The sequence below is a fragment of the Streptococcus parasanguinis genome (genome assembly GCF_964238605.1).
In the GTDB taxonomy this organism is placed as follows: Bacteria; Bacillota; Bacilli; order Lactobacillales; family Streptococcaceae; genus Streptococcus; species Streptococcus parasanguinis_AJ.
This window is the reverse complement of sequence record NZ_CAXSMM010000003.1, coordinates 1-115,343: the sequence shown is the minus strand read 5'-3', so window position 1 is coordinate 115,343 and position 115,343 is coordinate 1. Positions and strand designations below refer to the sequence as shown.

117 protein-coding genes, 10 tRNA genes, 1 other RNA gene and 1 pseudogene (1 of these 129 running past the window's edge) are annotated in these 115,343 nt (G+C 41.8%); 26 read left to right on the top strand and 103 right to left on the bottom strand.

The window, feature by feature from the left end; genetic code table 11:
• The 6 genes from ACESR9_RS03940 to ACESR9_RS03915 all read right to left on the bottom strand — a co-directional run.
• Positions 1-737, bottom strand: the 5' end (the start) of a protein-coding gene (locus ACESR9_RS03940; protein ID WP_373105666.1) for a glycyl radical protein. 1,702 nt of this gene lie to the left of the window's left edge; only the first 737 of its 2,439 coding nucleotides appear in the window; its start codon is at positions 735-737; its stop codon lies beyond the left edge, outside the window.
• Between the two features lie 141 nt (positions 738-878).
• On the bottom strand, positions 879-2,180 hold the full coding sequence (locus ACESR9_RS03935; protein WP_049486454.1) for a PTS sugar transporter subunit IIC: 1,302 nt from the start codon (positions 2,178-2,180) through the stop codon (positions 879-881).
• 11 nt (positions 2,181-2,191) lie between these two features.
• Complete coding sequence (locus ACESR9_RS03930) at positions 2,192-2,500, bottom strand: PTS sugar transporter subunit IIB (protein WP_013904534.1); 309 nt, start codon at positions 2,498-2,500, stop codon at positions 2,192-2,194.
• 13 nt (positions 2,501-2,513) lie between these two features.
• Complete coding sequence (locus ACESR9_RS03925) at positions 2,514-2,837, bottom strand: PTS lactose/cellobiose transporter subunit IIA (protein WP_049486455.1); 324 nt, start codon at positions 2,835-2,837, stop codon at positions 2,514-2,516.
• A gap of 166 nt (positions 2,838-3,003) precedes the next feature.
• A complete protein-coding gene (locus ACESR9_RS03920) occupies positions 3,004-3,975 on the bottom strand; it encodes a sugar-binding transcriptional regulator (protein ID WP_049486456.1) in 972 nt (323 codons plus the stop codon).
• A gap of 14 nt (positions 3,976-3,989) precedes the next feature.
• A complete protein-coding gene (locus tag ACESR9_RS03915) occupies positions 3,990-4,733 on the bottom strand; it encodes a DeoR/GlpR family DNA-binding transcription regulator (protein ID WP_048717589.1) in 744 nt (247 codons plus the stop codon).
• 130 nt (positions 4,734-4,863) lie between these two features.
• Here ACESR9_RS03915 and ACESR9_RS03910 point away from each other — a divergent pair, with 130 nt between their 5' ends.
• A complete protein-coding gene (locus tag ACESR9_RS03910) occupies positions 4,864-5,640 on the top strand; it encodes a glycyl-radical enzyme activating protein (protein ID WP_048691616.1) in 777 nt (258 codons plus the stop codon).
• A gap of 166 nt (positions 5,641-5,806) precedes the next feature.
• Here the strand turns inward: ACESR9_RS03910 and ACESR9_RS03905 are convergent, their stop codons facing one another.
• On the bottom strand, positions 5,807-7,702 hold the full coding sequence (locus tag ACESR9_RS03905) for a M13 family metallopeptidase (protein ID WP_373105662.1): 1,896 nt from the start codon (positions 7,700-7,702) through the stop codon (positions 5,807-5,809).
• A 148-nt stretch (positions 7,703-7,850) separates the two neighbouring features.
• Here ACESR9_RS03905 and ACESR9_RS03900 point away from each other — a divergent pair, with 148 nt between their 5' ends.
• The 4 genes from ACESR9_RS03900 (at position 7,851) to tpx (ending at position 10,926) form a co-directional block, all read left to right on the top strand.
• A complete protein-coding gene (locus tag ACESR9_RS03900; protein ID WP_195327194.1) occupies positions 7,851-8,573 on the top strand; it encodes a metal ABC transporter ATP-binding protein in 723 nt (240 codons plus the stop codon).
• Positions 8,570-9,412, top strand: coding sequence for a metal ABC transporter permease (locus ACESR9_RS03895; protein ID WP_003009914.1), 843 nt, complete (start codon positions 8,570-8,572; stop codon positions 9,410-9,412). Before ACESR9_RS03900 ends, ACESR9_RS03895 begins: the two co-directional genes overlap by 4 nt.
• A gap of 11 nt (positions 9,413-9,423) precedes the next feature.
• A complete protein-coding gene (gene fimA, locus ACESR9_RS03890) occupies positions 9,424-10,353 on the top strand; it encodes a metal ABC transporter substrate-binding lipoprotein/fibrin-binding adhesin FimA (protein WP_373105660.1) in 930 nt (309 codons plus the stop codon).
• A 78-nt stretch (positions 10,354-10,431) separates the two neighbouring features.
• The gene (gene tpx, locus ACESR9_RS03885; RefSeq protein WP_373105658.1) at positions 10,432-10,926 is read left to right on the top strand and encodes a thiol peroxidase; all 495 of its coding nucleotides are present in this window, start codon (positions 10,432-10,434) and stop codon (positions 10,924-10,926) included.
• A 33-nt stretch (positions 10,927-10,959) separates the two neighbouring features.
• On the opposite strand, the gene ACESR9_RS03880 is transcribed toward tpx, so the two are convergent.
• On the bottom strand, positions 10,960-11,985 hold the full coding sequence (locus tag ACESR9_RS03880; RefSeq protein ID WP_373105656.1) for a DUF3114 domain-containing protein: 1,026 nt from the start codon (positions 11,983-11,985) through the stop codon (positions 10,960-10,962).
• Positions 11,986-12,109: 124 nt separating this feature from the next.
• Between ACESR9_RS03880 and ACESR9_RS03875 the strand changes: the two genes are divergently transcribed.
• Positions 12,110-12,763 carry a metal-dependent transcriptional regulator gene (locus ACESR9_RS03875; protein WP_373105654.1) on the top strand — a complete coding sequence of 218 codons (654 nt, stop codon included), beginning with the start codon at positions 12,110-12,112 and terminating at the stop codon, positions 12,761-12,763.
• A 21-nt stretch (positions 12,764-12,784) separates the two neighbouring features.
• Here ACESR9_RS03875 and dtd read toward each other — a convergent pair whose 3' ends face one another.
• The 13 genes from dtd to ACESR9_RS03810 form a co-directional block, all read right to left on the bottom strand.
• Positions 12,785-13,228, bottom strand: coding sequence for a D-aminoacyl-tRNA deacylase (dtd, locus tag ACESR9_RS03870; RefSeq protein ID WP_003013773.1), 444 nt, complete (start codon positions 13,226-13,228; stop codon positions 12,785-12,787).
• A gap of 383 nt (positions 13,229-13,611) precedes the next feature.
• On the bottom strand, positions 13,612-15,831 hold the full coding sequence (locus ACESR9_RS03865; RefSeq protein ID WP_023919595.1) for a RelA/SpoT family protein: 2,220 nt from the start codon (positions 15,829-15,831) through the stop codon (positions 13,612-13,614).
• An 83-nt stretch (positions 15,832-15,914) separates the two neighbouring features.
• A complete protein-coding gene (locus ACESR9_RS03860) occupies positions 15,915-16,208 on the bottom strand; it encodes a hypothetical protein (RefSeq protein WP_373105652.1) in 294 nt (97 codons plus the stop codon).
• Positions 16,195-16,584 carry a hypothetical protein gene (locus tag ACESR9_RS03855; RefSeq protein ID WP_134974654.1) on the bottom strand — a complete coding sequence of 130 codons (390 nt, stop codon included), beginning with the start codon at positions 16,582-16,584 and terminating at the stop codon, positions 16,195-16,197. Before ACESR9_RS03855 ends, ACESR9_RS03860 begins: the two co-directional genes overlap by 14 nt.
• A 3-nt stretch (positions 16,585-16,587) precedes the next feature.
• Positions 16,588-17,904, bottom strand: a complete 1,317-nt coding sequence (locus ACESR9_RS03850; RefSeq protein WP_134974653.1) for a hypothetical protein — start codon at positions 17,902-17,904, stop codon at positions 16,588-16,590.
• Between the two features lie 2 nt (positions 17,905-17,906).
• A complete protein-coding gene (locus ACESR9_RS03845) occupies positions 17,907-18,299 on the bottom strand; it encodes a DUF1310 family protein (RefSeq protein WP_134974652.1) in 393 nt (130 codons plus the stop codon).
• A gap of 192 nt (positions 18,300-18,491) precedes the next feature.
• Complete coding sequence (locus ACESR9_RS03840) at positions 18,492-18,887, bottom strand: DUF1310 family protein (RefSeq protein ID WP_134974547.1); 396 nt, start codon at positions 18,885-18,887, stop codon at positions 18,492-18,494.
• A gap of 156 nt (positions 18,888-19,043) precedes the next feature.
• Entirely contained in the window at positions 19,044-19,436 is a 393-nt protein-coding gene (locus ACESR9_RS03835) for a DUF1310 family protein (RefSeq protein ID WP_373105649.1), read from the bottom strand.
• 89 nt (positions 19,437-19,525) lie between these two features.
• On the bottom strand, positions 19,526-20,269 hold the full coding sequence (locus ACESR9_RS03830) for a 16S rRNA (uracil(1498)-N(3))-methyltransferase (protein WP_373105647.1): 744 nt from the start codon (positions 20,267-20,269) through the stop codon (positions 19,526-19,528).
• A gap of 1 nt (position 20,270) precedes the next feature.
• The gene (gene prmA, locus ACESR9_RS03825) at positions 20,271-21,221 is read right to left on the bottom strand and encodes a 50S ribosomal protein L11 methyltransferase (RefSeq protein WP_373105741.1); all 951 of its coding nucleotides are present in this window, start codon (positions 21,219-21,221) and stop codon (positions 20,271-20,273) included.
• 137 nt (positions 21,222-21,358) lie between these two features.
• Positions 21,359-21,832: a GNAT family N-acetyltransferase gene (locus tag ACESR9_RS03820; RefSeq protein ID WP_373105645.1), complete on the bottom strand. Its 474-nt coding sequence runs from the start codon at positions 21,830-21,832 to the stop codon at positions 21,359-21,361.
• The gene (locus ACESR9_RS03815; RefSeq protein WP_373105643.1) at positions 21,829-22,269 is read right to left on the bottom strand and encodes an NUDIX hydrolase; all 441 of its coding nucleotides are present in this window, start codon (positions 22,267-22,269) and stop codon (positions 21,829-21,831) included. Before ACESR9_RS03815 ends, ACESR9_RS03820 begins: the two co-directional genes overlap by 4 nt.
• Positions 22,270-22,281: 12 nt before the next feature.
• On the bottom strand, positions 22,282-22,752 hold the full coding sequence (locus ACESR9_RS03810) for a DUF3013 family protein (protein ID WP_003014200.1): 471 nt from the start codon (positions 22,750-22,752) through the stop codon (positions 22,282-22,284).
• 114 nt (positions 22,753-22,866) lie between these two features.
• On the opposite strand from ACESR9_RS03810, the gene ACESR9_RS03805 reads away from it, so the two are divergent.
• The 3 genes from ACESR9_RS03805 (at position 22,867) to ACESR9_RS03795 (ending at position 24,475) form a co-directional block, all read left to right on the top strand.
• Positions 22,867-24,138 (top strand): replication-associated recombination protein A, encoded by a 1,272-nt coding sequence (locus ACESR9_RS03805; protein ID WP_373105641.1) that lies wholly within the window; start codon positions 22,867-22,869, stop codon positions 24,136-24,138.
• Positions 24,139-24,204: 66 nt separating this feature from the next.
• Positions 24,205-24,397, top strand: a non-coding RNA gene (ssrS, locus tag ACESR9_RS03800) — 6S RNA.
• A 5-nt stretch (positions 24,398-24,402) separates the two neighbouring features.
• A tRNA-Lys gene (locus ACESR9_RS03795) sits at positions 24,403-24,475 on the top strand.
• 86 nt (positions 24,476-24,561) lie between these two features.
• Here ACESR9_RS03795 and ACESR9_RS03790 read toward each other — a convergent pair.
• The 4 genes from ACESR9_RS03790 to ACESR9_RS03775 are packed head-to-tail and all read right to left on the bottom strand — an operon-like array spanning position 24,562 to position 27,108.
• The gene (locus ACESR9_RS03790) at positions 24,562-25,701 is read right to left on the bottom strand and encodes a tyrosine-type recombinase/integrase (RefSeq protein WP_373105639.1); all 1,140 of its coding nucleotides are present in this window, start codon (positions 25,699-25,701) and stop codon (positions 24,562-24,564) included.
• A gap of 1 nt (position 25,702) precedes the next feature.
• The gene (locus tag ACESR9_RS03785) at positions 25,703-25,891 is read right to left on the bottom strand and encodes a DUF3173 domain-containing protein (protein ID WP_002903611.1); all 189 of its coding nucleotides are present in this window, start codon (positions 25,889-25,891) and stop codon (positions 25,703-25,705) included.
• Positions 25,892-25,902: 11 nt separating this feature from the next.
• A complete protein-coding gene (locus ACESR9_RS03780) occupies positions 25,903-26,880 on the bottom strand; it encodes a replication initiation protein (RefSeq protein WP_373105637.1) in 978 nt (325 codons plus the stop codon).
• A 45-nt stretch (positions 26,881-26,925) separates the two neighbouring features.
• On the bottom strand, positions 26,926-27,108 hold the full coding sequence (locus ACESR9_RS03775; RefSeq protein ID WP_046164674.1) for a hypothetical protein: 183 nt from the start codon (positions 27,106-27,108) through the stop codon (positions 26,926-26,928).
• Positions 27,109-27,321: 213 nt separating this feature from the next.
• Here ACESR9_RS03775 and ACESR9_RS03770 point away from each other — a divergent pair, with 213 nt between their 5' ends.
• The 5 genes from ACESR9_RS03770 to ACESR9_RS03750 all read left to right on the top strand — a co-directional run bounded on the left by ACESR9_RS03770 (position 27,322) and on the right by ACESR9_RS03750 (position 31,716).
• Complete coding sequence (locus ACESR9_RS03770) at positions 27,322-27,834, top strand: helix-turn-helix domain-containing protein (protein ID WP_037601283.1); 513 nt, start codon at positions 27,322-27,324, stop codon at positions 27,832-27,834.
• 218 nt (positions 27,835-28,052) lie between these two features.
• The gene (locus ACESR9_RS03765; RefSeq protein WP_201036344.1) at positions 28,053-28,568 is read left to right on the top strand and encodes a DUF308 domain-containing protein; all 516 of its coding nucleotides are present in this window, start codon (positions 28,053-28,055) and stop codon (positions 28,566-28,568) included.
• A gap of 773 nt (positions 28,569-29,341) precedes the next feature.
• On the top strand, positions 29,342-29,947 hold the full coding sequence (locus ACESR9_RS03760) for a DUF1269 domain-containing protein (RefSeq protein ID WP_373105634.1): 606 nt from the start codon (positions 29,342-29,344) through the stop codon (positions 29,945-29,947).
• Between the two features lie 28 nt (positions 29,948-29,975).
• Positions 29,976-30,392, top strand: coding sequence for a helix-turn-helix domain-containing protein (locus tag ACESR9_RS03755; protein ID WP_201036368.1), 417 nt, complete (start codon positions 29,976-29,978; stop codon positions 30,390-30,392).
• Between the two features lie 313 nt (positions 30,393-30,705).
• The gene (locus ACESR9_RS03750; protein ID WP_003009857.1) at positions 30,706-31,716 is read left to right on the top strand and encodes a YeiH family protein; all 1,011 of its coding nucleotides are present in this window, start codon (positions 30,706-30,708) and stop codon (positions 31,714-31,716) included.
• Between the two features lie 617 nt (positions 31,717-32,333).
• On the opposite strand, the gene ACESR9_RS03745 is transcribed toward ACESR9_RS03750, so the two are convergent.
• The 3 genes from ACESR9_RS03745 to ACESR9_RS03735 all read right to left on the bottom strand — a co-directional run bounded on the left by ACESR9_RS03745 (position 32,334) and on the right by ACESR9_RS03735 (position 34,475).
• Complete coding sequence (locus ACESR9_RS03745; protein ID WP_003004480.1) at positions 32,334-33,155, bottom strand: nucleotidyl transferase AbiEii/AbiGii toxin family protein; 822 nt, start codon at positions 33,153-33,155, stop codon at positions 32,334-32,336.
• The gene (locus tag ACESR9_RS03740; protein WP_003004721.1) at positions 33,148-33,735 is read right to left on the bottom strand and encodes a type IV toxin-antitoxin system AbiEi family antitoxin domain-containing protein; all 588 of its coding nucleotides are present in this window, start codon (positions 33,733-33,735) and stop codon (positions 33,148-33,150) included. Before ACESR9_RS03740 ends, ACESR9_RS03745 begins: the two co-directional genes overlap by 8 nt.
• Positions 33,736-33,944: 209 nt before the next feature.
• Positions 33,945-34,475, bottom strand: a complete 531-nt coding sequence (locus ACESR9_RS03735) for a hypothetical protein (protein ID WP_024056220.1) — start codon at positions 34,473-34,475, stop codon at positions 33,945-33,947.
• 215 nt (positions 34,476-34,690) lie between these two features.
• Here ACESR9_RS03735 and ACESR9_RS03730 point away from each other — a divergent pair, with 215 nt between their 5' ends.
• On the top strand, positions 34,691-35,224 hold the full coding sequence (locus tag ACESR9_RS03730) for a hypothetical protein (protein ID WP_373105630.1): 534 nt from the start codon (positions 34,691-34,693) through the stop codon (positions 35,222-35,224).
• Positions 35,225-35,359: 135 nt separating this feature from the next.
• Here the strand turns inward: ACESR9_RS03730 and ACESR9_RS03725 are convergent, their stop codons facing one another.
• The 19 genes from ACESR9_RS03725 to ACESR9_RS03635 form a co-directional block, all read right to left on the bottom strand.
• Positions 35,360-36,067, bottom strand: coding sequence for an ABC transporter (locus ACESR9_RS03725; RefSeq protein ID WP_373105627.1), 708 nt, complete (start codon positions 36,065-36,067; stop codon positions 35,360-35,362).
• The gene (locus ACESR9_RS03720) at positions 36,064-36,744 is read right to left on the bottom strand and encodes an ABC transporter ATP-binding protein (RefSeq protein ID WP_373105624.1); all 681 of its coding nucleotides are present in this window, start codon (positions 36,742-36,744) and stop codon (positions 36,064-36,066) included. Before ACESR9_RS03720 ends, ACESR9_RS03725 begins: the two co-directional genes overlap by 4 nt.
• 288 nt (positions 36,745-37,032) lie before the next feature.
• Positions 37,033-38,337 (bottom strand): sensor histidine kinase, encoded by a 1,305-nt coding sequence (locus ACESR9_RS03715; protein WP_373105622.1) that lies wholly within the window; start codon positions 38,335-38,337, stop codon positions 37,033-37,035.
• A 12-nt stretch (positions 38,338-38,349) separates the two neighbouring features.
• Complete coding sequence (locus ACESR9_RS03710; RefSeq protein WP_373105619.1) at positions 38,350-39,084, bottom strand: response regulator transcription factor; 735 nt, start codon at positions 39,082-39,084, stop codon at positions 38,350-38,352.
• A 972-nt stretch (positions 39,085-40,056) separates the two neighbouring features.
• A complete protein-coding gene (gene groL / locus ACESR9_RS03705; RefSeq protein WP_003004647.1) occupies positions 40,057-41,682 on the bottom strand; it encodes a chaperonin GroEL in 1,626 nt (541 codons plus the stop codon).
• Positions 41,683-41,703: 21 nt separating this feature from the next.
• Positions 41,704-41,985: a co-chaperone GroES gene (groES, locus tag ACESR9_RS03700; protein ID WP_024055367.1), complete on the bottom strand. Its 282-nt coding sequence runs from the start codon at positions 41,983-41,985 to the stop codon at positions 41,704-41,706.
• Between the two features lie 129 nt (positions 41,986-42,114).
• On the bottom strand, positions 42,115-42,408 hold the full coding sequence (locus tag ACESR9_RS03695) for a hypothetical protein (protein ID WP_003004348.1): 294 nt from the start codon (positions 42,406-42,408) through the stop codon (positions 42,115-42,117).
• Positions 42,409-42,506: 98 nt separating this feature from the next.
• Entirely contained in the window at positions 42,507-43,361 is an 855-nt protein-coding gene (locus ACESR9_RS03690; RefSeq protein WP_037585172.1) for a PTS system mannose/fructose/sorbose family transporter subunit IID, read from the bottom strand.
• Positions 43,345-44,187 carry a PTS mannose/fructose/sorbose/N-acetylgalactosamine transporter subunit IIC gene (locus ACESR9_RS03685; protein ID WP_003004789.1) on the bottom strand — a complete coding sequence of 281 codons (843 nt, stop codon included), beginning with the start codon at positions 44,185-44,187 and terminating at the stop codon, positions 43,345-43,347. The genes ACESR9_RS03690 and ACESR9_RS03685 overlap by 17 nt, the downstream gene beginning before the upstream one ends.
• Positions 44,188-44,243: 56 nt before the next feature.
• The gene (locus ACESR9_RS03680) at positions 44,244-44,738 is read right to left on the bottom strand and encodes a PTS sugar transporter subunit IIB (protein WP_000261775.1); all 495 of its coding nucleotides are present in this window, start codon (positions 44,736-44,738) and stop codon (positions 44,244-44,246) included.
• Positions 44,739-44,752: 14 nt separating this feature from the next.
• Positions 44,753-45,190, bottom strand: coding sequence for a PTS sugar transporter subunit IIA (locus ACESR9_RS03675; protein ID WP_373105615.1), 438 nt, complete (start codon positions 45,188-45,190; stop codon positions 44,753-44,755).
• Between the two features lie 140 nt (positions 45,191-45,330).
• Positions 45,331-46,629, bottom strand: coding sequence for an ABC transporter substrate-binding protein (locus ACESR9_RS03670; RefSeq protein ID WP_373105613.1), 1,299 nt, complete (start codon positions 46,627-46,629; stop codon positions 45,331-45,333).
• Entirely contained in the window at positions 46,626-47,309 is a 684-nt protein-coding gene (locus ACESR9_RS03665) for a response regulator transcription factor (protein ID WP_037585171.1), read from the bottom strand. The genes ACESR9_RS03670 and ACESR9_RS03665 overlap by 4 nt, the downstream gene beginning before the upstream one ends.
• Positions 47,310-47,314: 5 nt before the next feature.
• Positions 47,315-48,631: a sensor histidine kinase gene (locus tag ACESR9_RS03660; protein WP_373105612.1), complete on the bottom strand. Its 1,317-nt coding sequence runs from the start codon at positions 48,629-48,631 to the stop codon at positions 47,315-47,317.
• Positions 48,631-49,614, bottom strand: coding sequence for a substrate-binding domain-containing protein (locus ACESR9_RS03655; protein WP_070664755.1), 984 nt, complete (start codon positions 49,612-49,614; stop codon positions 48,631-48,633). The genes ACESR9_RS03660 and ACESR9_RS03655 overlap by 1 nt, the downstream gene beginning before the upstream one ends.
• A gap of 184 nt (positions 49,615-49,798) precedes the next feature.
• The gene (locus ACESR9_RS03650) at positions 49,799-50,194 is read right to left on the bottom strand and encodes a single-stranded DNA-binding protein (protein WP_003004675.1); all 396 of its coding nucleotides are present in this window, start codon (positions 50,192-50,194) and stop codon (positions 49,799-49,801) included.
• Between the two features lie 101 nt (positions 50,195-50,295).
• The gene (gene ytpR, locus ACESR9_RS03645; protein WP_254728555.1) at positions 50,296-50,922 is read right to left on the bottom strand and encodes a YtpR family tRNA-binding protein; all 627 of its coding nucleotides are present in this window, start codon (positions 50,920-50,922) and stop codon (positions 50,296-50,298) included.
• 9 nt (positions 50,923-50,931) lie between these two features.
• Complete coding sequence (locus ACESR9_RS03640; RefSeq protein ID WP_373105609.1) at positions 50,932-51,249, bottom strand: thioredoxin family protein; 318 nt, start codon at positions 51,247-51,249, stop codon at positions 50,932-50,934.
• Positions 51,246-51,536: a DUF4651 domain-containing protein gene (locus ACESR9_RS03635; protein WP_049472862.1), complete on the bottom strand. Its 291-nt coding sequence runs from the start codon at positions 51,534-51,536 to the stop codon at positions 51,246-51,248. Before ACESR9_RS03635 ends, ACESR9_RS03640 begins: the two co-directional genes overlap by 4 nt.
• 142 nt (positions 51,537-51,678) lie before the next feature.
• Here ACESR9_RS03635 and pepA point away from each other — a divergent pair, with 142 nt between their 5' ends.
• Both pepA and ACESR9_RS03625 read left to right on the top strand, forming a co-directional pair.
• Positions 51,679-52,743 carry a glutamyl aminopeptidase gene (gene pepA / locus ACESR9_RS03630; protein WP_014712788.1) on the top strand — a complete coding sequence of 355 codons (1,065 nt, stop codon included), beginning with the start codon at positions 51,679-51,681 and terminating at the stop codon, positions 52,741-52,743.
• A 447-nt stretch (positions 52,744-53,190) separates the two neighbouring features.
• Positions 53,191-54,675 (top strand): DUF1846 domain-containing protein, encoded by a 1,485-nt coding sequence (locus tag ACESR9_RS03625; RefSeq protein WP_003009791.1) that lies wholly within the window; start codon positions 53,191-53,193, stop codon positions 54,673-54,675.
• 337 nt (positions 54,676-55,012) lie between these two features.
• Here the strand turns inward: ACESR9_RS03625 and folK are convergent, their stop codons facing one another.
• The 23 genes from folK to pbp1b all read right to left on the bottom strand — a co-directional run bounded on the left by folK (position 55,013) and on the right by pbp1b (position 81,321).
• Complete coding sequence (gene folK / locus ACESR9_RS03620) at positions 55,013-55,822, bottom strand: 2-amino-4-hydroxy-6-hydroxymethyldihydropteridine diphosphokinase (protein WP_070586319.1); 810 nt, start codon at positions 55,820-55,822, stop codon at positions 55,013-55,015.
• 25 nt (positions 55,823-55,847) lie between these two features.
• Positions 55,848-56,402 (bottom strand): GTP cyclohydrolase I FolE, encoded by a 555-nt coding sequence (gene folE / locus ACESR9_RS03615; protein ID WP_003019101.1) that lies wholly within the window; start codon positions 56,400-56,402, stop codon positions 55,848-55,850.
• Between the two features lie 8 nt (positions 56,403-56,410).
• The gene (locus ACESR9_RS03610; RefSeq protein ID WP_373105606.1) at positions 56,411-57,721 is read right to left on the bottom strand and encodes a bifunctional folylpolyglutamate synthase/dihydrofolate synthase; all 1,311 of its coding nucleotides are present in this window, start codon (positions 57,719-57,721) and stop codon (positions 56,411-56,413) included.
• Positions 57,722-58,672: a dihydropteroate synthase gene (gene folP, locus ACESR9_RS03605; protein WP_373105604.1), complete on the bottom strand. Its 951-nt coding sequence runs from the start codon at positions 58,670-58,672 to the stop codon at positions 57,722-57,724.
• A 162-nt stretch (positions 58,673-58,834) separates the two neighbouring features.
• Positions 58,835-59,566, bottom strand: a complete 732-nt coding sequence (locus ACESR9_RS03600; protein ID WP_373105601.1) for a CPBP family intramembrane glutamic endopeptidase — start codon at positions 59,564-59,566, stop codon at positions 58,835-58,837.
• Positions 59,567-59,638: 72 nt separating this feature from the next.
• Positions 59,639-60,832, bottom strand: a complete 1,194-nt coding sequence (locus tag ACESR9_RS03595) for an acetate kinase (protein ID WP_373105600.1) — start codon at positions 60,830-60,832, stop codon at positions 59,639-59,641.
• 51 nt (positions 60,833-60,883) lie between these two features.
• Positions 60,884-61,837: a class I SAM-dependent methyltransferase gene (locus ACESR9_RS03590; protein WP_373105599.1), complete on the bottom strand. Its 954-nt coding sequence runs from the start codon at positions 61,835-61,837 to the stop codon at positions 60,884-60,886.
• A 30-nt stretch (positions 61,838-61,867) separates the two neighbouring features.
• Entirely contained in the window at positions 61,868-62,326 is a 459-nt protein-coding gene (gene comGG / locus ACESR9_RS03585; RefSeq protein ID WP_444465322.1) for a competence type IV pilus minor pilin ComGG, read from the bottom strand.
• On the bottom strand, positions 62,292-62,744 hold the full coding sequence (comGF, locus tag ACESR9_RS03580) for a competence type IV pilus minor pilin ComGF (protein ID WP_049513861.1): 453 nt from the start codon (positions 62,742-62,744) through the stop codon (positions 62,292-62,294). The genes comGG and comGF overlap by 35 nt, the downstream gene beginning before the upstream one ends.
• Positions 62,734-63,021 carry a competence type IV pilus minor pilin ComGE gene (gene comGE, locus ACESR9_RS03575; RefSeq protein WP_368397543.1) on the bottom strand — a complete coding sequence of 96 codons (288 nt, stop codon included), beginning with the start codon at positions 63,019-63,021 and terminating at the stop codon, positions 62,734-62,736. Before comGE ends, comGF begins: the two co-directional genes overlap by 11 nt.
• The gene (comGD, locus tag ACESR9_RS03570) at positions 62,987-63,391 is read right to left on the bottom strand and encodes a competence type IV pilus minor pilin ComGD (RefSeq protein WP_368397576.1); all 405 of its coding nucleotides are present in this window, start codon (positions 63,389-63,391) and stop codon (positions 62,987-62,989) included. Before comGD ends, comGE begins: the two co-directional genes overlap by 35 nt.
• Complete coding sequence (comGC, locus tag ACESR9_RS03565; protein WP_101770912.1) at positions 63,381-63,698, bottom strand: competence type IV pilus major pilin ComGC; 318 nt, start codon at positions 63,696-63,698, stop codon at positions 63,381-63,383. Before comGC ends, comGD begins: the two co-directional genes overlap by 11 nt.
• The gene (gene comGB / locus ACESR9_RS03560; protein WP_373105736.1) at positions 63,695-64,726 is read right to left on the bottom strand and encodes a competence type IV pilus assembly protein ComGB; all 1,032 of its coding nucleotides are present in this window, start codon (positions 64,724-64,726) and stop codon (positions 63,695-63,697) included. The genes comGC and comGB overlap by 4 nt, the downstream gene beginning before the upstream one ends.
• Positions 64,659-65,600, bottom strand: a complete 942-nt coding sequence (gene comGA / locus ACESR9_RS03555) for a competence type IV pilus ATPase ComGA (protein WP_373105593.1) — start codon at positions 65,598-65,600, stop codon at positions 64,659-64,661. The genes comGB and comGA overlap by 68 nt, the downstream gene beginning before the upstream one ends.
• Positions 65,601-65,687: 87 nt before the next feature.
• Positions 65,688-66,077, bottom strand: coding sequence for a DUF1033 family protein (locus ACESR9_RS03550; protein WP_373105734.1), 390 nt, complete (start codon positions 66,075-66,077; stop codon positions 65,688-65,690).
• Positions 66,078-66,298: 221 nt separating this feature from the next.
• Positions 66,299-67,402 (bottom strand): family 8 glycosyl hydrolase, encoded by a 1,104-nt coding sequence (locus ACESR9_RS03545; protein ID WP_049475202.1) that lies wholly within the window; start codon positions 67,400-67,402, stop codon positions 66,299-66,301.
• Positions 67,403-67,410: 8 nt separating this feature from the next.
• On the bottom strand, positions 67,411-68,721 hold the full coding sequence (locus ACESR9_RS03540) for a glycosyltransferase family 2 protein (protein WP_155200262.1): 1,311 nt from the start codon (positions 68,719-68,721) through the stop codon (positions 67,411-67,413).
• The gene (locus ACESR9_RS03535; protein WP_003004308.1) at positions 68,714-68,854 is read right to left on the bottom strand and encodes a hypothetical protein; all 141 of its coding nucleotides are present in this window, start codon (positions 68,852-68,854) and stop codon (positions 68,714-68,716) included. Before ACESR9_RS03535 ends, ACESR9_RS03540 begins: the two co-directional genes overlap by 8 nt.
• A gap of 9 nt (positions 68,855-68,863) precedes the next feature.
• A complete protein-coding gene (locus ACESR9_RS03530) occupies positions 68,864-69,652 on the bottom strand; it encodes an MMPL family transporter (RefSeq protein WP_023919656.1) in 789 nt (262 codons plus the stop codon).
• Entirely contained in the window at positions 69,653-70,807 is a 1,155-nt protein-coding gene (gene wecB, locus ACESR9_RS03525) for a non-hydrolyzing UDP-N-acetylglucosamine 2-epimerase (protein ID WP_023919657.1), read from the bottom strand.
• Between the two features lie 323 nt (positions 70,808-71,130).
• Complete coding sequence (gene rpoC / locus ACESR9_RS03520; RefSeq protein ID WP_023919658.1) at positions 71,131-74,784, bottom strand: DNA-directed RNA polymerase subunit beta'; 3,654 nt, start codon at positions 74,782-74,784, stop codon at positions 71,131-71,133.
• Between the two features lie 159 nt (positions 74,785-74,943).
• Positions 74,944-78,513 (bottom strand): DNA-directed RNA polymerase subunit beta, encoded by a 3,570-nt coding sequence (gene rpoB / locus ACESR9_RS03515; RefSeq protein ID WP_070505319.1) that lies wholly within the window; start codon positions 78,511-78,513, stop codon positions 74,944-74,946.
• Between the two features lie 351 nt (positions 78,514-78,864).
• On the bottom strand, positions 78,865-81,321 hold the full coding sequence (gene pbp1b / locus ACESR9_RS03510; protein ID WP_373105588.1) for a penicillin-binding protein PBP1B: 2,457 nt from the start codon (positions 81,319-81,321) through the stop codon (positions 78,865-78,867).
• A gap of 182 nt (positions 81,322-81,503) precedes the next feature.
• Between pbp1b and tyrS the strand changes: the two genes are divergently transcribed.
• Positions 81,504-82,760 (top strand): tyrosine--tRNA ligase, encoded by a 1,257-nt coding sequence (tyrS, locus tag ACESR9_RS03505; RefSeq protein WP_003004779.1) that lies wholly within the window; start codon positions 81,504-81,506, stop codon positions 82,758-82,760.
• Positions 82,761-82,822: 62 nt separating this feature from the next.
• On the opposite strand, the gene ACESR9_RS03500 is transcribed toward tyrS, so the two are convergent.
• The 5 genes from ACESR9_RS03500 to ACESR9_RS03480 form a co-directional block, all read right to left on the bottom strand.
• Positions 82,823-83,236 (bottom strand): DUF3021 domain-containing protein, encoded by a 414-nt coding sequence (locus tag ACESR9_RS03500; RefSeq protein WP_070505316.1) that lies wholly within the window; start codon positions 83,234-83,236, stop codon positions 82,823-82,825.
• 9 nt (positions 83,237-83,245) lie between these two features.
• Positions 83,246-83,701 carry a LytTR family DNA-binding domain-containing protein gene (locus ACESR9_RS03495; RefSeq protein ID WP_061590716.1) on the bottom strand — a complete coding sequence of 152 codons (456 nt, stop codon included), beginning with the start codon at positions 83,699-83,701 and terminating at the stop codon, positions 83,246-83,248.
• A gap of 18 nt (positions 83,702-83,719) precedes the next feature.
• Positions 83,720-84,562, bottom strand: coding sequence for an ABC transporter permease (locus tag ACESR9_RS03490; protein ID WP_373105585.1), 843 nt, complete (start codon positions 84,560-84,562; stop codon positions 83,720-83,722).
• Complete coding sequence (locus tag ACESR9_RS03485; protein ID WP_373105582.1) at positions 84,562-85,428, bottom strand: ABC transporter ATP-binding protein; 867 nt, start codon at positions 85,426-85,428, stop codon at positions 84,562-84,564. Before ACESR9_RS03485 ends, ACESR9_RS03490 begins: the two co-directional genes overlap by 1 nt.
• Before the next feature lie 125 nt (positions 85,429-85,553).
• Positions 85,554-85,871, bottom strand: a complete 318-nt coding sequence (locus ACESR9_RS03480) for a winged helix-turn-helix transcriptional regulator (RefSeq protein WP_373105580.1) — start codon at positions 85,869-85,871, stop codon at positions 85,554-85,556.
• Positions 85,872-85,958: 87 nt separating this feature from the next.
• Between ACESR9_RS03480 and ACESR9_RS03475 the strand changes: the two genes are divergently transcribed.
• Positions 85,959-86,267 carry a YciI family protein gene (locus ACESR9_RS03475; RefSeq protein ID WP_373105578.1) on the top strand — a complete coding sequence of 103 codons (309 nt, stop codon included), beginning with the start codon at positions 85,959-85,961 and terminating at the stop codon, positions 86,265-86,267.
• A gap of 106 nt (positions 86,268-86,373) precedes the next feature.
• Entirely contained in the window at positions 86,374-87,228 is an 855-nt protein-coding gene (locus ACESR9_RS03470; protein WP_373105576.1) for a putative RNA methyltransferase, read from the top strand.
• A 39-nt stretch (positions 87,229-87,267) separates the two neighbouring features.
• Here the strand turns inward: ACESR9_RS03470 and ACESR9_RS03465 are convergent, their stop codons facing one another.
• The 10 genes from ACESR9_RS03465 to ACESR9_RS03420 form a co-directional block, all read right to left on the bottom strand.
• Complete coding sequence (locus ACESR9_RS03465; protein WP_373105574.1) at positions 87,268-88,572, bottom strand: response regulator transcription factor; 1,305 nt, start codon at positions 88,570-88,572, stop codon at positions 87,268-87,270.
• Between the two features lie 10 nt (positions 88,573-88,582).
• Positions 88,583-90,229 carry a sensor histidine kinase gene (locus ACESR9_RS03460; protein ID WP_373105571.1) on the bottom strand — a complete coding sequence of 549 codons (1,647 nt, stop codon included), beginning with the start codon at positions 90,227-90,229 and terminating at the stop codon, positions 88,583-88,585.
• 2 nt (positions 90,230-90,231) lie between these two features.
• Positions 90,232-90,843, bottom strand: coding sequence for a YesL family protein (locus ACESR9_RS03455; protein ID WP_373105732.1), 612 nt, complete (start codon positions 90,841-90,843; stop codon positions 90,232-90,234).
• 171 nt (positions 90,844-91,014) lie between these two features.
• Positions 91,015-92,496 carry an ABC transporter substrate-binding protein gene (locus ACESR9_RS03450; protein WP_373105570.1) on the bottom strand — a complete coding sequence of 494 codons (1,482 nt, stop codon included), beginning with the start codon at positions 92,494-92,496 and terminating at the stop codon, positions 91,015-91,017.
• A gap of 78 nt (positions 92,497-92,574) precedes the next feature.
• On the bottom strand, positions 92,575-93,507 hold the full coding sequence (locus ACESR9_RS03445; RefSeq protein ID WP_223325275.1) for a carbohydrate ABC transporter permease: 933 nt from the start codon (positions 93,505-93,507) through the stop codon (positions 92,575-92,577).
• 13 nt (positions 93,508-93,520) lie between these two features.
• Positions 93,521-94,450 carry an ABC transporter permease gene (locus ACESR9_RS03440; RefSeq protein WP_049492090.1) on the bottom strand — a complete coding sequence of 310 codons (930 nt, stop codon included), beginning with the start codon at positions 94,448-94,450 and terminating at the stop codon, positions 93,521-93,523.
• 226 nt (positions 94,451-94,676) lie between these two features.
• On the bottom strand, positions 94,677-96,557 hold the full coding sequence (locus ACESR9_RS03435; protein ID WP_373105568.1) for a beta-N-acetylhexosaminidase: 1,881 nt from the start codon (positions 96,555-96,557) through the stop codon (positions 94,677-94,679).
• A complete protein-coding gene (locus tag ACESR9_RS03430; RefSeq protein ID WP_373105566.1) occupies positions 96,551-97,420 on the bottom strand; it encodes an ROK family protein in 870 nt (289 codons plus the stop codon). The genes ACESR9_RS03435 and ACESR9_RS03430 overlap by 7 nt, the downstream gene beginning before the upstream one ends.
• Positions 97,421-97,505: 85 nt before the next feature.
• Positions 97,506-100,151, bottom strand: a complete 2,646-nt coding sequence (locus ACESR9_RS03425) for an alpha-mannosidase (RefSeq protein WP_373105564.1) — start codon at positions 100,149-100,151, stop codon at positions 97,506-97,508.
• A 76-nt stretch (positions 100,152-100,227) separates the two neighbouring features.
• The gene (locus ACESR9_RS03420; RefSeq protein WP_373105562.1) at positions 100,228-101,508 is read right to left on the bottom strand and encodes a glycoside hydrolase family 125 protein; all 1,281 of its coding nucleotides are present in this window, start codon (positions 101,506-101,508) and stop codon (positions 100,228-100,230) included.
• A 215-nt stretch (positions 101,509-101,723) separates the two neighbouring features.
• Between ACESR9_RS03420 and ACESR9_RS03415 the strand changes: the two genes are divergently transcribed.
• Entirely contained in the window at positions 101,724-103,799 is a 2,076-nt protein-coding gene (locus ACESR9_RS03415; RefSeq protein WP_373105560.1) for a GH92 family glycosyl hydrolase, read from the top strand.
• Positions 103,800-103,989: 190 nt separating this feature from the next.
• On the opposite strand, the gene ACESR9_RS03410 is transcribed toward ACESR9_RS03415, so the two are convergent.
• From ACESR9_RS03410 to ACESR9_RS03370, 9 genes and pseudogenes are all read right to left on the bottom strand, one after another.
• Entirely contained in the window at positions 103,990-104,547 is a 558-nt protein-coding gene (locus ACESR9_RS03410; protein ID WP_049472597.1) for a DUF6287 domain-containing protein, read from the bottom strand.
• Between the two features lie 138 nt (positions 104,548-104,685).
• The gene (locus ACESR9_RS03405) at positions 104,686-106,191 is read right to left on the bottom strand and encodes a zinc ABC transporter substrate-binding protein AdcA (RefSeq protein ID WP_049483548.1); all 1,506 of its coding nucleotides are present in this window, start codon (positions 106,189-106,191) and stop codon (positions 104,686-104,688) included.
• A gap of 2 nt (positions 106,192-106,193) precedes the next feature.
• Positions 106,194-106,997: a metal ABC transporter permease gene (locus ACESR9_RS03400; protein ID WP_049506201.1), complete on the bottom strand. Its 804-nt coding sequence runs from the start codon at positions 106,995-106,997 to the stop codon at positions 106,194-106,196.
• Entirely contained in the window at positions 106,990-107,694 is a 705-nt protein-coding gene (locus tag ACESR9_RS03395; RefSeq protein ID WP_003013743.1) for a metal ABC transporter ATP-binding protein, read from the bottom strand. Before ACESR9_RS03395 ends, ACESR9_RS03400 begins: the two co-directional genes overlap by 8 nt.
• A gap of 1 nt (position 107,695) precedes the next feature.
• Positions 107,696-108,133 carry a zinc-dependent MarR family transcriptional regulator gene (locus ACESR9_RS03390; RefSeq protein ID WP_003004547.1) on the bottom strand — a complete coding sequence of 146 codons (438 nt, stop codon included), beginning with the start codon at positions 108,131-108,133 and terminating at the stop codon, positions 107,696-107,698.
• Positions 108,134-108,471: 338 nt separating this feature from the next.
• Positions 108,472-108,582 (bottom strand): annotated as a pseudogene (locus tag ACESR9_RS03385) (IS30 family transposase); the annotation flags it as partial.
• 320 nt (positions 108,583-108,902) lie between these two features.
• On the bottom strand, positions 108,903-109,568 hold the full coding sequence (locus ACESR9_RS03380; RefSeq protein ID WP_003005418.1) for an HAD family hydrolase: 666 nt from the start codon (positions 109,566-109,568) through the stop codon (positions 108,903-108,905).
• A gap of 47 nt (positions 109,569-109,615) precedes the next feature.
• Positions 109,616-109,870 carry a transposase gene (locus tag ACESR9_RS03375; RefSeq protein ID WP_006147802.1) on the bottom strand — a complete coding sequence of 85 codons (255 nt, stop codon included), beginning with the start codon at positions 109,868-109,870 and terminating at the stop codon, positions 109,616-109,618.
• Positions 109,871-110,237: 367 nt separating this feature from the next.
• Positions 110,238-110,684 (bottom strand): helix-turn-helix transcriptional regulator, encoded by a 447-nt coding sequence (locus ACESR9_RS03370; RefSeq protein WP_006147801.1) that lies wholly within the window; start codon positions 110,682-110,684, stop codon positions 110,238-110,240.
• A 320-nt stretch (positions 110,685-111,004) separates the two neighbouring features.
• Between ACESR9_RS03370 and ACESR9_RS03365 the strand changes: the two genes are divergently transcribed.
• The 5 genes from ACESR9_RS03365 (at position 111,005) to ACESR9_RS03345 (ending at position 114,495) form a co-directional block, all read left to right on the top strand.
• Complete coding sequence (locus ACESR9_RS03365) at positions 111,005-111,478, top strand: hypothetical protein (RefSeq protein WP_023027534.1); 474 nt, start codon at positions 111,005-111,007, stop codon at positions 111,476-111,478.
• 196 nt (positions 111,479-111,674) lie between these two features.
• Complete coding sequence (locus ACESR9_RS03360; RefSeq protein ID WP_373105554.1) at positions 111,675-112,715, top strand: replication initiation factor domain-containing protein; 1,041 nt, start codon at positions 111,675-111,677, stop codon at positions 112,713-112,715.
• A gap of 2 nt (positions 112,716-112,717) precedes the next feature.
• Positions 112,718-113,104, top strand: a complete 387-nt coding sequence (locus tag ACESR9_RS03355) for a hypothetical protein (RefSeq protein WP_061599443.1) — start codon at positions 112,718-112,720, stop codon at positions 113,102-113,104.
• Between the two features lie 59 nt (positions 113,105-113,163).
• Positions 113,164-113,358, top strand: a complete 195-nt coding sequence (locus ACESR9_RS03350) for a DUF3173 domain-containing protein (protein ID WP_000598356.1) — start codon at positions 113,164-113,166, stop codon at positions 113,356-113,358.
• 3 nt (positions 113,359-113,361) lie between these two features.
• Positions 113,362-114,495, top strand: a complete 1,134-nt coding sequence (locus ACESR9_RS03345; protein ID WP_373105552.1) for a tyrosine-type recombinase/integrase — start codon at positions 113,362-113,364, stop codon at positions 114,493-114,495.
• Positions 114,496-114,570: 75 nt separating this feature from the next.
• Here ACESR9_RS03345 and ACESR9_RS03340 read toward each other — a convergent pair.
• The 9 genes from ACESR9_RS03340 to ACESR9_RS03300 form a co-directional block, all read right to left on the bottom strand.
• A tRNA-Leu gene (locus tag ACESR9_RS03340) sits at positions 114,571-114,654 on the bottom strand.
• Positions 114,655-114,664: 10 nt separating this feature from the next.
• Positions 114,665-114,736, bottom strand: a tRNA-Gln gene (locus tag ACESR9_RS03335).
• A 19-nt stretch (positions 114,737-114,755) separates the two neighbouring features.
• Positions 114,756-114,828: transfer RNA gene (locus ACESR9_RS03330), tRNA-His, on the bottom strand.
• A 12-nt stretch (positions 114,829-114,840) separates the two neighbouring features.
• A tRNA-Trp gene (locus tag ACESR9_RS03325) sits at positions 114,841-114,911 on the bottom strand.
• Between the two features lie 6 nt (positions 114,912-114,917).
• Positions 114,918-114,998, bottom strand: a tRNA-Tyr gene (locus ACESR9_RS03320).
• A gap of 15 nt (positions 114,999-115,013) precedes the next feature.
• A tRNA-Phe gene (locus ACESR9_RS03315) sits at positions 115,014-115,086 on the bottom strand.
• A 3-nt stretch (positions 115,087-115,089) separates the two neighbouring features.
• A tRNA-Met gene (locus tag ACESR9_RS03310) sits at positions 115,090-115,163 on the bottom strand.
• 9 nt (positions 115,164-115,172) lie between these two features.
• A tRNA-Ser gene (locus ACESR9_RS03305) sits at positions 115,173-115,262 on the bottom strand.
• 7 nt (positions 115,263-115,269) lie between these two features.
• A tRNA-Glu gene (locus tag ACESR9_RS03300) sits at positions 115,270-115,341 on the bottom strand.
• Between the last annotated feature and the right edge of the window lie 2 nt (positions 115,342-115,343).

The following is a 115,343-nucleotide window of genomic DNA, read 5'->3' as shown; positions in this document are numbered from 1 at the left end:
TCAGGAGTTGCTGTCTCAGCAAGTTGTTTAGCAAGTTCAACAAATCGTTGAGCATAGGTCTTAACAGCATCAACTACGATAAAGATAGAATCGTAAAAATGGTACTTATCAATGCTAGCTGGATCCGTTAGATCTAGGGCTGCTTTAGCTTGGCGGGCTCTTTCTTCAAAACCTTTCAAGCCATATTGCAATAATTTTTGATAATTGACTGCTAAGTGGGCATCTCCTGAATTCATCTTCCCTTCCATACCGAAGAATCCTGTTTCCATATAGACAGATACTTCTTCAGGTAGAAGAGCTCCAGCTCTTGCACGTAAGTTATTATTTTCCCAGAACGGTGCGATACTACGGAGCTGCTCTTTCGTTTCTTCCGTAATATAGAAGACGTCACCATCCCGCTTTTCAAAAAGATCCAATTCCTTCAGAACGAACTCTAAAGTATATTCTGGGAAGATCGGAGCATCTTTATTAGAGGATGCTTGGTTTCCAGCAATCATGGATTCATCCTCAATATAGATTGTCATATTTTCAAGAATCTCTTTCAACATATAGGCACGTTTAAGAACATTTGGTTGTTCCTTATAACGATTATATGCCTTAGTTGCAAGAACGGCACGTTCAGCGTCGATATAAGGCTTCTTGTTTAAGACATCTTCACGATACTTATTCATGCGTTCAGTGAGGCTTCCAAAATATTCTGTTTTAATGCTTGTACTTGCTACTTCTACTTGTTTCATTTTTTCAAAACCTTTCTTTTGAAATTATTTTGTTTTCTTTCGTAACTATAGTAGCATTAAATTTTACGAATTTCAATGAATTATGGATAATACCTATAAATTCTATTCTAGTCGCACATCTGTGCACTCCTAATAAACGCACTATTTTTCAGCTTGTAATTCGTTGTTATAGGCAAGATTATCTTGGAATTTGAAGAATGGGAAATATACGACAGTCGAGGTTGCGAGAACCAGCACTTGAACGAAAGCACCTTGCCAACCTCCAACCATAAATCCAGAAATAATGGCTGGTGTACTCCAAGGAAGGGTCACACCTGAGAATGGATGCATGAACCCAATAGCAATTGAAGTATAAACAATTATCGCTGCTAAAATTGGAACGATAATAAATGGAAGGAACATCACTGGGTTCATTACAATTGGGAAGCCAAATACGACGGGTTCATTAACATTGAAGATTGCAGGAAAAGCTGCAACTTTCCCAAGTGCCTTATATTGTTTTGACTTAGCAGCAAATAACATAGCAACAACCAAACCAAAGGTTATACCTGATCCAGACAAAATAAGGAAACTATCTAGGAATTGTTGAGTTACAATGTGAGCACCATTTTCAACGGATAGCTTCCCAGCTGCCAACATTGATTTATTGGCATCCAGGTTAGAAAGTAGTAAGGCTGTTACTACACCATTGACAACTGATTGTCCGTGCACACCAAACCACCACAAGAACGAAATAAAGAAGGCAATTCCAATCGCTCCGTAAAGTGATCCTGTTAGACCTTGTAGAGGAACCTGAATGACATCATAGATCATTTCAATGAAAGTACCGCCACTTGTCACTACTTTTGATACGATATAGACAATCATTGATAGTAAGAAAATCACGAAAGCAGGAATCATCGCTTCAAATTGTTTGGCAATGGCTTGAGGTACTTGTTCTGGCATTTTAATAACAATGTGTCTTTGGATAAACACAGTATAAATCGCACCAACTACCAGACCTATAATAATAGCCCCGATAATCCCTTGACCACCAAACCATACTTTTGCAATGGCATCACCAATTGGTTCTCCCTTAGCTGGTACATAAGAAGATTTTAACAAGATAAAGTATGAAGATAGGGACAAAACTCCTGCTGGCAAGGGTTCTACTCCACTGTTTTTAGCATATGAATAACCAATGGAGAAGCACGAAATTAAGCCCATGATGGCGAATGTTCCTGAATAAACCTGCATAAATGGCTCTGTCCACGTATCGCCAAATACACTAGCAATAGCCTGATTAAGGCCTTCAAATGGTAATTGCCCAATAATCAGGAACAAACTACCAACTACCGTTAATGGAAGGATCGCTAACATCCCATCTTTAAGAGCAATAATTCCTTTCAAGTTTACAAACCGCATGATTGGAGCGATAATTTTCTGAGAATTAAAATTAGACATGGGAAGCCTCCTTATTTTTCTCCTAGCAATTCTAGAGCTAGATTTAGTACTTTCTTACCATCCAACATCCCATAATCTGCCATAGGGATGACAGCAATAGGAATATGGTTTGCCTCACAAATCGCTTTTGATTTATCCAAAGTATAAGCTACTTGAGGGCCCAACAAAGCGACATCGATTTCAGGAGCAAAATCTGCTAATTTCGCTTGAGAATAGGCATCGATTTCAGCATCAATCCCTAATTCCTTAGCCGCCACCTTCATATTATTTACCAACATTCCTGTTGAAAATCCTGCTGCACAAAACAATCCAATTTTCATCTTCTTTTCCTCCTTATTGTTTCGCTGAAAGTTCTTTACGTAAGTCAATCATTTCTTTGATCAAGTTAATCTCTGTGATTGAAGTCATTAAGTGATCTTGTGAGTGCACAAACAAAGCTGTAATCTCTGTCTTTGTCCCACCTGCTTCCTGGGCTAAAAATTGTGTTTGCAAGTTATGCGCTTCTAGCAATGCTGCATCTGCTTTCGCAATTTCGTCTTCAGAAGATGTAAAATCGCCCTCCTTAGCATATGATAAAGCTTGGTAAATATGCTGTTTAGCATCACCCGCATTTAAAATCAATCCCATAATAATTTGGTCTGCAACAATTATTTCCATGTGCACTACACTCCTTTATCAATCTACTGAAAGCGCTTTTTCTATTGTCAATATACCATTTATATTTTTGCCGGTCAATAAAAATCACAACATTTGATTATTGTTTTTGTTTTTTGCACATTTGTGCTATTCAACTCAAAAAAATAAGGACTGCATTCCTGCTGTCCTATTTTTTAGTAAATTGCTGATCACCATCTAATTCTAAGACTTTTAAGATCGTTGCTTCATCTGTGACTAAATGATTGATATAGTTGGCTTTCAAAACCGATAAAAGTGCTTTTGCTTTCTGATCACCGTAGGCCAAAGAGATGGTGTTTGGTACCTCTCTCAATTCCTCCAATGTGATAGATATTGTTCTTTCCTGTAATTCAGGATAAACGGGGATACCTTCTTGATCAAAGAAACGACAGCATACTTCTCCTACAGCATGTTCTGACTCCAATTTCTTAAAATCATTTGATGTCAGCATATCAAACCACTGAGGATTCTTGCTATCTGCATAGCCACCAATCCCTACAGCCGCAACATCCAAACAACGCCAACTAGCTTTCAAATCCTCAAAATACTTAGAAGATAAGATGCCTTCCGTCACCTCAGAATTTTCTTGAATGACACTCGCGTTTATAAAATGACATTCTCCATGAAATTTACTCGCCATACTGTAGATCAGCGTATTGACATGGTAGCGAGCATGAATATGACTGGGACCTCCAGCTAGGGGATAAAACTGTACACCATCCAAGCGCTTCGTTCCAACTTGTTCTACCATTAATCTGAGAGACTTGCCCCATGAAAATCCGACTGTCATTCCATCTTCAATCAAATTACGAAGCATGACCGCACTTGCTTGCGCCAGTCGCTTTTCAAGGCTTTCTCGAGGTTCATCAACTAGATTCGGTATAATCTCGATAGCTTTTAAGCCATATTTTTGTTTGATATAATTTTCTAAATGGAAGAGGCGAGTATCAAAGTTTTCGATTTCAATTTTTACTACGCCCTCTTTCTTGGCCTCTGCTAGCATTCTGCTGACAGTTGTACGGTAGATTCCAGTTTCTGCTGCGATTTGCGATTGACTTTTGTCTTCAACATAGTATAGATAGGCTAATTTAGCAAGTAACTTTTTCCGTTCATCTTTCAATTGGCTTCTCCTTCTTATACTAAAGTTAAAATTGTTTGTGAATCCTCAAGTTTTTCTTTCGCTTCTTGAGATATATTCTTATCTGTTATGACTCTCGAAACTTGTGAAAGTGCAAATCGTCTGACAGTTCCACATTTCCCAAATTTACTTGAATCTGTTAAGACAATCACTTCTTTAGAAACATCGGACATAGCTTGAACAACTTCACTTCTCATCATATCTTTCCCAGTAAAGCCAAGTTCGTCATCATATCCGTCTACCCCTACAAAAGCAAAGGGAACTCTAAAAGAGCGGATTAATTCTTTCAAAAGCGGACCTACAGTCACTCTCGATTCTTTTTGAAATTCACCACCAAGTAGGATGATTTTACAAGAATCATATTCCTGAATATAATCTGCAATAAAGTAAGAATTTGTCACAATCTTGACATTCTTTTTTGTTTGGCAAATTTCTTCCGCTAGCAAGGCACATGTAGAGCCCGATTCAATCAAAACCGTGTCGTTATCCTTAATTAATTTAGCAGCTTCCCTGGCTATTCTTTTCTTGGTATCATATTGAAAGGACAGTCGAACATTGATATCATCTCCACTATTTAAAACAGCATAGCCGTGTTCTCTATGCAATAATCCTTTGGATTCTAGCTTGTCCAAATCCTTTCGAATGGTCACTTTAGAGACTTGTAATTTCTCAGACAAACTATTAACATCAATCTTTTCAAATTCCGATACTAATTTCAATATTTCATCTAAACGTTGCATTGTTTTTACCTCTTCTCTATTTTAGCAAATTTTCGAGTGAATTCAAAACAAAATAAACTTTCGTTCGTAATTGAATTAGTTTCTTAAATAATGTATAATGGACTTACTAGATTGATAGGAGAGCAAAAATATGGAACAAAATCGCGGCATAATCTTTAATATCCAACACTTTAGTATCCATGATGGCCCTGGAATCCGAACTACTGTATTTTTAAAAGGATGTCCCCTACGTTGTCCATGGTGCTCCAATCCTGAATCCCAGCGTGCAAATCCTGAAAAAATGTTGGATGCTGTTACTAAAAAGGAAACCATCACAGGAGAAGAAAAAACAGTTACCGAGATCATAGATGATGTCTTAAAAGACGTTGACTTCTACGAAGAATCTGGTGGTGGCCTTACCCTGTCTGGTGGAGAAATCTTCGCTCAATTTGAATTTGCCAAAGCTATCTTAAAAGCTGCGAAAGAAGTTGGACTTCATACTGCAATCGAAACGACAGCTTTTGTTGAACATGAGAAATTTGTCGATCTCATTCAGTATGTTGATTTTATTTATACAGACCTTAAACATTACAATACACTTAAACATAAGAAGGTTGTCGGAGTCAACAATCATCTGATTATTAAAAATATTCATTATGCCTTTGCTCAAAACAAAACAATCGTTTTACGTATTCCAGTCATTCCTAATTTCAATGACTCTTTAACTGATGCTGAAGAATTTGCTTCCCTTTTTAATTCTCTCAACATCGATGAAGTACAACTTCTCCCATTTCACCAGTTTGGAGAAAACAAATACAAGCTTTTAGGACGTCGCTATGAAATGGAAGGAATAAAAGCCCTGCATCCAGAAGATTTATATGACTACCAGCAAGTTTTTTTAGATCATGACATTCACTGTTATTTCTAATCCACTCAAAAATCCCCAAAACTAGTTTCAGTAGATTGAAACTTGGCTTTGGGGATTTTTATTTTTTTACGACCGTCGAGAAAAAGAGAGATTGCCTGGTGGGCATGGCCCACATGGTCAATCTCCTATTTTCTTCTCGCTTTTTTTACGGGCTTAGTATCTTGATTTACCAAATGATCACACGATCTTCTGGTGCGCGCCACATGCCGTCGCCTTCTTTGACATCAAAGGTTTCAAAGAATTCGTCAAAGTTTGGTAATTGGACATTGGTGCGGAGTTTTCCTGGTGCGTGGACATCGACACTTGCGAGGAGTTGCATGTACTCTGTCCGAGCTTTCATGCGCCAGATGCGAGCAAAGTTGGTGAAGAATTCTTCTGCTGAGAAGTCTGCTTCTTTCTTCGCTGCTTCAAGGGCTGCAGCGATCCCTCCGAGGTCTGCCACGTTTTCAGAAACAGTCAATTTCCCGTTAATCTTGGCACCGTATGAGTCTTGGCCTTCAAACTGATCGATGACCTTTTGCGTGCGAGCGGTAAAGGCTTCGTAATCTTCTGGTTTCCACCAGTCTTTCAAGCTACCGTGCTCGTCAAAGGAAGCACCATTGGTGTCAAAGGCATGGGAGATTTCATGGGCAATGACCGCACCGATTCCACCATAGTTGGCTGATGATGATTGGTGAAGGTCATAGAATGGTGCTTGTAAAATCGCTGCTGGGAAGACGATTTGGTTTTGTTGCGGATCATAGTAGGCATTGACCATATTAGCTGGCATGTGCCACTCGCTTCGATCAACCGGTTGGTTCCACTTGCTCCAAGTATGGGCAATGGAAATTTCGTAAAGGGCTTGAGCATTTTCCACCAAGGTCTTGCTCTCGTCGATGATCTTCTTGGCGTATGTTTCTGGTAATTTTTCAGGGTAGCCGATATGCGGTGTGATGACATTGAGCTTGACAATAGCTTTTTCGCGGGTTTCAGGAGCGAGCCAGTCTGCTTTTTCAAGACGATCCTTGTAGACCTCAATCATGGTCGCTACTTTGTGCTCTACATCTGCTTTTGCTTCTGGTGAAAATTTTTCTCCCGCATACCAGAGTCCAAGCGCTTGGCTATATGGTACTTCTGCTAATGACAAGGCCGCCTTTTCTTTTGGACGAGGTTCTGGAACACCTGCAATCGTACGACTATATTCACCAGCCAAGACACGGATTTCTTCGGTCAAGAATAAAGTCCAATCTACGGCTGCACCGAGTTTCAATCTTGCATGAATAGTTTCCCAGTTGGCTGCTGAATAGAATGTTGGTGCGAATTCCTTCCAGAAACGCTCTTCTGGAACGATGATTTTATCCGGAGTTTGTCCGATCACTTCTGTAAAGAAAGTATCGAGTGGCAATTCTGGAACCAAGGCCTTGAAATCTGCCCACTCATAAGGATGGTAGAGTTTGTTGTACTCGGATCTTTCTTCATTTGACAAGATATATTTGGCCAATTCTGCATCCGACGCAATGACCTTATCCAGGATATCTTTGATTTCTGCCTCTGAGAATTCAAATTTAGGTAAAAGTTTTTCCATCATTTGGCGCCAGATAGCCAGTAGTTCTGGGCCTTTTTCGTTGCCTTCTTCATAGTAGGTCGTATCTGGCAAGATATGAGCCGGCGCTTCTCCCCACAAGACATTCATTTGGGCATTCATATAGTCTGGTGACACGCTAAATGGCATGATATTTGGTTTGCCAGCTAGTTCATAGGCTCCCAGCTTGCTGGTATAGTCTTCAAAAGAAGACAAGGCCTTGATTTCATTGATCAAGGGCATGGCTGGTGCTACACCAGCTACTTCCCGTGCATCAAAATCTGCCACCATTTTATGGTATTTGACAAAGTTTTGCAGAATGCTGTCTTCAGGCAGCTCTTCTCCCCGTTGCCATTTCCCAGTGATATCCAACATCAAGTTTTCGATGTCTCGATCTAAGTCCATAAAACCACCAGTTGACGGTTTGTCATCAGGAATCACAGCTGTCTCAGCCCATTCCCCATTGACGTAATCATAAAAATCATCTTGTAAACGTACCATGATCTTCTCGCTTTCATTCTTTTCTAATAACCTTATCAAAAATAGGAACTTTTTTCAATGATTACAAGAGATTTAAGCTAAATTATTTTAAAAATTAACTTGACTTAATTTTTTTATTTATGTATATTAATAGTAAAGGAGCAAAATCATGATTCAAATTGAACATCTAAGTGTTGCCTACCAGCAAACACTGGCCTTGGAGGATCTTTCCCTCACCATCCAGGGTCCAACCATCCTAGGAATTCTTGGGCCCAACGGAGCAGGAAAATCAACCCTGATCAAGGCCATGCTAGAACTTCTCCCTCATTCGGGAAGGGTCCAGCTCGATCAAAAAGACCTCAGCCAAGTTCTTCAACGGGTGGCCTACGTCGAACAGAAATCCGCTATTGATTTCCACTTCCCCATCACGGTGCGGGAGTGTGTCTCACTGGGCCTCTACCCCCATCTTTCTATCTTCAAGCGAAAAAGTAAAGAAGATCTCCAAAAAGTGGAAAATGCCATGAAGCTTGTCAATCTTCTTGATCTAGCAGATCGCCAGATTGGTCAGCTTTCAGGAGGGCAATTCCAACGGGTCCTAATCGCCCGCTGCTTGGTCCAAGAAGCAGAGGTCATCTTTTTGGATGAGCCCTTTGCAGGGATTGACTCCGTTAGCGAAGACATCATCATGCAAACACTAAAAACCTTGAAAAAAGAAGGCAAGACCATCCTGATCGTCCATCACGACCTCAGCAAGGTCCCTGCTTACTTCGACCAGGTCCTCCTTCTCCATCGTAAGCTGATTGCTTTTGGAAAAACAGAGGAAACCTTTACCAAGGAGAATCTGCATGCAGCCTACGGGCATGAACTCTTTATAGGAGGTGGAGTCGGATGATTACAGAATTTATCGATGGATTACAGCAATTCCACTTCTTACAGAATGCCCTGATCACAGCCATTGCCATTGGTATTGTCGCTGGAGCTGTCGGATGCTTCATTATTTTGCGAGGCATGTCTCTCATGGGAGATGCTATCTCGCACGCAGTCCTTCCAGGGGTGGCCCTGTCCTTTATCCTTGGCATCAATTTCTTTATTGGCGCCATTGTCTTTGGGCTTCTAGCTTCCATCCTTATCACCTATATCAAGAGTAACTCCATCATTAAGAGCGACACAGCGATAGGGATTACCTTTTCTTCTTTCCTTGCCTTAGGAGTCATTCTGATTGGAGTCGCAAAAAGTTCCACCGACCTCTTCCACATCCTCTTTGGGAATATCTTGGCCGTGCAAGACCAGGATATGTGGATGACCATCGGTGTTGGGGTGGCGGTCTTGCTGGTAATTGTCCTGCTCTTTCGTCCCTTGCTGCTCACTTCTTTTGATCCCGTTCTGGCTCAATCCATGGGCGTTCGGGTCAAGATCTATCACTACCTCCTCATGGTGCTCTTGACTTTGGTTTCTGTCACTGCTATGCAAAGTGTCGGGACCATTCTGATCGTCGCCATGCTCATCACACCTGCTGCGACAGCCTATCTCTATGCCAATAGCCTCTGGTCCATGATGCTCTTGTCCTCTAGCCTAGGCGCTCTTGCATCCGTTCTGGGACTCTTTATTGGCTATAGTTTGAACATCGCCGTTGGGTCTTGTATTGTCCTCACTTCTGCCGTCTTCTTTCTCATCAGCTTTTTTATCGCTCCTAAGCAGAGAAAGAACAAGCACGCTCTTTCATCTCATTAAAGGAGAAACACATGAAAAAAATCGCTTCTGTCCTCGCCCTCTTTGTGGCGCTCTTATTCGGTCTTCTAGCCTGTAGCAAGGGTTCTTCTTCTGGAGCTTCTGGTAAATTGAAAGTGGTCACCACCAATTCGATCCTTGCAGATATGACCAAAAATATTGCTGGGGATAAGATCGAGCTCCACAGTATCGTTCCCGTCGGCAAAGATCCCCACGAATACGAACCACTACCAGAAGATGTCAAAAAAACTTCGCAAGCAGACCTGATCTTCTACAACGGGATCAACCTCGAAACCGGTGGCAATGCTTGGTTTACTAAATTGGTCAAAAATGCCAATAAAGTTGAAAACAAAGACTATTTCGCAGCTAGCGACGGAGTCGACGTCATCTACTTGGAAGGCCAAAACCAAGCTGGAAAAGAAGACCCTCACGCTTGGCTCAATCTCGAAAACGGGATACTCTACGCTAAAAACATTGCCAAACAATTGATCGCAAAAGATCCCAAAAACAAGGACTTCTACGAAAAAAATCTAGCTGCCTATACTGAAAAACTCAGCAAGCTCGACCAAGAAGCCAAACAAAAATTCAACAATATCCCAGAAGATAAGAAGATGATTGTAACCAGCGAAGGCTGCTTCAAATACTTCTCCAAAGCCTACGGCGTCCCATCTGCCTATATCTGGGAAATCAATACGGAAGAAGAAGGCACACCTGACCAAATCAAAACGCTGCTAGAAAAGCTCCGGCAAACCAAGGTACCAGCCCTCTTTGTCGAATCCAGTGTCGATGAACGTCCTATGAAAACTGTGTCTAAGGATACCAATATCCCGATCTTTGCAAAGATCTTTACTGACTCGATTGCCAAAGAAGGGGAAAAGGGTGATAGCTACTACAGCATGATGAAGTGGAACTTAGACAAGATCGCAGAAGGTTTGAGTCAGTAGCCCCTTCAGATTTCCAAACAAATCAGTGGCCCCTCCTCCAGTATTGCGGTACAATAAAAACAAAAAAGGAGTCTTTTTATGGCAACATTTTTAGGAAACCCTGTTACCTTTACCGGATCTCAACTTCAAGTAGGGGAAATTGCCCATGATTTTTCATTGATCACTCCAGCTCTGGAGAAAAAATCTTTGGCTGATTTTGCCGGCAAGAAAAAAGTCCTCAGTATCATCCCATCCATCGACACAGGGATCTGTTCGATGCAAACACGTCACTTCAACAAGACCTTGTCGGACTTGGAAGACACTGTCGTCTTGACGGTCTCTGTCGACCTTCCTTTTGCTCAAGGTAAATGGTGCGCTGCTGAAGGACTCGACAATGCCATCATGCTCTCAGACTACTACGACCATTCCTTCGGGAAAGCTTATGGCCTCTTGATCAATGAATGGCACTTGCTTGCGCGCGCTGTCTTGGTCTTAGATGCTGACAACAAAGTGACTTACGTTGAGTACCTAGACAACATCAACAGCGAACCCAATTACGACGCTGCAATCGAAACCGTCAAAGCACTTGGATAAACGAAAAAGAGGTCGTAGACCTCTTTTTGTCTGCTATAAAATCCGATGGAGCCCATTTTGGAGGAGGACCCGCCAGCGTAAGCGAGGGATGCCTTGTAGAAAGCTTCGCACGCGCTTTGCCACTTGTTGCTTATAGCTCTTACCTCCCTGTGCAAAAACTCCTTTTCGACTCCAATAACCTTGCTCTCCTCGGTCATTCTTCGGAGCTAGATAGCGAACATCTTGCTGATAGAGGACCTGCTTGCGAAAGGCTGGATCCCAAGCTTTGACGGGATCAATATCCAAGCCCTTATGGGTCCGGCCCCTAGCCAAGCCGTAGTTAAAACTGGCACCATTGACAATGCCATTTTCAGAAACTTCTATTGGATCAACTTCATTGAGAAAATGCCCAGCTTGATCGAGAATATACTCCGTATGAAAATTTAACAAGACCTTGAAATTAACTTGTTGGGAGGCCCCTGATGGATAATGAAGGTGACCATCTGGCCTTAGGGAGACCTTGTTATGAAGACGAGCAGCCGCATAAGCATCCACCGTGACCGCTCTAGCCTCCTGTAGGTAAGCTTGTAAGGCCTCCTCGTCAGTCTGTCCAGTTCTGGGCTCATGCGTCCGAATCCATTGTGCCTGGTAACTTGAAAGTAGGTAGCGCAACTGGTGAACCTGGCGTTTCAAGAGCTGGTCTCCCGACTGATCTGCTAAAGGATCCTTTTTAAAAGCGATTTGCACGACGCGTGAAAAAGCCTTCCAAAAGTCGGAACCTGGTGGACAATCTGGAGCCATCCTACTCAGAAGAAATGCTGTTTCTTCACAAGTTCCAGACAAGTCACTCGGCATTAGGAGAATTTTCATGACGCCCCTCAGTAAGTCTTGGGCAGCAGTCTCCGTTAGATCTTTGATCTCTTGAAACCACATGTTTTGAAACAGAGGACTGGCAAAGAAAAAGATAGACTGGTATTGTTCTTGGTAGGCTTGTGGATCTTTGTATCCCTGCAAGTGCTTCTCTAGATAGGCTAAACTATTTTCTCTCCAGCCTAGTCTCGCTAATTCCCGTCTGTTCATGATGCCGTCCTTTCTATGCTACTATACTACCATCTTTTGGAGCTTGAGACAATTCTCATTACTCCACTAGCGTTTTTGAGGATTTTTTTGATATACTAGAAGTGAGCGAAGAAAAGAGGAAAGCATGACACCAAACAAAGAAGATTACCTCAAGTGCATTTATGAAATTGGCACAGAAGTAGAAAAAATCAGTAATAAGGAAATCGCCAGTCGCATGCAGGTCTCTCCGCCTGCTGTGACCGAGATGATTAAGCGCATGGTCTCTGAGGGCCTCTTGGTAAAAGATAAGAACCATGGTTATCTACTAACAGATCTGGGGTCGCAATTGGTCTCTGATCTCTACCGCAAGCACCGCTTGATCGAAGTATTTCTGCTGGAAAAACTTGGCTACACAACTGAAGAAGTCCATGAAGAGGCAGAAGTTCTCGAGCATACTGTTTCTGAACATTTCATCGACCGGCTGGATCACATGCTTGGAAACCCTAAGACTTGCCCTCACGGTGGGACAATTCCAAAGAAAGGCGAAAGGCTTGTCGAAGCCTACCAAGACCGTCTCAGTGAAACGACCCAACCTGGTCTGTATATTCTGCAAAGGGTCTATGACACCTATGAATTGTTAAAATTCTTAGACCAGATTCATCTCCAAATCGGCGATACCATCGCGTTTCAACGGTACGATGACTACACAGGGCTCTATCACTTCGTTATCCATGGACAAGAAATTTCTATCAACCAAGTGATCGCCCAACAACTCTATATCGAAAAACATGCAGTCTAATCCGACTGCATGTTTTCTTATTTATGGATTTTTTGTATCTAGCAAAATCGTCACTGGACCATCATTGATCAATTCAATCGCCATATCGGCTCCAAAGATCCCTCGTTTGACAGGGACTTCTTTTTCTAATTGATCATTAAAGGCATCATATAACTGACTGGCCATATCTGGCTTGGCAGCCCCTATAAAAGCAGGACGGTTGCCTTTTTTTGTCTCCGCAAAGAGGGTAAATTGAGAGATCGACAAGATTTCCCCTTGGATATCTTTGACCGAAAGATTCATCTTATCTTCCTCATCTGAGAAAATACGCATCTGCGATACCTTACGGACCGCATAATCTAAATCTTTCTGATCGTCATCTGGACCGACACCCACCAAGAGCAGCAAGCCTTGCTGGATCGCATTGTAGACTTGACCATCAATGGAAACCGAGGCACTCTTGACCCGTTGAATCACTAATTTCATTTTATTATCCTATTTTATAAATCTATTGAGCATTCACTGCTACCCTTGAAAGAACATCAACCACAGACGACGAGCTAACCAAGCAATAAAAGAGTTCTGAACATATCCTAGCTTCTTCAAAGAAAATCGACATCAAACAAGGCGGTGAGACGCAGGCATACTATCTGAAAAGTAAAGGCTGTTCAGTTGCTTTTAGTGCGAGGCAGCGAGACGAAGACAGTACTGAAGTACGGCAAGGCGAGCTAACGAAGCAATAAAAGAGTTCTGAGCACATCCTAGCTTCTTCAAAGAAAATCGACATCAGACAAGGCAGTGAGACGCAGGCATAACTGTAGTTAGGCCAGTCGAAACTAACGCAGTATGAAGTCGATTTTCGTAGAAGACTAGCCGTTGGTACGCTTAACAGAGTACACCTCCGGTACACTCTTAATCTTATCCACAACCGTTGTCAACATAGACAAGTTTGGAATCCCAAAGGAAATGTGTATATTGGCAAATTTCATATCTTTGGTTGGTTGGGCATTAACAGTTGAGATCATTTTAGCTGTATTGGAAAGGACTTGGAGCACGTCGTTCAGAAGGCCTGCACGGTTGAGCCCGTAAATATCGATGTGAGCGATATAGTCCTTGGTCGTGTTGTTATCTTCCCACTCCACATCAATCAAGCGTTGCTCGTAGTTGTCTTGGGCACGTAGGTTCATACAGTCTCGACGATGAATCGCAACACCGCGCCCTTTGGTAATGTAGCCGACGATTTCATCACCTGGAACTGGGTTACAGCACTTTGCAATCCGAATCAAGAGCCCAGAAGCACCTTGGATGACCACTCCACCTTCGTGACGGACCTTGAGGGTGTCTTTTTTATTTTCAACCTTGACCTCGCCACCTTTGACTAGCTCTTCTGCTTCTGCGCGTGCCTTAGCCCGCTCTTCTTCTCGGCGTTCATCCTCCGTCAAGCGGTTAAAGATGGTAATAGCCCCAATCTCTCCAAAACCAATGGCCGCAAACAAGGCTTCTTCTGTCTTATAGCTTGATTTTTGTAGCACTTTATCCATGTGCTTTTTGTCCATGAACTTATTGGCTACCAAGTCATGCTCGTGAAATTGGGCCATCAAGAGGTCCCGACCACGGTTAATTGACAATTCCTTGTCTTGATTTTTAAAGAACTGACGAATCTTGTTGCGCGCCTTGCTAGTTTTAACAAGGGTCAGCCAGTCACGACTCGGACCAAAGGAGTTGGCATTGGTGATAATCTCCACCTGGTCTCCCGTCCGAAGTTTGGTATTGAGGGGCACCATCCGGCCGTTGACCTTAGCACCAATCGCTTTTTCCCCAACCTTGGTGTGGATTTCATAGGCAAAATCGATCGGCCCGGAATCTTTCGGAAGGGAACGAACGGTTCCATCCGGTGTGAAGACGTAAATTTCTTCTGCCAGGATATCTTCTTTTACATTTTCAACAAATTCTTTGGCATCGCCTGACTGGTCTTGGAGTTCCATCATCTCCTTGATCCAGTTCATCCCAATAGCCGATTCCTTGCTGTTAACTTGACCCTTGATCCCTTTTTTATAAGCCCAGTGAGCGGCAACCCCGTATTCGGCAACCTCGTGCATCTCCTTGGTACGGATCTGGAATTCAATCGGTCCTTTAGGGCCGTATACAGTCGTATGGATGGACTGATAGCCATTAGCCTTCCGGTTGGCAATATAGTCCTTAAAACGACCCGGCATCGGCTTCCAGAGCTCATGGATGTAGCCTAGCATGGCATAGACATCGCTTGGGGTATCCAGAATACAGCGAATGGCGATCAAGTCATAGATTTCATCAAAGCGTTTCTTCTTATCCTGCATCTTGCGATAGATCGAATAAATATGCTTTGGTCGACCATAAATTTTTCCATGCAGATGGCGTTCACCAGCATAAGTCTCAATCTTGTGGACAACCTCTTCGACCAACTCTTCTCGCTCACGACGTTTTTCCTTCATCATATGGGAGATCTTGTAGAATTCGACTTCGTTCAAATAACGGAAGGACAAATCCTCAAGTTCCCACTTAACGCTGGAAATCCCGAGACGATGGGCCAGTGGTGCATAGATCTCCATGGTCTCACGCGAAATGCGCTCTTGCTTATCCTTGCGCAAATGCTTGAGGGTACGCATATTATGCAAACGGTCTGCTAATTTGACCAAGATTACACGAATATCTTGAGACATGGCCATGAGCATCTTGCGATGATTTTCAGCCAACTGCTCTTCGTGGGACTTGTACTTTACCTTCCCGAGCTTGGTCACCCCATCGACGATCACACGCACATCATGACCAAATTCGCGCTCTAAATCATCTAAGGTTGCATCCGTATCCTCCACGACATCATGCAAAAAGCCACAGGCTACCGTCACAGCGTCCAGTTTTAGCTTAGCAAGGATCCCTGCCACTTGAATGGGATGAATGATGTAAGGTTCACCAGACTGACGGAATTGCCCACTATGGCAATCAACCGCATAGACCAAAGCCTTCTGCACAAAAGCAACATCTTCAGGGGATAAATATTTTTTTGTAAGGGCAACAACTTGGTCCCCTGTTAAATTCTCTTCTTTCGGCATGTATTTTCTCCAATTTCTTGGATACTATTTTAACACTTTTAGAAGCAGATGGGAACCAATGAAGCTACTTTAATATACGGATGCTACTTTGTCTTACAAAATTCTTGCAAAGAACGTAACTCTACTTTCTTTCTTCCAACCCCTTCTTTAACAGAATTTGAAAATTTTCCAGCTAAATCTGAATCAATACTTCCAATAACCTGATCTAAAGAATTTTCAAGTTCTGTTAAACTAGATGAAATTCTATTTTTTATGTTTTTTTGGTCAACAGTGGCCTTTGTTAAGGCTATTTTCCCCATAAATTTAACACTAAGAAGAGCTGCCATGAAACGCTTATCTTCGTATGTTAAATCATTTGTAAGATCAATTTTCGACATACATATCCTTTCGTAATTTTGCAATCTCATTCGCATATTTTTCAGAGGCTACCTGTAATTCTTTTTGTTTTAGCTGATGCGCTTCCTCAATATGAGCTAGTTTGTGATAGTACTCTGCATTCAATTCTTCATAAACATCTGATAATTCCCGATAATAATCCGATAAAATTTCCGTATTACCCATCGTCTTAGAGAAATGTCCGACTTCCTCTTCCATCATTTCAATATTTTGTTTTGTAAAACAGTACTGGTCATGGATATGATTCATTCTTTTTTCTAGTTCTTTCATTTCCAATTTTAATTCTTCTTCAGTACCATTCCATTTTTCTTCTACTTCTCTAATCGCATTAATGTATTCAATATCTTTGTTACCCATTCTTTACCATTGCAATTGAAGTTGGCTTGCTAGAGCAACATCCGTGCCTATTACAGTTGCAATTCCTTTCGCTATGTCTGTTGATAGACTAAAAATACTTTCTTTTATTTTTAGAGTATCTTTTTTAATTTTTTCTAATTCTGTGATGCGATTCGTCTCAATCGTTTCTTTTGTTGCACCAATTTGAGCAAGTGCGCTTATGATATCACTTTCTGTACAACGGGTCCCTAATACAGTTGAACGGCAAGAAATTAATAACGTCTCCCAGGTTCCTTTTATATCCGCAATTCGGAAATCACAGACAGCTAAAATATAATCAGAAGCAATGAGAGTAAACTCCTTCAGCGACTCCACTATTCCCATTGCCTGAGTCGTATCCATGAAAATAAGGTCACTTCCAGAAAGTCCACTCTTTTTCCAAGACTCCAATGCTTGTTTCTTTAACTGCAGTTGTTCTTTTGTCTGCTTTATTCGAGCTAACCGATAGTCATCTAAACTCTCTTCTTTGACGTTCAAGTAGCCAGCCTTGTAGTCGTAGCCACCCCACATATGTTGTTTTCCTAAATTGCCTGCATCCTTACTGTCAATCCGAACAAGTGTTCCAACAACTCCTTCATTCCCCTCTTCAGAATGTTCCCATGTGACCAAGTCACGCTTGTCTATAAAATTAAAAATTTTATATTTAATCTTATCGACCTGTTTCTTTTCTGCATCACTTAACTGTGGATAAAGGTTGGGTGCTTCATATATATAAGCCCCATCAATTCTATCTAAATATTTATCCTCCAAAGAACCCAGTGAAGATTGGATATTTAACCCCCCTAAAGAATGAGCATAAAATTTGAAACGCGCATTCGGATATCTATCCATTGCTGCTTTTACTTCTTTCGAAGCCGCATCAAGCTGGGAGGTTTTCCCAGTTTTGATTCCAAGTCTCTTGGCCATTGATATTTGTAATGCAGTCGGGGCATCGGTGAGCACCCAATCATCTACGGCTCCCATGAAATTTTTATCAAATTTAGCTTCCGATCCCTCAAACAAAATTGTTACTTCATGCACATCTTCTGGTCTGCTTTCATGAGTGATTTTTTTATCTGTCACAATATATCCATTTAAACCAGATAGAGCTCCTTGAAACCGTGCTTTCAAGTCTTCGAGAGAGGAAACCATATCCTCTTCTGGTGCCTGTCCAAAAACTTCAGAAACATAGCCTATTGTTTTTTTCTTATTATCTGTATCAATTTTTACTTTATTTCCAACTTTGTATTTCGTATATTCCTGCCATGCAATATCATTCTTTTGTTCATCATTAAATACCATTTTTAATCTCCTATTAGATTCTGTAGTTCTGTAGACTCAGACATCCCTACAGATCTAATCGGGCCATCTTCACTACTCTTCCTCAATCCCATACTTCCAGTTATCTCTTTATTTCCATTTATAGTCACTTCAAACATTATCCCCCCCATTGGATTGTGTTCGATCGTCTTGTCATCAATTTCATACGATTTGATCTTGCCTTTTGGTGTCAAGGCATCTGGATCTGTTGCCTTTAGTTCTTCTTCTATCAATTTTTCCACTTCTTTACTATGGACAATCTGAACCATTTCATGTTGAAAATCAAGATGGTTCTTTACAAGTAGACCTCCCCATACCAAGACTCCTAATAGTAGTACTCCAAATATATAACGACCGATTTTTCTTTTTGGTTTCATCTTCATCCTCCATAAAGTGTTAGTAGTATCACTTTACACTATTTAGTTTTCAAATTTATTACTCTTACTTTAATAATTCGTAAAAATTTTCAAAAAAAGACCCTTTTAAAAAATTTTTTCTAAATATACAAAGCGCTCAAAGAAAATATATTTCATATTCGAATAGAATATGCTTTTCTTTTATTTTGATTATCATTTCTTTTCTACCAGATCTTGAAACTCAATAGATTTACGCACTCCCACTTGTTCGATTGGTGCATCCTTACTATCTTTTCGTAATCCAAAATTTTCGGTTATTTCTTTGTCTCCATTAATGATGATACGAAACATAATCCCTCCCATTGGATTGTGTTCAATCGTTTCATCATCAATTTCATACGATTGGATCTTACCTTTTGGTGTTAAGGCATTTGGATCCAATTCCTTCAGTTCTTCTTCTATTATTTTTTCTACTTCCTTACTATGAACAATCTGAACCATTTCATTTTGAAAATCAAGATGGTTTTTTACAAGTAAACCTACCCATATCAAAATTCCTAATAGCAACACTCCAAATATATAACGACAATTTTTTCTTTTTGGTTTCATCTTCATCCTAATAAATTCCTGGTCGTATCGCTTTACATTATTTAGTTTTCAATTTTATTACTCTTACTTTATTAATTTGGAAGAAAATTTGGAAAAAAGCTAAATAAACAACCCGATTGCTTCCATTTATGATTGATTTCCCCGCAAATATCAAGCTTACTCTTCCATAAGTTCTTGAAGACCTACAGAGGTATCCATCCCTACAGACTCAATAGGGCCATCTTCACTACGTTTCCATAATCCCATACTACCTGTTATTTTTTTATCTCCATTAATTATTACCTCAAACATAATTCCTCCCATAGGATTGTGTTCGATCGTTTCGTCATCAATTTCATACGATTGAATTTTTCCTTTTTCTGTAAACGCATCCGGGTCTTTCTGTTTCAAATCATATACAATTAACTCTTTCACTTCCTTACTATGTACAATTCGGACCATTTCTTGTTGGAATTCTAGATGATCCTTTACTTTTGATCCTACCCAGATCAAGATCCCAACAACTATCACAGAAAATACCAAACGTCGTCTATTCTTTATTTTATTCATATGCACCTCTCCTCACTACTATAATTCGTAAAAATTTTTGAAAATAGAAGATTTTTGTAAAAAAATAACGAAGCGATTTATTCACTTCGTTAGTTTATTAATTCTGTAACAACACTCACGGCGCTGAGAGCATAGAGTGGGGCTGTTTCTGCTCGTAGGATGCGAGGCCCAAGCCCTGCTAACACTGCTCCTTTAGCTGTAAAACTTTCAATTTCTGCAGGGGAGAGTCCGCCCTCTGGTCCAAAGATAAAGAGCAGTTTACTTCCAGCTTCTAATCCGGTCAGCGACTGAATCAGAGCGGCTGCCTCTCCTTCTTTGGCCGACTCTTCATAGGCCACCACGATCCGGTCAAACTGGTCTAACTGAGCCAGAAAGTCTGCCTTTTTCTCAAAAAGGGTAATGCTTGGAACCAAATTCCGCTTGCTTTGCTCGGCTGCTCCAAGGGCGATTTTTTCTAATTTTTCGACCTTTTTCCCCAATTTCTTGCCATCCCATTTGGCAACGGACCAGTCTGCAGGAAAGGCCCAGATTTGGCTAGCACCGAGTTCCGTTACTTTTTGAGTGATGAACTCAAGCTTGTCTCCCTTGGGAAAGCCTGATGCAATGGTCACTTGGACTGGCAGTTCCACATTATCAGCTAATTCTTCGATTAGCTCCAATTGATGGGCTTCCACATTGACCACGCGCGCCAAGCGCTTGATCCCATCATCAAAGACTAGAGTAACTTCGTCCTCTTCTTTTAAGCGCATGACCTGAAACATGTGCTTGCTGGTTTCCTTGTCCTCTATGGTGACAGGTGAGCTAGCCAAGCCTTTTACAAAATACTGCTGCATGCTAGCCTCCAATCACACCGGAGACATCCTTGGTCTTCTTGAAGACGCAGGCATTCCATTCCCCTTGGATCATGTGGGTTTCAAGGAAAAATCCAGCCGACTCAGCCGACTCACGCACCATGTCCCACTTGTCCTTGATAATACCACTCATGATCAGGTAACCTTCATCCTTGACCAAACGATAAGCATCCTCTGTCAGATGGATCAGGATATCCGCCAAGATATTGGCCACGATGACATCTGCCTCAATCTCCACGCCTTTAAGCAAATCGCCTGGGGCTACATGAATGTTTTCCATACCCGGATTGAGCTCAATATTTTCCTGAGCGACGCGAACCGCTACGTCATCCAAGTCATAGGCAAAGATTTCCTTAGCGCCAAGAAGCGAGCTGGCAATAGAAAGAACACCGGAACCTGTCCCCACATCCAGCACTGTCTCCCCACCACGAAGGACCTGCTCTAAGGCAAAGAGGCTCATCTTGGTCGTCGGGTGGGTTCCCGTTCCAAAGGCCATCCCTGGATCTAGCTTGATAATCTTTTCTCCAGCCGTCGCCTCATAGTCAGTCCATGACGGCACGATGGTCAAATCATGGGTAATGCGAGCTGGTTCATAGTATTTCTTCCAGTTGTCTGCCCAGTCTTCCTCAGCCAGAGCAGTCGTCCCCATCTTGACCTCACCCAGATCCATAAAGTCGGTCAATTCTGCCAGTCGAGCCTGCAAATCAGCCTCGACCTCTGCCACATCAACCGTCTCCGGGTAGTAGGCGGTCACCACGATTTCTTCTTGCTGCTCGATTTCTGGGAAAATCTCACCGAAGCGGTCCACATTGCCCACATAGTCCATGCTGTCTTCGATTGCGACACCTTGGGCGCCTAACTCGATCAAGAGATTAGAGACTAGCTCCTCTCCCTCACGCTTCACTGTAACTTTTAACTCTTGCCATGTTTCCATCATTAAGATACCAAGCCCGTAAAACATAAAGCCAAAATAGGAAACTCTCTGAAGACACTTGTGTCTAAGAGAAGTTTATCTTTTTGGCACCGTGTTTAGGGCGGGTTCAGTTTAGAAATTTAACTGAACCATCCTTTCTATTTCTCTATCAATTTTTTCATGTAGACCATATCCATGCCTTCTTTTTCAGGCTCGATATGGGTTTGACGGTAGCCATTTTTCTCGTAGAACGCGACCATGCCTGCATCCTGTAACACCGTACACAAATCCCATTGTCTAACGGTTGAAAATTCCTCTTCTAGCAAGCGTAATCCTTCAGATCCATACCCTTTTCCCTGATACGGAGGCAGAATCGCTGCAGTCCCCAACCAAGCTTCCGTTAACTCTTCATTGGTCTGAATTCGTAAAAAACCAATCTTCTCTTCGTTTTCTTTGACAAAGTAGTAATAGCTATTGGGACGCTCCAATAATTTCCATTTGATTCGCTCGCGATCCTCCAGATAAGGATCATATTCATCTTTGTATTTTTCATAAACTGCCTTAAAACTGGCTCTTTGAATGGCAATAATGGTTTCTAAATCTTCCGCCCCTGCTCTCTCAAGTCTTATCATAAACTTTCCTCCACATAATCTCTCACTCGTTCTTGTAATTGGGGAACAACACGATCTGAAGTTAAAAACTCTTCAAAGCTCACTAACTTATAGCCCTGACCCTCGTCTCCAAAGTCGATGCGGTCAAACTCTTCTTTGGCTAGATTGCCAACTAGAAAAACAAACTGTTTCGTCTCATCCAAGATGCCAGGATAGATCCCAGACCAGATGACGTCATCTTTCGACAGTTGGATGCTCAATTCTTCATAGACTTCACGCGCCACACACTCAAAAGGTGTCTCATTTCCTTCCCGACCACCACCTGGCAAGTCCCACATATTGGGGTAAGGAATCGTTTCTTTATCATCGCGCAAGATGGTCAAAATTTGCCCCTCACAAATCAAGGCAATTTTACAACCCGTAAATTCGAATCGTGCTTCTAAGCAATCCTCAAGCATGAGCTTTCCCTCCTAGTATCTCGGATAAGGATAAAAGGTGCTTTCTTCTAGGCCAACTTTGCCTTCTTCAAAAACTTCTTGGTTCCAGACGATCTCAAAGCTCTCTGCTTCTTCGTCTGCTAAGAAATCCATGAGCTCATCCAAGGCCAGCTCAGCTGTATCTCTAAGGAAAGTCGCAAAATAGGCTAGAAACTCACGAGACAAGCCTTTTTTAGGCTCATAAGGAATCGCTGTTAAATAGGCATCTTCCTCCACATGAGACTTGGCTGGATTGTAGAAGATAACGGCTTCTTCAAAGAAAATATCCTCATCAGATTCTTCGCCAGCTTCATCAACCAGGGCAACCCCTCCCGTATTCTGTGCTTCCAAGAGAAAAGCCACTTCTACCGCATGGTTTTTCTTATCCCAATTGATCTCAAAATCAAAAGGAAAAACCTTGTCCATCTCCTCTTCTAAAACATCCAAAAATCCGTATTTAGACATAGCGTCCTCTTTCTAATTTCCCACTCTTAGAGCGGAATATGATACAATAGTTACTACAATCTTACCATAAAAACCGCCTCTTTGAAAGGAGACAAAGCTAGAAAGGAGAAGGAAATGCCCGACAATCTCGCACTCCGTATGCGACCACGAACGATCGATCAAGTCATCGGTCAACAGCACCTGGTCGGAGAAGGCAAAATCATCCGCCGTATGGTGGAGGCCAATCGTCTATCCTCTATGATTCTCTATGGACCTCCGGGGATCGGAAAGACCAGTATTGCTTCTGCGATCGCAGGAACGACCAAGTATGCCTTTCGGACCTTTAATGCAACGGTTGACAGTAAAAAACGCCTCCAAGAAATCGCAGAGGAGGCCAAATTTTCTGGTGGCTTAGTCCTTCTTTTGGACGAAATCCATCGCCTTGATAAAACCAAGCAAGATTTTCTCCTGCCTTTGCTCGAAAGCGGTCTGGTCATCATGATCGGTGCAACAACTGAAAATCCCTTTTTCTCTGTCACACCCGCTATTCGTAGCCGCGTACAAATCTTTGAGCTGGAACCATTGACGACGGAGGAGGTCAAGCAAGCTCTGAAAACGGCGCTGGATGATCCCGAGCGTGGCTTTGATTTTCCAATCGTGCTCGATGAGGACGCTTTAGATTTCATCGCTACCTCAACCAATGGAGATCTTCGCTCTGCCTTTAATTCTCTCGATCTGGCGGTCCTGTCGACTTCTGAAAATGCAGAAGGGATCCGCCATATTACGCTAGAGATCATGGAAAACAGCCTCCAGCGCAGCTACATCACCATGGACAAAGATGGAGACGGCCACTACGATGTGCTCTCTGCCCTACAAAAGTCTATCCGCGGTTCGGATGTCGATGCCAGTCTCCACTACGCCGCTCGTTTGATCGAAGCCGGAGATCTACCCAGCCTAGCTCGTCGCTTGACTGTCATCGCTTATGAGGATATCGGTCTAGCCAATCCAGATGCGCAGATCCATACTGTAACAGCCCTTCAAGCAGCTGAGCGCATCGGCTTTCCTGAGGCCCGCATTCTCATCGCCAACATCGTCATCGATCTAGCCCTTTCGCCTAAATCCAACTCAGCCTATGTTGCCATGGACAAGGCGCTGGCTGATCTTAGAAGTTCTGGCAACCTTCCTATTCCTCGCCACCTCCGCGATGGTCATTATGCCGGAAGCAAGGAACTGGGAAATGCGCAAAACTATAAATACCCTCACAACTACCCTGGCAACTGGGTCAAACAAGACTACCTGCCAGAAAAGCTCAAACACGCGTCCTACTTTATTCCCAATGAAAACGGCAAGTACGAGCGTGCTCTCGGAGCCACCAAGGAGAAGATTGATCAATTTAAGAAAAAGTGACATCGGTTTCAAAAAATTGAGATTTTCCCTTGAAATATTTTCAAAATGTGGTATCATATACATATAGAAACGCTGTGGTGTACGACTTCACACTTAAGTGTTGACCGACTATTTTTTGTATTATTAGGGAAACAAAAGACTTCTGGCAGTATGCAGGCCGTTTCACGCGGAAGCAGCTAAGTCAGAGCGAGTTGCCCACCTGCTTAATTGCGCGGGTTCAATACAAATCGTGAAGTTTCGGCACCAATACAGCTTTTTATATTTGCCTCCTTAGCTCAGTTGGTAGAGCAGTAGACTCTTAATCTATGGGTCACAGGTTCGAGCCCTGTAGGGGGCATCTAAATCAACAGGAAAAAGCCTTGATTTATAAGGCTTTTTTGCTTGTCTATAACTGATTTGCCCCATCATTTGCCCCACATTTTTTTATGAGCAATCTTTCCAGACATCTCTAATTTGATTGAATTCTTCAAAAATTTTCTCTTCTAAAGTGTGTCCATATACTTCTACTAACATTGAAATATCTTTATGCCCTAGAATTTTTGCAATAACTCCAAGGTCAAATCCTTTGTGCCAGAGGTAGCTTCCATAGGTATGACGTGCTCCTTTTGTCGTGATAATTGGATAAATGTCCAACTCATTTAAGAAAACACTCAAAGCTTTATTGACGCTTGCAATATCTGGAACTGAATGAATATATCCAAAATGTTGAAAGATCATTCGATATCGATTTTTGATTCCTAACTCCATGTTTGCTCTTTCTTGCTCCGTTTGTAAAAGGCGCAAAATTTTGATACACTCTTCGTCTATTGGAACCATCCGAATAGACGTTTTATTTTTTGGTGGAACAAACTTATGAGAGAGAGTATTATACCTCCTGTATGTTTTTAACAATCCTCTGTCAAAATCAACCTCATTCCAAGTTAACGCTACTAACTCTCCAAACCTCATGCCTGTTTTTAGTAGAAAATAGACGATATAAGGAACAATTGAACGTTGGTAATCAAATTTTCTCTTTACTGCTAAAAGTAAATCCAGATAGTCCTTTTCTGTATGTAAATATTTCTCTTCTGTCATCTGTTGTTCTTTGGATGAAAATAACTCGACATGTTGTGTAAAATCATCTATTAGAACTTTGTCAGCAATTGCCATTTGGATGCTCTGATGAATCCCCGTATTCAATCTACCAAGAAAATTTCTACCAACTGTTTGCCCATACTTATTCATAATTCTTTGGTATTCACTCGCACGAATTTGAGTGACTTTTTTATTTCCAAATAATCTTTCAATTGTGTTTTTACGGAGAAGATATTTTTTCTTTGTTTCTTCCGACCTACTACTTGGTAAAATTTTTAGTTCAAGCCATTCTTGATATAGATCGGCAAGAGAAATATCTCTAGAAATTCTTTTTCCTAAACGAAGTTCTTGCAGAATCGGTTCAGCTTCTGACTCTGCAAGTTTTTTTGTTTTAAAACCGCTATTATGAGCAACAGTTTTTCCTTCGTTACGAATTTCATAGGTCCATAAGTTACTATCTCCTCGCTTTCGGTAACGAACACTTGCCATATTACGCCACCTCTGTTCCTAGAATCTCATTTACAACACTTTTTGGAACAACCATCAAACGTTTGCGATTATAAAATGTATAGCCTCGTGATACAAGTAATTCTCTTGCCTGATGGATGATATCATTTGCAGTGTGAGGGCGATAGCCCATTTCAATTAATTCTTTGTTACTAATTAAATTATGATCCATAGTTATCCTCTTTATTTATTTTCTAAATTCAGAAACTCGCCTACAAGTAGTTGTAATTCTGTATTTAATTTAGGGAGATTCTGTATTAATACTTCTTTTAATTCTTCCGCAAATTGGTTCGTTTCTTCTCTCAATAGTTTGCGGACTCTTGTTTTTTTCTTTTTGATGCTGTCAGATTTTAAATTTGGAAAAGCTAATGATAACAGTTCAGGATTGTTGAGAAAGATAATTGTAAAGGCTCTTTGATCCACTCGAATATGATCTAGCTTATAAAACCCGAAATTATCAAGTCTACTCATAATATCTTGGACCATCTCCTCCCCAATCGCTTTGGTTCTGAGTTGGAACTCTAGTCTCCACCAAAACGGATTCACATCCAAATCTAGCTTCTCTTCTCGCTTGTGAGCAATGATTTCTTTATTCTTATCATATAACCTAACTTGTACATTACTACCGCTAGAACCCCAATATTTCGTCTCTAATTCGCCCCCTCGACCATAGAAGACCTTATGTGTAACACCACCTTTAATATGTTGCAAATTAACGATTTCAGGCCTGTTGAAAATGTCAAATGCCAAATCAAAACGAGACAAACGTACCGTCAATGAATTCAATCTGGCAAAGTACATTAATTGCCTCCATACTTTCATTCCATCAAATTCTTTTAAAGTGTTAGGATTGAAATCAATCCGAATCAATTGTTCACCTCCATAAGTGGATAATTGAAAAAATATAATATTGATTGAATCATACTCATTAAGATCCTTAGCTAAAGTAAAGACATCATCTCGCACGTTATCATGTATTTCAAATGCGTCAACTCTTGTACTTATTGCCTGTTTCAGATTTTTGAAAATTCGTCTTAGGAAACCAGTGTCTGTATCCCAGATAACCGTTAATCTATCAATACTGACATCTAGTCGCTGTACTAATTCTCCTACATCACATTGTTCTTGAATGCTTCTTAAATCTTGTATAGAAACCAACAAAATTGTCCCCCCTTCTTTTAGATTCTTCAGGTCTCAGAAACACCGTCAAATCAACGTTTGCTCGTTCCGTCGTTCTTTGGACGTTGTCCTAAGTGTACCTTTTTGCTGGCTGTTAGAATAGCCAGCTTTTGCTTGGCTAGAAATTGTCTGGACGGCAGCCTGCAGGACTTCGCCTGACTTCCCGTCAGGCTCGTCCCTTGCCCTTGCCCACACAATTTCTAGCTCCAAGGCTTCGAATAGTCATCAGTCATAGTCATAGTCTCGTCCTCAAATTCCTCCTCACTCACTATTCCTAAACACATGAATTATTTGTATCATTTATAACTTATTTGTAAGTTATAAATATATTTTATAAAAAATATTTGGAGAAGTCAACTAAAAACTTGATTTGTAAGTTTATAGATGATAGAATAAGTTTAAAATACAACATAGGAGTTTATCATGACCTTTATTATTCAAAATTTTGGACCCAATTTGGCACGACTACGCATAGAAAAAGGAGTAAGTCAAACTCAACTTGCGGAAGATTTAGGAATCGGTAAACAGTCCATCTCTGATTATGAAAAACAAAAAAGCTATCCTACCTTTGCAAATTTGGATAAGATAGCAGAATATTTTAACGCAACTCCAACCCAACTATTTGGAACTAGTAAAGAGATTGAGTTAGAAAAGAGTGTTCTTGAATCGAATGAATACTCTGATAAAGTAAGTGAGATTTTAAAAGCTGTCAAATACATCGAGCATTTCCTACATACTAATGGACAACACTTAGAGGATTTACTTTACCTAACAAGAGGCAACCAACTATACACAGAAGATGGAGAAGAGTTGTATATTGATCCAACTTCTCAGAAAAGAACATTTCATACCCAATATGAACCTGGTTTTATTGTAGCAAGAGAAAAATCTCCACTAGAACTCTTGATTGAAAATAAGGAATTGTTTGATAAATAGAAAAAGCGAGGATAACCTCGCTTCAGATTGAAGTTAAAATCTTTAGAAGACACTTTTATAAGGACTTTGTCTTCAATCTGTGAAAAGGAGTGGAAACTCCTTTTCTTTTTGTAAGTCAGACTGAAACTTCCAAATTGTTTATTTATTTTATTGACATTTTCTATAAAAATAAGTATAATAGTTTAATTATCAGACTATACTATATAGGGGGTATTGAAATGAAATTTTCTAATCGTTTACTGCTATTCCTTGCAGGAGTTGTTTTTGTCCTTTTAGGACTTTTCCTATTTACAAACCCAGTAGCTAATCTTGTTGCTTACAGCTGGTGGATTTCATTTGGTTTACTGGTTTCTTCTATAGCAGCTATTTTAGGCTATTTCTCTGCACCAAAAGAGCTTCGCTCACCTGTTTATCTTTTCCAAGGGTTTGTTAGTCTTCTCTTAGCTCTTTACCTCGTTGCTTATGGCTTTGTGACCCTGCCGGTCGTCATTCCGACCATTGTAGGAATTTGGTTAATTGTAGAAGCCATTATTGCTTTCTTTAAAGGCAATCGTCTAGGATTGATTTTCCCTATTATTGGTAGCAATATCATGTGGGTAGCCTTGCTTGTATTTTTACTAGGTCTAGTGATTCTGTTCAATCCAGTGGCTACAGGTGTCTTTGTCGTTTATGTCATTGCCTTTTCATTTTTAGTTACTGGCTTCACCTACATTATTGAGGCCTTTCGTAAATAGTCTAGTTGCTATTTCTATCGCATTCAAAAAAGCTGGGAAATCATATTCTCAGCTTTTTCGTCTCTTTAATTATCACTTTTTCGCATTCCATTCTACGTAGAATTGCTCTAAGTATTCTTCCAAAAAGTGATGGCATAGTGCTCTAGCATTCGATAAGTTGCAATAATAACCGGTCGAGAACGGGGCATCGACTCAATCATACCGAAAATAAAAGAGCGAATGTTATCTGCAAAAAGAAAGCTTAGATTCTTTGCGATTTCAACAAAAAAAAAGCACTGTTGGTACTTACCCCAAAAAGTTAGACAAGTAATTTAAGTGAAGGATTTAGTTCTGTATTTCACAGGACTAATGTAAGTGGCTCATTTGGACTATCCTCCTGTTTTGTTTTGTCATTTACAGTATAGTCCTTTTAGGCTTTTCTTGTATTTTGAGTTTAACTAGCACCACGGGTATTATTTTTCCTTTTACTTACCAGATAGAAGTTAAAACTTAATTGAAAAGAACCATTTAATTTAACTAATGCATGTTCTTAAAATTTCCTAAGTCTACCAACAGCTCTATCTAAATCTTTCTTTTTAATCAAAATTTTAAAATTGCCTAATTTATAGAATATAAGTTTTGTAATAAAACTTTAATCTTTTATGTAATATATTGTATATTACATAAAAGATTATTGTATGCTACAATCCACCTTGTATAGCAGTATTTTGTACTATTATACAATATAGGAGATTTTATTCTATCTCTATAAAGTAATAAAGGAGTGTAAGCCCATGGAAAATGTTGTTGTCTCAATTTTTCATATTGAAAGTGAAGCCTTTCAGGCCTTTTCAGAATTAAAACAGTTTGTTCAAACTGAAAATACAAAATTAGCTCAGGCTTCAATTGTAAAAGCTGAAAATGGTGTTATTAACGTCAAAGATAGCTTTGACTTGATGAATTCCCTAGGAGATGATTATTTCGAAGGCGGATTAATTGGTAGTTTAATCGGAATTTTAGGTGGACCACTAGGTGTTCTCTTTGATTTTGCTACTGGTGGAGCAATTGGCGCCTCCGTTGGTTCAGACAAAGAATTGATCAATTCGGCATTAATTACAACCGTTAGTAAAAAGTTGACTAATGGCGAAGTAGCTATTATTGCACTTGTACAAGAAAATGATGAATCTGTTTTAAATGCTATTTTTGAAAAGTATCAGGTTGACATTGCTAGATGGGATGTCGCTACTGTTGCGGCAGAGATAGAGTCAGCTCTCAAAATTCAAGAAGATTTAGAGCATCAAGCTAAAGCTCGCTTAATTGCGGATAAAAAAGAAGCTCGTCGTGAAAAATTTGATAAATTGAAAGCTAGTATTAAAGAGAAATTTTCGAAAAAAAATTAACAGACTGAAGAGACTGAGGTAATTAGGAATCGGTAAACAGTCCATCTCTGATTACGAAAAACAAAAAAGCTATCCTACCTTTGCAAATTTGGATAAGATAGCGGAATATTTTAATGCAACTCCAACCCAACTCTTTGGAACGAGTAAAGAGATTGAGTTAGAAAAGAGTGTTCTTGAATCGAATGAATACTCTGATAAAGTAAGTGAAATCTTAAAAGCTGTCAAATACATCGAGCATTTCCTACATACTGATGGACAGTACTTAGAGGATTTACTTTACCTAACAAGAGGCAACCAACTATACACAGAAGATGGAGATGAGTTGTATATTGATCCAACTTCTCAGAAAAGAACACTCCATAACCAATATGAACCTGGTTTTATTGTAGCAAGAGATAGATCCCCACTAGAACTCTTAATTGAAAATAAGGACCTATTAGATTAAAAAAGCGAGGATATGTACTGATCCCAAAAGTTAGATTTTTTCTGTCTAACTTTTGGGATCAGTACATTTTCAACTCTCTTATTTATTTTCTTATCTCACATAATTACTTCACATATCCAGGCTCATCAAATTCATTTTTTTCAATAACATATGCCACATTTGCATCCTTATTGATCAAAGAACATATATCTATTAAACTACAAAAGCTCTCTGACCGCAAAATTCCGTTAATTTACAACCTTATTCCTACTTTCTATTTTACTTTTCTGACAGATAAGATTATAATAAGGAGTATTTATTTTCGGAGGTTTTTATGTCATTTCTATCAAAAAATTGGGCAGGACTGTTAGTCTGTCTGATCATTTCTATCATCTCTTGGGTTTTAGGAGGCTTTCTGCCTGTTGTGGGAGCACCTGTTTTCGCCATTTTTATCGGAATGATTCTCTACCCCTTTCTCACTCCCTATAAACAACTGGATGCTGGTTTGACTTATAGCTCCAAAAAATTGCTTCAGTATGCTGTTATCTTACTTGGTTTTGGACTCAATATCTCTCAAGTTTTCGCAGTTGGAAAATCTTCCCTTCCTGTCATCCTTTCGACTATTTCTATCGCTTTAATTATTGCTTTCTTTTTCCAACGATTTTTTAACATGGATACAAAGCTAGCTACCTTGATTGGGGTAGGCTCTTCTATCTGTGGCGGTTCTGCCATTGCAGCGACTGCTCCTGTTATTCACGCCAAGGAAAAAGAAGTAGCCCAAGCCATTTCTGTTATCTTTTTCTTCAATGTCTTGGCAGCTCTTATCTTTCCAACTCTAGGTTCTTGGCTCCATCTCTCCAACGAAGGTTTTGCTCTCTTTGCGGGTACTGCGGTCAACGATACTTCCTCTGTAACAGCCACAGCTAGCGCCTGGGATAGTCTGTATCATACCAATACTCTAGAATCTGCAACCATTGTCAAACTGACTCGTACCTTAGCTATTATCCCTATTACTCTCTTCCTCTCCTATTGGCAAAGCCGTCAACAAGACAACAACCAAGGAGTAAAGCTTAAAAAAATCTTCCCCGTTTTCATTCTCTACTTCATCCTAGCTTCTCTGCTAACTACCGTCCTTACTTCTTTTGGTGTTAGCAATAGCTTCTTTTCACCTCTCAAACAGCTCTCCAAATTCCTCATCATCATGGCTATGAGTGCTATTGGTCTCAAAACTAACCTCGTTGCTATGATCAAATCCAGTGGAAAATCCATTCTTCTTGGAGCCCTTTGCTGGATCGCTATCATCCTGACTAGTCTTGGCATGCAATTACTCATCGGTATTTTCTAAGAAAAAAGGGAGCCTAAAGGCTACCTCAGAACGTAGACAAACGTCATTTTTGGCGTTTGTCTTTTTGTATCTTCAAAGATATTTTGTCTTATCATCTACTATTCCATCCAAAAATCTGATTTAAAGCAAAATAAAAAGGGATATTCCCTATCCATTTCGATAATTTTTTCATTAATTTGTTTTTCCATTTTATCCTCCGATTAGTCTCGCACTGATATTTATTGATAACAACACTATATTTCTAGTATAGCATAATCATTAGATATTATAGGTTTTCAAACCAAATGAGAGTTATTCGTTTTTGCCCCACTTTTGCCCCATTTTGAAATAATTGCATTTAAATTCTCTTTAATTATCTTCCGAAAATCACTTATATTTCAATATTTTTAATTTCTTTCAAGATGAAAAAGCCTCCAAAATCCATGTAGGGGGCATTTTTTTATGCACAAAAAGCCTTGAAAACCAAGGCTTTTTTACTTTTCTTAAGAGTACTTAGCTCACTTTTTTATGAATACAAATAAGCGAGCTTCATGACAAAGCTCGCTTTTATCTAACACATCGTTATAATCTCAAAACCACCTCGGAGGTAGTTTGTTAATGAAAGTCTATATTAGGTATCATAATTCTAACAATAGCTGCTGAACAACTTCCAAAACATCCCTGAAAGAAATAGAAGTTGCATAAGGGTAATGAGACTGATAATTTTCCCAATGACGCGCCAATGTTATATCATCCTTCATCTCATCAATCATATTTTGAAAATCTACTACATCTAACGTTGTCTGACGATAGGAGAATGTTGCCTCGCAAGCTGATCGAAGCTTTTTACTATCCAATCGGCTTTTTTCCATACTATAAATTACATACACATCATAAAAATCCTTGCTTCGAGTGTTAAAGAAAGATCTTCGATAAATCGTTTCCAATTTTTCAGCCAATATTGTCTCCAAATTATAGGCCACGATCTCATAGTCAATCTCTTGAAAGAGACTATGATAACGATAGGAAACGGATTTGGGAGTAATAGGATCACCAGTCGCAATATCTAAAGGAATTGTCTGACGTATATTATCAAGCCGACATAAAATATGGATTCGATAACCACCATAAGGATCTTCATCTTTAATTTCACTTATCTTAGTAATTTCATAATGAACCAAATCATCAGTTAGGATTTCCTTTAAAGTACTTTCTAGTAGAGATTTGTCCATCTTAAATTGTTCTAAAATAAAATCCATATCAGAAGTTGTTCGACTTTCAACACCAATAATATTGGATAAAAGAAATCCTCCCTTGAATACAAAGTTATGACTATACGGACTAGATGCTATCTTTGCAAGTATCGTTTCTAGAAAATAATAAGTTAGCACAACATTGAAATCTACCTGTTTTTCGTTTGAAATTTTATGGCACAGAGCAATCAATCTATCTTTATTCATATAAGACCTCCATCAATGATTGGACGTTTTCGAGCACATGAAACTCTCGCGCATATTTGTAGAGTTTTCGTAGATCTTTTTTTGAAGATTGAATATATCTCTTTAAAGAAGTCGAAAATATTTCCACATCTATCTTTTGTCGCTCGCGAATGAGATCGCATATCGATCTCTCCAAATCATATACCCTTACTTCATTTCCGAAGGACGTTTGTAGCTTTGTCACACCGACTTCATACAATTCTTTCTGGATAAAATGCCTTTTTACCTCCTTAGGAAATCGATGAGGATTATAACCTGTATAGACCGTCACTTCTTTGTATTTAGGGATAACATCTATCAGCCCATGGAGATACAATGCTGATAGATAAGAATAAATCACTTTTTGATGTTGGAGTTGGAAAATGGCATACTCATCATACTGAGACCAATCGGTGATATAAATCCCTCTGGCAACCTTTATGAGTTGACCATTTTCCACCATTCGATTTAGGTAAGGCTTTGGGATACCTTTTTTAACTACATCAGATGTTCTAATAATAGACTGATGATCTAGCATTTCCTGTATTTGTTTTTGAATCATTTCAGCATTCCTATTGTCGTTACTTCTGTGCTTTTATTATATCATATCACACGCACAAAAGTAACAATAACGATTATTCATAAAAAGATGCCGGACAAATAGCTCCGACATCACTTTCCAAAATCCTCTCTCCAAATATCCTTGACGGGCACATCGTCCCAATTCTTTGGACTGAAGCGGCTGGAGTAGATGGAGGTCCAGTTCACAGTTCACCGGTCCACCACTCGCGCTTCAAAGTGGGCTGGTTTATCGTCTACATTGGTGATGGTGATGTTGTAGGGCTTTCGTTCCGTCACCCCAAATACTTCCTCTACTTCCCCTTGAATCACTATTCCATCGTTTTCTAAATAGAAACTCTTACTTTTATCATTTGGTAAGTCTTTACGCTCTGTTTTGTCTTTTAAAAAAATGAGCTCCGTTATTGTTTGCTTTTCAACATTATAGACTATGTGACTATCTTTCATCCCCCAACCTTTTCGACCGGACAATTTTAACTTAGCATCATCAAATTTTTTAAACTGGAGTTCCGACCTATATTCTAGCTGATCCGTATTGGGATAAACTCTCAATTGAACACTTTGACCAGGCTGGAGGGTGTAGCTTCCATAAGTAAGGATCGAATAAACAAACCAGACTGCAAATGAAGCATATAAGAATCCAATGATCTTTCGTGAACGTTTGCTTGTAAAACGACGCAAAAGCAAGACGAGAGAAATAATAAATATCAGGGGTGTTACCATTTGTCTTCCTTTCTTACCAGCATTGACCCGGTTATGATTTCTACAGCAGCTTTTCATTTCACTCCTAGCCACACTTTCCATCTAGTATACCATAACCTGAAATGATCTAATCACAAGAACCCTACCAAACATTTGACAGCTCTTCACCGAATCCGCTATGATAAGGGTACTTGAAATTCCAAGTTTTCATGCATTTGAAATGTAAGGAGTCCAAAATGAAAATCTATTATTCAAAATTTGTTGGTGTCGGTTATCTAATCTTTGCGGCGGGTGTATCCTTTCAATTTTTCTTTTCTCCCGCTCATGGATTGATCGACTTTTCTCAACTAAATCTTCCCACTGTGATTTCAACCATTCTCTTTTTCGCTGCTATCTACGCAACAATTGCAGGCATCAAAAGACTAACTAGCCACAGAGTCTCCTTTGAATTCACCTTTGAAGGTATTGAGGTCTATCCCGGACTCTTCTTCTCAAAAGAAATCTTCATTCCCAAAGAAGAATTGTTGCGAGCATCGTATGTTGAAGTGGACGTCAGCGACCCTGATCATGTCAACAGCAAGGCTTGCTATTTAGATTTTAACCTCAGAGAAGTCACCCAGCTAGAAGATATTTCTAAGTCAAACATCATCATCAATACAAGCACCTTGAAATTGCGTCTCGCCCTTAGCCTCTGTCGATTTAGAGAGGAAGAAAAAGCCGAGTTAGCGACCTATCTAAAAGAAAACTACGGCATTGATTTTTTCTATTAGCATGTAATAAAAAAGCCCTCCATTAGAACTTTAGAATAGCAAGATCTTTCCAAGCACTTGAAGGAAGAGTACAGAAGAACCATTTTATAGCAAAGAAAAAGCCTTGAGTTGTTCTCAAGGCTTTTTTAACTGCTCTTAGTTCCCCATTTTTCCTTTGGGTACGAGCAGATAGAAAAATAGCAAATTCAATCCAAATACGGCAACAAAGAGCGCTAATTGGGTAGCATCAATCGTTTGTTTCTCAGTCAAATCTTGGATCAGCTTTGTATAATAATAGCCTGGGAAAGCCCGTTGTAGCTTGCCAACTACGTCCATAAATCCTCCACTTGCGCCAAGCGTATCAAAGGGAATAATGGTCATAGCAGCCAAAATAATGACAGGAAAGCCAATGGTATCAATCGTCTTAGCATCTACCCTGACCCCAAGTACAAAGCCAATCACACTAAAGTAGATCCCCATTAAGGATAAGAGGAAAAATTGCACCAACAGGCTAGTCGTCACTGGAAAGTGAAAACCTAGAACAGCAACTACTAGCACCGCTAAAAAGATCAAGCTGTTCAGAATCAGTTGCACGATCGATTGATCCCATAAATAGTTCTTGATACTATAGCTTGTAAAGTGGGATTCAAAAGAATAAAACCCGATATCTGAGGCGATTCGCTTACTAAAAGTTGCAAGGCTATTGCCAATGACCCCGATAAATACGGCAATACCTAATAAAATACTTGGCGAAACCCCTTTTTGAAGCTGATAAAAGAAGATATACCAGCCTATGGGTAAAATAATGGTGAATAATACAAAGCGCTTATTTCGTAAAACTTGTTTTAATTGAATCTTTTTCATGCTTGTTCCCCTCCTTTATTCATCTCTTCTCGGAAATACTGCTCAATGGTTTGACCATCCTGGTGAATGTCCTCAACAGCCTTTGTGGCAGCAATTCGACCCTCTTTTAAAATCAGGACTTTTGTAAAAAAGGCATCAATTTGGTTGAAATCATGGGTCACCACAACAGAGGTAAACTCTTGCTGCTCCAGCAATTTCCAAAAGTTATCCACTGCTTCCAAGTCCATGCCAGTCGTTGGCTCATCTAAAAAAATCAACTTTGGATGATTCAAAATGGTTAACAACAAGGACAAGCGTCTCTTTTGACCACCGGAAAGACTTCCTACCATCTGCTCTCTTGATTCTCTTAATTCGACCATTTCTAAGAGTCCATTGATATCAGCCTGCTTCAGCTGATTCATCCGGCTTTTTAATTCGACGAATTCAGCAACGGTTAGATCCTCGATGAGCAGATCCCCCTGAGGCATCATCCCAATTTCCCTTTGAAAATCAAGCGAAGTCTTTATCGTCCCTGAATCGGCCTGAAGTTGCCCAGCGATAATGTTGAACAGGGTGCTTTTTCCTGCCCCATTATTTCCCAGCAAGGCAATTTTGTCTCCTTCTTCTATCGAAAAAGACACTCCCTTTAATACAGCTTTCTCCTTAAATGATTTTGTAATAGATGCTACCTGAAACATACGATCCCTCTTTTCTTATTGATCTTGTGTACAGTATACTTCAAAGGGACCGTCTTTGGAGCTCTCTGTCAGAATCGGTCAAAAAATCGTCGCGAATGGTCAAAAAAGAGGCTGGGACAAAAGTCCTAGCCTCTCAATTATTTTTGATTGTCGAGCAAGACGCAGTGGTTGAGTGGGCTCTACTACGCTGATTTCATCAGCTTTTACAGCCCTACTCAACTGTGCGGAGGTGGGACGACGAAATCGAATTCTAACGAATGACCAATTTCTGTCCCACTCTCTCTTCTATTATTCCTTCCAAAAGGTCAGGCTCTGAGTAAATCGGTAGTTTGAACTCTTGGTAGACACGGTCGTTTTGGGATACTTTTCCAGTAATTGTTGGATCTTGTACAAACCAAGACCACGGCCCTCTCCTTTACTCGAGTAGTCTTTTTCAAAAATTCTCGCCAGATCTATTTTTTCAGCTTTTGTACTATTTTCAACTATTAAGATGAGGGAGTTCGTCTCCTGAAGCATGGCAAGAGTCAGCTGGGGGTCCTCTGATTCAAGACTCGCTTCGATAGCATTGTCACAAAGGATGGATAAGAAGGTGATGAAATCTAAAACCTCGATGAATAAATCACGAACTGGTTCATCGATCTCGACAGAGATCCCAATCCCTTTGTTTTGAGCTTCCAATAATTTTGCGGACAGAACACTTTTTACAGCTGGATTTTCGATGTGACTGAGTTTGGCAATATCAAACTTACTATTGTAAAATTGCTGGCCACTCTCTCGAAGAACATTCTCATAGACTTCCCTGATCGCATTGAGGTCTTCGTGCTCAATACTTAATTTGAGACTGGTTAAAATATTCAGGTAATCATGACGAAAGGCACGAATCTCCCCGTAGAGCATTTCGACGTGTTGGCTATAGGTGGCTAACTCCTGCAGTTGCCTATCTTTTTGTTCCAGAATCTCTTGTTTCAATCGTTCTTTGGACACTGCATTGAAATACAAGAGCATCACAAAAAACAAAATCAGATAAATACTATTTAACTGTTCCCGTAAAGCATCTGCATGTGGAATAGCATCCTCAAAAACCACCAGACCTACAACACTGACTAAATACACAAACATGGAAAGATCCATCGGGAGTAAGAAACGATTAAAATACTGCCGTTGAAACCCTACTTTTAAATCTGTAAAATCTAGTTTTAACAATTTAGTGATTCCTATATAAACAGGAAAGACCAGCAATTCAAGTAGAGCATCATACCAGCTGACAGATGCCTCATGAACAAGTACGATCCCTAACATTGGAAAGACATAAAAGGCTAAGAGACGCGCAATGAGACTCTCCATGACAACCGGGTAGAGCCCGTAAAAAATATTCAAAAGGTGTCGTATGTTACGATTTCGGTAGAAACTATAGGCAATAAATACTAAGAAATAGCCAAAAAAGCCTACCGGTGGTACAAGGGTAAAGATAATTGCGAAGAGGAAGGGGCACAAAAAGAGCCAGCGCAAGGCGAACTTTTGTCTACTGATATGACGATAGATCAGCATGCTGACGAAGAACTTTAGGTAAAATATTAGAATATCTAACAGCAATTCTTTCTCCCTCTATTTTTTCAAAGCTTCCAGTAAGCCTCTGTACTTGGTCCGTGAGATCAAGCAATTGTCCCCGTTTTCAAAAAAAGCTTTCTTTGTTTCTTTATTAATCTTCGTAATATTTTGCGGATTCACCACAAAGGAGCGGTGGCACCGATACAAGCGGGGATCTGCTTTTTCGATATCGGTAATACTAGCGTAAAATTCCAAGCGCTCTTCCTGGGTGTGTAAAATGACCTTGTGAATGGTTGGAGACGTTTCAACATACAAAATCTTATTAAAAGGAACTTGTACACGCGCCATCGCACTCTCAAACGTAAAGGCATCTTGCGCAATCGTGGTCCCAGCTTGCTCCAAGGTATAATCGATGGCTGAGCTGATTCTCTCTCTGAACTCTTCCTCGCCCAGCGTTTTATCGATAAAATCCAAGGCAGCCACTTTGTACTGAAAGGTAATGGGCATGAATTCAGAGTGAGTGGTGACAAAGACAATGGTCGCGTGGGGATCTTTCTTACGAATCTCTTTTGAGATCTCCAGCCCCTTTTTCTCCTCACCTTTAATCTCGATATCTAAAAAGAATAGGTGATGGGCGCCTCTCTCTGTGATAGCATCCAGCAACTGGCTTGACTTCCCAAACACTTCTGGCGCTTTGCATTGCAAGGATTTTTGACGGATGAGTTCCTGCAAGACCGATTCGATTCGTGATTGCTGGATCCACTCATCTTCTAACACAAAAATCTTCAACAAAGTCTTCACTCCTTCCCCTCGACGAATATGTTCTATTTTACCATAAATAATAGCTGCTGAGCCATTCTTTCAAAGTAGACTCAAAAGGCATTCTATCTTTTTCTCCTTAACAAGAAAAAACTCTCCCGGAGGAATCCGGAAGAGCTTGCGCAAGGGGAATTTGAAAAATATTTTTTAATATGAAAAAGGTCGATAAAATCTACACTATGTTCAAACTCTCATTTTACTAACAGCGATATTACGATCAAGTTTTATTGTCAATAGACATGTATGTGGGAAGTTCTCCCCTTGCAACAATGTAGACCTGTGATCTACTCTTAATAGTATACACTAGAATTATTACAAAATCAGTTAATTTGTATTGCAATTTGTTGGCAAATACTTCTCCACCAAAAAATACCGAAAACGCTTAATTCCCAAGTGTTTACACAAATCCTCTTTAACTAGTATTTATCATTTCTGTTACAAAATTTAAAATAAAAATATTATTCCATGGCAAAAGGAGCCAGTAAGCATCACAACTTATAACAAGAAAAAGGGGCTGGGAAAAAAGTCCTAGCCTCTCAATTGTCTTTGGATTGTCGGGCAAGACGCAGTGGTTGAGTGGGCTCTACTACGCTGATTTCATCAGCTTTTACAGCCCTACTCAACTGTGCGGAGGTGGGACGACGAAATCGAATTCTAACGAATTACCGATTTCTGTCCCACTCTCTTTGAGCTAGTAAGATGATTAGCCATGCCGCACAATAGCAGCTGGCGTCAAATGATGAGAGGCAAAGCCTCAATCATGTACCGATTACGACAGAAAATAAAGAAGGCCGATCTTGCCTTCTTTGTTTTACATAGGTTACGACGTGAAAAGGGAGGAACGTTACTTTCCTCCCTTTGAGCTAGTAAGATGATTAGGTAGACCGCAATATAGCGGCTACCGTCCAATGATTCGGCGCTTTAGCACCAATCATTGGTATCAGGTTACATCATCCCACCCATCATGCTTGGATCCATTCCTGGTCCTGCTGGGGCTGCTGGTTCTGGTTTGTTGGCTACGACTGCTTCAGTTGTTAAAATGAGGCTAGCAACAGAAGCTGCGTTTTGAAGGGCTGAACGACTGACTTTAACAGGGTCGATGATCCCTGCATCAATCATATTCACCCATTCACCTGTTGCAGCATTGAAGCCTGTTCCGACTTCGGCATTTTTCAAGCGATCAATCACAATAGATCCTTCGTAACCGGCATTGTGGGCAATTTGGCGCACCGGTTCTTCCAAAGCACGAAGAACGATATTGCGTCCGGTCGCTTCATCTCCTTCTAATTCAAGGGCTGCGACCGCAGAGATGACATTGACAAGGGCTGTACCACCTCCGGCAACGATCCCTTCTTCAACGGCTGCGCGAGTCGCATTAAGGGCATCTTCGATACGAAGTTTCATTTCTTTCAATTCTGTTTCTGTTGCAGCACCGACCTTGATTACGGCAACACCACCAGACAATTTAGCCAAACGTTCTTGTAATTTTTCACGGTCAAACTCAGAGGTTGTGGTTTCGATTTGTGACTTGATAACAGCGACACGGTTAGCGATCGCTTCTGGGTTACCAGAACCTTCGACAATGACAGTACTGTCTTTATCGACTGAAACTTTAGCTGCTTGACCAAGTGCTTCAATGGTTGCATCTTTCAATTCCAAACCAAGATCGTCTGTAATGACTGTACCACCTGTCAAGATGGCAATGTCTTCTAACATGGCTTTGCGGCGATCTCCAAATCCTGGTGCCTTGACAGCTACGACATTAAAGGTACCGCGGATCTTGTTCAAGACAAGTGTTGGAAGAGCTTCGCCATCGACATCATCAGCGATGATCAAGAGTGGACGGTTGCTTTGAAGAATGCTTTCCAACAATGGCAAGATTTCTTGGATATTTGAAATCTTCTTGTCAGTGATCAAAATGTATGGATTTTCAAGGTCTGCTACCATTTTTTCATTATCAGTGACCATGTATTGTGAAAGGTAACCACGGTCAAACTGCATTCCTTCAACGACTTCCAGTTCTGTCTCCATTCCACGAGATTCTTCAATCGTGATAACCCCATCTTTGCCAACTTTTTCCATGGCTTCAGAGATGTACTCACCAACTTTTTCAGAACGAGAAGACACAGCAGCTACTTGAGCAATCGCTTCCTTGCTCGATACTGGGATCGCATTGTTTTTCAAAGCTTCTACTGCTGTTGCAACAGCGGTCTCAATCCCACGACGTATGCCAATTGGGTTAGCACCTGCAGTGACGTTTTTGATCCCTTCACGGACGATGGCTTGAGTCAAAACCGTTGCGGTCGTTGTACCGTCACCTGCGATATCATTGGTCTTAGAAGCCACTTCTGACACCAATTTAGCACCCATATTTTCAAAATGGTCTTCCAATTCGATTTCTTTTGCGATGGTCACCCCGTCATTTGTGATCAAGGGTGAACCAAATGATTTTTCAAGAACCACATTGCGACCTTTAGGGCCCAACGTAACTTTCACTGTATCTGCTAAGACATCGACACCACGGACCATTGCAGAACGTGCATCAGATGAAAATTTAATATCTTTTGCCATTTCTCTTACCTCTTTCTTCTCTTACTCTACAATTGCAAGAATGTTCGCTGTTCCAACGATGGTGTAGGTTTCTTCCCCATCTTTCACTTCAATTCCTGCATGGCTTTCAACCAAAACGTGATCTCCTGCTTTTACAGCTGGGGCGATGAGTTCGCCACTTAGGGTACGCACACCTTCACCAACGGCCACTACTTCAGCTGTTTTTGTATCAGCCTTGCTCGCACCGGCGAGGACAAAACCTCCAACAGTCTGTTCTTTTTCTTCTACTTTTAAGACCACACGGTCTCCTAATGGTTTTAACATGTTCATTCCTCCATACGTGTTTTTAGCACTCTCTATACGTAAGTGCTAACTTATGTTTCTATTGTATCACTTGGTCAGAAATAGTCAAGAAAAAAACACCTCAAAAATAGATGAGATGTTTCTAAAATATCAATTTAAAATTGTCAATTTTTGATTGAAATCGTCGATCACTTTTTGAAGATTGATCCGCCCGCGGTAGATGCCATATCCAAAAACAATCATGCCTAAAATTCCAACCAAGGCTAGTAAAATCCCGAGGATCAAGAGTGGGAGGAAACTTTTGTGAAAGAGATAGATCAATACCACACCAATACTGGCAATGATAAAGAGTAAGCTGAACCAACGACCAAGGTTTTCAAGCATGTGGCGTTGGTACTTGATTTCTGTTTCATATCCATTGACAAGTTCTTGTTTTGTAACCATGGGATTCCTCCTGATAAAAATTGAGAATGAAGTGCAAGTAAAGGAGGTCAATTCACTTCATTCTCAAAAACTCCTACTAGCAAATTCGTTTTTTTACCTTAGTATTTAAGATGTGGGTCAAAGATACCAAGGGCAACACCGATCAAAGCAACTACAACGAGAAGTAACATAACTTTGTTTGGTGAAATTTTTTTCTTAGACATCAACCACCAGCAAAGAGTGATGAAGGCTGCTGTCAAGAGACCTGGATAAACACCATCGATCTTTTCTTGGATGTTCAAGAAGACTTTTCCTTCAGAATTCTTGAATTGAAGGGCTGTTGTAACAGATACCCAAGTAGCTGCTACGGCACCGATAACCATACCACCGACGACGCTGATCGCTTTACGAAGAGCTTGTCCTTTTGGTCCTACAAGGAATTCAACGGCTTTATCCCCTAATTGGTAACCTTTGAAGAAGGCAAAGCGCATACCAAAGTAGACTAAGAGGTTCCATACGACGATGTAGAAGAGAGCACCAGCGACGTTACCACCTTTAGAAAGACCAAGGGCAATCCCTAAGAGAACTGGGATCAAGGTACCAACAACCAATGAGTCACCAATACCAGCGATTGGTCCCATCAAACCGGCACGCATACCGTTGATGGTTTCGCCATCCACTGCATCTCCGTTTGCACGCGCTTCTTCCAAACCAGCTGTGATCCCTACAACAAGAGATCCAAGTTGTGGTTCAGTGTTGAAGAAGGCCGTATAGGTTTGCATAGCATCCTTTTGTTCTTCTTTTGTGTCATACATTTCTTCTACGATTGGAAGCATAGAAGTCAAGTACCCGAAGGTTTGCATATGTTCTTGAGAGAAACAAGTCAAATGACCATAATACCAATGATGGAATGCTTTTGCTAATGTTTTCTTTGAAATTTTCTTTCTATCAGCCATTTTAAATATCCTCCTCATCATCGTCTTGGTCCACCACTCCGGCTGGAGCAGCTTTCATCGATTTGATCACTTCAAGTTCATAGTAGATTACTGCAAAGATTAATGAAACAACGGCACTGGATACCAAGTTCAATCCGAGAGATTTCGCCAAGGTAAATCCAACAAAGAATGGAATGAAGTCAGTTGCTTCTGTAACAATTTGTTTCAACAAGATGGCAATACCGACACATGGGAGAAGAGCACCGACTGTAAAGAGGGCTTTCATCCAGTAACCATCCATAGGAAGGTATTGTTTCATCAAATCAACCATGTTTTCACCGTATTTGGTGATAATCATTGTTGGAAGGAAAGAGAAGAGGAAGTGAGAGATCCAAGGGTAAACCCAGTCAACTGCGTAGAGTTTTTTGAAGTTTCCTTCTTCAACGGCTTTCCAACCAATGTGTTGCCAAACCAAGTTCATAGTAGCGGTACCGTAGAAAAGAACTGTACCGATTGTCCCAACGGCTGCACCGATTGGAGCTGCAGCTGCGGCGATTCCAGCTTCATCTGTGATGTTATTAGCATGCACAAACAAGATAGCAAGAGGAACACCGATGTAAGAGATAGCACGCACATCGGCAGATACGGTACCACCAGGTGTTACCAAGGCGATATAAACGACTTGAAGGGCAACCCCGACCATAATACCAGTTGTCACATCTCCAAGAATTAAACCTGAAATCAACCCACCGATCAAAGGACGACCGAGTGTATAGTTCCCGATACTGGAACCCCCCATACCAGGCATTGAAGACAAGCTGGCGAAAATACCAAGCAAGATTGCTTGAATCCATGAAATTGTCATAACAAACGCTCCTTTTGTTTGTAAATATATTTACCTAACAGATAAGACTGTTAGTTTTAAAAACCAAATTTTGATTTGAAATCATCCCAATAACCGATGGAAACATCTGGCAACAATTGGAATTTCACCTTGTAGCCTGCTGCTTGAATGGCTTGGAAGGCTTCTGCTTCTTCCTGAGTGATGGATTGGTTATTTCCCAATTTTACAGCTCCAGGACGATCATTTGCAGGGCCTACGATGATTTCTTTAACATCACCTGGGACAAACCCTTGGTCGACCAAAATTTCCTTCATATCGATTGGATTTTTGGTGATCAAGAAGTAACGACTATCTGATTCTGTTACTTTTGCTGATTTTTCTTTAAAGGCTTCCTTTGTCCATACAAAGGTTTTCTTGTCTGATGCGCCTTTGTAAGCTTGAATCAAAACCTTGTTTGATGCTGCTGCATCGTTTACGGCAATCAAACCATCACATGGTTTTTCTTTTGCCCAGCGTGTGACTGTCTGACCGTGAATCATGCGATCATCAATCCGTACAAATGTTACTACCATAAGGTACCTCCCTATTAAATATCGTCATCATCTTCTTCAGCACTAGTGGCTGAAACTTCAAAAGGCTGTAGTGCAGATCGTGCTTCTGATAAGATGGTGACTGACAAATCGTCTCCATCCAACACATCTTTCATCACAACTGCTGTCAAGGCCATGGTAAGGTTCATCCCACCAAGGATCAAGGCTCCATCGAGCTTTCCAGCTTCTTCTAGAACCGTGGCTGCAGTGGTTAATGGACTACCACCTACGATATCTGCCAAGACCAAAACAGAGTCATCAGCTGTCAATCCTGAAATGCTCTCTCTGAAATCAACTGCGAAGTCATCAACTGATTTTCCTTCTTTGAGTCCAACTGCGATGACCTGATCCATCTTATCACCAGCAAACATGGCTAGTGATGTTTTTAGACCTTCTGCCAGTCCGCCATGACTGACCAAAACGAGGTATTTCATTTTTCTACGCCTCCTTTATTTGACTCTATTGTAGATTATTTGAAAGCGTTTTTACATTGTCAAATGTCACATTCCTAATATGACATTTAGCAATAAAAAAATGACATCTGTCACTTGACAAAATGCCATCTTATTTTACTCTAAACTCCTACCTGTAGACTACTTTCAATCTCCCTCTGAATTTGAGGCAAGCGGTTCTCGACATCCTGATCGCGCAAGGCATTGCCAATCAAGTAGTCTAGCTTTTCTAGCACCTCTTTTGAGACATTTTTCGGACTACTTTCAACAGCTTGTTCCATGATGCGGTTCAAGGTCTGATTGGTCAGGGAATCTGTTCCAAAATCATCCACCTGCAGAAGGTCTTTACTAGAGCGACTCTTGACTACCTGTGGCATGACAGAGATTCCTTGGGATTGGGCAAAGAGGGTTTGTTGAATTTCTGGATCCTCTGTTAAGAGTTGCATCAATTCCCAAGCCAACTTGGAATGAGAACTCCGAGCTGACATAGCAAAAGAAGTCGTCGTGACCAAGGTTGCCTTGGTCGTTTTTGACTTAGCAGGCATCGGGATACAGGTCCAGGTGAAGTTTGAATATTTTGAAACGTGGTAGGGATAAGGTTTATAGGTCCGATATTGGGCCAAGGTCATGGGATAGAAGGCGACTTTCCCCTGGTCAAAATCTTTAGAGCTCACCTTGTAATTTTTATTTAGATCTTCCAATTTTTGCAGAAAAGTCAAAGATTCTTTGACTTCTGGAGCTGTCAGCTTGAGCATGCCTCCTTGGAAGAGATGACCTCCATTTGCCGCCAAGGCTTCTTTCCAGGTGTATTCTGTACTCCCAAATTGGTCCAATTGCCCATCCCCATTGGTATCTTTGGTTAGTTTCTTGCAAATCGTATAGAACTCTTCAAGGGTCCAGCCTTCTTTGGGAACCGCGATACCTTCTTTATCCAAGAGATCTTTATTGACACACATCAAAATCGGATTGCTTTCATAAGGTAAGGCATAGGTTTGCCCCTGATAGACACCGGATTCAAAGGCAACGGGATAAAAGGCCGCTTGATCTTTTCGATCCATATAGCCGTTTAACTTTTCTAGCACGCCTCGCGCTGCTAATAAGGAAAGATCTTGCTCAGAGACCATAAACACATCCGGCGTCTTTCCTGAGACAATCTTTTCAGAGAGCCAGTCTGAATAATCTGACTGCGGAATCCCGTTTTCATACTCCACACGGACGTGGGGATGGGATTTTTCAAATTTTTGAATCGCACGATCCAAGGCATGGGAACGTTGACTGGTCGGCACATCCCAGCTAGAACCTGCATAAACGCCGATATGGAGGACGGTCGGTTGCTGTTTCCACCAATAGAAACCCGCACTCGCACAGAGCGCAACAAGGAGACCGATCCCCCAACAAAGATGCTTTCGCTTCAATTTCATTCTGTATTTCCTTTAGAAAAATCACGTCTCGTCACTCCTGTTTGGACTGACCAGATCGCTAATTGCGTTCGATCTCGTAGGTTTAATTTCGCCAAAATCGTTGATAAGTAATTGCGCACGGTTCCTTCTGACAAGAAGAGTTTGGCCGCAATTTCTTTATTGGACTCCCCATAGCCGACTTCTTGGATAATGCGCCATTCCGTCGTGCTCAAATCCTTGACATTGTCCTCATCTACAGCAATAGAGAAGTTGGTTTTGGCCATTTGTGAGAAAATTTGAAAGACTTTACTAGCGATATTCGGGTTGATCATGGCTCCGCCTTGATACACCACCTTAATCGCTTCATAGAGTTCCTCTGTCGAGGCTCCCTTTAAAAGATAACCTGAAGCACCATACTTGAGTGCACTATAGATAAATTCATCATCATCAAAGGTCGTTAAAATAATAATTTTGATATCCGGATAGTGCTCTTTTACCTCTTTTGTCGCCAAAACCCCATCCATGCCTGGCATCCGAATATCCATTAAGATCAGGTCAGGATGTGTCTGTGGAATGCTAGACAAGACGTGATTCCCATCTTCCACTGTGGCCACCACTTCGATATCGGGGTGGGCTGACAAAATAATTTTCAGAGATTCTCGAATCAAGGCCTGGTCATCTGCCACCATTACTTTTATCACCATCTCTATCTCCCTTCTTTATATTTCGGTAAACTGACGCGCGTGAAAAATCCATCGCGACTTTCAAATTGAAGCTGTCCTCCTAGGATGGAAATGCGCTCCATCATCTGCTTGAGCCCATAGCCATAGGTCAAGGTTTCAAACCCAACCCCATTGTCCTGCAACTCGATCAGGTAATCTTCCTTATCTTCAAAAAAATGAAGGCTCATCTGACTAGCATGACCGTGGCGAACCGCATTGGTCATAGACTCTTGGATCACACGAAAGATCGTATCTTCAATCATGACGTCCATATCGACATCGACCCATTCATAATGTAAATCAACCTGCAAGTTGGAAAGTGTCTGGTACTCGCGGATCATCTTTTCCAAAGCATCTTTGAGGGTTCGTCCCTCAAGGGCACCTGGACGGAGGCGGTTGAGAGAGCCCCTCACATCCTGGATCCCTTCCCGGACAACTTCTGATACGCTTTTTACCTGCTCTTTTGCCCGATTGGGATCGATATCAATCAAGACTCCGACAGCATCTAAACCTGCCGAGATCCCTGTTAGCGCGTGTCCCAAGGTATCGTGAATCTCCCGAGCAATCCGCTTGCGCTCCCGATCTTCTGCAATCTTCTCAGACAAGGCCATATAGTTGTTCAACTCTGTATTCACCTTCGAAACCATGGCCAACTCTTCTTCCACTTCGTGGTTTTCCGCAAGAACATTCATAATATAGAACAAAAGCGAAATAATGAAGAGCACCATATTCAAAGCATAGAGGGAATTCTTTAAGAAAAAGGCCAGAATCCGGATGGAGGCAGGGTAAAAATGAATATAGACATCCAGAGAAGGAATCGGAAAGAAAAGCGAAAAGACGTCTGAATTGGTCACAAGAAGCATCAAGAAACTCACTAGGATAAACGCAAACCAATACTTGCGGTCTCGCTTGGTATTCAACTCTTTGGAACCATAGAAGATATCCGCAAAAACCAAGAGAATCAGCCCGTTATAAGCTACATTTTGGACCCACATCAAGAGCAACATCAGGAGGATCTCCAGAATGTTCCACTTATCAAAAATGGACCATCGACTCGTTTGAGACCGGTAACGACTCATGGAGATCAAGGCAATTCCAGCAAATAAGAGCGCAGACAACCAAAAAGTTGTAGAGGGCGCAAAAGGAATACGCTCTAAGCGTTCTACTAATAGAGAAGCTTGCCGTTGGGCAATGATATAATTGGTTGCTTGAAGATAGATGATACTGTTGAGCATCACAGCGATAAAATTCACGACCATCAGAATGGCCAAACTGTATCTCACACCTCTAAATTTTCTCATTACTGCCACCCATTCACATCAAAGTGATCGATGTTTTCCTTTGTCATCATCTGAACCGGAATGGTTATTTCTTTTTTGTAGCTCTTCCCATCAGCCATATCTTGGATGACCTCCATCACGCGGTCTCCCATCTTCAAAGGAGACTGGGCAACGGTTCCTACGACATCATCTGTCGAGTGTAGCAAGGCTTTCATATCTGGTGAGCCATCAATCCCATAGATCGCAATGGGATGGGTGATCCCTTGCTCCTTGATCGCTGCTAAAGCTCCTATAGCTGAACGGTCATTCAAGGAGACTAGAGTATCGACATTCCCCCCTGACTGCAAGAACTTACGGACAGCTGGCATAGCGATCTCCGTCTGACCCTTGGTTTCTAGTTCCGAGATAATCTCATATGACCCATGTCCTTTGATAGTATCCTTAAATCCCTGAATCCGCGTATCTGCCGAAACAGTCCCCTTGTGCTCCAAGAGAAGGATCCGAGCATTTGAAGAGCGTTTCATCAGCTCTTTCGCAATCAAGACTCCTGCTTGGTAGTTGTCGGAGACAATGCTGGCATCCGGCTTAAAATGCTTGAGCTGGGTATCAACTGCAATGATCTTAATTCCTTGTTTTCTAGCTTTTTTAAGAGCCCTTAAAATGGGCTGACTATCCCCTTTGACCGGATTAATCACAATCACATTTACTTTTTGGGCGCAAAAATCATCGATCTGCTGGCTCTGCCTTTTTTCATCCAATTCCGGATCTCGAACAGATACAAGAGCCCCTCTCTCATCAGCAATTCGACTAATTTCCGAATGAATACTTTTATAGAACTCATTGTTCATGGTCATATAGGTGACACCGATCTTGGTCTGATCCTTGATGCTACTGGTTTGACAAACGGCATAGATCCACAAGAGGATGCAGGCCACCGGAATCACCAGTAAAACCCGTTTTATCAACCATTTCAACCGTTCATTTCTATCTTCTTTTCCTTTCAAACTCCGTTCCTTTTCTGAAAATTTTGAATATATATTACTTTATTTTACTACTTTTTCAAGAAAAGTGCTGGCTTTTATTGTACAGATGCATATTTTGGATTTATTTTTAAATGAGTCGTTCCCGAATGAAATCCCTAGCAAATATCAAAAAAGCTGGTCTATAAACGAACCAGCTTTTTTGATCCTAAAAGGGAAGATCTTCCTCTTCTAAGATGATATCGGCTAAATCTCCCGTTCCACCATTTTCACGCATCGCTCGCTGAGCGCGGCTCTCTAGCAACTGAAAACTTTGGCAGAGGACCTCTGTCACATACTGCATGACCCCATTTTTCTCGTAGCGGCGCGTCCGAATCTCTCCATCCAAAGAGATCAGGCTCCCTTTACTGGCATAACTAGCCATGGTTTCAGCCAATTTCCCCCAGACAACGACATTGACAAAATCAGTCTCGCGCTCCCCGTTTTGGTCCTTGTAGCGACGATTGACCGCAACGGTCACTCGGGCAACGGATTTGTCTGTGCTGGTTTTATGCAATTCTGGGGCCGCTACTAGGCGACCGATTAAAATAACTTTATTATACATCATTTACCTCCTATCTATTTATTCGAAAAAATTTCAAAAAATGGAGGTGACAAACCAAAATCAAAAAAATCTAGGATCCAAAACATCCTAGATTCTTCTCTTTATTCGTGCCAGTGACGAGCAGGATCAAAAGGTGTCCCTGCTACTTCTGCGTCATCCAATTCAATAATGCCTCGTTTTTGAGGAGCATTTGGCAAGTGCAATTCGCGAGGACTGCACATCATGCCATAGCTTTTTTCTCCACGAAGAGCTCCTGGGAAAATCAAGCTGCCATCCGGCATCATGGCACCTGGAAGAGCAACAATGGTCTTGAGACCCACCCGCGCATTTGGAGCCCCTGCTACGATCTGAACTGTCTTATCTGCTCCAACTGCTACTTGGCAGATATTCAAGTGGTCACTATCTGGATGGGCCACCATTTCAAGGATTTCACCTACCACAAATTTTGGTTCCCGATCATTGACCAAGCGTTCTGAAAAACCTTCTCTTTCCAATTCTTGATTCAAACGAGCCACTTGCTCATCTGTCAAAAAGACTTGGCCCTTGCCTTCGATGGCGAAGAAAGATGAGGCATCAAAAATATTCCAGGCAACCGTTTCTTGGTTGTCCTCACGGTAAACGCGAGCCACTTTTCCTTTTCTCTCCACCGCGAGCTTTGCTTCTCCACTATTTTTCAAGGTCAGCATCAAGACATCGCCGACTTGTTCTTTGTTGTATGTTACAATCATGTTTTTCTCCTATTTTAATCCTGCTAAGAATGCTGTAATCTGCGCTTTGGTTTTCCGATCCCGATTGACAAACCGACCGATTTCCTTATCCTTTTCCAGAACCATCAAACTTGGGATCCCATAAACATCCCAGACTTTCGCCAGATCCATATAGGCATCGCGGTCAATCAAGATAAAGGTAAATTCGGGATTTTCAGCCTCAATCTCCGGCAAAAAAGGTTTGAGGTAACGGCAATCCCCACACCAATCTGCTGAAAAGACAAACACTTTCTTGCCATCTTGCTCTACGTATGAAGCAATTTCTTCTAGAGAATTTGGTGTAATCATAATTTTTCCTCTTCGTAATGCAAGAGACCATCCTCATAGACAAAGCGGTAATGGCGCTCATCTTCAAAAATGACACCACCTACTAAGCGCTCTTCACTAGACTCGTAGAGTTCCACATACAGGGTCGCAATCCTTCCCATGGCTTCCATTTGCTCCCGTACTTCTGCTACCAATTCTTCTTGGGTACGAAGACGCTTTTGATCTTTGGCAATTTTATAAACACCGGCCGCAAGGGCTCCTGCACTTGCTACAGCCAGACTAGACAAAATAATTTTTTTAGCTTTCATAGTGCCTATTGTAACACAAAATAAGCAGAGGGACAACGGTCTAGGCTAGATCTCTCCCTCCGCTTTTAGAGACTGATTTCCATAATAACGCTACCATCCTTGTAGAAAAAGTGATAAAATAACATCAGAAAGAAGGTAACCTATGACTGATTTATTTTCTAAAATCAAAGAAGTAACTGAAATCCCTGCTATCTCAGGTCATGAAGCCCCTGTACGGGATTATTTGCGCCAACAATTGACCCCTCATGTGGACGAAATCGTGACAGATGGTCTCGGTGGGATCTTTGGGGTCAAACACTCAACAGCAGCCGATGCTCCTCGTATCTTAGTAGCTGCCCACATGGATGAAGTTGGGTTCATGATCAGCGAAATCAAAGCTGATGGGACTTTCCGTGTTGTCCCAATCGGAGGTTGGAATCCGATGGTCGTCAGCAGCCAACGCTTCAAACTCTTTACACGTGACGGACGTGAATACCCTGCTATTTCAGGATCTGTTCCTCCTCATTTGACACGTGGAACAGGTGGACCAACCGTACCTGCCATTAGCGACATCGTCTTTGATGCAGGCTTTAGCTCTAAAGCCGAAGCTGAAAGCTATGGGGTCCGTCCTGGAGATACCTTGGTCCCAGATAGCTCTGCGATTCTTACTGCTAATGGTAAAAACGTCATCTCAAAAGCATGGGATAACCGCTACGGTGTCTTGATGGTCAGCGAATTGGCCAAGAGCCTTTCTGGACAAGCCTTAAACAACGAACTCTATGTAGGGGCCAACGTTCAAGAAGAAGTGGGACTTCGTGGAGCCCACACCTCAACCACTAAATTTGATCCTGAAATCTTCCTTGCTGTAGACTGTTCGCCAGCAGCTGATGTCTTTGGAGACCAAGGTGCGATTGGGGAAGGAACACTGCTTCGTTTCTATGATCCAGGTCACATCATGCTGCCAAATATGAAGGATTTCTTGCTCACTACGGCTGAAGAAGCGGGCATCAAATTCCAATACTATTGTGCCAAAGGTGGTACCGATGCAGGTGCAGCACACTTGAAGAATGGTGGAGTCCCATCAACAACCATTGGGGTCTGTGCACGTTACATCCACTCTCACCAAACCCTCTATGCCATGGATGATTTCTTGCAAGCGCAAGCCTTCTTACAAGCATTGGTTAAGAAATTGGATCGCTCTACAGTTGATTTGATCAAACACTATTAAACAACATCGATCTGAAAGCCCCGTAAGGGTCTTTCAGATCGAGGATAAAATCCACTTAAAAACTTTCCTTAGGTGAGTACGGACGTCTGCGAACTTCTCCGAAGTTCCAAGACTAATTATTGAGCCTGAGGTCTCAATAATTCCGAGTGCCTGAAACTGAGTCGTTTCAGGCACTTTTCTCACAGCGGAAAGTTTAAGTGCACCCTGCTATGACCTTAATAGACTACCTCATTTTATTTGTTTAGCATCACTTAGGTCATTTTATGTAAAAAATATGCCTGAACAATCAAATTCTATGATGTCTAACCTCCCCTTAGGAAAGTATCTTAGAATATTTTATCTTCCATCTGTTTTCTGATATAATATGAAAGAATGAAATGGTAGGGAACGGAACACTCATCCTTGGATTTGTGTGACAGACCCTTCCCTTATATACAGGAGTTTTACATGAAAAAACAAGCTTTTAGTTCTGAAAAGTATTTGAACTTGCAACGTGACCACATTATTGAGCGGATCAATCAATTCGATGGCAAGCTCTACCTTGAATTTGGTGGTAAGATGTTAGAAGACTTCCACGCTGCTCGTGTCCTCCCTGGATACGAACCAGACAATAAGATCAAGCTGCTCCAAGAATTGCGCGACCAGGTGGAAATTGTCATTGCCATCAATGCCAACAACATTGAGCACTCAAAAGCCCGTGGGGATCTAGGAATTTCTTATGACCAAGAAGTGCTACGCTTGATCGACAAATTCAATGAATTGGGGATCTTTGTAGGCTCTGTCGTCATCACCCAATATGCTGGACAAGCTGCAGCAGATGCCTTTCGCAAACAACTAGACAAGAGCGGGATCGCCTCTTATCTCCACTATCCGATCAAGGGCTATCCGACCGATATGGACCACATCATCTCTCCTGAAGGGATGGGGAAAAATGACTACATCAAAACTAGCCGCAATTTGGTCGTTGTGACAGCTCCTGGACCTGGTTCTGGTAAGCTGGCAACGTGTATGTCCAATATGTACCATGACCAATTAAATGGGATCAAATCAGGTTATGCCAAGTTTGAAACCTTCCCAGTATGGAATCTTCCTTTGCACCACCCAGTTAACTTGGCTTATGAAGCAGCGACTGCAGATCTAGACGATGTCAATATGATCGATCCCTTCCACCTCCAAACCTATGGAGAAACAACGGTCAACTACAACCGCGATATCGAAATCTTCCCTGTCTTGAAGCGCATGTTGGAACGCATCTTAGGAACCTCCCCTTACGCTTCTCCAACAGACATGGGCGTCAACATGGTTGGCTTTGCCATTGTGGACAATGACGCTGCGATTGAAGCTTCCCAACAAGAAATCATCCGTCGCTATTACCAAACCATCTTGGATGTCAAAGCTGAACGTGTCGGTGAAGGAGCCGTCAAGAAGATTGAGCTCTTGATGAATGATTTGGGCATTACTCCAAATGATCGGAAAGTGACCGTGCTTGCCCGCCAAAAAGAAGAAGAAACAGGTGAGCCAGCCTTGGCCCTTGAATTGCCAAACGGCGAGATGGTAACCGGAAAAACCTCTGATCTCTTTGGTCCAACGGCAGCCCTCTTGATCAATGCGATCAAGAAATTGGCGCATATTGATAAAGAAACCAAATTAATCGAGCCAGAATACGTCCAACCTATCCAAGGCTTGAAGATCAATCATTTGGGTAGCCGTAACCCTCGTCTTCACTCGAACGAGATCCTCATTGCCCTTGCCATTACAGCCATGAGCAACGAAGATGCTAAGCTTGCTATGCAAGAATTAGGCAAGTTGAAAGGCAGCGAAGCCCATTCAACCGTGATGCTGACAGACGAAGACAAGAACGTCCTTCGCAAGCTCGGTATCAACGTCACCATGGATCCTGTCTACCAATACGATCGCTTATATCGTAAATAAACTCAGACAAACAAAAACAATCCCTGCTCTAGGAATTGTTCAGATTGAAGACAAAGTCTTCTTAAAAAACTTTCCTTAGGTGAGTACGGACGTCAGCGAACTTCTATGAAGTTCCATGACTAATTATTGAGCCTAAGGTCTCAATAATTCCGAGTGCCTGAAACTGAGTCGTTTCAGGCACTTTTCTCACGGCGGAAAGTTTCAGAATATGATTGAATAACTATAACGAGTATAATTTTTAAAGAATTGATTAAATTTTATTAAAGATTCGTTTCTCTACGCTCTCAACAATCCCTCGAACAGGGATTGTTTTTTATTATGATGCAAAGAAGAGAGACTATTTGACAGCCTCCCATAATTGGCGAATGGGCTTTCTTTGAACAGGGTCCACAAAATGAGGAGCAATTTCATTCAAAGACTCTAGGACAAAGGCACGTTCTGCCACATAAGGATGTGGCAAGATCAAGCTCTGACTGTAACAAATGGTGTCCTCCATATAGAGCAGATCTAGATCGATCACACGTGGCCCCCACTTAACCTCACGAACACGTCCCATTTCCTGCTCAATGGTCAGTAAGGTCTCTAGTAAATCCTCTGGGGTCATCCAGGTTTCAACTTCTGCCACTTGATTCAAAAAGGTGTCCTGCTCCACTCCTCCCCAAGGTTCTGTTTCAATCCTTGTGGATGTCTGAAGAAGGCGAATGCCTCGATCCTTGATTTTTTCTAGCGCCGTCTCTAGTTGCAGTTGTTTATCTCCCATATTGGTGCCAAGCCCAATAAAGGCCCGTTTTTTCTCTCGTTCGATTGTCACCGAACAAGTCTCTAATGGCAAGGGAACAGGAGCCCAAGGTTTTTTCAACTCCAGACGAACTTTTTCTACAAAGGAATAGCTTTCGAAAATCTTTTGTACCAACTGAAATGCCACTGTTTCAATCAGATCGATCTTTTCTGCCTGCATCCACTCGGTCAACTGTTCCGCCAAGATCCCGTAATGGATCGAAGCTTCCAAATCACCTGTGCGGGCAGCACGGGTCATCTCATAATCTACCCATAGGTCTAGGACAAAACGTTGTCCTAATTCTTTTTCTGCTGGAAAAACACCGTGATAGGCGTATACCTCTAAGTCCTTGATCCGTAATTGATCCACTCTGTTCACCTCTTATAGCCAGCCATTAGTGGCCCATGAGTTTATAGGCTTCATTTTTTAAGTCTTTATCTGTCGCAAGCAGTCCACGCGCAGCAGTTGTTACTGTAGCGGTCCCAGGTTTACGGACACCACGCATGTTCATACACATATGCTCTGCTTCTACCCAGACAAGTGCTCCTTGTGCTCCAAGATATTCCATCAAGGCATCTGCGATTTCTACCGTCAAACGTTCCTGAATCTGTGGTTTTTTAGCGTATACTTCGACCGTACGAGCCAGTTTTGAAAGCCCAGCCACACGGCCATTTGGAATGTAGGCAATGTGCACTTTTCCATAAAATGGTAAAAAGTGATGCTCACACATGGAATGGAAGAAGATATCCTTCTCGACCACCATATTGTTATCAATGATTTCAAATGATTTAGACAGGTGCTCTTCTGCTGTCTGCCCCAGTCCTGCAAAGATTTCTTGGTACATCTTGGCAATGCGGGTAGGTGTTTCCTGAAGTCCCTCACGGTTCTCATCTTCACCGACTGCCTCGATGATCATTTTCACTGCTTCTTCAATTTTCTTTGTATCCATATCATCTCCTAGTTGGATTTTTCTGTTTTTAATAAATAAGGTCGTACTTGGCTAAGGAAGTAGAGCGACCCCGTTACAATGAGGAGCTCATCGCCTTCAGCTTGCCAGTTTTGTAGAAACTCTTGCCAGTTGACTTCCTCAAGCTGATGCTTTGTCGCAGCAGCTCTTATCTCTTCTTGAGAACAAGCTCTTGGATCTTCAAAGGTCGTAAGGATCAAGCGACTATTTTCTAGTTCCTGCCACTGAATGAGCATCTCTTCTAAGGCTTTGGTCCGGATGCAGGTAAAAAGAATGGTCTTTTTTTGACTCGGGAACAGTTCTCGAAGACTTGCGATCAAAGGCGCAACGGCATGGGGGTTATGGGCCCCATCTAGCAAGATCATGGGATTTTGCGAGACCACTTCCATCCGACCAGGCCAGACAACCTGACGCAAAGCCTTATCTACCAACTCTTTTGATAAGAGTTCACGCCCTTCTCTTTCAAAAAGTACATCACAGATACTGATAGCAAGAGCTGCATTTCTAGCCTGGTGATGACCTAAGAGCGCTACTTGATAGGGAGTCTTTTCTCTTTTGGAACTGTGATAAGAAAAGGATTGGCCCGATAGACAAGAGGCTTCTAGCTCAACTTGGTAATCTCTGTCATAGGCTGTTATCGGTGCCTGCTCTTGAATCGCAATGCCTTCAATGACTTGGCTGGCTTCTGCTTCTAATTTCCCTAGAACCAGAGGAATTCCTGGCTTAATGATACCTGCCTTTTCACGGGCAATGGAAGCCAGATCTGGCCCAAGAAGAGCAACATGGTCCAAGCCAATCGATGTGATCGCAGTCAGAACGGGCTGGCAGACGTTGGTACTGTCTAGTCGTCCCCCCATACCGACTTCCATAATCACATAATCCAGCTCCTCATTAGCAAAATAATCATAGGCGATCGCCGTCATCACTTCAAATTCCGTCAAACCTTGAAAGATGTCTCTTGATTCTTCAGCTTCCAAGAGCTGTTGGTAGCTATCCAGATAGGTTTGCAGGTCTTGATCGGAAATAGCTTCGCCATTAATGGTGATCTGGTCATTGTAATGGATCAGATAAGGAGAGGTAAAGACTCCAACGCGTAAACCTGCCTGCCTCAAAAGTTGGGACAAGGTAGCAATGGTAGAGCCCTTGCCATTGGTCCCCGCAACATGAATGACCCGACAGTCTAGGTGAGGATTTCCTCTCAACGCCAAGAGAGCTTCCATGCGCTCCAAGCCAAAATGTGGATCCTGCGAACGATAGGCTTCTAGCCAACGAAGATCCAACTGATGTTCTTTTGTCTTCATTTACTTGTATTGTTTTAAATTAGTATCTGCTGCCGCTTGGGCTTGGAAAATGGCTTGGCCCAGACTGGCTGCCATCTTGTGTAGGGGAATATCATGCACCCGCACCACTTCGACTCCTTGACTAGCTGCAATACTCGTCAAATGGCTCGAAGCCAGGTCCCGATTCCAAAAACCAGTCTCCGTTGCAGGATCTGTCTCAAATCCGGCTTCTTCAATAATATTGACCACAAAACGTTTGCGGGAGACCCCTAGAAAGATCGGATAACCTTTTTGGTGGATGGTTTCAAGCTCTTGCAACAAGAGTAAGTTCTCGCGCTTGGTCAAACCAAAGCCGATCCCAGGGTCTAGCATGATACGATCCATCTGAACACCAGCTTCTTTTGCGACCGCAAGCGAGCGGTCAAAGAAGGTCCACATCACGTCTTGAATCGGTTCTTGAGCCATTGTTTGAAGCTCTGCTTCTGTAAAAGCTGGTTCAAAACCAAAAGTTGGAAAAATAGTGGAACTTGGATGATGCGGTCTTGCCATCACTGGATTAAACATGAGCACTGCGCTGGCTTCATACTCTGCAACCACAGTAGCCATCTTAGAATCTCCAAGAAAACCAGTAATATCATTGACAATATCGGCTCCAGCTTCCAGCGCTGCCGCCGCCACCTGGGACTTCCAGGTATCCACTGAAATCAAGACATCACTTTCTTTCCGAATGGCTTCAATCACCGGAACTACGCGGTCAATCTCTTCTTGAATCTCCACATAATGACTACCAGGTCTGGTTGATTCTCCTCCGATATCCAGGATCTGAGCTCCTTCTTGGATCAGTTTTCTCGCCTGCTGCAAGGCTGCATCCACACTCGTATACTTACCGCCATCAGAAAATGAATCCGGAGTGACATTTAAGATCCCACAAAGAAGGGTCCCTTGGCCACTCAGCCATTTATTATCAATCATTTTCGTCCTCCTTTGATTCCCTTCCTACAGCATGATTGCGAACAAAAGAGGCTAGAACAAATGTTCTAAACCTCTGAGTTCATTCTCCATACGGATTGCTTATTTTTTCTGACCTTCTGTACGAAGATTCTGCATCAAAACTCATTGGTACCTACCATTTTATCATAATTTATCATGGAAGAAAACTCTCGATACCGGCAATAAACAAAGGAGGAGTACAGCCGGATAATAATAAGCTAGCGCATTCAAGGTCATATGGAGACAGATGCTATACTCGATCCGCTTGTAGCGATAAGCCACCCAAGTTAAGATCAAGGACATACCTCCGTATGCTACCCATTCCCCCAAGGTACTCGGTCCATGTAAGTAAGTAAAAAAGAGAGCACCAGCTAGGTAACCGATCGGTTCTGCTCCTCGAAAGATCAAACGAGGGATGATGGCCCGACAGAGCAGCTCTTCTAGAATCGGAGCGACAAGGATCACGACCATTCCCATAGCAAGAAAAGGAGCATGAGATTGCAGTTCATTTAGAGCTGCTTGATTTGCCGTCGTACCACCTGCCTCTTGTTTCAACAAGGGATAGGCGAGCAGGTTATTAGCCATCAATAAGAGAAGAAAAAGAAAATTTCTCCCTAGAGCCGGCCAGGTAATCACCCGAACATCTATGTTCTCCAGAGGGCTCATCTTGATGATTCTATAAAAAGCAAAGAGCACCACCACTGTAGCTAAGGCTGTAAAAACAGTAACCGACTCCGCATTCACTCCTTCTTGAAGGGAATAAACCATGGTGATGAGGGGAAATTGGGAGAGAAAGAATAAGGGCACAAAAAGCAGGAGCCAGAGAGCATTCTTACATAATGGGTGCTCTCGAACAAAAGACTGTATTTTTTTCAATGGACAACCTCTTTCTCGTATAAAATAAGAAGACTGGGGCTTTCGCCTCTAGCCTTCTCACTTTATTTCAGTTTACTGATTTTTGAAACGTTCAACGTCACGCGCAATCACCAACTCTTCATCAGTTGGAATAACCAATACCTTCACACGGGAATCGTCTGTGGAAATATCTCCGACAACTCCAAAGACGTTCTTTTCAGGGTCGACCTTGCATCCAAACCAGCTGATCCCATTGATAATAGAAGAACGAACGTTTACTGCATTTTCACCGATCCCTGCTGTAAAAATGATGGCATCTGCACCATTCAAGACAGCTAAGTATTGACCAATGTATTTTTGCAAACGATCGATAAAGATATCGTAAGCCAATTTGGCTTTTTCGTCTCCATTGTGCATCGCTGTATGAATATCCCGCATGTCGCTAGAAGATTCAGAAACACCCAGAAGACCTGATTCACGATTGAAGATGCGGCTGATGTCTTCAGGCTTATTGAAATCCTCTGTATGTTCCATCAAGTAAGGAATAATCGCTGGATCGAGATCCCCTGTCCGCGTTCCCATCATGACGCCACCTAGAGGCGTGAAGCCCATCGATGTATCGACAGAAATTCCCTTATCAACCGCTGTAACAGATACCCCATTTCCGACATGGCAAGTGATCAATTTCAATTCTTCTAACGGTTTTCCAAGAAGTTTAGCAGCTTCACCAGCTACATACTGGTGACTGGTTCCATGAGCGCCATACTTCCGGACCTTATTTTCTGTGTAATATTTGGTTGGAAGAGGGTAACGATAAGCTTTTTCTGGCATGGTTGTATGGAAAGAAGTATCAAATACTACAACACTGGTAATATCTGGACAAATCTCTCTAAAAGCCCGAATCCCAGCTGCATTTGCAGGATTATGAAGAGGTGCCAACAAAGACAATTCTTCTACTTTTCGAAGGACTTCGTCATCTACCAAGGCAGAATCATTGAAGTATTCTCCACCAGCAACGACGCGGTGCCCCACACCTGTAATCTCATCGTAGGATTTGATAATATCAAAGCGAATCAAATCATCCAACAAAATTTTTACAGCTTGTGTATGGTCCTGGATATCTAATACTTGTTTTTCAGAGCGTCCATCAAATTTAACAGTTGAAATAGAATCCTTCAAACCGATCCGTTCAATCAACCCTTTTGCAAGAACAGTTTCTTCTGGCATTTGGTACAATTGCCATTTCAAACTAGAGCTTCCTGCATTAATAGAAATTGTTTTCGACATATATTCACCTCATTAAGCGTTTTCACTTCCTCTATTATATCAGATCTTTGATCAAATTTCACTATCCTTTAACCAGTTTTGGAAACTTTCCATGAAGTGAACCACCTGGTCTTGATCCTGGAGATCGGTAAACGGATAGACAAAGGGCTGAACAGACTCTTCTTCTTGTTTTCGTAGGACGAAAATCGTCTTAGCATAGGCTGGATTTGAAAAAAGAGACTCTGGCAAGATCAGCATGGCCAGGATTTGAGCCTTGTCTTTCAACCAAGCTTTTAAAAGATCACTCTGAGGACTCGTCAAGAGGTTGTTGGGAGCTAAAAAGATAGCCACTCCTTGAGGTTTCAAGTATTTCAGCGCCTGTTCCATCATAAGGTGATGGGCATAAGTATGCCCTTCGGAGCTCGCTACCTGATAGCGCTGTGCAATCGCATCATCTGGATAATAACCAATCGGAAGATCGCTGATGATCAAGTCACTTTCTTTCAAAACTTGTGGACGAACCGCGTCTCCTTGTGCAAAGACAACACTAGACTCCATCACATCTGCGATACTAGCAGATAGGTCAATCAAGAGATCGTCCACTTCCAATCCTAAGTAATCAATCTTGAGACGGCTATTGTTGACAATAGTCTCAGCGAGATTTCCGGTCCCACTTCCCACTTCTAAGACATCCAGTTGGTCGCTTTTGGCCAACTGATCGATCAAAAATGTAATGATAAAACCAATCGCATCTGGGGTGAACTGGTGATTTGCTTGCAAAGGCTCTGTTTGAGCAGCTTTCATAAAAAGGAACTGGTAGGCTCTGCGCCATTCTTCCTTACTTAAACCTAGTTCTTTTAATTTTTGGCTATTATTTTTGACAATGTCTAGATCTGTCTTGCCCTCTAAATACATGGCATTCTGTTCAATTAAGGCGTCATAAAAGTTGGTCGACAATTCATTTTGAATACTTTGAGTGTTTTCCAATAGATAGGTATAGGCTTGTTCAATTTTTTCGAAATTCATGATTTCCTCCGCACCCTATCATACCAAAAATTAGTCTTTTTCGCTATTTTCTGATGGCTCCTTCGTCTCTTTTGGCGTCTCTTCAGAAGGCTTTTCGCTCCCTATCTGCTCTTTATCTTTCTGTGTCTTCTTCTTTTCTTTTTTGCTCTTTCTACTTTCTTTTTCTTCCCTTACAGGAAGAACAAACTCATAGCTTTCTCCATCCATCTTAGCCTGGGCATGAAGAAAAGCAGGATCCTGCTGTAGCTGAACAACTCCAGACTTTAAGTGAATCTCTGATGCCTTCTCATCACCCTTTCCTTTTTCAAGAGCCAATTGTACCAAAGCATAGGCCCGAAGTCGATCTTGACTCGTCTTTAAGATCCGTTTTTCCGCGACCTGACGGTGAAGATAAAACTGAAGCAAGAGACTGAAAATCGCTGCCATCAAAAGGGCGTAGAGCAAGACACCAGCCTTAACTTTTTTCATTTTGCATCGCTGGTACCACATGGTAGACATACTCCCTTTCTAGACCTTCTTCAAAATTCAAACGCAGATGAATCAACTCTCCCTCCTGCCAAATCTGACTAGAGTGAACACCTGAAATCATAGGCTGATAGCCCCTGCCCTTAGCATCTGTTTTTCGAATATCATCTCCTTTAGACTGGCCAATCGCAATTGGTTTTTGATCCTGAATCAAGTAGATATGGTTGTTCTCCACTTTTTCAAAATGACTCCGGTCCAATTCCACCTGCATTTGTTGCTGAAATAAGATCCATTCTTCCTGCTTTTGATGCGCTTGGTAGTCCAATTCAGCATGCAGGAGTTTGGTCAATCCTTGAAAAACCAACACACCCCCACTGAGCACTAAGAGAGCGACCAAGGCCTCGAGCAAGGTAAAGGCCTTAACCCTTCCTTTATTCCACATGCAGTACCACCTTTCCTTGATGATAGACCGTGAGTTGATCGGCATCTTTGTCAACATGAACCTGAATGCCATTAGCCTCCAGATGATTTTGCCCTGTCTGAAGCGCCATTTGAGCGACAGATAAGACCTCTACCTCATTGAAATCCGCTAGTCGCTCCTTGCGCGAACGACGGATCTCCCCTAATAATAGGGTCGTAATCATGGCAAATAAACTCAAAGCTACTAGGGATTCTATGAGAATACTAGCGGGAACGGATGCTCTTTTTAATTTTTCCATTTCCAAGCGAAAGCTGATAGGTCACCACTCCTCTCTGTGTCTGAAAGTGAACATTAGCCAGGGATGAATTGCCACCTGCTCGGTCTAAACGAATGGTTTTAGGATCTTGCAAAATGACAGAATTAGGAATTTCCACCGTCTGGTAAGGCGTTTGAATCTTCCTTGCACTCACTTCAACATCCAATTCCGTCTGCCTTGCCAGTGCTATCTTCTGGCTTTCTTGATAGAGGTGTTCAAACTCTGCAAAAAATACTTTTTCCTCCACCTGCTGAAAACTCGTCTTGATCGATCCCGATAAGCCTAGATAGATAAAGCTGACGATCATCAAAGTCAGAAGGGTCTCCACCAAGGTGAAGGCCTTAATCTGCAACCGCACGTGTTTCTCCACTATTTTTTGCATAATAAGCACGGTAGGATTCTGCTTGTTTGTTGGTAATATTTCCATCAGCAATCAGTTTGGCTAGAGTGGCTTGGTCATTGGTATGATTGAGCTCATACAATTCAGCCTGGCTTTCGACCACCTTGACAACGGCTGCATTGCCTGTCTCTTTCACAGAGTCTTTTTGCTTGGTCAAATTCGGCACAAAGAGCAATAGGAGTACACTGATGATCAATAAGACCACCAACATTTCAATAAGCGTAAAAGCTTTTACCTTATATGTTTTTAATTTTTTCATAAATGAACCTCCATATTTTGATAAATCGGCAGCAACATGGCTGCGTAAAGTAAGACAATCACAAGAGCCACAAAGACAAAGACCAAGGGTTGTATCACATTCATGGCCTTGTGGACCCGACGAAAGAAATCTTCCCATGTTTTTTCAGCGTAGATCTCTAGCTCACTTCCAAGCTTTGATTTGACCTCGCCATATTCAATCATGAGCGGCAATTCTTTTTTGAAAAAAGAATATCCCCCGACCGTCTCTGAAAAGGATTGACCGCGGTCTAAAGAAAGAGCTAAGTCTCTTCCAATCTCTTGGAAAAGCTGGGATTTTTGCTTCTGCATCATAGTAAAAATCTGAGACAGCTCCAATCCTTGTCCAATCAGATTGCCCCATTCTCTGGCATAATAGGCTGTCAAATAAGCTTGAATCATGCCTTTCCCGAAAGGAAGATGGGACAAGCTTCTAAAAACTTTGATCTTGCTAGATTTTCGATAATAGAGAAAGCTGAATAAGAAGAGGGCCACTATTCCCGCTACGAGTGCCAAAAAGAGTTGGGGAAAGGAACTGATCAACTGCGTACCAATATTTTGTGCATCCATTTGAGGGAGCAAATAATTGCGCAGGCCTAGCATAATCAAAACTAAAAACCCAAGTAAGATAAGAGGATAAGTGCTAACTTCGATCAACTTTTTCTTGACCTTGCGCATATTCTCCAGATAAGCACTAATTTTCTCCAAGCTCAATGCAAGATTTCCATGGAGCTCAGCGAGAGACAGCTGCGTCGTGACCGCATCTGAAAAACCGATCCCCGTCATCATCTCTGAAAAACTCCGCCCCCGAGAAAGGTCCTCTCGCATCTGCGAAACCAAACGACTCTCCACTAGGTGGGAACGCCCCAGAAAATCGACGATCTCAGACAGATGAAAACCACTCGAATAAAGATTCAAAAACAATTCAATGATTTGCTTTTGTTTAGTGGTAGATAATTTTTTCGGCTTGTGCCTGAGCCAGCTGGATATATCCCGATTGAGCCAAGAGATCCATTTGTTGGTTCCAGCGGCTGGCTGAGTGCTCTTGGTAGTTTTCCGTCGCAAAATCGACCACACCTCCTCCTGCAATTAATCGTTGGTAGCAAATACCTTGTAAAACAATCTTGAGCTCTTCCTCACTCACTCCAAGCTCTAAAAGCCTCTCATAAACACCTCGAACGCTCTTGGCATGAATAGTAGAGAAGACTGTGACCCCTGTCAAACTAGCTCGTACGACTGCACGAGCTGTTTCCTTATCTCGGATTTCCCCAATGATGAGAAGGTCCGGCCGATGACGTAAGGAGAGTTTGATCAGGTTATCATAGGTCATGCCGATCTGGTCGTTCAGCTGAAGCTGTAACATATTATCCTGCTTGATCTCGACAGGATCCTCAATAGACATGACTTGCTGGTCCGCAAAGCGCTCTTGCGCCAAAGCATGCATGAGAGTGGTCTTTCCCGAACCAACAGGGCCCGCAAAGAGATAGAGCCCACGACCAGCTAATTTCTTCTTCAACTCAGGTAGTTGATCAAACCAAAAACGCAATTCGCGTTCCTCATCATGCAAGAGCCGAATAACCAAGCTTTCATAGCCACGATAATCCCCCACCGTCGACAAGCGAATCGATACCAGCCCATCCTCCAGTGGGTAATCACACGACCCTAGCTGGCTCCGCCTTTTTTCTCCCACATTCATGCCTGCCACGAACTTAAAGTGGCTGATCATAGCTGTCATCTCCTCAAAAGGGAAGGATTGTACAAAGCGCCTCTCATCTCCAACCCTCATAAAAACCTGGTACTCCTCTCTCCGAGGAATAAAGTAGAGATCCTGGGCTTCTTCTTTTTTTCCCATACGGATCAATTTTTTTGCAATTTCTTGAACCATAGTTCCTCCTCTCACTTATACTATTCGAAAAAGAAGACAAAAAAAGAAGACTTTCTAGATAGCTCTAAAAAATCTTCTAAATATCTCTTATGACAGGGTTGTCCCCTTTTTTGAATCGAGTGTATATTGACAAGAACGATGTTTGCGACTTCCTTTTTCCTTTTCGTAACCTGGACGGAGCTTGCTTTTAGGGATCTTGTGGTCGTCTTCTAGCAGAACAATCGAGTGGAAAAACTGCACATCATCACTGCAGTCCTCACACCACTCTTGCTCGTTGGTATCCCAAAAGATCGTCATGAGATCACTCCGACTCTTATAACTTGGAAAGTGTGCATTCAACTCTAACCATTTCTGCTTGTAGTATTTCAAAGCCTGGTAATAGTCTTCAAACTTCTGACTACTGACGATATCTTCTTCCCAACCTTCTAAAAACCACCAGGGTTCACAGTCCCCATACATTTCAATCACTCGATACATAAACTCTTCCATCCTTTGTATCCTCTATTATATAGAAAATCCTTTGAGAATAAAAGTTTTCTGCTCAGAGCATAATTTTCAGGTAGTTTCCAGGCAATTTTCACCATTATTTTTCGAAAATAGACTGCCTAATTGCTATTGGGTCCTTTTTTCGAGAATCAAAAGAAGAGAATCCCAACAAAATGGCGAGCCATCTTGGGGAACTCTCTCTTCTCAAGTATTTAGAACAATTCAAGTGCAATCATGGTTGTCATGGTTGCATCGTAATAGTTGTTCAGAGGTAGATCTTGTGTAAAGATATACTTGTTCTGTTGCACCAACTTCAAATAGCCTTTTTCATGTTCAGAGGCATAGACAATCGGTGCCAAAAAACTTGCTGCCTGATGATTGTTCAAGGCTTTTCCTTTCAAGTCATAACCCGCGTACAGGTTTCTTTGACTCTTGAAAAAGTTTAACATCTTTTTCACCAATTTTTGACTGGTTGCATCCTTACTTTGAACAAGGTTATATGGAAGGCGACAAGCATTATACGAGTAGGCTCCATCATACTTGGATTCAATCGTCTTGGGATCCGCTACGCGAGTCCCTTGCTCATCTACCCAGATGAAATCAGGTAGTAAACCTGTTTTTGTTTGGGAGCTGATCGTTTGGAGTTGCTGCAACATCTTTTCTTTGATGTCCAACCACTTCGAATCTTTTGTCACTTCATAAAAGATCTGGAATTGCGCTGGCAGTGTATCAGACGTCCGCATCAAATGATAGAATTCCGAATCCTGATTGGCCCAATTTCCCACCGTTAACACACCGGTTTCTTCATTGTAGTTGTGTGCGAGAATATCTTCTAAAATCGCTTTGGCTTGAGCCTGGTAGTCTTTGGCTTGCTTTGGCCATTGCTGAGCAGCTTTTAGAAGAGCATAGGCAATATAGAGATCTCCATCTGTGGCGTTATGGTCCTCATCCTTTGCTTTTCCATTGCTGATGGTTTGTTTCCAAGACATCAATTGGGTACCTTCTAAGCGATGATTTAGATAATAGTGATAGAGTCGGTCAAAGTCTGCTTGTTGGGCTTGTCCTTTTTCGGCAGCTGCAACAGTAATGAGCATTCCATAACTTTGCGCCTCGGATAACACTACCGTTTGATTGCTATCATTGGTGGTTCGAACATAGGATTCTTTCCCTTTTGAAACAACAAAATGCTCATTCCACTGACGATAAATTCGATTTCGCATCTCCACTTTACTTCTCGTTCTCGCTAAAAACAAGGTCAAACAGAAAATGCAAAGGATGACTAGAAACCATACATATCTCATCTTTTTCGTATTCATAATCTCTCCTATCCTGCGAATCGTTTTGTTTTAACCCATTTGGTTTCTTTCCGGTGCAATAGTTTATCCATCACAATCGAAGAGATGGCATCAATCGACACAATGATAAACAGTTGAGAATAGGTGAAATAGGCAGCCAAGGCCAACCAAATTTGCTTGGTAGTGGCTTGACCAAATTGTGAAGCCAGCGCTACATTAATCTGAAGCAGGTATAGCCCAATCATCAAGATCCAATTGAAGAGCATCAATTGCGCAATGTAGATATTTTCTGAATCAAAAGCAAATGGAATTTGCACACCTGGCACCACTGTATGGATACACATAGCCAGAATATTGGCAAAAAAGATCAAGTCCGATAAGACGATGGCCGCATTAAACCAGAAGAAGACACAGGAATAGTTGGTCACTTCCAACTTCACGCGCCAATTTCCCTTACCAAATAAATGCTTGAAGTTGGAAAGAACCACTTCATAATTCCCTTTGGCCCAACGTTTCCGTTGCATATAGTAACTCTTCAGAGTCTCTGGCTCTTGTTGGAAAGCTTCTGAATTATAGGCTAGCGCAATCAACTTCCCACTTTGCATAATCTTGAAGGAAATATCCGTATCCTCAGTCAAGGCACCGTTTTTCCATCCTCCGATACTCTTGACAAATTCGGTTTGAATAATGAAGTTAGTTCCTGGAATCCGTCCAATCTTAAAGAGATGCCACATGCCCACATGATGAACCCGTTGGGTGACAACGATCTCTTGGTTGATACAGCGGGTCAAGAAGTTTTGATTGGCATTCCGCGTTTTATTGCGGCCGAAAGAAGCCACATGACGTTCTGGATCTTTGAGCACTTCTTTGACAAGAAAATAAAGAGCATTCTTTTCAGGCATGGCATCTGCATCATAGACACAGATGTAGTCTCCAGTCGCCATCGCCAAAGCGTCATTTAGCACACCGGCTTTCCCACCTGTCCCACTTCGATTGATAATGGTCAAATCACGTCCTGCATACTCTGGCAATGCTTTAACCGTCAAACACTCCTCATAGGTGTGATCGGAACAATTATCCGCAAAGAGCAGTAATTCAACACGATCATGTGGGTAGTTCATATCAAGGATCGCTTTGGCTGTTTGTGCAATGACCACATCCTCATTATGGGCGGGCACAACGATCGTCACTTTTGGATAATAAGGAAGCGGATCCGTATTGACACGAAAATCACTGTGTTTAAACCAAAAATGAACGGCTGAAAAGAGGATCACTAAGCCCCAGGCTAAGGATAACCAAATCGAAATCAAGGCAATAATCATCACAATTTGACTAATCATGGTCCACCGCCTTAAAGTTTTTATTGACACGGCGGTAAATCACCGTATAAGCTACAAATAATACAATAAAGCACAAGGCAAAAAATACACTAATGCCTACAGCTATATTAAAAAATATATTTGTAAGAGACATGTTTTCCTCCTAATATTCCACAATAATATCTGTTTCAAGTTGACGTTTTAAGTAACGAATCATTTCTTTATAGCGATGGTATTTGGTTCGATTGGATTGATCCACTACAAGAAATCCTGACTGAAATTGGATGCCCTGAACCCCATCTTCTCCTTGGAACACCAGTCCTTCCAACTGTGGTTTTAAGACCGTCATATAATCGCTCTTCAGATCCCGCTCGCTATCAGAAGATAAGATCAAGAAATTACCGTCTGATACATAATACAAGCTTTCATTTGGCTTCAGATGATGCGTTAACAAATAGTTGATTTGGTTCAAGGTCCGATTGTACTCTCTCGGTTGCAATTGGAAGAACAATTCCTCGTGCGACCAGTGAATGAGTAAGGCCTGAATCGTATCATTGGTTTGTCCGCCATAAGAAGCGATGCGGTTGCGGTAATCTGCGTAAGCTTCTGGCTCTTGATCCTTCACTTTTGCAATCTCTTTAAAGAGGTGATAGCGAATTCGGGTCAAGATTCCAATCAGGATCGGAAAACTAAAGAGCAAGAGCAAGGCTTGATGAAATGGGATATAGACGACACCCGCCACTAAAAAGACAATCCCAAGGGCAAATGACAACAGGATGGTCCATGTCAACAATAAATCCGATAAAACAATAGCAGAAAATAATCCTAAAACAAAGAACAATCCTTCTTCAATCAGAATCTCTCTTGCAAAAAACAAGCAGTAAAGTAAAAGAAGTACTTCGAAAACAATCAAAATCAGCAACCATCTACTTAACTTTTCCGTTTTTTTCATTTATTCTTTCTCTCCCTCATGAAATTCTTCAGCAACCTCTCCCTGGCCAAAGTAATGTTTAATGGCTTGTACGATTCGCTCAGAAGCTTTTCCATCCCCATAAGGATTTCGGGCATTTGCCATTTGAAGATACAGGCTTTCGTTGGTTAAGAGCTCTGTCATCGTCGTTTTGACGACGGCAGGATCCGTTCCAACTAATTTCAAAGTTCCCGCTTTGACCCCTTCTGGGCGTTCCGTTGTATCGCGTAATACCAATACCGGTTTCCCTAATGATGGCGCCTCCTCTTGCACCCCACCTGAATCCGACATGATAAAGTAACTTCTCGAAGCTAAGTTGTGGAAATCTAGCACATCTAGAGGCTCAATGAGGTGGATCCGATCATGATCTCCTAATAGATCGTTTGCCGCCTCTTGGACCGCTGGACTAAGATGCACTGGGTAAACCACTTCAATAGTCGGTTCTTGATCCACCATTTCTCTCAGAGCTCCAAAGACCGCTCGCATGGGTTGGCCTTGATTTTCTCTTCGATGCATGGTGACCAGGATGACTTTTTTATCTGGATCCAATTGATCTAACACTTCGTGGTGATAGTCCTCTTGAACCGTGAGTTTCAACGCGTCAATGGCAGTATTTCCCGTCACTACAATAGAGGATTCCGGATGATTTTCTTTTAAGAGATTGGCCTTACTTTCGCCTGTCGGCGCAAAATACAGATCCGCTAAATCATCCGTCATTTGACGGTTCATCTCTTCAGGATACGGTGAATATTTATCAAAGGTTCTCAAACCAGCTTCGACGTGACCAATGCGGACTTGATTGTAAAAGGCAACCAGACTCGTCGCAAAGGTGGTTGTCGTATCTCCATGGACGAGCACCATATCCGGCTTTTCTTTTTTGATAATTGGATCTAATTGATTCAGAATTTTAGAGGTAATGTCCAATAAGGTCTGGCTTTTTCCCATAATATCCAAATCGTAATCAGGTACGATGTTAAAGGTTTCTAAGACCTGGTCCAGCATTTGACGGTGCTGGGCAGTGACCACTGTGATGGTCTCAATAACCTCCTTTTGTTTTTGTAACTCCAGCACCAAAGGGGCCATCTTGATGGCCTCCGGTCGCGTCCCAAACACAACCATAATTTTCAATTTTCCCATAAACTTCTCCCGTTGACATGCATGTAATTCAACATTTTTTTAAATTGTGTACATCTTTTTTCATTCTACCGCCAATGACTTTAAATGTCAAACCGATTTTGGGTTTTATAAAGAAATTACTAATAGTTAGTCATTTTATTATTTTGGTGTTTAGAATACATATCCATATAATCACTAATTGTAAGTATTTACAGCACGACTTTTACCGGGCTAATATTTTTGGTAAAAAAATAATTCAATAATTATACAATTATTTTTCAAATAATAAATTTTTATAATTTTTGCAAAAAAAAAGCCGGAACTTGTAGTTCCGACTTATTTTCTTATTCTTCTACGACTTCAGCTGTTTGAACTTCATCGACTGTTCCATCTGTTAATGGCACTTCTTCGATAATTTCGACTTCATTGACTGCTTGTGGTTCCAAGTTACGGTAACGAGCCATACCTGTACCTGCAGGAATAATCTTACCAATGATAACATTTTCCTTAAGTCCAAGGAGATGGTCTTTCTTACCACGGATCGCTGCGTCTGTAAGAACACGAGTTGTTTCCTGGAAGGAAGCCGCAGACAAGAAACTGTTGGTTTCAAGTGAGGCTTTGGTAATTCCCATAAGGACTGGACGAGCTGTCGCAGGAACTCCACCAGAAATAAGGACGTCCTTGTTGGCATCTGTAAAGTCTGTAATGTCCATCAGAGTACCCATGAGAAGGTCTGTATCTCCTGGATCCATGACACGTACTTTACGGATCATTTGACGCACCATTACCTCGATGTGTTTGTCGCCGATTTCTACCCCTTGGCTACGGTATACTTTTTGTACTTCTGCAAGAAGGTAAGTTTCAACAGACAAGACATCACGAACGGCAAGGAGACGTTTTGGTTGGATAGACCCTTCTGTCAGAGCATCACCACGAGAGACTTGATCTCCCACTTCGACTTTCATGCGGGCAGTGTAAGGGACAACGTATTCGCCCTCACCAGTTGCTCCGCTAACAAAGACTTTCTTGGTGCGTGTAGAAGCATCTTCTTCGATCGCTGTGACTTCCCCTTTGACCTCAGTGATGACCGCTTCCCCTTTTGGATTGCGGGCTTCAAAGATTTCTTGGACACGAGGAAGACCTTGCGTGATATCGGTATTTGAGGCAACCCCACCCGTGTGGAAGGTACGCATGGTCAACTGTGTACCAGGTTCCCCGATAGATTGGGCAGCAATAGTTCCAACTGCTTCACCCACTTCAACCGCATCACCAGTCGCCAAGTTGATACCATAACAGTGACGGCAGACACCATGGCGGGTGTTACATGTAAAGACAGAGCGGATAGTGACTTCTTCCACACCAGCTTTGACAATTTCACGTGCTAGGTCTTCTGAAATCAAGGTATCTGGACCAACGATGACTTCACCTGTTTCAGGGTGTTTAACAGATTTCTTGGTATAACGACCAGTCAAACGTTCTTCGAGTGGCTCGATCATTTCCTTACCATCAGTAATGGCACGGATCACAAGTCCACGGTCTGTTCCACAGTCGTCTTCACGGATAATGACGTCTTGGGCCACGTCAACCAAACGACGAGTCAAGTAACCTGAGTCGGCTGTCTTCAAGGCCGTATCGGTCATCCCTTTACGGGCACCGTGAGTTGAGAAGAACATTTCGAGTACTGACAAACCTTCGCGGAAGTTTGACAGGATTGGCAATTCCATGATCCGTCCGTTTGGAGCGGCCATCAAACCACGCATACCGGCAAGTTGCGAGAAGTTTGAGATGTTACCACGGGCTCCAGAGTCCATCATCATAACGATTGGGTTCTTCGGATCTTGGTTATCTACCAAGCGTTTTTCCAATTTCTCACGGGCTGCACGCCATTCAGCTGTAACGGCATTGTAGCGTTCGTCATCTGTGATCAAACCACGACGGAATTGTTTGGTGATTTGTTCCACACGTTTGTGAGATTCTTCAATGATTTCTGCCTTATCTTCAACGACCGGAATATCGGCAATCCCCACTGTCAAACCAGCAAGGGTTGAGTGATGGTAACCCAAGTCTTTCAAGCGGTCCAAGAAAGCAGATGTTTCGGTTGTACGGAAGCGTTTGAAGATTTCTGCGATGATATTTCCAAGATTTTTCTTCTTGAATGGAACGTTTAATTCCAATTTCTCAATCGCTGCTTTGACATCTTGACCAGGCTCCAAGAAATACTTAGCTGGAACGCCTTCTGTCAAGTTGGCATTATTTGGCTCTTGAAGATATGGAAGCTCTGCAGGCATGATATCGTTAAAGAGGATCTTACCAACAGTTGTCAAGAGAATCTTGTGTTGTTGCGCTTCTGTCCATGGTTTGTTCAAGCTATCTGTCGCAATTCCGACACGTGTATGCAAGTGAACATAGCCATTGCGAAGAGCCATGACCGCTTCATCACGGTCTTTGAAGACCATGCCTTCTCCTTCACGACCAGCTTCTTCCATAGTGAGGTAGTAGTTCCCCAATACCATATCCTGAGATGGGGTAACAACTGGTTTACCGTCTTTTGGATTCAAGATGTGCTCAGCAGCCAACATCAAGATACGAGCTTCTGCTTGAGCTTCTTCTGAAAGCGGTACGTGGATGGCCATTTGGTCACCGTCAAAGTCGGCATTGTAGGCTTCACAGACAAGTGGGTGCAAGCGAAGGGCTTTCCCGTCAATCAAGACAGGTTCAAAAGCTTGGATCCCCAAACGGTGAAGGGTCGGTGCGCGGTTCAAGAGAACTGGGTGTTCTTTGATCACTTCTTCTAGGATATCCCAGATGCGTTCATCTCCGCGTTCGACCAAGCGTTTTGCAGCTTTAACGTTTTGCACGATATCACGCGCAACGATTTCACGCATGACGAATGGTTTGAAGAGCTCGATCGCCATTTCACGTGGCACACCACATTGGTACATCTTAAGAGTTGGACCAACGGCGATAACGGAACGTCCTGAGAAGTCAACCCGTTTACCGAGCAAGTTTTGACGGAAGCGTCCTTGTTTCCCTTTGAGCATGTGGCTCAATGATTTCAGTGGACGGCTACCTGGTCCTGTGATCGGACGACCACGACGACCGTTATCGATCAAAGCATCAACGGCTTCTTGGAGCATCCGTTTTTCGTTTTGCACGATGATACCAGGGGCATTCAACTCAAGCAAACGTGCCAAACGGTTGTTCCGGTTGATCACACGACGGTAAAGGTCGTTCAAGTCAGAGGCAGCAAAACGGCCACCATCCAATTGGACCATCGGACGAAGATCTGGTGGAATAACCGGAAGGATGTTGAGAACCATCCATTCTGGCTTGTTACCAGATTTGTAGAAGGCATCCAAGACATCCAAACGACGAACAGCCTTCACACGTTTTTGACCAGTTGCAGTCTTCAATTCTTCTTTCAAGAGAGCAATTTCAGCTTCCAAATCCACTTGTTTCAAGAGGTCTTGGATCGCTTCTGCACCCATCTTAGCTACAAAGGAACCTGGTCCGTATTCACGCAAGCGTTCACGGTATTCACGTTCTGTCATGATGGATTTGTGCTCAAGTGGTGTATCTTTTGGATCGATCACCACGTAAGCTGCGAAGTAAATGACTTCTTCAAGGGCACGAGGGCTCATATCTAAGGTCAATCCCATACGAGAAGGGATGCCTTTGAAGTACCAGATGTGTGATACAGGAGCTTTCAACTCGATGTGCCCCATGCGTTCACGACGAACTTTCGCACGTGTTACTTCAACCCCACAGCGGTCACAAACGATCCCTTTGTAACGGATCCGTTTGTATTTCCCACACGCACATTCCCAGTCTTTTGTAGGTCCAAAGATGACTTCATCAAAGAGACCTTCACGTTCTGGTTTCAATGTACGGTAGTTGATTGTTTCAGGTTTCTTGACCTCTCCATAAGACCATGAACGGACCTTGCTTGGAGAAGCTAGGGTGATTTGCATACTTTTAAAACGATTTACATCAACCACTATTTCTTACCTTTCCTTGTTTTCATACTTGTTTCATTTGGATACAGCTTAGGTGGGGAAAGAAAGAAAACTTTCTTGCCACCTCCTTGTGTCTGTATCTTGTTATCGAATCATCCTGTCAGAAGCATTGGTTTCTTACAAGACAATCATTTTTACTGATTATTTTTCTGATTCTTCAGCATCAAAGGCTGCTTTTGCTTCCTTGGCTGCTTTTTCACGTGCTTTTTCAAGGTCATCCACATGAATCACATCATCGTCTTCCCCTTCATCGAGGTCACGAAGTTCCACTTCTTGATCATCTTCGTCCAAGACACGCATGTCAAGACCAAGAGATTGCAATTCTTTGACAAGAACGCGGAAGGATTCTGGTACACCTGGTTTTGGAATTGGTTTACCTTTGGTAATCGCTTCATAAGCTTTCAAACGTCCGTTGACATCATCTGACTTGTAAGTCAAGATTTCTTGAAGGACATTTGATGCACCATAAGCCTCAAGGGCCCACACTTCCATTTCCCCGAAACGTTGTCCACCAAACTGAGCTTTTCCTCCGAGTGGTTGTTGGGTAACCATTGAGTAAGGTCCGACTGAACGGGCATGGAGTTTATCATCAACCATGTGGTGAAGCTTGATCATGTACATGACACCGACAGAAACACGGTTGTCAAACGGCTCACCTGTACGTCCATCGTAAAGAATCGTCTTGGCATCGCTATCCATACCAGCTTCTTTCACAGTATCCCAGAGGTCTTCTGAGCTTGCTCCATCAAAGACTGGTGTTGCGATGTGGATACCCAAGTTACGAGCCGCCATACCAAGGTGAAGTTCCATAACCTGACCGATATTCATACGTGATGGCACCCCAAGAGGGTTCAACATGATATCAACTGGTGTACCGTCTGGAAGGTAAGGCATATCTTCAACTGGAACAATACGAGACACAACCCCTTTGTTTCCGTGACGACCGGCCATCTTATCTCCGACGCGGATCTTGCGTTTTTGTGCGATGTAAACACGAACCAACATGTTAACACCAGATTGCAATTCATCTCCGTTTGCACGCGTAAAGATCTTAACATCGCGAACGACTCCATCTCCACCGTGAGGTACACGAAGAGAAGTATCCCGCACTTCACGAGATTTATCTCCAAAGATCGCGTGAAGGAGACGTTCTTCAGCAGAAAGGTCTTTTTCACCCTTCGGTGTTACCTTACCGACAAGGATATCGCCTTCTTTTACTTCTGCACCAATACGGATAATACCTGTTTCATCCAAGTCACGAAGAGCATCTTCACCGACGTTTGGAATTTCACGGGTAATTTCTTCAGGGCCTAATTTGGTATCGCGTGTTTCTGATTCGAATTCTTCCAAGTGAACAGATGTGTAGACATCTTCTTTCACCAAGCGTTCGCTCATGATAACGGCATCCTCGAAGTTATACCCTTCCCAAGTCATGTAAGCGACGATTGGGTTTTGACCAAGGGCCATTTCCCCTTTTTCCATCGATGGACCGTCAGCGATAAAGTCGCCTTTTTCAACGACATCGCCAACTTTTACAAGGGTACGTTGGTTGTAAGCCGTACCTGAGTTTGAACGACGGAATTTTTGGATATGGTAAACATCAAGAGATCCATCTTCCCGACGAACTTCTACCTTATCTGCATCTGCATAAGTAACTTTACCATCGTGTTGAGCAATGACTGCAGCTCCTGAGTCATGGGCTGCTTGGTATTCCATACCAGTCCCCACGTAAGGGGCTTTTGGATCGATCAATGGCACAGCCTGACGTTGCATGTTTGCACCCATGAGGGCACGGTTGGAGTCATCGTTTTCCAAGAAAGGAATACATGCTGTCGCAACGGCAACTACTTGTTTTGGAGACACGTCCATGTAGTCGACTTGATCAGATGGGAATTCTTGGTTGTTACCACGGTGACGTCCCATAACGATTGGCTCAGCAAAGCCACCTTTTTCGTTCAACTTAGAGTTGGCCTGAGCGACGATGTACTCATCTTCTTCATCGGCTGTCAACCAAACGATTTCGTTGGTCACCACACCTTTTTCACGGTCCACTTTACGGTATGGCGTTTGGATGAAGCCATATTTGTTCAAGTGTCCGTAAGATGACAAGTTGTTGATCAAACCGATGTTTGGTCCTTCAGGTGTTTCGATTGGACACATACGACCATAGTGGGTATAGTGTACGTCACGCACTTCATATCCGGCACGGTCACGTGTCAAACCACCAGGCCCTAAGGCAGACAAACGACGTTTGTGAGACAACTCAGAAAGTGGGTTGTGTTGGTCCATGAACTGTGACAACTGTGAAGAACCAAAGAATTCTTTAATTGCCGCAGTTACTGGACGGATGTTGATGATTTGTTGTGGTGTCAAGACATCGTTATCTTGTACAGACATCCGTTCGCGAACGTTTCGTTCCATCCGTGAAAGTCCAAGACGCACTTGGTTGGCAAGCAATTCACCAACGGCACGAATCCGACGGTTTCCAAGGTGGTCGATATCATCCACGCGACCAATACCTTCTGCCAGGTTCAAGAAATAGCTCATTTCTGCCAAGATATCTGCTGGAGTTACAATCCGTACTTTGTCAGATGGGTTGGCATTTCCGATGATGGTGACAACGCGGTCTGGATCTGTTGGAGCAACAACTTTGAATTTTTGCAATTCCACTGGTTCTGTCAAAACAGCAGCATCATTTGGAATGTAGGTGATTTTGTTCAAACCGTTATCCAATTGTTCTGAGATGCTGTCGATGACATCGCGCGTCATGACAGTACCAGCTTCTACAAGGATTTCTCCTGTTTCAGCATCCACCAATGGTTCTGCGATTGTTTGATTCAACAAGCGGTTCTTGATATTGAGTTTCTTGTTGATCTTGTAGCGACCAACTGGTGCCAAGTCATAACGACGTGGATCAAAGAAACGGGCTACCAACAAGCTACGTGAGCTTTCCGCTGTTTTTGGTTCACCTGGACGAAGACGCTCGTAGATTTCTTTGAGGGCTTCATCTGTCCGTGAATCCATTGGATTTTTGTGGATATCTTTTTCGATAGTATTGCGAACCAATTCGCTGTCCCCAAAGATATCGATGATTTCATCATCTCCTGAGAATCCAAGAGCACGCACAAGCGTTGTAAATGGAATTTTACGTGTGCGGTCGATGCGCGTGTAGGCGATGTCTTTTGAGTCGGTTTCAAGCTCTAACCAAGCTCCACGGTTAGGGATAACAGTAGATCCATAACCAATCTTACCATTCTTGTCCACCTTATCATTGAAGTAGACACCTGGTGAGCGGACCAACTGAGATACGATAATCCGTTCTCCACCATTGATGATGAAAGTTCCCATTTCAGTCATGATTGGGAAATCACCAAAGAAAACTTCTTGGGTCTTGATTTCACCTGTTTCTTTGTTGACCAAACGGAAGGTCACAAAGATTGGTGCTGAGTAGCTGGCATCGTGGATGCGCGCTTCTTCAAGCGAATACTTAGGTTCGCGGATTTCATAACCCACAAATTCCAATTCCATTGTATCCGTGAAGTTTGAGATGGGAAGCACATCTTCAAATACTTCCTTCAAGCCATGATCCAAGAAATCTTTGAATGAGTCTGTCTGGATTTCAATCAAGTTTGGTAAATCAAGAACCTCTTTGATTCTTGAAAAACTACGACGGGTCCGATGTTTCCCGTATTGAACGTCATGTCCTGCCAAAGTTTTTAGCTCCTTTTTCCATACTAGGATAGCTTGGTAAAATGACTTTCACCACCTATCCGGTTTTAACTACAATTGTGTGATTTGCATCACGTGAAGAGCTGTCTCTTCACCTCATTCGTCGCTTTTTGTAATTTTTAGAAAAATTAAATTTGTGTAACAAACTAGGCTTTTTCTGAAAAATAGGCACAAAAAGAGCAGCTAAATCGACTTATTCAAGTAAGATTTAACTGCTGTAAGCTCTTATTTGGACAATATTTCAAATAAAGCACACGACAAATTAGTTATCACTATTATACCGTTTTTTGCTCCAAAAATCAAGGCTTTCTCTAGGTTTTCTACTGGATCAGACTAGCGTCGATTGCCACGATTTGAGCTGTTTCGATTTGAACTATTGCTTGATGAACTATTGGTTGTCGAATTGTTCTTATTATTCGACTGATTTCCACTGCTATTACCGAGAATCGCTGCCCAAGCACTTTGATAATCGCTATCCGATCCCCCGATGGCAAAGCGGTATTGAGTGGTTGGCGCTCCGTTTTTGGCCCAAAGACTCGTCACCATTTGACCGCTCACATCGATATCCCGGCCATTGACATTGACGCGACCCGGTCTTTCACCAGTCGATTTGAGCACTTCAGAGCGGATCACACTCTTATCGAGAGTGAATTTATCCTGAATTCCGAAGAGACTTGGATCTGCTTGGTAGATAGCATTTGCCAACTGCGCCATGTATTGGGCATTGTTGTTGTATCCAGTCAAGGTCTGCATAGAAGCATTGTTGTCATGGCCAATCCAACCTCCTAAAGAAACATTAGGGGTGGACAGCATGAGCCACATATCCCCATTTGAGTTAGTGGTACCGGTTTTTCCAATCCAGTCTGCACCTGCCAGCGTTGGGTTGACTTGGCTAATCCGTGACTTAAAGGTCGTTGTAGCACCAGACGTAATAACCCCGCGCAAGAGATCCTGCATAATCGTTGCCGTTGCTGGAGAGTAAACACGAACAGGATCTGCCTCGTGCTTGTAGACTACATCCCCATCTCGATCAATGATTTGTTCTACCATGTAGCGTTTGAGGTAGTTCCCATTGTTAGCAATGGTTTGGAAACCATTGGTATGTTGAGCAACAGTGACCTCAATTCCTCCCCCCATCGGCAGACTCTCAATGCCATATTCAGGAATATCATAGCCCATTTTCTTCATGTAGGATGGGACATCCACACCCTTTTCACGAAGGGTCCGGTAAGTCCAGTAAGCTGGAATATTCCATGAGGTATTGAGGGCCTCACGGAGATCCATCATGGCTGTCCCTCGGCTATCCACGTGCATGATTGGCTCACCACTTGAGAAATTAGTTGGGTAGTTAGAAAGGATGCTATTGCTTCCCATCAAGCCTTGGTCGATGGCAATTCCGTATGCCAACAGCGGTTTGATAGTCGACCCTGGGGAACGCTCTGTATCAAAAGCATGGTTGTTTTGGTTGCCGTCAAAATTCCGTCCACCGATAAATCCTAAAACGGCACCCGTCCGGTTGTCCATAAGGACATTCCCAACTTCTACAAGACCCGTCCCATCATCCAAGACACTTCCAAAATTCGCTACTGCGGCCTGCATGGCATTGTGAACCGGTTTGTTAATCGTGGTTTGAATGGTGTAGCCACCTTCGCGCAACTCGCTCTCAGCTAATTCTTGGTAAGCCTTGACAGTTTCATTATTTTTCAAGTCTTGCTTGGTGACATTGTCTCGCTTGATCAAGTAATCATACATGGCCTCTTTTGCTTCTTCCATGGCTTGGAAGTAGAGGTAGTCATGCGGTGTTTTCTCGATGCCATCTGGAGCCATGAAGTCTTTGGTCAAGTCGTATTGAGCATAGGTCTCATAGTCTTTTTTCGACAAGACTCCCGTCCGGTACATATTGAACAAAACGTCTTTGGCACGCGCCAGACCTAACTCGAGATTCTCCTTGCTCTTTAGGCTACCGTCTGCAGCATAAGGAGAGTAGACAATCGGACTTTGTGGCAAGCCAGCGATAAAGGCCGCTTGTGGAACAGACAAGTCTTTTGCAGAGACGCCAAAGATCCCTTGAGCTGCAGCTTCCACACCTGCAATATTTTGTCCCCGATTGTTTCGTCCAAAAGGCGAAACATTTAAGTAGGTGGTTAGGATTTCATTTTTATCCATTCCCCGCTCTAAAGCCAAGGCATCGACAATCTCTGTCGCCTTACGAGTAAAGGTTGGAGCGTCTCCCACGACTTGCTGTTTGATCAACTGCTGGGTCAGGGTTGATCCCCCACTAGAGGAACCCACGCCGGCTACAGATCCAAGTGTTGCCCGAAGAACGGCTTTAGGCACAACCCCCTTGTGGCTTTCAAAATTCTCATCCTCAGTAGCGATCACAGCCTTCTTGACATTGTCTGAAATGGCGTCTCCAGCTACGGGCGTGCGGATCAAATCACTGTCCACTTCTGCAATCAAGCTCTTATCGGAATAAGTCAGTTTTGAAACACTGCTGACGTTGCGGACCTGCTGGACCAATTCTTCTGTCTTTGGAACCTTGACATTGCTAAAGAGGCTCGCCGCATAACCAATCCCGATCCCTGCGCCAAATAAAAAGAGGCACACGAACAGGGCGATCATGACATCCCACAAGAGTTTGAGGGTTCGCAAAAAGGTCGCAAAAATATCACCGACAGACCAGCTACTTTCCTCATTTTTTTCCTTATTTGGAGTTTCTGTATACATATTTGCAAAGAATTTTTGGACTTTCTTCCAAAAATCTTGCAACTTCTCTTTTAATTGATTCACTGATTCTTTCTCCTTGTTCCCTATATTATAGCAGATTAGGCCCTTTGTTTTCAATCACAAGAGCGTAGAAATCGTCACTCACTCTGCTTGGATAAGGTCAAGAAAATGATGGAAAACATTGCCATTTCTGTGGTTTATGGTAGAATAGAGAAATGAATAAACTTATAAAGGAGAAAAGACACATGCACATTTTTGATGAGCTAAAAGAGCGTGGTTTGGTATTTCAAACGACGGATGAAGAAGCCTTGCGCAAAGCACTGGAAGAAGGTCAGGTTTCTTATTATACTGGTTATGATCCAACTGCTGACAGCCTTCACCTTGGCCACTTGGTTGCCATCTTGACTAGCCGTCGCCTTCAACTAGCAGGCCACAAACCTTATGCGCTCGTTGGCGGTGCGACTGGTCTCATTGGAGATCCGTCCTTCAAAGATGCTGAACGTAGTCTCCAAACAAAAGAAACTGTACAAGAATGGGTTCGCTCCATTCAAGGGCAATTGTCTCGTTTCCTCGATTTTGAAAATGGTGACAATAAAGCCGAAATGGTCAACAACTACGATTGGTTCGGAAGCATTAGCTTTATTGACTTCCTTCGTGATGTCGGAAAATACTTTACGGTCAATGCTATGATGAGTAAAGAATCTGTTAAAAAACGGATTGAGACAGGAATTTCTTACACGGAGTTTGCCTACCAAATCATGCAAGGCTACGACTTCTACGTCCTCAACCAAGAACACAATGTCACCCTTCAAATCGGTGGATCTGACCAATGGGGAAACATGACAGCTGGTACTGAGTTGATGCGTCGTAAGGCAGACAAAACTGGTCATGTTATGACTGTGCCTTTGATCACAGATGCAACTGGTAAGAAATTCGGTAAATCAGAAGGCAATGCCGTCTGGCTCAATGCAGACAAAACATCTCCTTACGAAATGTACCAATTCTGGATGAACGTGATGGATGCAGATGCTGTGCGCTTCTTGAAGATCTTCACTTTCTTGTCACTCGATGAAATCGAAGAGATTCGCAAACAGTTTGAGGCTGCTCCTCATGAACGCTTGGCTCAAAAGATCTTGGCGCGTGAAGTGGTTACCCTCGTTCACGGTGAAGAAGCTTACAAGGAAGCCCTCAACATCACGGAACAACTCTTTGCAGGAAACATCAAGAACTTGTCTGTCAAAGAACTCAAACAAGGCCTTCGTGGTGTGCCAAACTACCAGGTCCAAGCAGAAGACAACCTCAACATTGTTGAACTCTTGGTCACAGCTGGTGTAGTGAATTCTAAACGCCAAGCCCGCGAAGATGTTCAAAATGGAGCGATCTACGTCAATGGCGAACGCATCCAAGATCTTGACTATGTCTTGAGCGATAGCGATAAATTAGAAAATGAATTGACCGTTATCCGTCGCGGTAAGAAAAAATACTTTGTTTTGACTTATTAAGAAAGTAAAACCACGAAGTTTGGTATGAACTTCGTGGTTTTCTTATACACTTTTTTCTGAGACTATTTCCCTTTTCTGCGATGCAACAAAGCTTGGTTGATTCGTTGAGTTTTTTTATGGAGTTGCCAAATCTGGTACAGCCAGATCAGGCCGTAAATGGCTAGAAAGATCAACCAAGGAATCGGGCTCCGTAAGGCTGTCCCCCAGCCAAAAAACAAGTAGGTTAATGCTAAGATGGCAGCTGTCACAACTAAATGCAAAGCCACACGCAAACTATAGGTCAAAAACTCTTCTTCCTCAAGAATGAAGGTCAAGATGCCCATTGTCCCACTCATCAAAAATATCGCTAGGATGTTGCGGACATTTACAGCGGGATAGACGATGTTGGTATAGACATGGGATAATAACACCAAGCACAAATAAAAGAAGGATCCTGTCCTCATACCAGATACAAAATAAGCTATAACTCGTTTCATCACTTTCTCCTATACCCCTAAATAATCCATCAAGGATTTGACATATTTCCGACTGACACTTGATTTTACTCCACGTGTCAGTTTAGCCATCATATTGCCTGAAAAACTATCCGATAGCGATTCTAAATGGTCGATATTCATCACCGCGTGGCGTGATATCTGTAAAAAATTACGACGATTAATCCGATGTTGAAAATTTATCAAAGTATCTCTGATGGTGAACGTTTTGTCTATCGTATAAATGGTGAGCTGATTCTTATCAATCTCGGCTAGAATAATGTCATCAATTTTCACCATGATCAAATGATCATCTGTTTTGATAGGGATCACTACTTGATTCACTGTCGAAAATTGTTCGAGATACTCCATCACCTCTCGTGCTTGATCAGATAATTGCTTGGCTTGAATGACCACACAGGGGTCGTTTTCTGGGATATCTTGTTTTTCCTCAAAACGAATCTTCATTCCTACTCCAATTCTCACTTACTTTCTTTTACTCGATCTTTTTGCCAAGGAAATCCAAATCCCCAAAGCTAGAAGAATACCTCCTAACACTATAAGGTATGTTTGTTCCTTTGTCAATAAAGTTTGCCATTTGAGCTGAACACCCATTTTTTCTTGAAACTCTTGAAGAAGATTATCTTGACCTTTAAAGGTCTCACTTAATGCTTCTTTCATGAGGACTCGTCGATAAAGTGCAGCAATATAAGTTGCTGGGGTACATTTCATTAGTAGTTGAGCAAAATTAGGTAGAACGCCCAAAGGTACATAAGTCCCTACCAAAAAACCAGAAGCTGTACCCACTATGGTCGAAAACTTCCCAAGACTATCTACTGATTGGAAAAAATAAACAAAAATGGCATTCACTAAGCTAGAAAGTAGGCTACTAAGGAGCATAATGAGGAGCACTTCAGGTAATAGAGATAAGGTTGGAACTTCTCTAAAATAGCCACACATCAGCACATACATAAGGATCTGCATGGAAAAAGAAATGATGATCGCACTCGTTAGATACGAAAATGCTAACCGCCACTTTCCTTGATCCGATAAATAAAGATCCTGATCTACTTGATGTTCACGGTCCTTTACTAACTGAGTCAGGGCAGCCAGACTTGTCGTAATCCCTGTCACAGCCAGCGTCCCACTCATTAACCAATTATTTAACACAGGAGCACTATTGGGAAGCTGAGCCCAGGCATCTGTTAGATTTTTTTGAAGAAAAATAATATAGAGAATAAAGGAAATCAAGGCTCCCAACAAGGAGAAGAAAACACCTGAACGATTCCTAAAATACAATAAAAAATTTCGCTTTAGTAAGGCTAGCATTAGCGAACCTCCCTTCCTGTTAGTGCAATAAAGGCATCATCCATAGTCCCTGGACGAAACTCAAAATGGGCTAATTTATCTCTAACTTGTACCAGGTAATCAATGGCTTCCCTTTCACTCTCGGGTCGAAGAACATACTCCAATTGACTTTGTTGCTCTACTGACATTCCCGAAGATTTGAGACTTTCTATCTGCTGTCTCTCCTTGAAACGAATCTTTAAGATATTAGTAGCATACTGGCTCCTAATATCTAGTGCCGATCCTTGAGCAATCACTTTCCCATGATCTACAATATAAATTTGATCAGCTTCATCTGCTTCGTCAAGATAATGCGTGGTCAATACAACGGTCATTCCCTCTTCTCTCTGCAATTGATAGAGCAAATCCCAAATAGACTTCCGGGTTTGAATGTCTAAACCTGTCGTTGGCTCATCTAAGAACAGAAGATCTGGACCGTGCAGTAGAGCACGCGCAATGTCAACCCGACGCTTTTGGCCGCCTGAAAGCGTCCCATATTTCTGCTTTTGGAAAGCTGATAGGCCTAGTCGATCAATAAGATCAGACACACGATTTGGTTTTAGGCCTTTGTACTGTCTGGCACGAATGGTCAGATTTTCCCTAACCGTCAGCATCTCATCTAAAACACTGGTTTGGAAGACCACACCAATTTTAGTACCGGGTTCATAGATTATTTCGCCTTGCGTTGGTTGTTTCAAACCGATCAACATAGAAATCGTCGTTGATTTCCCCGCCCCATTTGGTCCTAGAATCGCATTAAACGTTCCCTTTTCAAACTGTAGGTGAATATGATCAACCACTAGATGATTTCCATACCGTTTACTGATGTTTTTAGCTTGTAATATCATGTTCTCTCTCCTTTTTGACAATATCAGTCTAGCAAAAAAGCCGTTTAAAAAACGGCCTTTTGGGATAAGCGGTCAAAATGAGAACCTAAGTGGCAAGATGAAAGTGACAAAAAGAAGAAGAAAATTTAATGCAACCATTCTTTTCCCCATTGATTCAAGTCCTTTAAAATCGGCATCAGTGATTTCCCTTTTTCTGTCAGCTCATATTCTGTATGGAGTGGCATCGTTTCAAAATCATATTTCTCAATCAATTGGTTCTCTATTAAAACATCTAATCCACGTGTCAAACTGATAGTTGTAATCCCTTCAACTTCTCTTCTCAATTGATTGAAACGGACTCTCTTATGCTTGTTTATAACCCATAATATATTCATTCTCCATTTCCCACCAACCACATCTAAGACTCGAGACATACTACAGTTCCAATTTTTATTTGTTAACATTTTTTCTCCTTACAAAAATGTGCCTACTATTCAGGTAGTTTGTAAAGTATTATAATCTATTTATCATTTATTTTAAAGGAGTCACTTATGTTTATTGTAAATCTTACCTATATCAAGCCCCTTGATGAAGTTGAAGAATTCTTAGAAAAACACATAGATTTTTTAAATCAGTATTATACAAAAGGTCATTTTATCGCATCTGGAAGAAAAAATCCAAGGACCGGCGGTATCATTCTCATGAGAGCAAAAAATAAAGATGCTGTCCAAGAAATCATTGCACACGATCCATTCTATCAAAATGAGATTGCTCAATATGAGGTCATTGAATTTGAGGCAAGTAAATATTGTCCAGAATTGAAAACCGTCCTGAACAATCCAGTGGACAAAATTAGATAAAGAAACTCAAGGTCCACTCAATACCGCGTAGAACCGTCAAAAAGTGTGACTTAGTCCCATTAAAGCATCAGTTGCTATCTAGAGGCTCTTTTGTTACACTACTAATATGAATACACCGATCAAACCAAAATTACAACGATTTCAAACAGCCACTGCTTTTGCCTGTCCTATCTGTCAACTGAACCTAGAACTTGTGGGAACCAGTTTTAAATGTCCCAAGAGCCATTCTTTTGATTTGGCGAAATTTGGCTATGTCAACCTGGCTCCCCAGAACAAGCAATCAAAGGACTATGACAAAGAAAATTTCCATAATCGCCAGCTGATCTTAGAAGCAGGGTTTTATGAGCCGATTCTAACAGCGATCGGACATAAGATTCCGGCCCGTGACGCCAGAATTCTAGATATCGGTTGCGGGGAAGGCTATTACTCCCGAAAACTACAAGAAGCTTATCCCGAAGCTACTTTCTATGCATTTGATCTTTCCAAGGAATCCGTACAACTAGCTGCCAAGAGTGACGCTAGTTGGAAGGTCAATTGGTTTGTAGGAGATTTGGCTCATTTACCCATTCAATCTAAGAGTATGGAGGTCATTTTGGACATCTTCTCCCCGGCTAATTACGCTGAATTTGAACGTGTCATAAAGACAGAAGGGGTGATCATTAAGGTCGTCCCAACCTCTTCTCATCTAAAAGAAATTCGTCAGTTGGCCCAAGATCAATTGGCCAAGCAATTTTACTCCAACCAGGAAATTTTGGAGCACTTTGAAGATCACTGTCAGATTCTCTCATCCGAAACGGTCAGCCTTACCAAGAGTTTAACTCCTGAAGAACGTCAGGCGCTCCTCACCATGACCCCCCTTCTATTTCACGTTGACCAAGAAAAAATCGACTGGACCCAACTCACAGAAATCACCATTGAGGCCCAAATATTGGTTGGGAAAATCAAGATACAGAGGATTTAAAATGAAAAGTGAAAAGGCTGAGACAATCGTCTCAGCCTTTTACTCATCTTCTGTATGCTCTGTCATGACTTGTAAGCGATAGGTTTTAGGCGATTTGCCACAGAGTTTGCGGAAAACTTTGTAGAAATAGCCAACATTACTGTAACCGACCTTGTAGCAGATATCTTCAATACTATCATTGGTCGATAAGAGGAGCTGCTGGGCAGCCTTGATCCGCTGTTTGTTGAGGAGTTCTGCGAAAGTCGCATTGGTTTCTCGTTTAATCAATTGGCCTAAATAGACTGGATTGATAAAGAGACCCTGACTGATGTCCTTTAGTGACAGCTCTTTTTGGTAATCACGGCTAATCACTTGGAGGACACTCGCTACATTTTCATTCATCCGATAGTGGGATAAGAAACGGGACAACTCTTCCTGGATAAAGCCAATCATCTCGCTAAAAGTGGCAGTTTCTTGGACTTTCTTGACTACATCAGCTAAATTATCACCTTGCAGGTATTCAAACAAATGAAAGACATCCATCAAAAATTGGATAAAGAGCTGCTTGGTCAGTGAGACCTTAGGGGTCTTCTCAAGGATCATTTTTTCTAACCAGTCCAGTTCTTCTAAGATCTGTTGGATATTTCCTTGCATGATCACCCGATAGGCCGGCTCGTAGTAATGGAAGACTTCTTCATCTTGATTGAGAGGGGTCGCCCCATAAAAGAGGCTCCGCTCCACTAGATCCTTAAATTGATGAAAGTGCTCCTTATACGGAGGTTCAAAGGCCTTCTCAATCATGGCTTCTTCTTTTTGATCCGAGATAAAGAGTTGAAGATTTTGCCCAAGAACTTGATAAGACGAGCTGATAAAGCCTTTTTTCTCCTTAGCGACTCCAATCCACAATGAGTTCCGACCAGCGATATAGCGACAAAACTCTTCCTCAGAGATATCATCGTGAATCAAACGGTCGGCCAACTCTTGGCTTGGTTGCTGGATTTTATGCTGAATTTTTTCTAGGATATTGCCCATCTCCACCTTATTGACAGGTTTGAGCAGGTAGTCTGCCACGCGCAAATTGAGGGCTGTTTTGACATATTCAAAATCCTGATAGCCTGACATAATGATATAGGCAGCATCTGGGATCAAATCCTTCATCTCAGCAATCATCTGAAGTCCAGTTTTCCCAGGCATATTGACATCCGTGATCACCACATCTACCGGATACTCTCGCACATAATCAAGGGCCTGGTCTGCATCTTCTGCAGTTGCGACCACTTCCATATTCCAGTGGTCAAAGGGGATTAATTTTTTTAACCCTTCTGTAATCATATACTCATCGTCTACTAATAAGACTTTGTACATTCTGTCTCCTTTATTCATCTTGAATGGTTATCGTATAGGTCACTCCATGGTTAGGTTGGGAGAAGACTTGGATATGGTAGCGATCTCCAAAATAGAGCAACATGCGTTCATGGACATTGACAATTCCGATGGACTGCCGACCACTCTTTTTTTCGATTTCTGAGCGTGGATTGCGATTGGCTAGCATCTCTTGAATGCTTTCTAGCTGTTCTTCTTTCATCCCGCGCCCATTATCAGTGATCAAGATGATGACCTGCCCTTCTCCTTGCAAGACCTTGACACTGATCACATTGTCCTTGCGTTTGTGGTCCACCCCATGCGCAAAATAGTTCTCAACCAAAGGCTGGATGGTGAATTTTGGAATCTTCATTTTTTCCAAATCTGGATCGATCTTAAAACCATAGGCAATCGATTTTGGATAACGCACCATGCAGAGGTAGCTGTATTTGCGACAAAATTCGAGCTCATTTTCAACCGTCGTCACTCGCTCATCTGAAATATTATTGCGCAAGAGACTACTAAACTCATAGATAATATCACCCAATTCATCCTGCTCTTGCATGACGGCATACATCCGGATAAATTCCAGTGTATTGTACATGAAATGGGGATTGATCTGGGCTTGTAGGGCCCGCATATTGGCATCTTTTTGGCTGAGCTGCAACTGGTAGATATCCCGAATGTTCTTGTCCATATTGTCTAACATGGTATTGATCATATTACCAATGACCAAAAGTTCTTGGTCCTTGGTCGAAGTATCAATCCGACGTTCACTATCGCCTTGACTGATCTGATTCATGGTATCGACCAAATCGAGGACTTGACGCCGGTAATTTTTGAAAATCTGCCGTAATAACAAGTACAGGATCAAGAAAATCAGGAAGGCAATGGAGAGAAAAGTGGTCAGGTTAGCTAGACCCTTCTTGACCAAATAACTTTCAGAAACGACTACATCCACCTTGTAGCCATAGATCGTGCTACGGGTTTGCCATTTAACATCTTTTGCTTGCTCCTTATCCCCTTCATGGTACATTTCTTTCCCAAAGGGCGTGAAGATCCTCACAGCAACCGGTAGATCTCCTCTAGCATTGTCAATCGCTGCCGTCAAAATTTCCTGGTCCAGAGTCATATAAGCAATCCCAACTCCAGCACCCGTAGTCGGATCTGTCAAAGGAACCGGAATGGCTGTCGCAGGAGCCTTGTAATGGTCCGCTGAAACTTGCTTACCCCCCTTCGATTGCCGGGTAGAGACAAATACTGTCTTGTAATCCGACAAGGTGACATCGATCCCCTCGATGTTTTTATTGCTCAAATAGAGACTGTCAATATTCTTATGTAGGGACAATTGGATATAAGAAGGAAACTGGGCATTCAATCGCCAAGTCTCATACTCCGATGGTGACAAGGTAAAATAGCGATAAACCCCTTCTAATTTTGCAGGGTTTTCAACGAGACTACGCCCTTCTTGTGTGACCCGCTGATAAGAGGTCTCGAGATCCGTCACGACTTCAGTCAAGACCCGTTGGGCGATCCGATCGGCTTCAGCTTGCTGGTTTTTCCAAGAGATCCCCGCTACGACGAGACCCATAATGGTCAAAATGACCACCATGACATAGGCGTAGAATTTTAAAAGCGTACTTAACCAGATTTTTTTCATCGTTAGGATACCAATTTTTCGTGGATATTTTGATAAACAGGGTCAAAGATATCATTGACAAAGAAATGCCAGACGCCGATCAAGACAAAAAAGAGAAGGGCTGGCATATAATAGCTAATGACACCAAGTAGTGCTGTTCCAAGGATGAGCTTAAGAACTGGACGAATGTCCAGCAACATTCCGATCAAACTGAGCTTGATACTGTTGGCATAAGAGAGAGCAAAATGCACTTGCAATTTCAAATAAACGGCGTAAGCTAGAGGCGCAACCAAGAGGAAAACTAGATTAAACAGGAGAACCAAAATTTGGAAGAAATTCAAGTGAGGAATCTGGATCATGAGGTACATGCCATAGAGGAGGACTCCTTCAATGGCAAAGAAGGTGTAAAAGACTTGATTGGCTGGAACAAGATTTTCTTTGAAGAGTCCCCAAGCGCGTGACCAATGATAGTCCTTGTAGGTCATGCCATTTTCCGCATAGAGGCTCATGATAGCGGCACTAGCCGGTCCTACTCCTAGCAGAACACCCCCACAGATCGTCAAAACCCAAAAAATCCCTGTTACCAGCATAGCAACATAGACTCTCGTAAAAATGAACTCGATGATTTTCCCCATCATTCAGCCTCTTTTCCAATTAGTGATTCTATTATATCATAAAAATAAAACGCTTTCCCATATTTGCATTAGTAAATTGAAATATTGATTTTCATTTCCAAGATTCATTTTCATAAAAAACTTAAAAAGGCTCTGGAGATCCCTCCAAAGCCTTTTCACACGACCTATTTCTTATTTTTTAGAAGCAAGGTATTCGTCGTATTGTTTTTGCATTTCATCAAGCACTTTTTGGTAAGCACCTTCTGATTTCAATTTTTCAAGCATCTTAGGAACTTCTACTTCAGGATCCACAGTACCAGTATTGATAGCACCTGCGAATTGGTTCAAAGTATTTGTAAGAGCTGTGATTTCTGATTTCACTTTATCTGTGTTAAAGATGAAACCAAGTGCTGGAGATTCTTTTGCAGTTTCCAAGTCTTTCTTAGATTGTGCAATTTGTTCATCTGTTACGTTTTCGTTGATGTAAAGAATCCAGTTGTTACCAGTGTTCCATCCAGACATGTGAGTGTTTCCGTTGTAGCCATCCAAGACTTTAACACGGTTTTCTTTGCCGTCAACTTTTTCCCAGTTCTTGCCTTCTGGTCCATAAACAAGGCCGTTCAAGAGTTCTGGATTAGTGTTCAAAAGGTTCAACACTTCCATTGCTTTTTCTTTGTTCTTAGAGTTGTTTGAGATAACAAAGTTAGCTACTTGAGTGGTGTTGTTCTTCTTGTAAAGTTCAGTAAATGGTTTGATGTCGATCTTACGGTTTGCTACACGAGTAAGCAAGCTGTTACCGTAGTCAGCTGGTCCTACTGTTTCTTCACGAACCAACCAAGTATCTTGAGAAAGGTCATATCCAGTATCGCTTGTAGTTACGTCTTTTGGAATATATCCTGCTTCGTAGTATTTATGAAGAGTCTTCAAGTTTTCTACATAACGAGGGATTGTGTAACGGTCAACGATCTTCGTAGTGTCACCTTTCAAGTCAACAACGAATGGAAGTCCATCAACAGCTACATAGTCGAAGTCATCTGAAGGTCCACCGTAGCTCTTGTTCATGGCAAATGGAACAACGTTTGGATCTTTTTCTTTAATGGCTTTCAAGACTGGTTCAAGAGAAGCATAGTCTTTGACGTTTGAGATGTCGATACCATATTTTTCAACAAGTGGTCCGTTGAAGGCAAAGTTTTGAGAAGATGCAACGTTGGCTGCTACTGGAACAGCATAGATCTTGCCATTTACAGTGTTCCCTTTGATGTATGCTGGGTCAAGTGCTTTGTAAAGTTCTTTCCCTTCTTTCTTGTACAATTCTGTCAAGTCAGCATAGGCACCTTTTTGAGCATTGATAACGTAGTTGTTGGCAAAGGCAATATCATAGTTTTCACCAGATGAGATGATAACGTTCATTTTTTGTGCGTAGTCACCCCAACCAAGATATTGGATATCCAATTTTGCGCCAACTTTCTTTTCAATGATCTTGTTGGCATTTTCTAACAAGGTATCCAAGTTATCTGGTTTGTCACCGATTTGGTACATCTTGATGATTGGTTTACCGTCTTCAGTTGTTGCTGATTTCTTGTTGTTACCTGTAAGGCTTCCACAAGCAGCAAGAGTAGCTCCAAGAGCAATGACACTAGCAGATGCTAACGCGTATTTTTTCCAATTTTTCATAAGAAAAATCTCCTTTATGTTATTTTCTTTTTAGACTAAGTTATGAGTTGAAAATCTTGTCGATTTTCACTTGTTTTCCTATTCTTTCACACCACCGATGGTCAAGCCTTTTACAAAGTAGCGTTGGAAGAATGGATAGAGAATGGCGATTGGCACTGTTGCCACAACCACCATAGCCATACGTCCTGTTTCCCGTGGGATGGATTGTACAGCTCCTGCCAATTGGCCGGATACCCCGACATTTTTAGCGATGTAATCCATATTGTTTTGGATTTGCATCAAGAGGTATTGCAATGGGTAAAGGTTGTCACTCTTAATATAGAGAAGGGCGTTGAACCAGTCGTTCCAGAATCCTAAAGCGGTGAAGAGACTAATAGTCGCAATCCCTGGTAGAGAGAGTGGCAAGCAAATTTGGAAGAAAATCCGTGTTTCACTTGCTCCATCGATCCGAGCAGATTCAAGAATGGCTTCTGGAATGGTCCGTTTAAAGAAAGTCCGCATCAAGATGATGTTGAATGGGCTAAGCAACATTGGGATGATCAAAGCCCCGATGGTATCACCCAATTGCAAGAGTTGAGTGGTAACAATATAGCCCGGTACCAACCCTGCACTAAAGAGCATACTAAGGAGTGAAAATACGGTAAAGAACTTGCGGTATTTAAAGGTACTCCGTGAGATAGCATAAGCATAGGTTGTTGTGATAAAGACATTACATGCTGTTCCCACAATGGTCACAAACAAGGTAATGAAGAGGGCTTGCAAGATTTTTTCTTTGAACTGTACCAAGAAAAGGTAACCATCAAATCCAAATTTTGCTGGCCAGAATTGGAATCCATGGACTGCCAAACTTTGTTCGTCTGTCAAAGAGATCATGACAACGAAGATGAAGGGAAGTACACAGGTCAATCCGACTAAGGTCAACAACAAGGTAAAGAAGAAGTTGCTCTTCTTACTGAAAGAATGGATCCCGACATTATCAATTTTTTCTTTTTGAATGGTTGATTTTTTCATACGATCCTCCTTTCTAGAAGAGAGCGGCATTCTTATCAATGCGACGGGCAATGATATTTGAGATTAAAACAAGAACCAAACCTACTACCGATTGGTAAAGACCGGCTGCTGCTGTCATCCCGATATCCCCTGACTTGGTCAAACCGTTGTAGACATAAACATCAATAACATTGGTCACACTATAGAGCGCTCCAGCATTATGCGGGATTTGGTAGAAGAGACCGAAGTCTGCGCGGAAGATATTTCCGACTGCAAGAATGGTCAAGACCGTAATCAAGGAAGACAACTGAGGAATGGTGATATTGCGAATGCGTTGCCACTTAGACGCACCATCCACGGTCGCTGCTTCATAGTAAGTTGGGTCAATTCCCATGATGGTTGCATAGTACATGACACTGCTATAACCAAAGCCTTTCCAAATTCCTAAGAAGAGGAGAAGCGCTGGCCAGATCCACAATTCTGAATAGAAATTGATGGCCTTCATGCCAAGTGAAGTTAAGATGTGGTTGACCAATCCTTTGTCCACGTTCAGGAAGGCATCGGTGAAGAAGCTGATGATAACCCATGATAGGAAGTATGGGAAGAGCATGGAGGTTTGAAGCACCTTGACCACTCTTTTTGATCTCAACTCACTAAAGATGATGGCGATCCCAACGGAAACAATCAATCCTAAGAAGATAAATCCTAAGTTGTACAAGACCGTATTTCTTGTAATAATGTAGGCATCTTTGGAACTAAAGAGGAACTTGAAGTTGTCAAAGCCAACCCATTTACTCTTCATGACACTGTCGATGAAGCCCTCTCCTGTGATATGATAGTCCTTAAATGCTACGATATTCCCAAAAACCGGAATATAGAAGAATAAGATTAACCACGCTGCACCCGGTAAGACCATTAAAAGAAAAATGAAATTTTCTCTCAGAGTCCTTACAAACTTTTTCATTTAACTCCCCCCCTTTGAGCCTTGAGCGTGTTTTTACTTTGGTAGCGTTTACAATACTTATTATAAGATAGCTATTTTCTCTTTTCAAACTCCTAATTATAGAAAAAATTCTACAAATTTATGACATAGCTTTAAAAAAGGAGTAGAAAAGGGCGATTGTAAACACAGCTCCTCTTCTACTCCTATCCACCATGGATAAGACATTTGTCATCCAACTTGGCATTTTTTACGTTGTATAAATAGTTGAGGCTGTTGCAATGGTATGCCATTGATTAGCCGTTGTGGCTGCGAAGCCCTTATCTCCGTAGAAATCGTTGAATGGCAAAATCTTTACTTCCAACTCATCGATACGTGAGATAGAATCAGCTAGATAGTCTTCAATACGACTTTCTGCTCGCTTGATGCGTTGCAAGAGTCCTCCCATACGGATGTCCACGGTATCCAAGCCAAAGACCTTGTTTTCTTTCAACCATTGGTGGCTAAAGAGCTTGTGGAAGGTTTCAATCTGGCTTCTTAATTTGGGTAGTTCTTCCCTAGCAATTTGTTGCAAGCTCTCTTTATCACCTGCTTGATAGGCTTGACGAATGCGTCGTCCCACATCCACCTTGCCACTTAAAATAGCATTCAACTGGGCCTGAGTTTCGAAAAGATAAGCGTAGACTCCAGCTTTTTCTTTAATGTCAGAAAGAGTCTCAGCTGCCTGGGCAAAGTGAGGCTTGTCCTGTTCAGGTGTCATGTGCTTGTCAAGGATTGGACAGAGAACATCCTGATAAAAGACATAGCGGTTAGGATTGATGCCACTGAGATTGTCTGGTAGATCTGGTAAGAGGTTGGCCAAATCCAGCTGCATAAAGTCCTCAACCGATAGACCTGTATTGGTCTTGAAGTGAGCAGATAAACGCTCTAAATCATTGCGATAGCTGAGCTCGGCCCAAATTTGCAAGCTTGGCAGAATAGAGAACTGAGCTGTTTCACCACCATTATCTCCCCAGCCCGTCACAATGACTTCTTTAATCTGATTAGCACGGCAGGCTTTATTTGCTTCGATAGCGATGAGACGACTGAAATGGTTGTGTGGTGTGAAACCAATCCACTTCCAAGCACCACCTGCAAAGGCAATATCCTGGCTAATCTTGTGGTGGTTACCGAAGTTACGGTTGTATTTTTCCTCGCTATCTTGGTAATAATCCCAGTAAACCAAGGTCACACGGTCTTTGAGACGGTCAAGATAAACACGAGTTTCTTCTGGAATTTCGACATCACGGTCGTACTGGCCATCTGCTGACATGAGTTTGAAGAACATATCGCTCCACATCTGGCAGTGGAAACCATACTTGTCTGCGATATCCAGCACGCGCTCCAAATGTTGGCACATAAGGAGGCTACGATCAACCACACCGTTTAGGATGAGGTAGCGTCCCAAACCAACTAGGTGAGCTTCATCCATCCCGATATTGACCTTGCGTGTCTGCAGTTTAGACAGAGTGGCAAACATGCCGTCGATTAGGTCGTAAACTTTTTCTTCACCGATGAGGAGAATGTCCTCTACATCACGAAGTTGCTGGACTTCTTTGACACCCCATTTGACAAAGGCTGATAAGTGAGCCAAGGTCTGGATACATGGTACAAAGGTCATATCAAACTGCTGGGCGTAAGCTTCGATTTCCTGTAATTCTTCAGCAGCATAAGCGCCACGGAAATAGCCAAAGTAAGGTTGCCCTTCAATCTGATAGGTATCTTCCATATAAAGCTCAAAGGTTGAATAACCCATGAGAGCTAAGACTTCAATCATCTGCTTGGCAGATGCAACATTTAGAACTGCATTTCGCGAACAGTCAGCCATGTAGGCTAAATCTTCATAAGCCGCTTGTTCTTCAATCTCTACCTTAGTCCCTTCTTCTAAAGCTGTTGCGAGAACAGATAAGGCGCGATAGAGTTGGTGAGGTTTGCGATAAGTCAATTGATATTCTCCACCCTCACCTTTGATAGAGATAGAAGCTTGGTCAGACTGAGCGACTGCCACTTCTACATCTGGTAGAGAAATGTGCTTTTGAAGTAAGTCTATAGCTTGCTGTTGTTTACTGCTAATTCCGGTAAAATTTACCATTGGTTTTCCTCCTGTAACCAGTTGACAAGGGCACCGTAGAGATTGGCATCTGCCTGATAGGTGCAAGCTTGGATAACTGGCGCAATTGTATACTCTTCATATCTTTCCACAAAGACGTCTACTGCTTTTTGCACCCCTTTGATAAAATCAGGGTTCTGACTGATAGAACCACCTAGGCTAATGACATCTGGGTCGATTAGATACTGGATATTGAGCAAGCCTTGAGCAAGATTACGATTCATCCGCTCAATGGCTTCTTGGCAAAGGGCATTGCCTGCTGCAGCCTCTTGGTAAACCTTACGGCCATCCCAGTCGGTTTGACCAGATTTTTCGATGACATAGCGAACCATGTTTCCTGTAGAAGCTAATAGTGACCAGTTGTTGAGTTTTTCTGCTGGTTCGATAGTAGTCATGTAACCAAACTCTCCACCCAAGCCATGGCGACCACGGTGAAGCTTGCCATTGATAATCATGGCCCCGCCAATCCCTGTGCCAATGACAACACAGGCTGCATTTTCAATCTCAGGATGAGCTAGCAGTTCACTAAGTCCAACACAGTTGGCATCATTTTCTAGATGGACAGGTAGCTGGTGATGAGCAAGGGCCTGGTACCATGAAAATCCATGAATGTAAGGAATGGCACTAATCCCCTCGATCACTCCTGTTTCTTGATTAACCGCTCCTGGGACACTCATAGCAATCCCACGGTAGTCCTCTTCTGACAAGCGTTGATCCAACCAAGCCAATAAATCTTCTAGAGTTTCTGGAGTTGGGGTGCTGGTCTTATCTAAAATCTTTCCATCAGGAGTTAGACTAGCAAACTTAATGCCAGTCCCTCCGATATCAATCGTTGCAATGGTCATTGCTTTCACCTGCAAAAAGGAGCGAGTCAGCAGTCGGTTCTTACTTTTTTCGCTCCTCCTTTCTGTTTATGTTTACTTTTTGAAATTAAATTTCTTCTTTTTTGATCAATTCTGTTCGAATTTCCTGTGGTGCCAATAGTCCTGAGTGGACCGGATACGGTTGCTCCAGAAGATCGACAACCGTTTGTTGCCCTTCTGACACGCGCACATTTTCTTGGCTCATATTGTAATAGCGAAGGATGTAACCTTCTTCATTTTCTGCTACCTTAAAGGCTGTTGGACAAACCTGAGGATGCGTCAAGGCTGTATGCTTGAGTAAGCTACCAGACGCCGCTACACTTCCTTCTTGTTTTTCAACTTGGAGGCTAGTCATCGGTGTCTGTAAAGCCTTAGCTCGGCGATAAGCTGAGAAGCGGCCCTGAGCTTGATGGCATTCCACTGCATATTCCACCTCAAAGTCCCGCAAACATTGTGCTTCTGGTGTTGGGAAATAGCCCCAGTCACCAAGTTCTCCAGAAGCCCGAAGAAGGGTCACGGCAATGGTATCATCCCCTAAAATTTCATATTCATGTAAACCTTTATTGGCTACTGTTACCCCCTTGACATCATCATACAAGCTGACGAAAGCTTGTTGGTGTTGGGGATTTTCAGGATTTTCCCAAGAAGCGGCTGGCTTATTTGGCCGTGTGACCACCTCATAGATGCTTTCAGAATCGTTGCTTGGACGAGTGTTATGAGTTTTGACCAAGAGACGGATGCGGTGATCCTTGGCTGTATTGGTGAAGCGCGTCTTGAAGCGAATTTGCGGGTCATCCACAAAGACGGTCATCACTGTTTCAAGAGGGATGGTTGTCAGCTCTTCTGAGCGTCCTGCCTTACGGTTCATAAACTCGATAATGCCTCTTTGTTCCGCATCCAATTGTTCATCCGCGCTGACCGGGATTGCCAAGTCATGCTTGAGCAAGATTTTGGCATAGCGAGCATTGTTTTCTAGAACTTCATAACCTTTCAGTTGAGCATAGATTGGCTCTGTTCCTTTTGGTTGGAAGTAGATATATTCATTTCCGATATCACCACGATCTTCGAAGCGAAGGAAATCCTCATAAGCCTCATTGGTCGTTTTATCATAGAGGGTCAAACCATCATCAATACTTAGGGTTACAAATGGTGTATCGATCACCCCATTTTGGAACAGACCATCATGATGAGATGCTTTCCCTTCTAAGAGCTGGAAGGTCGTCCAAGAAAGAGGTGATAGGTGAACTGGAACCGTCACGCGCACTTGACGCGCGATATAAGGTTGACGGAATTTATCCTTAGGCAAGGTATAGCCAAAGCTTGCCCCCAAGTCTTCAATCTCCGCTTCTACAAGATGACCATCTAAATCCTCTACGTGGTAGTCCGGCAAGCTCAAAGCCGCCATCTTCTTGAAACCTTCTGTCGGGTGCAATTCCTTAAATGGACAAACCGCTACGTCGACAATCGTGCTGACGGTATCCACCTTATCATGCAAGCCTGTATTGATGACCGTAAAGAGGAGCTCACTCTGGGCTTTTTGAGTCGCTAGTTTACCCTTCCATTCGTTCAGAAGGTTGGTCTTGACAAAGTTTCCGACTTGATTGACCTTGGCAAAACGAACTTCCATTTCACGGTGAACTTCGTCAATACTACAACCACAGATACTATCGTGTGGCGCATTTTGTAAGAGTGTCTTCCAGGCATAGGTCAATTGATCCTTGTGGTTGTGCCCACCAGTAATGATGGTCAAAGGTTCCACCACTTGCTCGAGCAAGTTGCTGTTTTCTTGGAAAGCTTGCTTGAGATAAATCCGAGAGGAAGACGTATTTGCCAGTGTGTACCAACCATCGGTTTCCTGACTAGTCAATTCTCCCGTAACCGTAGATAATTGCTCAGGAAGCGCACTTTCCACTGCTTGCACATATTCATCAAAAGAGCTATGAATAAAGGTCACGTCAGGGAAGAGTTCGTTGGCCACGCGAATAGCTTCACTCAAGTTTCGTTGAACCGGTTGGTGGTCACAACCGTTCATCATCAACCATTGGTTGGTGGAGGCATAGTCACGAACATCTGCCAATTTTTGTTTCCAGAAAGCCAAAGCTTCATCTTTATCCACTGGAATTTCGTTCCCGTTACTGTACCAGTTGGCAAAAAGAATACCAAGCACACGGCTACCATCTGCCCCTTGCCAGTACATTTCAGAAAATTGAGAGGTAAATTGCTCATCTTCGAGGACTTGGTTGTCAAATCCGATTGGTTTGACCCCACGCCCAAAGGCTGCTACGTGAATCCCTGATTTTTGAAGGAGTTGAGGAGCTTGTCCCATATTTCCAAAGGTATCTGGGAAGTAGCCAATCTGCGTAGATTTGCCCCATTTAGCGCATTCAGCCTGTCCGATCAAGGTATTGCGGACATTGGCTTCGCTGGAGATCAAGTAATCATCCTGCAAGATGTAGAAGGGACCAATCTTGAGCTTGCCCTCGTCGATATAGCGCTGCACCTTGTCACGGTTTTCAGGGCGAATTTCTAAATAGTCGTCAAGGACAATGGTTTGTCCATCCAAGTGGAAACTTTTGAATTCAGGGTCATTTTCAAAAAGATCAAAGAGATTGTCAAAGAGTTCCACCAATTGCATGCGGTGACTTTCAAAAGGTAAATACCACTCACGATCCCAGTGGCTGTGAGAGATGATATGTACAACAACATTTTCCATGAGTAAAACCTCATTCTAACTTAAATTTAAAAATATATTTTTGATTCTTTCCCAGAATCTGTTAAGCGACAGCTCATTAGCGAATATCCAAGTAATCCAAGACCAATTCACAGAACATCATGTTGGCCCAAGAGAACCATTCACGCGAGTATTTGGTTGGATCATCTACATGGAAACTTTCGTGCATGACGCCCGTGCCTCCATCGCAGGCAACCAACTGGTCCAGCAAATGTTTTTTCTCAGCTTTATCATTTGTTGTCAATCCTTGAATGGATAAAGCAATCGGCCAGATATAGCGATAAAACGTATGAGAACTTCCTAGTCCACTTGCGTACTTCCCTTCATAGAAGTAGGGATTTTCAGGGCTCAAAATCGTCCGACGAGTAGCTTGGTAGACCTCATCGTCAATGGCGCAATATCCCAGATAAGGAGCTGCCAACAAGCTTGGCACGTTCGGATCATCCATGATGCTAGCATTTCCCAAACCATCTACCTCAAAGGCATAAATCTTCTCACCCTTGCTATTAGTGGTGTAGGCATAATTTTCGATCCCTTCTTGAATCTCAGCTTGCAGACGTTTAGAGTCAGCAATGATGCTTTCACTATCAGCTAGATTCAACTCTGCAAAGATTTTTTGCACATAACCCAAGACAACCACTGCAAACATATTGGATGGAATCAGATAGCTATACTGACAGCAGTCATCACTTGGACGAAAGGCTGACCAGGTCATCCCTGTCACGGCAAAATCAGGACCAAAACCATCATTTACCAAAGTGTCTTCCTTACGATCCGTATCCCGAACAAAGCGATAAGGAGAGTTCTTGTGGTCTTGCTCCACCGTCCAGAGATGAAGGATTTCCTTGGTCGCCGTAACAAAAGTTTCATCAAACTGGCTAGTCTCACCAGTTTCTTTCCAAAGGAGAAAAGCTAATTGCAAGGGATAGCACAGCGAATCCACTTCATACTTGCGTTCCCAAATCCAGCCATTGAGATCTGTATGGTCGGTCTCGTGGTGACCCTTCCAGTTCTCTTCAATGTTGAAGGAGTTGGCATAGGGATCCTTGAGAATCAAAGTCATCTGACGTTTAACCAAGCCAGCAATGGTCTGGCGCAAGAGAGGGTCTCTTTTAGCTACATGAAGATAAGGTCTCAATTGAGCAGTAGAGTCACGCAACCACATAGCTGGGATATCCCCTGTTAGCACAAAGGTTGAACCGTCTTCTAAAATTTCAACTGTATTGTCTAAAGTGTCTGTGTAGCAACGCTCAAAGACATCCACCCATTCAGGGTACTCCTTGGCACGTTCTGCTACTTGGTCCAGCCATTCTCGCACGATTTCTTTTGAATAGGTCATTTATTTTCCTCACACGTATCGATTCTTTCCTATTCAGTATAAAAGATTTCAGATGGGAAATACATACGCAAACTATAGCCCTTTTTCTACAAAATTTTCCATTTGATAAAAACGCTATCATATTTGACAACACTTTGATACAATGAAGAAAATATCACTGCGTGTTCCAAGAAAAACACAGACCATTTAAGGTTGATGAAGAAAAAGGAGACCAGATGCACACTACTTGCCAGACCATCGATACCCGCTGGGGAAGCGATAATCATCCCCACTATTCGCACGGAAACACCCTCCCTTATACCGGAGTTCCTTTTGGAATGAACTACTTTCTTCCTCAGACGACACACGAACAAGGAGCTTGGTTTTTCAACCCCAATCTCCCTATTTTTCAGGGGTTTCGCCTCACCCACCAGCCTAGTCCTTGGATCGGAGACTACGCTTGGTGTCTCATCACGCCCATCACAGGAGAAGTTACAAGTTCCGACCTCTTCCGTCGCCAGAGCAGTTATTCGCTGAAAGAAGCTCTTTTTCAGCCCCACTACCTCCGTATTTTTTCGGAACGTTATCAGATTCAAAGCGAGCTGGTTCCAAGCCGCTACGGGGCTGTCATGCGCTTTCAAGCACCAGAAAAATTGACTCTCTGCTTTCATGCAGCAAATGAACTAGAGGACTTGACCCTTACAGACCACACCTGTCACTTCCACATTCTGGATCAGGCCCATACTGCTGATACTTCCTACTCTTTCTATCTCCAGTGGCAATTTAGCCAGCCGATCGAGACTGTCACTCACATCGATCAGGATCTTTTTCTTACCTTTGCTAGCAATGAGGTGACCGTCCAATTAGGAAGCTCTTATCTGTCCCAAGACATGACTCACAGCCATCTTCCCAACCTTCCCTTAGAGGAAGCTAAAAAAAAAGCAGCCGATCAATGGAATCAGCTACTAAAACGAATTGAAGTGAAAGATAACGGAGGATGTGATCAAGCCTTTTTCGACCACTGCCTGTACCGACTCCTCCTTTTTCCTCAAACCTTTTATGAAATAGATACCGAGGGAAATGACTGGCACCTGGATGTCACCCATAATGAAATCAAACCAGGAAAAGCTTATACGAATGTCGGTTTTTGGGATCTCTTCCGAACATCTTTTCCGCTCTTTAGCCTTGTCTACCCCGATTACTACCGTCACTTCCTCGAAGGATTTTTAAATACATACCAGGATACTGGTTTTCTACCAAAATGGTTGGCCCCAGATGAACGAGGGATGATGCCAGGCACTCTCATTGATGGAGTCTTCGCAGATGCTGTCACAAAAGGGATCGCACCAGACCTACATGAAAACATGCTGACAGCCATGCTCCAGACAGCCCAAAAAACAGATCCTATGCAACATTTTGGTCGCCATGGCAATGAAAGCTACAAAGTGCTTGGCTACTTACCTGAAGATTTTCACGAAAGTGTTAGCCACAGCCTCGATTATGCTTACAGTGATTTTTGCATTGCCACCGTCGCTAAGCAATTGGGTCAGGTAGAAACGGCTACTCAGTATGCTGCTTCCAGCCTCTCCTACCGAACATTGTACGATGCCCAAACGGGCTTCATGAGAGCGCGATCCACCAATGGGAAGTTTAAAGCCCCCTTTTCTCCTACTAGTTGGGGAGGAGATTATGCAGAATGTTCTGCAACCCAGGCTACTTTTGGAGCCTTACACGACCTCTCCGGCATGATAGAGCTAATGGGCGGTAAAAAAGCCTTCACCCAACGACTGCTGGATCTGGCCAATCAAAAACCTCAATTTGACGTAAGAGGATATGGCTATGAAATCCACGAAATGAGTGAAATGGCCCAAGCTCCATTTGGGCAGATCGCCATCTCCAATCAACCGAGCTTTCACATTCCCTACCTCTTCCGCCACAGCCTTCACCCCGAATATACCAATCTCCTTATCCACCAGATCCGTTTCCAAGCTTTCCATCAAGATTTCCAAGCCTACCCAGGTGATGAAGACAATGGTAGCCTATCTGCTTGGTACATCTGGTCGGTCCTTGGACTCTACCCAACCTGCCCAGGAAAACCAATCTATGATCTGGGCCTCCCTCTCTTTAAAGAAGTTCTTCTCCATCTTCCAAACCATGAGCTCAAAATTTGTGCTAACTCCCATACTACAGGTGCCTATTTCATCCAAAAAGCCCGATTAGATGGCAAAGACCAGCAAGAGATTTCCCATCAGGATCTCCTTGAAGCCCAATTGCTCCAGTTTGACCTTTCATGGCTCCCCCCACATGCATAAGAAAAAGAAAGTGGGACAGAAATCGGTCATTCGTTAGAATTCGATTTCGTCGTCCCACCTCCGCACAGTTGAGTAGGGCTGTAAAAGCTGATGAAATCAGCGTAGTAGAGCCCACTCAACCACTGCGTCTTGCTCGACAATCTAAAAATAATTGAGAGGCTAGGACTTTTGTCCCAGCCTCTTTTTTCTGTTATTCATCTCCTACATGATAGTAGATCGAGCCTTGTTCCCCAAAACTAGCGATACCAACACCAGACCATAAGCGGTTTTTAGAGGCATCTGATGTATCTTTAAAGACGACTTGTCCTTGATCATCGACCTGATCACCAATGGTCACTCCTGCAGGAATATACTCCAACAAGAAGCCTCCATCACGACCACCATAAATGCCTTCTGATGCTGTTCCATAATCCGTCAAAGAAGCTCCATAGCCCTCTAACTCTTGTGAGACCAACCCTTTGTCGTTAAAGACCAGCTTGTTTCCCTTATCATCTTGCCAGATACCAGCAATACTGCTGTAGTCTCCATTGGCAATCGCTTCAAGATCCATTTTCTTCACTTCTTTTTTCTCTTCTTTTTTTTCTTTCTCCTTCACTTCCGAACTAGAAGCAGCCGTCTTTTTGACCTCAGAAGAGGTCGTCGTTTGACTAGAAGAAGCCGGTGATTTTTTACTCACCCTCTGCTGCGAACAAGCTACCAACAGGACCACACTGAGAAGACTCACAAGAATTGCACCAACTTTTTTCATTTAAAATTCCCCATACATTTTTTAATTTAAAGCCCTTTCATTGTAACGTATTTTCAAGCATTTGACAAGCTTCACTCCCCATTTTTAATCAAAAAGAGACCGGGATAATCAGTCCTAGTCTCTCTTTTGATACAACTTTTAATGAGCCAGCATTTCCTGTGCCACTTCTAAACCAGATAAGTTCGAAGGATAATAAGTTGGCCAATTTTCCAACTCATCATAAAGCGCTTCTTGACTCTTTCCTCCATGGAAAATGTGGAAGTGAGCTGCCTTTACCGGAGTAATTTCATGGTCACTAAATTGAACATATTTGAAGTCTCCCGCATCGCTCTCCTTGGCTTCAAATAGATAACGAACACCACGATTTCCCTTCTTATAAGTCAAAATGTGCTTACCTACGTATTTATAGGTATATTTCTTAGAAGATCCTTTTTGATAAAACTCCATTGAATCCTTATCAATCTTAATCCGATCAATATCTGTTTGGTAACCCTTGGTATAATATTCCTTATACTCAGCAGCCGTCATAGTTGGATTTAATTTTGCCTTATAATCAAAGACCTGATCCAAAGTTCCATCTTGCAAGTATGGATAAACCGATTTCCAATCACCTGCATAATTTGCTAAGCTACGATCCTTCACTTGACTATCCTCGAAATATCCCTTTTGAACTGTCTTAGCATCTTCCTCATGTTCCGGTTGAATATCCTTACCAGCTTGTGACGTTGTTTTCTCTAGCGCCTTCAGATTCTCCTTCATAACAGACACGTAGTCTTCGCCATCTTTCATTTCTTGATCCGTCAAGCTTTCCAAAGGATTTAAGACAGCTAACTCAACACCAGCTTCAGAAGACAAGGTTTTCGCCAAGGACTTAGAAGCATTTTCCTCAAAGTAAATGACCTTGATCTCATTTTTCTTGATATACTCTGTCAATTCACGCAATCGTGCAGCAGAAGGCTCACTATCAGGTGAAATCCCTGAAATGGCCACCTGGTTTAATCCATAATCTAAGGCCAAGTAACGGAAAGCCGCGTGTTGGGTTACGAAATTCTTTTGCTTCGCATCTTTCAATCCATCCTGATAAGCTTGATCCAAAGCCTGTAATTTCTTCAGATAGGCTTGGGCATTTTTCTCAAACGTCTTTTTCTTATCTGGATAAGCTGCCACCAACTGATCACGAATCGACTCTACCATCTTCATGGCACGATGTGGAGAGAGCCAAAGGTGAGGATCATATTCATGATGGTGTTCTTCGCCCCCTTCGTGTTCATGTTCCTCTTCCAATCCAGGAAGCAAGACCATGCCCTTGGTGGCATCGATCACTTTAGTTTTCTTATCCTTCATTGATTTCAAAAGATTTGGAACCCACGTTTCCATGTTTTCATTCTCATAAACGAAAACATCCGAATCTTGAATCATAGCCCGCCCCTTAGCAGACAATTCATATTCATGAGGCTCTGATCCTGCTCCAATGAGCAGGTCTACCGTTCCTTCATCTCCGACAATATTTTTTGTAAAATCATAAACAGGATAGAAAGTGGTCATCACTTTTAATTTCCCATTTTGACTCTGACTTTTGCCACAAGCTGTCAAAACAAGTGTTAAAGCCACTAACAATAACCAACCAAATTTTTTAAAGTTCATATCTACTTCCTCAAACGTGATCCAAGATTCACAAGCAAGAACAGTGCCACAAATAAAAGCGTAATACTGGCACTCGCTGGTGTATCTGCAATATAAGACAAAATCAACCCACTAAACATCCCGATAAAACCAATGATGACCGCAAGCAACATGACCCCACGGAAGTTCTTCCCTAATTTCAGGGCAATACTAGCCGGTAAGACCATGATGGTTGAAACCAATAACGATCCTGCTGCAGGAATCATTAAGGCGATAGCAACCCCCGTTACCACATTAAATAAAATGGACATAGTCCGGACAGGAAGGCCATCTACGAAGGCCGTATCTTCATCAAAGGTCAAAATATACATAGGCCGCAAGAATAAGGCCGTCAGCACTAATACAACGAAAGCAATCACAAACAAGGCGATCACCTGTTCATCTGTAATGGTTAAGGTAGAACCAAACAAATATTGATCCAAGCTCATCGAGCTTTTCCCACCACCACGCATCAGTACCAAAGCTAGGGCAAGACCAGTGGACATTAGAATTGCCGTCCCAATCTCCATAAAGTCCTTAAATAAGGTCCGCAAATACTCAAGAAAGACCGCAGCAATAATGACAATGATCATAGTCGAGAGCGTCGGAGAGATCCCAAGAAAAAGTCCAAAAGCGACACCCGCAAGAGAGACGTGACTCAGCGTATCACTCATCAGACTCTGCCGTCTTAAAATCAAGAAAATCCCTAATACAGGAGAAAAAAGACTCATGGCAACCATAGCCAACAAGGCCCGCTGCATAAAATCATACTGGAATAAATCAAGCATGGTCACCCTCCCCTTCAGTATCATGGACATTAAAACATCTCCAAGGAGAGCTTTGGTCACGAACCAAATGAATATTCCGATCCGCAAACTGGTTAACCTCTTCAGGATCATGTGTAATCATCAAGACAGATTTTTGATGGTGATGCGCACTATGATGCATTAACTCATAAAAATCACTCTTTGTCGTCGCATCCATCCCTGTTGTCGGTTCATCTAAAACAAAGATATCCGGATCTGAAGCAAACATCCGAGCAATGACGGCCCGCTGTTTCTGACCACCAGACAAAGAACCAATCGCCCGATCCTTGAACTCCAGCATCCCAACAGATTCTAAACTCTTTAGAATATGCTTTTCATCGTGCTCATTCAACTTTCGAAACCAGCCTTTACGAGGATACCGACCTGACTTCACAAATTCATAAACCGTACTTGGAAACCCTGCATTAAAACTAGCAATTTGTTGCGGCAAATAAGCAATCCTTAACTTCTTTCCCTTAACATTCGTCTTTGAAATCTCAACAGTCCCAACCTTGGGCTGTAAGATGCCAAGGCTAGCCTTAATCAAGGTTGACTTAGCAGCGCCATTCTCGCCAGTCAGCGTAACAAACTCTCCACTATCTAAATAGTAATTGATCCCTTCCAGAACCGGTTCTCGATCATAATAGAACGATAAATTTGAAACCGTAATATACCTCAAACTATAACTCCTCTTCCAATAAATCTAAAAACCGCGAAATGACCCCTTGCTCATTCTTAGTAAACTTCGACAAGACATCCTCATAAGTGTGAAGGGTATGCTGATGGTGGTGCTGATGCTCTAAGGCAATCGGCTTACCAATCTCAGTTAAACGGTAATAGAGAACCCGTGCATCATTTTCATCGCGATAAGTCTCCAGCATCCCCTGACTTAATAAGGGCTTCACAGCCTTCGTGATCGCTGCCTGACTAACATTCAATTTCTTTGCTAAGACAGAATTGGTTAGAGCTTCATCAGCAACCAGCATCAAAATATGTTCCTGAGTGTTGGTTAATGAAACACCACTTGTACAAGAACCAACTAAAATCTCATGTTGATTCTCAGATAATAATAAAATAGAATTTAAAAAACGATCGATTTTATTTGCAACTTCAGACAAAATTAACTCCTTCTAATTCACTAAAAGAAACTTTACCGGTTAATTATATCACAAAAAAGAAAAAAATAAAACAAAAAAAGGAGTAAAACTCCTTTATAATCTATACCGGCGGCCGGGGTCGAACCGGCACGTCCTTGCGGACACTGGATTTTGAGTTCTATGAATACATTTTTTAAATCTTATAACCTTGATTTAGTAGGTTTTTTAGACTTTTAAATCTTGCAAAATAGACTCTTTTTTCAAATTTTGGTAACTTTTTTGTAACTCATCTTTCTCTCTTAAATAACTACTTCCATAAATAGTGAGTCGATAATCTTATTTCTTAGTTATCTCATTTGTCAAATTAAGCTAGACAATTTCACCTGACTCAGAAAAACTTGATACGGAGTTTGGTAGTTCAAGGACTTCCTTGGGATTCGATTTCGCTTATCAAGTACAGAAAAAACAAATTAAACTATAGTCCGTTAAAAATTAGAGGTATCGTAGTTAGTTTACATATCTATCAAGTGTCTATAGTAATAAACTTCATTATTAAAATAAAATGTATTAGTATCAAAGCAACTATCTCAACTTGATTGGTTACTATAATACATCCCTACTAATATCAAAAAGCCACTGTTTCCAGTGACTTCATAATACCTTTCGCTCAAAAATATTTACGTTTTTACCAACAAAGCTACACACTCAGCGGTTCGCTGTTACCTTAAATTTCGTTATGAAACAAGTTTATTTCTTTCTAACGTCCTCAAGAACCTCATCGCCTTTCAACTCAAAGACTCTGTGATTCTATTATTTGTAAAACTTCTTTCATATTTTCAACTTTCCATTGCGCTTTGTCATTAAAAAATGGTAATCGGCTATCATAATAACCAATAGTTGCAATTCCGGCGCTAGTTGAAGATTCAATTCCAGAGTATGAATCTTCAATTGCAATACATTGTTCTGCTTGCAATTCTAACTTATGTAGCGTTGTTAAATAGATAGACGGATTTGGCTTACTTTCTACAAAATTCTCTCCGCTAACGATGACATCAAAATATTTTTTTATGTCACACCTTTCTAAAACTTCATTAATATGCTCATATTTTGATGATGATGCTACAGCTAATTTGATTCCGTTTTTCAATGCATAGTCAATAATTTTTAGAATTTCTTTTCTAAAAAGTAAAGAATAATCAATTTTTTCATATCTCTCATCACTAAAAGAAGCATATTCTTTTTCTATAGTTTTTATATCATATTGTTTCCCAATAAATTGCTGTAAAAGCCTATAAAGATTAAAATATGATTTACCAACTAATACCAATAGCTCAGAATCTTCGTAACTAGATTTTGGATTAAGGTGTTTGATAAAATCTTTCTGTATTAGAAAATCTTGGTACTCTGTATCAACTATAACTCCATCCATATCGAAGATTATACCTTTCAAATTCATAAATCCTCCTTTAAAATCAAAATCTATCATATATAATACCCGTGTTGCTAGTTGATAAAAAATCCTAAATTATAGACCAAAATAGCCCGTTCGATCTCTAATTGCAAACCTGCTAAAGAGCGAGCAAGCGGATGTTCAATGTTAAACAATGCATTTAGGACAGAGATCCGAGTTTCGATGGTCCTTCGGATTGCCAGGATAGCAGGATTGTTGTGCTCAGCTGCTCCTTTCATATTTTTACGAATCGGCGTCAAAAAGTCTATTCCCTTGGCTTCCAATCGTTTTTTCAGTTCCTTACCCAAGTAGCCCAAATAACTACTATTTGGGCAAAATGTTACTTAGTTTCTTTTTAAATGAGCAATGAGTAACTTAATAAGATAAGCTAGAACTACAAGTGATAATAGAAAGAAAATAGAATAAATAAAATAGATTTGCATATTGGACACCTCCTAAATAAAAGAGATAAGCCATCCTGCCCTCAATATTATTGTACTCCCACTTAAAAGCGGTGTCAAGCATTATGATAAATAATACTAGCACCTATGGTGAATTTAAAATCTAAAAAACAAACCATCAATCTGCATTAAAATAATCATAAACCTCTTTATATGGAATTCCGTTAATATTTTAGACACATTTTGGGAGGAAATTTTGAAGACTAGCGTCCTTCTATTTTTCCCAATAAGTTTTAACTTCTTCAAAAATCTTATTCAAAAGTTCTGCATCTTTTTCTGACAACTGATTTTTTTCTATAACTCTATCTTTTAGTTCTGTTGCCTTTATTTTATTTCTTGCCACCGAAACTGCTATTGAATGTTTCAAAATATCAAACTCATCCTTTGAAAAGTTTGCAATATTGGTAAGATCTAATTGTTCTAGAGGTAAACTACTGATAATTGAATAAGGTTTTTGTCCCAGCAAATAATCTGTAGTAGTACCAAAGATATTTGCTAATTTCACAACGAATTCTAATCCTGGTTCTAACGTTCCATTCTCCCACCGAGAATATGTCCCTTGTTGAACTCCAATTAATTCCGATATTTGTACTTGAGTTAACTTTTTTGATTTTCTGAGAGTTTTTAACCTCTCTGAAAATTTATAATCCTCTGTATACATAATTCTCCTATAGATATTCTTATTCGTATATTTTTTCTTGACAAAATATTCTAAACGGTATAAAATAGAATTATTCCATAAGGAATATTTGTTTTGAGATTAAATATTCCATTGAGAATATTATAGCATAAAAGGGGGTAAAAGCGTATGTAATTAGTAGTCGATTTTAAAAATTTTAATAAAGGAGGTAAGATTCGACAAAATAAAAAAATCTTGAAACAAATGTGCCGTTCGTTCCAAGGTCAAAACATATTATGTAACAATTATACCACAGAAAACTCCTCAGTTGCACAAAAAAAATTCGGAGGTTTCACAAAAAGATGACCAATAAAGAGTTAGTCAATCAAATTTCTGGCCTAAACTCTACCTCTACTCTTAAAAATTGGATCCAACTGATTAAAGAGATAAGTGGCAAGGAATTTAAGAAAATTAAAATTCCTATCAGTAGAAATCCAAGAACTCATCAATTAAGTTATACAGTTGCCTATGACTTTACAGACGAAGACCTTAGACAATTTCAAAAGTTAGCTAACCTAAAACTTGAAATAGGTCTAAAAGAGGCTATACAAGCCGTATTTGGGAGTCTAGCAGACAATGAACAAGAACTCCTAAACCAAGTAATAGATGAGCTCTATGATGAACTGAGCGCCTTAAAACAGGAATTTAAGCGAGAAATACGACTGATAAAAAATGAGAATGCCAATCTAAAAAAGAAAATCCAAGATATTGAAGAGTCGATGCAAACCGGCTTACTAGGGTTTGTTCAGAAGAGGTCAAAAAATAGGTTCGGCTAATAGCGAATTTTCGGCTGAGCCATGAGGCAGAAAGCCGAAAACGAGCGTAGATGCGGACGGACCATTTTTGACCGATAGGGTGTGTAGTAACACCACCCTCTGCAAGTTAGGTGTACCATCGAAAGAATTCAGTATTTCCAAGGGTTTCGGAGATGTTAAGAGTGGCAAAATTAGGCAAAAAGTTGAATCAAAATCTATGGCAAAAAATGAACATTTACGTTCTGTATTTGACTGGATTCAAATTCAGTTTGATAAGACTGAATTTTCGCCAAGAGAAATAATCGAAGACATCCTATTTCTTGACTTTGACCTATTTATTGAGAATAAGGGGAGCCTTAAATACTATAACTATGATAGCCAGCTTCATTATGGGAACATCCGTATCTACTATGGATCGAAAGAGTCGTCCTACATGCTTGTCATGTCAGGACAGGCACTCGAATTCTATAGAGATATGGTATTAGATCCAAATGGCCTGACCGAAAGACAGTTTCTAAACAATCTCTACTACAATTACAATCGTTTTTCAATCAGACGAATTGATATTGCTATAGATGATTTTAATGAAACTCCCTATTTCACTCCTAATCAGCTTCTAAAGATCTGTCAGAAGAAACGCTTTATATATGGAAAAAGCACCTACTACAATACCTACGGAGATGAAACAATCGGCCAGACCTTATATTTAAGAAAACCCAATGATGATGAAAGACTTAGAATTTACGATAAGCGCTTAGAACGAGCTGAGAAGCTCGGTATCAGCAAACGTTTTATAGAAAATTGGATAAGAACGGAGTTAGAACTTAGGAAAGAAAAAGCTCACTACTTCATTCAAGAGTGGTTGCATTCAGAAATAGATCTTCTCAACTTTACCAAGGGATATCTCAAAGAAAAAGTGAGGTTCTATAGTGATAGTCACTTCTCAAAACCTTTGAGATCTTGGGAAAAGTTTTTAGGTCACTCAAGACCTGTCTCTATCATTATTTCAAAACCAAAAACAGAACTGGAACAAAAATTAGAATGGTTTACCTATAAAGGTTCAGGAGCTATTCTAAAAGCGTATAAATTTCTATACGACAATAACTTACTGCATGAGTATGAGAAATCTAACTATCTCGCACTCAACAATATGGAATATCCACCAGATTTAGCAAGTGGATTAATAGAAAGGGCAATACTCTTTAAAAGAGAGGATTTGATCCCCACAATCAAAGAAAATATCAAAAGGAGAAATTAACTATGGCAAAAATGCTTTCACAAAATGACTGGAATTTTAATAACATTGGAACAAAATTTGAATTGGATGAAGTCATTCCAAAATTTGAAACGGAAGTCCGAGCTGATGCAAACGGAGAAATTATCAAAAACCGAGATGGTAGCGAAAGACGTTTTAATACCGATAAAATCATTGGTTGGAAATACAATGTAACAATCAAGGATGGACAATTCAAAAAGAAATCAACCCAAGTCTCAGTAGACAATCCAGAAGCTTTAGTTGATAATGACTATATCCAAGCAATGGATGAAGTACCAGTAACATTTGACAATTTACAAGCTACTATGATTAGTACGACAATGTATTACAAGGCGGATGCAATCCATCTAGTAGATGTAAAACAAAAATAAGTATCAGACAAGGGGAGTTAATCCTCCCCTTACTTAATCTAATTAGAAAAGGAGATCACATGATTAAAACTGTAACAAAAGATGACCTTATCGAACTTGGATTTGCTCCAGGAACTGCAAGAAAGATTATCCATACTGGCAAATTACTATTAGTAAATCGTGGTTTTAATATCTACGATAACAAACGGATTGGTACAATTCCAGCCAGTGTCGCTGAAGAACTACTAGGAATTGAACTCCAGAAAGAAGCATAATGAATGACTATTCGTAAAACTAAAAGTGGTAAATGGACCGTTGATGTTTCTAATGGTTTCCACCCCGTCACACAAAAAAGAATACGTATCATTCGAAAAGGATTAAAATCTAAAAAGGAAGCCCTAGAACTAGAACAACATATTCGAGTTGTAGAATTAAAAGAAAAACAATTTGACTTTGTAGTCACAACGGATATGTTATTCGACTTACTTGAAGAAGATGATTTGAAAAATGGCAGAAAAGTAAGCTACACAAGTACACAAAGAAACAATTATGAGCGTCATATCAAGCCATATTTTAAAAATACAAATTTAAATAAATTAACGTATGACCATATATTCGAATTTCGTGAATACCTAAAAACAAAACCTAAAAAACAAAATGAAAATGAAGTTTTAAGCTATAATACAATTAATAAGGTTCTAATTCTACTTAAAAAAATTTTTGATACTGGTATAAGAAAATCTCTCATTGACAAAAATCCAGTTAAGAATCTGAGAAAATTACCAATTAGGAAGCCTGATATTAATTTTTGGAGTATAGAAGAATTCACGAAATTTAGAGAACTTATTCGAGATGATGAAATAAGTTATGACCTGTTTTTCATAATTGCTTTCTTTACTGGAATGAGAATGGGAGAAATCCTCGCATTGAACTGGAATGATATAAATCTTTTAACAAATACGATATACGTTACCAAAACGGTATACTTTGTCAATAATACAAGCTACATTAATACAACAAAAACACGATCAGGAACTAGAAATATAACAATAAATCAGAAATTAGCAGAAATGCTAAAAGATTGGAAAGTAAAACAAAAAGAAAAACTTGAGGAATTTACGAAAAATACTGAAGAACTACAAATAATACAGAGTACACCAATAACAATTACAAAAAATATGATTGATAAGAAGTTTAAGCAAATACTAGAAAGGGATAAAGATTTAAAGAAAATAAGAATTCATGATTTGAGACACTCTCATGCATCATTACTTATAAATCAAGGAGAAGATTATCTTGTTGTCAAAGAAAGATTAGGACACGCATCTATTACAACAACAATTGATACTTATTCTCATTTGTACCCTAGCAAACAGAAAACATTGGCTAATAAACTTGATGATTTATTTTAAAATGGAAAAAATTGGTAACTCGACACACAACAAAGAAAAAAAAGACAAGGTCCGAAAACCTTGTCTTTAATACTATACCGGCGGCCGGGGTCGAACCGGCACGTCCTTGCGGACACTGGATTTTGAGTCCAGCGCGTCTGCCAATTCCGCCACGCCGGCATAAATTTAACTGGGGTAGCTGGATTCGAACCAACGCATGAGGGAGTCAAAGTCCCTTGCCTTACCGCTTGGCTATACCCCAATAATAATATTAATAAATAGGCGAGTGATGGGGATCGAACCCACGCATGCCAGAGCCACAATCTGGTGTGTTAACCACTTCACCACACCCGCCATAATTATTAACACGGGCAGTAGGAATTGAACCCACACTGAAGGTTTTGGAGACCTTAGTTCTACCTTTAAACTATGCCCGTAAAGGATGGAAGGGGAGGGATTCGAACCCCCGAACCCGAAGGAGCGGATTTACAGTCCGCCGCGTTTAGCCTCTTCGCTACCCTTCCTGATTATTGAATTGATGGCGCGAGACGGAATCGAACCGCCGACACATGGAGCTTCAATCCATTGCTCTACCAACTGAGCTACCGAGCCAAATTGCGGGAGCAGGATTTGAACCTACGACCTTCGGGTTATGAGCCCGACGAGCTACCGAGCTGCTCCATCCCGCGTTAATATTAAGGAGGATGTGGGATTCGAACCCACGCACGCTTTTACACGCCTGACGGTTTTCAAGACCGTTCCCTTCAGCCGGACTTGGGTAATCCTCCAAATATATAGTCCGTACGGGATTCGAACCCGTGTTACCGCCGTGAAAAGGCGGTGTCTTAACCCCTTGACCAACGGACCAT

What these genes read in the sequence shown, in the direction of transcription:
- ACESR9_RS03485 (WP_373105582.1), bottom strand. Translation starts at nt 85,428, where the DNA reads ATGATATTACAAGCTAAAAACATCAGTAAACGGTATGGAAATCATCTA.
- ACESR9_RS03435 (WP_373105568.1), bottom strand. Translation starts at nt 96,557, where the DNA reads ATGGTAAATTTTACCGGAATTAGCAGTAAACAACAGCAAGCTATAGAC.
- ACESR9_RS03930 (WP_013904534.1), bottom strand. Translation starts at nt 2,500, where the DNA reads ATGAAAATTGGATTGTTTTGTGCAGCAGGATTTTCAACAGGAATGTTG.
- ACESR9_RS03815 (WP_373105643.1), bottom strand. Translation starts at nt 22,269, where the DNA reads ATGCTTGAGGATTGCTTAGAAGCACGATTCGAATTTACGGGTTGTAAA.
- folE (WP_003019101.1), bottom strand. Translation starts at nt 56,402, where the DNA reads ATGGATACAAAGAAAATTGAAGAAGCAGTGAAAATGATCATCGAGGCA.
- ACESR9_RS03740 (WP_003004721.1), bottom strand. Translation starts at nt 33,735, where the DNA reads ATGATTCAAAAACAAATACAGGAAATGCTAGATCATCAGTCTATTATT.
- ACESR9_RS03855 (WP_134974654.1), bottom strand. Translation starts at nt 16,584, where the DNA reads ATGGGTAACAAAGATATTGAATACATTAATGCGATTAGAGAAGTAGAA.
- ACESR9_RS03400 (WP_049506201.1), bottom strand. Translation starts at nt 106,997, where the DNA reads ATGCTTGATTTATTCCAGTATGATTTTATGCAGCGGGCCTTGTTGGCT.
- ACESR9_RS03835 (WP_373105649.1), bottom strand. Translation starts at nt 19,436, where the DNA reads ATGAATAAAATAAAGAATAGACGACGTTTGGTATTTTCTGTGATAGTT.
- ACESR9_RS03500 (WP_070505316.1), bottom strand. Translation starts at nt 83,236, where the DNA reads ATGAAACGAGTTATAGCTTATTTTGTATCTGGTATGAGGACAGGATCC.
- ACESR9_RS03875 (WP_373105654.1), top strand. Translation starts at nt 12,110, where the DNA reads ATGACACCAAACAAAGAAGATTACCTCAAGTGCATTTATGAAATTGGC.
- comGG (WP_444465322.1), bottom strand. Translation starts at nt 62,326, where the DNA reads ATGTGGTACCAGCGATGCAAAATGAAAAAAGTTAAGGCTGGTGTCTTG.
- ACESR9_RS03925 (WP_049486455.1), bottom strand. Translation starts at nt 2,837, where the DNA reads ATGGAAATAATTGTTGCAGACCAAATTATTATGGGATTGATTTTAAAT.
- groL (WP_003004647.1), bottom strand. Translation starts at nt 41,682, where the DNA reads ATGGCAAAAGATATTAAATTTTCATCTGATGCACGTTCTGCAATGGTC.
- ACESR9_RS03635 (WP_049472862.1), bottom strand. Translation starts at nt 51,536, where the DNA reads ATGAAAGCTAAAAAAATTATTTTGTCTAGTCTGGCTGTAGCAAGTGCA.
- ACESR9_RS03625 (WP_003009791.1), top strand. Translation starts at nt 53,191, where the DNA reads ATGAAAAAACAAGCTTTTAGTTCTGAAAAGTATTTGAACTTGCAACGT.
- ACESR9_RS03480 (WP_373105580.1), bottom strand. Translation starts at nt 85,871, where the DNA reads ATGTTAACAAATAAAAATTGGAACTGTAGTATGTCTCGAGTCTTAGAT.
- ACESR9_RS03545 (WP_049475202.1), bottom strand. Translation starts at nt 67,402, where the DNA reads ATGAATACGAAAAAGATGAGATATGTATGGTTTCTAGTCATCCTTTGC.
- ACESR9_RS03590 (WP_373105599.1), bottom strand. Translation starts at nt 61,837, where the DNA reads ATGAATTTCGAAAAAATTGAACAAGCCTATACCTATCTATTGGAAAAC.
- ACESR9_RS03765 (WP_201036344.1), top strand. Translation starts at nt 28,053, where the DNA reads ATGAAATTTTCTAATCGTTTACTGCTATTCCTTGCAGGAGTTGTTTTT.
- ACESR9_RS03850 (WP_134974653.1), bottom strand. Translation starts at nt 17,904, where the DNA reads ATGGTATTTAATGATGAACAAAAGAATGATATTGCATGGCAGGAATAT.
- ACESR9_RS03595 (WP_373105600.1), bottom strand. Translation starts at nt 60,832, where the DNA reads ATGTCGAAAACAATTTCTATTAATGCAGGAAGCTCTAGTTTGAAATGG.
- folP (WP_373105604.1), bottom strand. Translation starts at nt 58,672, where the DNA reads ATGATTGATAATAAATGGCTGAGTGGCCAAGGGACCCTTCTTTGTGGG.
- ACESR9_RS03380 (WP_003005418.1), bottom strand. Translation starts at nt 109,568, where the DNA reads ATGAATTTGAAAGGTATAATCTTCGATATGGATGGAGTTATAGTTGAT.
- prmA (WP_373105741.1), bottom strand. Translation starts at nt 21,221, where the DNA reads ATGGAAACATGGCAAGAGTTAAAAGTTACAGTGAAGCGTGAGGGAGAG.
- ACESR9_RS03540 (WP_155200262.1), bottom strand. Translation starts at nt 68,721, where the DNA reads ATGATTAGTCAAATTGTGATGATTATTGCCTTGATTTCGATTTGGTTA.
- tpx (WP_373105658.1), top strand. Translation starts at nt 10,432, where the DNA reads ATGGCAACATTTTTAGGAAACCCTGTTACCTTTACCGGATCTCAACTT.
- dtd (WP_003013773.1), bottom strand. Translation starts at nt 13,228, where the DNA reads ATGAAATTAGTGATTCAACGGGTCAAGAGTGCCTCGGTTTCCATTGAT.
- ACESR9_RS03880 (WP_373105656.1), bottom strand. Translation starts at nt 11,985, where the DNA reads ATGAACAGACGGGAATTAGCGAGACTAGGCTGGAGAGAAAATAGTTTA.
- ACESR9_RS03365 (WP_023027534.1), top strand. Translation starts at nt 111,005, where the DNA reads ATGACCAATAAAGAGTTAGTCAATCAAATTTCTGGCCTAAACTCTACC.
- ACESR9_RS03830 (WP_373105647.1), bottom strand. Translation starts at nt 20,269, where the DNA reads ATGCAGCAGTATTTTGTAAAAGGCTTGGCTAGCTCACCTGTCACCATA.
- ACESR9_RS03360 (WP_373105554.1), top strand. Translation starts at nt 111,675, where the DNA reads ATGGCAAAAAATGAACATTTACGTTCTGTATTTGACTGGATTCAAATT.
- ytpR (WP_254728555.1), bottom strand. Translation starts at nt 50,922, where the DNA reads ATGATTGTAACATACAACAAAGAACAAGTCGGCGATGTCTTGATGCTG.
- ACESR9_RS03430 (WP_373105566.1), bottom strand. Translation starts at nt 97,420, where the DNA reads ATGACCATTGCAACGATTGATATCGGAGGGACTGGCATTAAGTTTGCT.
- fimA (WP_373105660.1), top strand. Translation starts at nt 9,424, where the DNA reads ATGAAAAAAATCGCTTCTGTCCTCGCCCTCTTTGTGGCGCTCTTATTC.
- ACESR9_RS03345 (WP_373105552.1), top strand. Translation starts at nt 113,362, where the DNA reads ATGACTATTCGTAAAACTAAAAGTGGTAAATGGACCGTTGATGTTTCT.
- ACESR9_RS03470 (WP_373105576.1), top strand. Translation starts at nt 86,374, where the DNA reads ATGAATACACCGATCAAACCAAAATTACAACGATTTCAAACAGCCACT.
- ACESR9_RS03650 (WP_003004675.1), bottom strand. Translation starts at nt 50,194, where the DNA reads ATGTATAATAAAGTTATTTTAATCGGTCGCCTAGTAGCGGCCCCAGAA.
- ACESR9_RS03790 (WP_373105639.1), bottom strand. Translation starts at nt 25,701, where the DNA reads ATGGCAAGTGTTCGTTACCGAAAGCGAGGAGATAGTAACTTATGGACC.
- ACESR9_RS03410 (WP_049472597.1), bottom strand. Translation starts at nt 104,547, where the DNA reads ATGAAAAAAGTTGGTGCAATTCTTGTGAGTCTTCTCAGTGTGGTCCTG.
- ACESR9_RS03455 (WP_373105732.1), bottom strand. Translation starts at nt 90,843, where the DNA reads ATGGGGAAAATCATCGAGTTCATTTTTACGAGAGTCTATGTTGCTATG.
- ACESR9_RS03725 (WP_373105627.1), bottom strand. Translation starts at nt 36,067, where the DNA reads ATGAAAAAGATTCAATTAAAACAAGTTTTACGAAATAAGCGCTTTGTA.
- ACESR9_RS03695 (WP_003004348.1), bottom strand. Translation starts at nt 42,408, where the DNA reads ATGGTTACAAAACAAGAACTTGTCAATGGATATGAAACAGAAATCAAG.
- comGE (WP_368397543.1), bottom strand. Translation starts at nt 63,021, where the DNA reads ATGGAAAAATTAAAAAGAGCATCCGTTCCCGCTAGTATTCTCATAGAA.
- tyrS (WP_003004779.1), top strand. Translation starts at nt 81,504, where the DNA reads ATGCACATTTTTGATGAGCTAAAAGAGCGTGGTTTGGTATTTCAAACG.
- ACESR9_RS03750 (WP_003009857.1), top strand. Translation starts at nt 30,706, where the DNA reads ATGTCATTTCTATCAAAAAATTGGGCAGGACTGTTAGTCTGTCTGATC.
- ACESR9_RS03865 (WP_023919595.1), bottom strand. Translation starts at nt 15,831, where the DNA reads ATGCCGAAAGAAGAGAATTTAACAGGGGACCAAGTTGTTGCCCTTACA.
- ACESR9_RS03405 (WP_049483548.1), bottom strand. Translation starts at nt 106,191, where the DNA reads ATGAACTTTAAAAAATTTGGTTGGTTATTGTTAGTGGCTTTAACACTT.
- ACESR9_RS03350 (WP_000598356.1), top strand. Translation starts at nt 113,164, where the DNA reads ATGATTAAAACTGTAACAAAAGATGACCTTATCGAACTTGGATTTGCT.
- ACESR9_RS03675 (WP_373105615.1), bottom strand. Translation starts at nt 45,190, where the DNA reads ATGAAATACCTCGTTTTGGTCAGTCATGGCGGACTGGCAGAAGGTCTA.
- ACESR9_RS03690 (WP_037585172.1), bottom strand. Translation starts at nt 43,361, where the DNA reads ATGAGGAGGATATTTAAAATGGCTGATAGAAAGAAAATTTCAAAGAAA.
- comGA (WP_373105593.1), bottom strand. Translation starts at nt 65,600, where the DNA reads ATGGTTCAAGAAATTGCAAAAAAATTGATCCGTATGGGAAAAAAAGAA.
- ACESR9_RS03425 (WP_373105564.1), bottom strand. Translation starts at nt 100,151, where the DNA reads ATGGAAAATGTTGTTGTACATATCATCTCTCACAGCCACTGGGATCGT.
- ACESR9_RS03550 (WP_373105734.1), bottom strand. Translation starts at nt 66,077, where the DNA reads ATGTATCGAGTGATTGAAATGTATGGGGACTGTGAACCCTGGTGGTTT.
- ACESR9_RS03810 (WP_003014200.1), bottom strand. Translation starts at nt 22,752, where the DNA reads ATGTCTAAATACGGATTTTTGGATGTTTTAGAAGAGGAGATGGACAAG.
- ACESR9_RS03495 (WP_061590716.1), bottom strand. Translation starts at nt 83,701, where the DNA reads ATGAAGATTCGTTTTGAGGAAAAACAAGATATCCCAGAAAACGACCCC.
- ACESR9_RS03760 (WP_373105634.1), top strand. Translation starts at nt 29,342, where the DNA reads ATGGAAAATGTTGTTGTCTCAATTTTTCATATTGAAAGTGAAGCCTTT.
- groES (WP_024055367.1), bottom strand. Translation starts at nt 41,985, where the DNA reads ATGTTAAAACCATTAGGAGACCGTGTGGTCTTAAAAGTAGAAGAAAAA.
- wecB (WP_023919657.1), bottom strand. Translation starts at nt 70,807, where the DNA reads ATGGGAAAATTGAAAATTATGGTTGTGTTTGGGACGCGACCGGAGGCC.
- ACESR9_RS03785 (WP_002903611.1), bottom strand. Translation starts at nt 25,891, where the DNA reads ATGGATCATAATTTAATTAGTAACAAAGAATTAATTGAAATGGGCTAT.
- ACESR9_RS03370 (WP_006147801.1), bottom strand. Translation starts at nt 110,684, where the DNA reads ATGTATACAGAGGATTATAAATTTTCAGAGAGGTTAAAAACTCTCAGA.
- comGC (WP_101770912.1), bottom strand. Translation starts at nt 63,698, where the DNA reads ATGAAAAAATTAAAAACATATAAGGTAAAAGCTTTTACGCTTATTGAA.
- ACESR9_RS03670 (WP_373105613.1), bottom strand. Translation starts at nt 46,629, where the DNA reads ATGAAATTGAAGCGAAAGCATCTTTGTTGGGGGATCGGTCTCCTTGTT.
- ACESR9_RS03935 (WP_049486454.1), bottom strand. Translation starts at nt 2,180, where the DNA reads ATGTCTAATTTTAATTCTCAGAAAATTATCGCTCCAATCATGCGGTTT.
- pepA (WP_014712788.1), top strand. Translation starts at nt 51,679, where the DNA reads ATGACTGATTTATTTTCTAAAATCAAAGAAGTAACTGAAATCCCTGCT.
- ACESR9_RS03770 (WP_037601283.1), top strand. Translation starts at nt 27,322, where the DNA reads ATGACCTTTATTATTCAAAATTTTGGACCCAATTTGGCACGACTACGC.
- ACESR9_RS03910 (WP_048691616.1), top strand. Translation starts at nt 4,864, where the DNA reads ATGGAACAAAATCGCGGCATAATCTTTAATATCCAACACTTTAGTATC.
- ACESR9_RS03805 (WP_373105641.1), top strand. Translation starts at nt 22,867, where the DNA reads ATGCCCGACAATCTCGCACTCCGTATGCGACCACGAACGATCGATCAA.
- ACESR9_RS03720 (WP_373105624.1), bottom strand. Translation starts at nt 36,744, where the DNA reads ATGTTTCAGGTAGCATCTATTACAAAATCATTTAAGGAGAAAGCTGTA.
- ACESR9_RS03420 (WP_373105562.1), bottom strand. Translation starts at nt 101,508, where the DNA reads ATGACCTATTCAAAAGAAATCGTGCGAGAATGGCTGGACCAAGTAGCA.
- ACESR9_RS03640 (WP_373105609.1), bottom strand. Translation starts at nt 51,249, where the DNA reads ATGATTACACCAAATTCTCTAGAAGAAATTGCTTCATACGTAGAGCAA.
- ACESR9_RS03530 (WP_023919656.1), bottom strand. Translation starts at nt 69,652, where the DNA reads ATGAAAAAAACGGAAAAGTTAAGTAGATGGTTGCTGATTTTGATTGTT.
- ACESR9_RS03445 (WP_223325275.1), bottom strand. Translation starts at nt 93,507, where the DNA reads ATGAAAAAATCAACCATTCAAAAAGAAAAAATTGATAATGTCGGGATC.
- ACESR9_RS03450 (WP_373105570.1), bottom strand. Translation starts at nt 92,496, where the DNA reads ATGAAAAATTGGAAAAAATACGCGTTAGCATCTGCTAGTGTCATTGCT.
- ACESR9_RS03735 (WP_024056220.1), bottom strand. Translation starts at nt 34,475, where the DNA reads ATGGTAACACCCCTGATATTTATTATTTCTCTCGTCTTGCTTTTGCGT.
- ACESR9_RS03900 (WP_195327194.1), top strand. Translation starts at nt 7,851, where the DNA reads ATGATTCAAATTGAACATCTAAGTGTTGCCTACCAGCAAACACTGGCC.
- ACESR9_RS03460 (WP_373105571.1), bottom strand. Translation starts at nt 90,229, where the DNA reads ATGAAAAAAATCTGGTTAAGTACGCTTTTAAAATTCTACGCCTATGTC.
- ACESR9_RS03840 (WP_134974547.1), bottom strand. Translation starts at nt 18,887, where the DNA reads ATGAAACCAAAAAGAAAAAATTGTCGTTATATATTTGGAGTGTTGCTA.
- ACESR9_RS03685 (WP_003004789.1), bottom strand. Translation starts at nt 44,187, where the DNA reads ATGACAATTTCATGGATTCAAGCAATCTTGCTTGGTATTTTCGCCAGC.
- ACESR9_RS03905 (WP_373105662.1), bottom strand. Translation starts at nt 7,702, where the DNA reads ATGGTACGTTTACAAGATGATTTTTATGATTACGTCAATGGGGAATGG.
- ACESR9_RS03535 (WP_003004308.1), bottom strand. Translation starts at nt 68,854, where the DNA reads ATGTCTCTTACAAATATATTTTTTAATATAGCTGTAGGCATTAGTGTA.
- ACESR9_RS03355 (WP_061599443.1), top strand. Translation starts at nt 112,718, where the DNA reads ATGGCAAAAATGCTTTCACAAAATGACTGGAATTTTAATAACATTGGA.
- ACESR9_RS03680 (WP_000261775.1), bottom strand. Translation starts at nt 44,738, where the DNA reads ATGGTAGTAACATTTGTACGGATTGATGATCGCATGATTCACGGTCAG.
- ACESR9_RS03845 (WP_134974652.1), bottom strand. Translation starts at nt 18,299, where the DNA reads ATGAAACCAAAAAGAAAAATCGGTCGTTATATATTTGGAGTACTACTA.
- comGF (WP_049513861.1), bottom strand. Translation starts at nt 62,744, where the DNA reads ATGTGGAATAAAGGAAGGGTTAAGGCCTTTACCTTGCTCGAGGCCTTG.
- ACESR9_RS03860 (WP_373105652.1), bottom strand. Translation starts at nt 16,208, where the DNA reads ATGTCGAAAATTGATCTTACAAATGATTTAACATACGAAGATAAGCGT.
- ACESR9_RS03415 (WP_373105560.1), top strand. Translation starts at nt 101,724, where the DNA reads ATGCACACTACTTGCCAGACCATCGATACCCGCTGGGGAAGCGATAAT.
- ACESR9_RS03490 (WP_373105585.1), bottom strand. Translation starts at nt 84,562, where the DNA reads ATGCTAGCCTTACTAAAGCGAAATTTTTTATTGTATTTTAGGAATCGT.
- ACESR9_RS03915 (WP_048717589.1), bottom strand. Translation starts at nt 4,733, where the DNA reads ATGCAACGTTTAGATGAAATATTGAAATTAGTATCGGAATTTGAAAAG.
- ACESR9_RS03465 (WP_373105574.1), bottom strand. Translation starts at nt 88,572, where the DNA reads ATGTACAAAGTCTTATTAGTAGACGATGAGTATATGATTACAGAAGGG.
- ACESR9_RS03745 (WP_003004480.1), bottom strand. Translation starts at nt 33,155, where the DNA reads ATGAATAAAGATAGATTGATTGCTCTGTGCCATAAAATTTCAAACGAA.
- ACESR9_RS03895 (WP_003009914.1), top strand. Translation starts at nt 8,570, where the DNA reads ATGATTACAGAATTTATCGATGGATTACAGCAATTCCACTTCTTACAG.
- ACESR9_RS03440 (WP_049492090.1), bottom strand. Translation starts at nt 94,450, where the DNA reads ATGAAAAAGTTTGTAAGGACTCTGAGAGAAAATTTCATTTTTCTTTTA.
- ACESR9_RS03820 (WP_373105645.1), bottom strand. Translation starts at nt 21,832, where the DNA reads ATGATAAGACTTGAGAGAGCAGGGGCGGAAGATTTAGAAACCATTATT.
- ACESR9_RS03610 (WP_373105606.1), bottom strand. Translation starts at nt 57,721, where the DNA reads ATGAAGACAAAAGAACATCAGTTGGATCTTCGTTGGCTAGAAGCCTAT.
- ACESR9_RS03660 (WP_373105612.1), bottom strand. Translation starts at nt 48,631, where the DNA reads ATGAGAAAATTTAGAGGTGTGAGATACAGTTTGGCCATTCTGATGGTC.
- ACESR9_RS03730 (WP_373105630.1), top strand. Translation starts at nt 34,691, where the DNA reads ATGAAAATCTATTATTCAAAATTTGTTGGTGTCGGTTATCTAATCTTT.
- ACESR9_RS03475 (WP_373105578.1), top strand. Translation starts at nt 85,959, where the DNA reads ATGTTTATTGTAAATCTTACCTATATCAAGCCCCTTGATGAAGTTGAA.